The sequence below is a fragment of the Streptomyces olindensis genome (assembly GCF_040645895.1).
GTDB lineage: Bacteria > Actinomycetota > Actinomycetes > Streptomycetales > Streptomycetaceae > Streptomyces > Streptomyces olindensis.
Genome location: NZ_JBEYZD010000014.1, coordinates 57,672 through 154,617, shown reverse-complemented (window position 1 = coordinate 154,617; position 96,946 = coordinate 57,672). Strand labels below are relative to the sequence as shown.

The 96,946-nt window shown below is 72.4% G+C and carries 95 protein-coding genes and 2 pseudogenes (1 of these 97 running past the window's edge); 52 read left to right on the top strand and 45 right to left on the bottom strand.

Annotated elements, in window-relative coordinates; translation table 11 throughout:
* Nucleotides 1-117 precede the first annotated feature (117 nt).
* The 4 genes from ABZ948_RS11945 to ABZ948_RS11930 form a co-directional block, all read right to left on the bottom strand.
* Entirely contained in the window at nt 118-1,041 is a 924-nt protein-coding gene (locus ABZ948_RS11945) for a sirohydrochlorin chelatase (protein ID WP_359758782.1), read from the bottom strand.
* A gap of 110 nt (nt 1,042-1,151) precedes the next feature.
* Nucleotides 1,152-2,138 carry an N-acetylglucosamine kinase gene (locus tag ABZ948_RS11940; RefSeq protein ID WP_359758781.1) on the bottom strand — a complete coding sequence of 329 codons (987 nt, stop codon included), beginning with the start codon at nt 2,136-2,138 and terminating at the stop codon, nt 1,152-1,154.
* Nucleotides 2,135-2,812 carry a uracil-DNA glycosylase gene (locus ABZ948_RS11935; protein WP_359758780.1) on the bottom strand — a complete coding sequence of 226 codons (678 nt, stop codon included), beginning with the start codon at nt 2,810-2,812 and terminating at the stop codon, nt 2,135-2,137. The genes ABZ948_RS11940 and ABZ948_RS11935 overlap by 4 nt, the downstream gene beginning before the upstream one ends.
* 189 nt (nt 2,813-3,001) lie before the next feature.
* Nucleotides 3,002-4,159: a WD40/YVTN/BNR-like repeat-containing protein gene (locus ABZ948_RS11930; protein WP_359758779.1), complete on the bottom strand. Its 1,158-nt coding sequence runs from the start codon at nt 4,157-4,159 to the stop codon at nt 3,002-3,004.
* A 178-nt stretch (nt 4,160-4,337) separates the two neighbouring features.
* Here ABZ948_RS11930 and ABZ948_RS11925 point away from each other — a divergent pair, with 178 nt between their 5' ends.
* Nucleotides 4,338-4,922 carry an Rv1733c family protein gene (locus ABZ948_RS11925; protein ID WP_359758778.1) on the top strand — a complete coding sequence of 195 codons (585 nt, stop codon included), beginning with the start codon at nt 4,338-4,340 and terminating at the stop codon, nt 4,920-4,922.
* Nucleotides 4,923-4,943: 21 nt separating this feature from the next.
* Here the strand turns inward: ABZ948_RS11925 and ABZ948_RS11920 are convergent, their stop codons facing one another.
* Together ABZ948_RS11920 and ABZ948_RS11915 are read right to left on the bottom strand one after the other, a co-directional pair.
* On the bottom strand, nt 4,944-6,956 hold the full coding sequence (locus ABZ948_RS11920) for a HEAT repeat domain-containing protein (RefSeq protein ID WP_359758777.1): 2,013 nt from the start codon (nt 6,954-6,956) through the stop codon (nt 4,944-4,946).
* Nucleotides 6,957-7,071: 115 nt separating this feature from the next.
* On the bottom strand, nt 7,072-8,739 hold the full coding sequence (locus ABZ948_RS11915) for a DNA alkylation response protein (RefSeq protein ID WP_359758776.1): 1,668 nt from the start codon (nt 8,737-8,739) through the stop codon (nt 7,072-7,074).
* Nucleotides 8,740-8,814: 75 nt separating this feature from the next.
* Between ABZ948_RS11915 and ABZ948_RS11910 the strand changes: the two genes are divergently transcribed.
* Nucleotides 8,815-9,567, top strand: a complete 753-nt coding sequence (locus ABZ948_RS11910; RefSeq protein WP_359758775.1) for a PaaX family transcriptional regulator C-terminal domain-containing protein — start codon at nt 8,815-8,817, stop codon at nt 9,565-9,567.
* 61 nt (nt 9,568-9,628) lie between these two features.
* Here ABZ948_RS11910 and ABZ948_RS11905 read toward each other — a convergent pair whose 3' ends face one another.
* Together ABZ948_RS11905 and ABZ948_RS11900 are read right to left on the bottom strand one after the other, a co-directional pair.
* Nucleotides 9,629-10,417 (bottom strand): pectate lyase, encoded by a 789-nt coding sequence (locus tag ABZ948_RS11905; protein ID WP_359758774.1) that lies wholly within the window; start codon nt 10,415-10,417, stop codon nt 9,629-9,631.
* 38 nt (nt 10,418-10,455) lie between these two features.
* Nucleotides 10,456-11,436, bottom strand: a complete 981-nt coding sequence (locus tag ABZ948_RS11900) for a pectate lyase family protein (RefSeq protein ID WP_359758773.1) — start codon at nt 11,434-11,436, stop codon at nt 10,456-10,458.
* Between the two features lie 963 nt (nt 11,437-12,399).
* Here ABZ948_RS11900 and ABZ948_RS11895 point away from each other — a divergent pair.
* On the top strand, nt 12,400-13,671 hold the full coding sequence (locus tag ABZ948_RS11895; RefSeq protein WP_359758789.1) for an extracellular catalytic domain type 1 short-chain-length polyhydroxyalkanoate depolymerase: 1,272 nt from the start codon (nt 12,400-12,402) through the stop codon (nt 13,669-13,671).
* 21 nt (nt 13,672-13,692) lie between these two features.
* On the opposite strand, the pseudogene ABZ948_RS11890 reads toward ABZ948_RS11895, so the two are convergent.
* The 5 genes and pseudogenes from ABZ948_RS11890 to ABZ948_RS11875 form a co-directional block, all read right to left on the bottom strand.
* Nucleotides 13,693-14,466: pseudogene (locus ABZ948_RS11890) on the bottom strand (oxidoreductase); the annotation flags it as partial.
* A gap of 159 nt (nt 14,467-14,625) precedes the next feature.
* Nucleotides 14,626-14,889, bottom strand: coding sequence for a DUF7848 domain-containing protein (locus tag ABZ948_RS41000; protein WP_494487291.1), 264 nt, complete (start codon nt 14,887-14,889; stop codon nt 14,626-14,628).
* Between the two features lie 308 nt (nt 14,890-15,197).
* On the bottom strand, nt 15,198-16,049 hold the full coding sequence (locus ABZ948_RS11885; protein WP_359758772.1) for a helix-turn-helix domain-containing protein: 852 nt from the start codon (nt 16,047-16,049) through the stop codon (nt 15,198-15,200).
* 13 nt (nt 16,050-16,062) lie between these two features.
* A complete protein-coding gene (locus tag ABZ948_RS11880; RefSeq protein ID WP_359758771.1) occupies nt 16,063-16,587 on the bottom strand; it encodes a DUF6879 family protein in 525 nt (174 codons plus the stop codon).
* On the bottom strand, nt 16,559-16,801 hold the full coding sequence (locus ABZ948_RS11875) for a hypothetical protein (protein ID WP_359758770.1): 243 nt from the start codon (nt 16,799-16,801) through the stop codon (nt 16,559-16,561). Before ABZ948_RS11875 ends, ABZ948_RS11880 begins: the two co-directional genes overlap by 29 nt.
* A gap of 534 nt (nt 16,802-17,335) precedes the next feature.
* On the opposite strand from ABZ948_RS11875, the gene ABZ948_RS11870 reads away from it, so the two are divergent.
* Together ABZ948_RS11870 and ABZ948_RS11865 are read left to right on the top strand one after the other, a co-directional pair.
* Nucleotides 17,336-17,542 (top strand): hypothetical protein, encoded by a 207-nt coding sequence (locus tag ABZ948_RS11870; RefSeq protein WP_359758769.1) that lies wholly within the window; start codon nt 17,336-17,338, stop codon nt 17,540-17,542.
* Nucleotides 17,543-19,425: 1,883 nt separating this feature from the next.
* Nucleotides 19,426-19,617, top strand: a pseudogene (locus tag ABZ948_RS11865) (hypothetical protein); the annotation flags it as partial.
* On the opposite strand, the gene ABZ948_RS11860 reads toward ABZ948_RS11865, so the two are convergent.
* Nucleotides 19,571-20,905: an FAD-dependent oxidoreductase gene (locus ABZ948_RS11860; protein WP_359758768.1), complete on the bottom strand. Its 1,335-nt coding sequence runs from the start codon at nt 20,903-20,905 to the stop codon at nt 19,571-19,573. The pseudogene ABZ948_RS11865 and the gene ABZ948_RS11860 overlap by 47 nt on opposite strands.
* A gap of 210 nt (nt 20,906-21,115) precedes the next feature.
* Here ABZ948_RS11860 and ABZ948_RS11855 point away from each other — a divergent pair, with 210 nt between their 5' ends.
* On the top strand, nt 21,116-21,628 hold the full coding sequence (locus ABZ948_RS11855) for a DUF6214 family protein (RefSeq protein ID WP_359758767.1): 513 nt from the start codon (nt 21,116-21,118) through the stop codon (nt 21,626-21,628).
* Between the two features lie 15 nt (nt 21,629-21,643).
* On the opposite strand, the gene ABZ948_RS11850 is transcribed toward ABZ948_RS11855, so the two are convergent.
* From ABZ948_RS11850 to ABZ948_RS11830, 5 genes are all read right to left on the bottom strand, one after another.
* Entirely contained in the window at nt 21,644-22,351 is a 708-nt protein-coding gene (locus ABZ948_RS11850; protein ID WP_359758766.1) for a TetR/AcrR family transcriptional regulator, read from the bottom strand.
* A 233-nt stretch (nt 22,352-22,584) separates the two neighbouring features.
* The gene (locus tag ABZ948_RS11845) at nt 22,585-23,274 is read right to left on the bottom strand and encodes an HAD family hydrolase (RefSeq protein WP_359758765.1); all 690 of its coding nucleotides are present in this window, start codon (nt 23,272-23,274) and stop codon (nt 22,585-22,587) included.
* 40 nt (nt 23,275-23,314) lie between these two features.
* A complete protein-coding gene (locus tag ABZ948_RS11840) occupies nt 23,315-23,983 on the bottom strand; it encodes a phosphatase PAP2 family protein (protein ID WP_359758764.1) in 669 nt (222 codons plus the stop codon).
* 114 nt (nt 23,984-24,097) lie between these two features.
* Nucleotides 24,098-25,033 carry a M56 family metallopeptidase gene (locus ABZ948_RS11835; RefSeq protein WP_359758763.1) on the bottom strand — a complete coding sequence of 312 codons (936 nt, stop codon included), beginning with the start codon at nt 25,031-25,033 and terminating at the stop codon, nt 24,098-24,100.
* A gap of 96 nt (nt 25,034-25,129) precedes the next feature.
* Nucleotides 25,130-25,690, bottom strand: a complete 561-nt coding sequence (locus ABZ948_RS11830; protein ID WP_359758762.1) for a DUF5134 domain-containing protein — start codon at nt 25,688-25,690, stop codon at nt 25,130-25,132.
* A 162-nt stretch (nt 25,691-25,852) separates the two neighbouring features.
* Here ABZ948_RS11830 and ABZ948_RS11825 point away from each other — a divergent pair, with 162 nt between their 5' ends.
* Together ABZ948_RS11825 and ABZ948_RS11820 are read left to right on the top strand one after the other, a co-directional pair.
* Nucleotides 25,853-27,571: an FUSC family protein gene (locus tag ABZ948_RS11825; protein WP_359758761.1), complete on the top strand. Its 1,719-nt coding sequence runs from the start codon at nt 25,853-25,855 to the stop codon at nt 27,569-27,571.
* A gap of 236 nt (nt 27,572-27,807) precedes the next feature.
* Nucleotides 27,808-28,362, top strand: a complete 555-nt coding sequence (locus tag ABZ948_RS11820; RefSeq protein ID WP_359758760.1) for a MarR family winged helix-turn-helix transcriptional regulator — start codon at nt 27,808-27,810, stop codon at nt 28,360-28,362.
* 74 nt (nt 28,363-28,436) lie between these two features.
* Here the strand turns inward: ABZ948_RS11820 and ABZ948_RS11815 are convergent, their stop codons facing one another.
* Complete coding sequence (locus tag ABZ948_RS11815) at nt 28,437-29,198, bottom strand: VOC family protein (protein ID WP_359758759.1); 762 nt, start codon at nt 29,196-29,198, stop codon at nt 28,437-28,439.
* Nucleotides 29,199-29,362: 164 nt separating this feature from the next.
* Between ABZ948_RS11815 and ABZ948_RS11810 the strand changes: the two genes are divergently transcribed.
* Nucleotides 29,363-30,277, top strand: a complete 915-nt coding sequence (locus tag ABZ948_RS11810; RefSeq protein ID WP_359758758.1) for a GNAT family N-acetyltransferase — start codon at nt 29,363-29,365, stop codon at nt 30,275-30,277.
* Nucleotides 30,278-30,279: 2 nt separating this feature from the next.
* On the opposite strand, the gene ABZ948_RS11805 is transcribed toward ABZ948_RS11810, so the two are convergent.
* Entirely contained in the window at nt 30,280-30,672 is a 393-nt protein-coding gene (locus ABZ948_RS11805) for a VOC family protein (RefSeq protein WP_359758757.1), read from the bottom strand.
* A 147-nt stretch (nt 30,673-30,819) separates the two neighbouring features.
* On the opposite strand from ABZ948_RS11805, the gene ABZ948_RS11800 reads away from it, so the two are divergent.
* Entirely contained in the window at nt 30,820-31,359 is a 540-nt protein-coding gene (locus tag ABZ948_RS11800) for a GNAT family N-acetyltransferase (protein WP_359758756.1), read from the top strand.
* Nucleotides 31,360-31,548: 189 nt separating this feature from the next.
* On the opposite strand, the gene ABZ948_RS11795 is transcribed toward ABZ948_RS11800, so the two are convergent.
* A complete protein-coding gene (locus tag ABZ948_RS11795; RefSeq protein WP_359758755.1) occupies nt 31,549-32,232 on the bottom strand; it encodes a glycerophosphodiester phosphodiesterase in 684 nt (227 codons plus the stop codon).
* Between the two features lie 249 nt (nt 32,233-32,481).
* On the opposite strand from ABZ948_RS11795, the gene ABZ948_RS11790 reads away from it, so the two are divergent.
* Genes ABZ948_RS11790 through ABZ948_RS11780 form a run of 3 tightly spaced genes read left to right on the top strand, consistent with a single transcriptional unit; the run spans nt 32,482 to nt 35,737 of the window.
* Nucleotides 32,482-33,879: a DUF6421 family protein gene (locus tag ABZ948_RS11790; protein WP_359758754.1), complete on the top strand. Its 1,398-nt coding sequence runs from the start codon at nt 32,482-32,484 to the stop codon at nt 33,877-33,879.
* A gap of 41 nt (nt 33,880-33,920) precedes the next feature.
* Nucleotides 33,921-34,670, top strand: a complete 750-nt coding sequence (locus ABZ948_RS11785; protein WP_359758753.1) for an SDR family NAD(P)-dependent oxidoreductase — start codon at nt 33,921-33,923, stop codon at nt 34,668-34,670.
* Nucleotides 34,667-35,737 carry a threonine aldolase family protein gene (locus ABZ948_RS11780; protein WP_359758752.1) on the top strand — a complete coding sequence of 357 codons (1,071 nt, stop codon included), beginning with the start codon at nt 34,667-34,669 and terminating at the stop codon, nt 35,735-35,737. The genes ABZ948_RS11785 and ABZ948_RS11780 overlap by 4 nt, the downstream gene beginning before the upstream one ends.
* A gap of 48 nt (nt 35,738-35,785) precedes the next feature.
* Here ABZ948_RS11780 and ABZ948_RS11775 read toward each other — a convergent pair whose 3' ends face one another.
* Complete coding sequence (locus ABZ948_RS11775) at nt 35,786-37,156, bottom strand: hypothetical protein (protein ID WP_359758751.1); 1,371 nt, start codon at nt 37,154-37,156, stop codon at nt 35,786-35,788.
* 171 nt (nt 37,157-37,327) lie between these two features.
* Between ABZ948_RS11775 and ABZ948_RS11770 the strand changes: the two genes are divergently transcribed.
* On the top strand, nt 37,328-37,900 hold the full coding sequence (locus ABZ948_RS11770; protein ID WP_359758750.1) for a transglutaminase domain-containing protein: 573 nt from the start codon (nt 37,328-37,330) through the stop codon (nt 37,898-37,900).
* Between the two features lie 64 nt (nt 37,901-37,964).
* On the opposite strand, the gene ABZ948_RS11765 is transcribed toward ABZ948_RS11770, so the two are convergent.
* Nucleotides 37,965-38,693, bottom strand: a complete 729-nt coding sequence (locus ABZ948_RS11765) for a lysophospholipid acyltransferase family protein (protein WP_359758749.1) — start codon at nt 38,691-38,693, stop codon at nt 37,965-37,967.
* A 188-nt stretch (nt 38,694-38,881) separates the two neighbouring features.
* Nucleotides 38,882-39,298, bottom strand: coding sequence for a DUF4395 domain-containing protein (locus ABZ948_RS11760; RefSeq protein ID WP_359758748.1), 417 nt, complete (start codon nt 39,296-39,298; stop codon nt 38,882-38,884).
* Between the two features lie 78 nt (nt 39,299-39,376).
* Between ABZ948_RS11760 and ABZ948_RS11755 the strand changes: the two genes are divergently transcribed.
* The 4 genes from ABZ948_RS11755 to ABZ948_RS11740 all read left to right on the top strand — a co-directional run bounded on the left by ABZ948_RS11755 (nt 39,377) and on the right by ABZ948_RS11740 (nt 42,414).
* Nucleotides 39,377-39,790, top strand: a complete 414-nt coding sequence (locus ABZ948_RS11755; RefSeq protein ID WP_359758788.1) for a thioredoxin family protein — start codon at nt 39,377-39,379, stop codon at nt 39,788-39,790.
* A gap of 106 nt (nt 39,791-39,896) precedes the next feature.
* A complete protein-coding gene (locus tag ABZ948_RS11750) occupies nt 39,897-40,388 on the top strand; it encodes a flavin reductase family protein (RefSeq protein ID WP_359758747.1) in 492 nt (163 codons plus the stop codon).
* Between the two features lie 219 nt (nt 40,389-40,607).
* The gene (locus ABZ948_RS11745) at nt 40,608-41,396 is read left to right on the top strand and encodes an electron transfer flavoprotein subunit beta/FixA family protein (RefSeq protein ID WP_359758746.1); all 789 of its coding nucleotides are present in this window, start codon (nt 40,608-40,610) and stop codon (nt 41,394-41,396) included.
* A gap of 55 nt (nt 41,397-41,451) precedes the next feature.
* A complete protein-coding gene (locus tag ABZ948_RS11740; protein WP_359758745.1) occupies nt 41,452-42,414 on the top strand; it encodes an electron transfer flavoprotein subunit alpha/FixB family protein in 963 nt (320 codons plus the stop codon).
* 77 nt (nt 42,415-42,491) lie between these two features.
* On the opposite strand, the gene ABZ948_RS11735 is transcribed toward ABZ948_RS11740, so the two are convergent.
* A complete protein-coding gene (locus ABZ948_RS11735) occupies nt 42,492-43,397 on the bottom strand; it encodes an endonuclease/exonuclease/phosphatase family protein (protein WP_359758744.1) in 906 nt (301 codons plus the stop codon).
* Between the two features lie 193 nt (nt 43,398-43,590).
* On the opposite strand from ABZ948_RS11735, the gene ABZ948_RS11730 reads away from it, so the two are divergent.
* Both ABZ948_RS11730 and ABZ948_RS11725 read left to right on the top strand, forming a co-directional pair.
* Complete coding sequence (locus ABZ948_RS11730) at nt 43,591-44,892, top strand: DUF6986 family protein (RefSeq protein ID WP_359758743.1); 1,302 nt, start codon at nt 43,591-43,593, stop codon at nt 44,890-44,892.
* Between the two features lie 135 nt (nt 44,893-45,027).
* A complete protein-coding gene (locus tag ABZ948_RS11725; protein WP_359758742.1) occupies nt 45,028-46,851 on the top strand; it encodes a serine/threonine-protein kinase in 1,824 nt (607 codons plus the stop codon).
* On the opposite strand, the gene ABZ948_RS11720 is transcribed toward ABZ948_RS11725, so the two are convergent.
* Both ABZ948_RS11720 and ABZ948_RS11715 read right to left on the bottom strand, forming a co-directional pair.
* Complete coding sequence (locus tag ABZ948_RS11720; protein WP_359758741.1) at nt 46,797-47,621, bottom strand: hypothetical protein; 825 nt, start codon at nt 47,619-47,621, stop codon at nt 46,797-46,799. The two genes, ABZ948_RS11725 and ABZ948_RS11720, sit on opposite strands and share 55 nt — an antisense overlap.
* Nucleotides 47,622-47,628: 7 nt before the next feature.
* Nucleotides 47,629-48,615, bottom strand: a complete 987-nt coding sequence (locus tag ABZ948_RS11715; protein WP_435857482.1) for a LacI family DNA-binding transcriptional regulator — start codon at nt 48,613-48,615, stop codon at nt 47,629-47,631.
* Between the two features lie 274 nt (nt 48,616-48,889).
* Here ABZ948_RS11715 and ABZ948_RS11710 point away from each other — a divergent pair, with 274 nt between their 5' ends.
* The 14 genes from ABZ948_RS11710 (at nt 48,890) to ABZ948_RS11645 (ending at nt 62,437) form a co-directional block, all read left to right on the top strand.
* A complete protein-coding gene (locus ABZ948_RS11710; protein ID WP_359758739.1) occupies nt 48,890-49,843 on the top strand; it encodes an ROK family protein in 954 nt (317 codons plus the stop codon).
* Nucleotides 49,844-49,947: 104 nt separating this feature from the next.
* Complete coding sequence (locus ABZ948_RS11705) at nt 49,948-50,415, top strand: hypothetical protein (protein ID WP_359758738.1); 468 nt, start codon at nt 49,948-49,950, stop codon at nt 50,413-50,415.
* A gap of 79 nt (nt 50,416-50,494) precedes the next feature.
* Nucleotides 50,495-50,938, top strand: a complete 444-nt coding sequence (locus tag ABZ948_RS11700; RefSeq protein ID WP_359758737.1) for a helix-turn-helix transcriptional regulator — start codon at nt 50,495-50,497, stop codon at nt 50,936-50,938.
* Between the two features lie 10 nt (nt 50,939-50,948).
* Nucleotides 50,949-51,365 carry a VOC family protein gene (locus ABZ948_RS11695; RefSeq protein ID WP_359758736.1) on the top strand — a complete coding sequence of 139 codons (417 nt, stop codon included), beginning with the start codon at nt 50,949-50,951 and terminating at the stop codon, nt 51,363-51,365.
* Between the two features lie 148 nt (nt 51,366-51,513).
* Nucleotides 51,514-53,910, top strand: coding sequence for an ATP-binding cassette domain-containing protein (locus tag ABZ948_RS11690; RefSeq protein ID WP_359758735.1), 2,397 nt, complete (start codon nt 51,514-51,516; stop codon nt 53,908-53,910).
* A 100-nt stretch (nt 53,911-54,010) separates the two neighbouring features.
* On the top strand, nt 54,011-54,286 hold the full coding sequence (locus tag ABZ948_RS11685; RefSeq protein ID WP_031120568.1) for a hypothetical protein: 276 nt from the start codon (nt 54,011-54,013) through the stop codon (nt 54,284-54,286).
* Nucleotides 54,287-54,336: 50 nt separating this feature from the next.
* Nucleotides 54,337-54,573, top strand: coding sequence for a hypothetical protein (locus ABZ948_RS11680; protein WP_359758734.1), 237 nt, complete (start codon nt 54,337-54,339; stop codon nt 54,571-54,573).
* Between the two features lie 66 nt (nt 54,574-54,639).
* Nucleotides 54,640-54,846: a hypothetical protein gene (locus ABZ948_RS11675; RefSeq protein ID WP_359758733.1), complete on the top strand. Its 207-nt coding sequence runs from the start codon at nt 54,640-54,642 to the stop codon at nt 54,844-54,846.
* A 145-nt stretch (nt 54,847-54,991) separates the two neighbouring features.
* Nucleotides 54,992-56,035, top strand: coding sequence for an NUDIX hydrolase (locus ABZ948_RS11670; protein WP_359758732.1), 1,044 nt, complete (start codon nt 54,992-54,994; stop codon nt 56,033-56,035).
* 307 nt (nt 56,036-56,342) lie between these two features.
* Entirely contained in the window at nt 56,343-57,374 is a 1,032-nt protein-coding gene (locus ABZ948_RS11665; RefSeq protein ID WP_359758731.1) for an ABC transporter permease, read from the top strand.
* 76 nt (nt 57,375-57,450) lie between these two features.
* The gene (locus ABZ948_RS11660) at nt 57,451-59,127 is read left to right on the top strand and encodes an ABC transporter substrate-binding protein (protein WP_359758730.1); all 1,677 of its coding nucleotides are present in this window, start codon (nt 57,451-57,453) and stop codon (nt 59,125-59,127) included.
* Nucleotides 59,128-59,205: 78 nt separating this feature from the next.
* Nucleotides 59,206-60,198 (top strand): ABC transporter permease, encoded by a 993-nt coding sequence (locus tag ABZ948_RS11655; protein WP_359758729.1) that lies wholly within the window; start codon nt 59,206-59,208, stop codon nt 60,196-60,198.
* Nucleotides 60,199-60,224: 26 nt separating this feature from the next.
* Nucleotides 60,225-61,325 (top strand): ABC transporter ATP-binding protein, encoded by a 1,101-nt coding sequence (locus ABZ948_RS11650; protein ID WP_359758728.1) that lies wholly within the window; start codon nt 60,225-60,227, stop codon nt 61,323-61,325.
* 26 nt (nt 61,326-61,351) lie between these two features.
* Entirely contained in the window at nt 61,352-62,437 is a 1,086-nt protein-coding gene (locus ABZ948_RS11645; protein WP_359758727.1) for an ABC transporter ATP-binding protein, read from the top strand.
* 6 nt (nt 62,438-62,443) lie between these two features.
* Here the strand turns inward: ABZ948_RS11645 and ABZ948_RS11640 are convergent, their stop codons facing one another.
* Nucleotides 62,444-63,145 carry an MBL fold metallo-hydrolase gene (locus ABZ948_RS11640; RefSeq protein ID WP_359758726.1) on the bottom strand — a complete coding sequence of 234 codons (702 nt, stop codon included), beginning with the start codon at nt 63,143-63,145 and terminating at the stop codon, nt 62,444-62,446.
* A 61-nt stretch (nt 63,146-63,206) separates the two neighbouring features.
* On the bottom strand, nt 63,207-64,562 hold the full coding sequence (locus tag ABZ948_RS11635) for a dipeptidase (RefSeq protein ID WP_359758725.1): 1,356 nt from the start codon (nt 64,560-64,562) through the stop codon (nt 63,207-63,209).
* A 133-nt stretch (nt 64,563-64,695) separates the two neighbouring features.
* On the opposite strand from ABZ948_RS11635, the gene ABZ948_RS11630 reads away from it, so the two are divergent.
* Entirely contained in the window at nt 64,696-65,937 is a 1,242-nt protein-coding gene (locus tag ABZ948_RS11630) for a geranylgeranyl reductase family protein (RefSeq protein WP_359758724.1), read from the top strand.
* Here the strand turns inward: ABZ948_RS11630 and ABZ948_RS11625 are convergent.
* On the bottom strand, nt 65,921-66,370 hold the full coding sequence (locus ABZ948_RS11625; RefSeq protein WP_359758723.1) for a nitroreductase family deazaflavin-dependent oxidoreductase: 450 nt from the start codon (nt 66,368-66,370) through the stop codon (nt 65,921-65,923). The two genes, ABZ948_RS11630 and ABZ948_RS11625, sit on opposite strands and share 17 nt — an antisense overlap.
* Before the next feature lie 190 nt (nt 66,371-66,560).
* Between ABZ948_RS11625 and ABZ948_RS11620 the strand changes: the two genes are divergently transcribed.
* The gene (locus tag ABZ948_RS11620; protein WP_359758722.1) at nt 66,561-67,286 is read left to right on the top strand and encodes a TetR/AcrR family transcriptional regulator; all 726 of its coding nucleotides are present in this window, start codon (nt 66,561-66,563) and stop codon (nt 67,284-67,286) included.
* A gap of 7 nt (nt 67,287-67,293) precedes the next feature.
* Here ABZ948_RS11620 and ABZ948_RS11615 read toward each other — a convergent pair whose 3' ends face one another.
* A complete protein-coding gene (locus ABZ948_RS11615; RefSeq protein ID WP_359758721.1) occupies nt 67,294-67,614 on the bottom strand; it encodes a hypothetical protein in 321 nt (106 codons plus the stop codon).
* A gap of 187 nt (nt 67,615-67,801) precedes the next feature.
* On the opposite strand from ABZ948_RS11615, the gene ABZ948_RS11610 reads away from it, so the two are divergent.
* Nucleotides 67,802-69,025: a sensor histidine kinase gene (locus tag ABZ948_RS11610; RefSeq protein WP_359758720.1), complete on the top strand. Its 1,224-nt coding sequence runs from the start codon at nt 67,802-67,804 to the stop codon at nt 69,023-69,025.
* Nucleotides 69,026-69,056: 31 nt separating this feature from the next.
* The gene (locus tag ABZ948_RS11605) at nt 69,057-69,722 is read left to right on the top strand and encodes a response regulator (RefSeq protein WP_359758719.1); all 666 of its coding nucleotides are present in this window, start codon (nt 69,057-69,059) and stop codon (nt 69,720-69,722) included.
* Here ABZ948_RS11605 and ABZ948_RS11600 read toward each other — a convergent pair.
* Together ABZ948_RS11600 and ABZ948_RS11595 are read right to left on the bottom strand one after the other, a co-directional pair.
* Nucleotides 69,683-69,967, bottom strand: coding sequence for a DUF6332 family protein (locus ABZ948_RS11600; protein ID WP_359758718.1), 285 nt, complete (start codon nt 69,965-69,967; stop codon nt 69,683-69,685). The genes ABZ948_RS11605 and ABZ948_RS11600 overlap by 40 nt on opposite strands.
* A 62-nt stretch (nt 69,968-70,029) precedes the next feature.
* Nucleotides 70,030-70,944: an SAM-dependent methyltransferase gene (locus ABZ948_RS11595; protein ID WP_359758717.1), complete on the bottom strand. Its 915-nt coding sequence runs from the start codon at nt 70,942-70,944 to the stop codon at nt 70,030-70,032.
* A gap of 111 nt (nt 70,945-71,055) precedes the next feature.
* Between ABZ948_RS11595 and ABZ948_RS11590 the strand changes: the two genes are divergently transcribed.
* The 4 genes from ABZ948_RS11590 to ABZ948_RS11575 are packed head-to-tail and all read left to right on the top strand — an operon-like array spanning nt 71,056 to nt 74,713.
* Nucleotides 71,056-72,051 carry a branched-chain amino acid ABC transporter permease gene (locus ABZ948_RS11590; RefSeq protein ID WP_359758716.1) on the top strand — a complete coding sequence of 332 codons (996 nt, stop codon included), beginning with the start codon at nt 71,056-71,058 and terminating at the stop codon, nt 72,049-72,051.
* Between the two features lie 10 nt (nt 72,052-72,061).
* A complete protein-coding gene (locus ABZ948_RS11585; RefSeq protein WP_359758715.1) occupies nt 72,062-73,054 on the top strand; it encodes a branched-chain amino acid ABC transporter permease in 993 nt (330 codons plus the stop codon).
* Entirely contained in the window at nt 73,044-73,970 is a 927-nt protein-coding gene (locus tag ABZ948_RS11580; RefSeq protein WP_359758714.1) for an ABC transporter ATP-binding protein, read from the top strand. The genes ABZ948_RS11585 and ABZ948_RS11580 overlap by 11 nt, the downstream gene beginning before the upstream one ends.
* Before the next feature lie 2 nt (nt 73,971-73,972).
* The gene (locus ABZ948_RS11575; protein ID WP_359758713.1) at nt 73,973-74,713 is read left to right on the top strand and encodes an ABC transporter ATP-binding protein; all 741 of its coding nucleotides are present in this window, start codon (nt 73,973-73,975) and stop codon (nt 74,711-74,713) included.
* Nucleotides 74,714-74,735: 22 nt separating this feature from the next.
* Here the strand turns inward: ABZ948_RS11575 and ABZ948_RS11570 are convergent, their stop codons facing one another.
* Complete coding sequence (locus tag ABZ948_RS11570) at nt 74,736-75,983, bottom strand: ABC transporter substrate-binding protein (RefSeq protein WP_359758712.1); 1,248 nt, start codon at nt 75,981-75,983, stop codon at nt 74,736-74,738.
* Between the two features lie 197 nt (nt 75,984-76,180).
* Nucleotides 76,181-77,662 carry an MFS transporter gene (locus ABZ948_RS11565; RefSeq protein WP_359758711.1) on the bottom strand — a complete coding sequence of 494 codons (1,482 nt, stop codon included), beginning with the start codon at nt 77,660-77,662 and terminating at the stop codon, nt 76,181-76,183.
* An 87-nt stretch (nt 77,663-77,749) separates the two neighbouring features.
* Between ABZ948_RS11565 and ABZ948_RS11560 the strand changes: the two genes are divergently transcribed.
* Complete coding sequence (locus ABZ948_RS11560) at nt 77,750-78,145, top strand: MarR family winged helix-turn-helix transcriptional regulator (protein WP_359758710.1); 396 nt, start codon at nt 77,750-77,752, stop codon at nt 78,143-78,145.
* Nucleotides 78,146-78,156: 11 nt separating this feature from the next.
* Here ABZ948_RS11560 and ABZ948_RS11555 read toward each other — a convergent pair whose 3' ends face one another.
* The 3 genes from ABZ948_RS11555 to ABZ948_RS11545 all read right to left on the bottom strand — a co-directional run bounded on the left by ABZ948_RS11555 (nt 78,157) and on the right by ABZ948_RS11545 (nt 81,353).
* Nucleotides 78,157-78,885: a maleylpyruvate isomerase family mycothiol-dependent enzyme gene (locus ABZ948_RS11555; RefSeq protein WP_359758709.1), complete on the bottom strand. Its 729-nt coding sequence runs from the start codon at nt 78,883-78,885 to the stop codon at nt 78,157-78,159.
* A 53-nt stretch (nt 78,886-78,938) separates the two neighbouring features.
* Nucleotides 78,939-79,817, bottom strand: a complete 879-nt coding sequence (locus ABZ948_RS11550; protein WP_359758708.1) for an SDR family oxidoreductase — start codon at nt 79,815-79,817, stop codon at nt 78,939-78,941.
* A gap of 288 nt (nt 79,818-80,105) precedes the next feature.
* Nucleotides 80,106-81,353 (bottom strand): MFS transporter, encoded by a 1,248-nt coding sequence (locus ABZ948_RS11545; RefSeq protein ID WP_359758707.1) that lies wholly within the window; start codon nt 81,351-81,353, stop codon nt 80,106-80,108.
* Nucleotides 81,354-81,462: 109 nt separating this feature from the next.
* On the opposite strand from ABZ948_RS11545, the gene ABZ948_RS11540 reads away from it, so the two are divergent.
* On the top strand, nt 81,463-82,941 hold the full coding sequence (locus ABZ948_RS11540) for a glutamate-cysteine ligase family protein (RefSeq protein WP_359758706.1): 1,479 nt from the start codon (nt 81,463-81,465) through the stop codon (nt 82,939-82,941).
* Nucleotides 82,942-82,970: 29 nt separating this feature from the next.
* On the opposite strand, the gene ABZ948_RS11535 is transcribed toward ABZ948_RS11540, so the two are convergent.
* From ABZ948_RS11535 to ABZ948_RS11525, 3 genes are read right to left on the bottom strand one after another with little or no spacing between them, the layout of a single operon-like run.
* On the bottom strand, nt 82,971-84,083 hold the full coding sequence (locus ABZ948_RS11535) for a Gfo/Idh/MocA family protein (RefSeq protein ID WP_359758705.1): 1,113 nt from the start codon (nt 84,081-84,083) through the stop codon (nt 82,971-82,973).
* Complete coding sequence (locus ABZ948_RS11530; RefSeq protein WP_359758704.1) at nt 84,053-84,763, bottom strand: ThuA domain-containing protein; 711 nt, start codon at nt 84,761-84,763, stop codon at nt 84,053-84,055. Before ABZ948_RS11530 ends, ABZ948_RS11535 begins: the two co-directional genes overlap by 31 nt.
* Before the next feature lie 51 nt (nt 84,764-84,814).
* The gene (locus ABZ948_RS11525; protein ID WP_359758703.1) at nt 84,815-85,666 is read right to left on the bottom strand and encodes a class I SAM-dependent methyltransferase; all 852 of its coding nucleotides are present in this window, start codon (nt 85,664-85,666) and stop codon (nt 84,815-84,817) included.
* A 76-nt stretch (nt 85,667-85,742) separates the two neighbouring features.
* Between ABZ948_RS11525 and ABZ948_RS11520 the strand changes: the two genes are divergently transcribed.
* Together ABZ948_RS11520 and ABZ948_RS11515 are read left to right on the top strand one after the other, a co-directional pair.
* Nucleotides 85,743-86,174: a helix-turn-helix domain-containing protein gene (locus ABZ948_RS11520; RefSeq protein WP_359758702.1), complete on the top strand. Its 432-nt coding sequence runs from the start codon at nt 85,743-85,745 to the stop codon at nt 86,172-86,174.
* 150 nt (nt 86,175-86,324) lie between these two features.
* A complete protein-coding gene (locus tag ABZ948_RS11515; protein ID WP_359758701.1) occupies nt 86,325-87,587 on the top strand; it encodes an MFS transporter in 1,263 nt (420 codons plus the stop codon).
* 283 nt (nt 87,588-87,870) lie between these two features.
* Here the strand turns inward: ABZ948_RS11515 and ABZ948_RS11510 are convergent, their stop codons facing one another.
* The 3 genes from ABZ948_RS11510 to ABZ948_RS11500 form a co-directional block, all read right to left on the bottom strand.
* The gene (locus ABZ948_RS11510; RefSeq protein ID WP_359758700.1) at nt 87,871-88,674 is read right to left on the bottom strand and encodes a DeoR/GlpR family DNA-binding transcription regulator; all 804 of its coding nucleotides are present in this window, start codon (nt 88,672-88,674) and stop codon (nt 87,871-87,873) included.
* Nucleotides 88,675-88,745: 71 nt separating this feature from the next.
* The gene (gene pdxA / locus ABZ948_RS11505; protein ID WP_359758699.1) at nt 88,746-89,798 is read right to left on the bottom strand and encodes a 4-hydroxythreonine-4-phosphate dehydrogenase PdxA; all 1,053 of its coding nucleotides are present in this window, start codon (nt 89,796-89,798) and stop codon (nt 88,746-88,748) included.
* The gene (locus tag ABZ948_RS11500) at nt 89,795-91,021 is read right to left on the bottom strand and encodes a four-carbon acid sugar kinase family protein (RefSeq protein ID WP_359758698.1); all 1,227 of its coding nucleotides are present in this window, start codon (nt 91,019-91,021) and stop codon (nt 89,795-89,797) included. Before ABZ948_RS11500 ends, pdxA begins: the two co-directional genes overlap by 4 nt.
* 220 nt (nt 91,022-91,241) lie before the next feature.
* On the opposite strand from ABZ948_RS11500, the gene ABZ948_RS11495 reads away from it, so the two are divergent.
* The 6 genes in view from ABZ948_RS11495 to ABZ948_RS11470 are tightly spaced (at most 3 nt apart) and all read left to right on the top strand, a layout consistent with a single transcriptional unit that may run on beyond the window.
* Entirely contained in the window at nt 91,242-92,843 is a 1,602-nt protein-coding gene (locus ABZ948_RS11495; RefSeq protein ID WP_359758697.1) for an ABC transporter substrate-binding protein, read from the top strand.
* 3 nt (nt 92,844-92,846) lie between these two features.
* Nucleotides 92,847-93,776, top strand: coding sequence for an ABC transporter permease (locus ABZ948_RS11490; RefSeq protein ID WP_359758696.1), 930 nt, complete (start codon nt 92,847-92,849; stop codon nt 93,774-93,776).
* Nucleotides 93,777-93,779: 3 nt separating this feature from the next.
* Nucleotides 93,780-94,694: an ABC transporter permease gene (locus tag ABZ948_RS11485; protein ID WP_359758695.1), complete on the top strand. Its 915-nt coding sequence runs from the start codon at nt 93,780-93,782 to the stop codon at nt 94,692-94,694.
* Nucleotides 94,691-95,521, top strand: coding sequence for an ABC transporter ATP-binding protein (locus tag ABZ948_RS11480; RefSeq protein ID WP_359758694.1), 831 nt, complete (start codon nt 94,691-94,693; stop codon nt 95,519-95,521). The genes ABZ948_RS11485 and ABZ948_RS11480 overlap by 4 nt, the downstream gene beginning before the upstream one ends.
* Nucleotides 95,518-96,330 carry an ATP-binding cassette domain-containing protein gene (locus ABZ948_RS11475; RefSeq protein ID WP_359758693.1) on the top strand — a complete coding sequence of 271 codons (813 nt, stop codon included), beginning with the start codon at nt 95,518-95,520 and terminating at the stop codon, nt 96,328-96,330. The genes ABZ948_RS11480 and ABZ948_RS11475 overlap by 4 nt, the downstream gene beginning before the upstream one ends.
* Nucleotides 96,327-96,946, top strand: the 5' portion of a protein-coding gene (locus ABZ948_RS11470; protein WP_359758692.1) for an aldo/keto reductase. 361 nt of this gene lie beyond the right edge of the window; the window shows 620 of its 981 coding nt (coding positions 1-620); the start codon lies at nt 96,327-96,329; the stop codon falls past the right edge of the window. Before ABZ948_RS11475 ends, ABZ948_RS11470 begins: the two co-directional genes overlap by 4 nt.

Sequence of the window (96,946 nt, the reverse complement as noted above, 5' to 3'; positions counted from 1 at the left end):
GGGTCCGGGACGGCACCGCCTACGGACTCGACGGCATCCTCGTCCTCCGGGCCGACCGCTCCGGAACCGGAGCGGGCCTTCGCCGTTCATGCCGTGGGCCCGGTGGGGCCGGGGGCGTCAGCGAACCGGCGCGCCCTGCGGCTGCGGCGGCGTGATGCCCAGCGCCGTCGTGTACTTGGCCAGGGCGAGCTTCCCGATCGCCGGGTAGGGGCCGAGCGACTCGGCGGCGGAGCACTCCGCCTCCTTCGCGGCCTCCTCGACCAGCCCCGGCTCGATCTCCGGGCCGATCAGGTACGGCGCGAGGGCCAGCTGCTGCGAGCCCGAGGACCGCAGCTGCTCGGCGACGGACGCGATGGAGCCCTCCTGGTCCAGGGCCGCCGCCATCACCGGCACCGCGAGGCGCGCGGCGAGCAGCATGCCCGTGATCCCGGCCGCCTGCACGGCCTCGTCACCGCCCACGGAGGCCAGGATGATGCCGTCCGCGGCGGTCGCCACGGTGAACAGCCGGGCGCGGTCCGCGCGGGCCAGACCGGCCTCGGAGAGCCGCACGTGCAGCGCCTCGGCGAGCAGCGGGTGCGGGCCGAGGACGTCGGTCAGCTCGGCGGCGACACGGCTCTCCATGAGGGCCTGGCGGACCTGGCGCAGCAGCGCGCTGTCCGGGCCGGCGAGCAGCGGCACGACGACGGCGACGGGGCCGTCCGGCGCCTTGACGTCCATGCCGGCGGCGCGGGCCTGCTCGTAACGGGCCGTGCGCTCCTCCGCGGCGTGCACGAGCACGGCCTGCAGCGAGGGAAACTCCGCGTTGTCCCCGTCCAGGTACCCGATGCGGGCGTCGAGGCCGGGCAGCTCGGAGCGGGCGATGCTCACGACCTCCTCGGCGAGGCTGCGCGTGGCGCTACTGGGCGTCCCCGGCACGGCGAGGACGAGCGCGGGCGCGCCCTCGGGAGCAACCAGCGGCTCGGGACGGCGGTGCCGTCCGGGCTGGCGGGGGCGCGGCATTCGTACTGGCAGGCCATCCGCGGGCCCAGTGGGGGAACTCATGGCGCCGCATGTTACTGGCTTCTTGGGCTCCCCTGTTCGGGGAGGGGGCAGGTGAGCGGTATCCGTCCTGTTTTGTCTGATGAGTTATGTACGGATCGGGCGTGATCGGATCAATCACCCGACCGGGTGGTCACGGAGAGCATCGTCGCGTCACCCGGCAGGGTGAGCCCACCGGCACTCAGCTCCGCCGCCATCCGCACCGCGCCGCCCAGCGGATCCCCTTCGGCCGGCACGCGCCGCACTCCCGGCAGCCGCTGCGTCAGTTCTTCGTCCAGCGGCCCGAGGAGCGGGTCGCCCAGCTTGAACAGGCCGCCGGTGACGGCGACCCGGGGCTCACCGGCCGTGGGGCACACGGCCGCCGCGGAGTCGGCCAGGTGCCGGGCGGCGGCGCGCAGGATCCCCGCCGCCACGGGATCGCGCTGCGCGCACTCGGCCACCCGGGGCGCGAACGAGGCGAGCACGGCGGGCCGGTCCGGCCGCGGGTACAGCGCCCCGGGCAGCCCCGTCACGGGCCCGAACACCTCCTCGGCACACGCCAGCAGCCGGGCAGAGCCGCCCTCGCGCCCGTCATGGGCCCGCAGCGCGGCCTCGAGGCCCGCCCGGCCGATCCACGCCCCGCCCCCGCAGTCGCCGAGCAGATGCCCCCAACCGTCGGCACGGCGCCAGCCGGTCAGGTCCGTGCCGATCGCGATCAGGCCCGTACCACCGGCGACCACCGCTCCCGGCCGGGGCCCGAGGGCGCCCACGTACGCGGTCACCGCGTCGGCGGCCAGCGCGACCCTGCGCACCCCCAGCTCCCGGGAAAGGGCGCCCGGCAGTTCGGCGCGCAGGGCGTCCCCCAGGGAGGCGAGCCCGGCCGCGCCGACGACCGCAGCGGTCAGTGGCACCGGCCCGGCCTCGGCGGTCAACGCACGGACCAGTGGCAGCAGTCGCGCCATGAAGTGCCCGGGGTCGATGCCCCGCTCACCCGTGCGGACCGGCTCCCCGGACGCCGTCCGGGCCAGCGGACCGCGCTCGGCGGTGCCCACGACAGCCCGGAGTCCGGACCCGCCGGAGTCCACGGCGAGGAATCCGGAGCCGGCCGACGCCCCGGTCACGGCAGACGCCAGTCCACCGGTTGGCCGCCCTGGCGGATCAGCAGGTCGTTGGCCCGGCTGAACGGGCGCGAGCCGAAGAAGCCCCGGTCGGCCGACATGGGGGAGGGGTGGGCGGATTCGACGGAGGGCAGGTCGCCCAGGAGCGGGCGCAGGTTGCGGGCGTCACGGCCCCACAGGATGGACACCAGCGGCTTGCCACGCGCCGCCAGGGCCCGGATGGCCTGCTCCGTGACCTCCTCCCAGCCCTGGCCCCGGTGGGCGCCGGGCTTGCGCGGAGCCGTGGTGAGCGCCCTGTTGAGCAGCAGCACGCCCTGCTGCGTCCAGGGCGTGAGGTCGCCGCTGGACGGCTGCGGCAGCCCCAGGTCGGCGTTCAGCTCCCGGAAGATGTTGATGAGGCTGCCGGGCAGCGGCCGCACCTCGGGCGCGACCGAGAAGGACAGCCCCACCGCGTGTCCCGGGGTGGGGTACGGGTCCTGACCGACGATCAGGACCCGTACGTCGTCGAAGGGCTGCTGGAAAGCCCGCAGGACGTTCGGCCCGGCCGGGAGGTAGGTGCGTCCCGCGGCGATCTCCGCGCGGAGGAAGTCCCCCATCGCGGCGACGCGTTCGGCCACCGGCTCCAGGGCCTTCGCCCAGCCCGCTTCGACGATTTCATGCAAGGGTCGTGGTGCCACGGGCGTCACCCTACTGCCGTACCGGCAGCGGCCATCAACCGGTGGCCAAGGCCCGCACGCAAGCGCGTCCTCCGCGTCCCCGGCGTCCCCGCGCACTCCGGAGCCCCCCGCGCACGCCAAACTCCCTGCACAATTCCCTGCGCACCCCGGGTCCCCCGGGCGCTCCGGATCCCCCGCATCGGCCGCGCCTCAGCCGACGACCGCGGCCCGCACGCACAGCACGTCCGGCAGATGCGCGGCGAGCTGCTGCCAGCTGTCGCCGTCGTCCGCCGACGCGAACACCTCGCCGTTGCGGTTGCCGAAGTAGACGCCCGCCGGATCCGCGTCGTCCGTGCACATCGCATCGCGCAGCACCGTGCCGTAGTGGTCCCCCCGGGGCAGCCCCGCCGAGAGCGGCTCCCAGGTCTTGCCCGCGTCCGCCGTCCGGTAGACGCGGCACCGGTGGTCGGCCGGGACGCGGTCGGCGTCGGCGTTGATCGGGAACACGTACGCCGTGTCCCCTCTGCGCGGGTGCGCCGCCACCGCGAAGCCGAACGTGGACGGCAGGCCCTCGCCGATGTCCGTCCAGTGCGCGCCCGCGTCGTCGCTGCGGTACACGCCCCAGTGGTTCTGCAGGTAGAGCCGGTCCGGGCTCGCCGCGTCCCGCGCGATCTTGTGCACGCACTGGCCGAACTCCGGGTTCGGGTCGGGCAGGAACACCGCGGACACCCCCGAGTTCGACGGCGTCCAGCTGGCGCCGCCGTCCTCGGTGCGGAACACACCGGCCGTGGAGACGGCGACCGTCACCGCCCGGGGGTCGCGCGCGTCGGTGAGCACCGTGTGCAGGCCCTCACCGCCGCCGCCCGGCACCCACTTGGAGCGCGTCGGGTGCTCCCACAGGGGCCGGACGAGCTCGAAGGTCTCGCCGCGGTCCTCCGAGCGGTACAGCGCGGCCGGTTCCGTGCCCGCGTACACCACGTCCGGCTCGGCGGCGGCCGGGTGCAGCTGCCACACCCGCTCCAGGGACGCCCCCGTGTCCTGGGGGAACTTGACGGCCGGCCGGGCCGGTTCGGTCCACGTCCGGCCGAGGTCGTCGGAGTGGAACACGGACGGGCCCCAGTGCGCGCTGTCGCCGCCGGCCAGCAGCCGCGGCGTCGCGGTGCGGGTGTCGAGGGCGACCGAGTACACGGCCTGGGCGTTGAAGTACGGACTCTCGTCGAACTCCCAGGCGCCACCACCCCGCCGGCGCCCGATGAACAGGCCTTTGCGCGTGCCCACGGCGAGCAGTACCTCGGTCATGCCGATCACCTCCGCGGCGTCTTCGTCGACGCCCTTGTCACGGACACCGGCCAGTCTGCACCCCACCACTGACAGTCACCCCTGGAGCGGCTGCGGCGCAGGTCAGGAGGGTGTCGGCGGACGTCGGAACGGCCCTGGGACCGCGCGCGGGGCCCACCGCGGGGTAGGTGCAGTGAGCATCCAGGGGCCCTGTTCCGTATGGGGAGGGCGGCGGGATGGTCATGCGCTCGTGAGGAGGGTGCCTTCGATGGCGTTACGTGGTCCGAAGGTGTGGCTGTGGCGCTGGCGGCGCAATCCGCTCAAGCGCCGCGCCGACAGGGTGGAGGCCTGGGTCGTGCTGGGCGTGGGGCTGCTCACCGTGTGCGCCGGGATGCTGGCCGGTACGGCGGTGAGCCGGTCCGTCGAGGACGGGCTGGCCCGGGAGCGCGTCGAGTGGCGCCCCCTGGTGGCACGGCTCGCCGAGCGGGCTCCCGGGACCGCGTCCGGGAACCACGGCGTGTCCCGCGCCGAGCAGGTGTGGGCGGAGGTCGTGTGGACGGCCGAGGACGGCTCCCCGCACTCCGGTCAGGTGCGGGTCCCGGCGGGCAGCGCCGCCGGCAGCCCGGTCACCGTCTGGACGGACCGCGAGGGCCGCCAGGTGACCCGGCCCGTCACCGAGAGCCAGGCCCGCGTACGGGCCTGGCTGATCGGCGGCGTGGCGGGCGTCGGCGCCGCCGCGGTGCCCCTCCTGGCCGGCCGTGCGGTACGCGGCCGCCTGGAGCGCCGCCGCATCGACCAGTGGGACGCCGAGTGGTCCCGCTTCGGCCCGATGTGGGGGCGCACGACGGGGTGACCCCCGACCGGCGTCCCGTCGCTAAGTCACCAGTGCCTCCCGGCAGATCCGTACCAACCCCAGATCCGTGTGGATGCCGTGGCCGCCTGGGGTGGCGGCCAGGTGCCTGCGTGGGCAGGCGAGTTCCGCGCGCAGCAGGTCGTGGAGCGGTGCTCCGGCGGGCCCCAGAGCCGCGGCGCACCCCGCGATGGCCGTCCGGGTGCGCGGGTGCTCCGCCCAGGCGGAGCGCAGGACGGGCAGGACCTCGCCCGGCTCGCCGGCCGTCCGCCACAGCGCACACGCGGCCCTGACCCGCTCCCACAGGTCGCCGGAGGCGACCATCCGGCGCAGCCCGGCCGCGGCGGGACGGGCCGCCGGGCCCAGTCGCCCCAGGACGTCCGCGGCCGCCGCGCGGCGGTGCGGGCCGCTCGCGGAGTCGCCCGCCTCCCGGAGCAGAACGGGCAGGACGGCCTCCGCCTCTCCCGTCACCGACCACAGCGCGTCCGCCGCCACGACGGCGCAGTCCGTCTCCAGCAGCCAGCGCAGGTCCGGTATCGCCTCGCGCGCGGCGTCGCCGAAGGCGCCGAGCGCCCGCACCGCCGCGCACGCGACGGCGTCGCGCCCCGGAACCTCCTCCGGCATCCCCCGCAGCAGGCGCAGCACCGCCGGTACGGACCCGGCGTCGCCCAGGGCCGTGAGGGCCGACAGCAGGGGCACGGCCCGGTCCCGCGTGCCGGGGCCGTCCGGCGGCACCTGCGCGAGGCGTCGCCGCAGCGCCGGAGCGAGCGGTGCGGCGGCCCGGCCCAGGTGGGGGACCACCAGCCCCAGGTCGTGCGGTACGACCGGGCCCGCCAGCACCTCGGCCAGCACGGGGGTGGCGCGCGCGTCCCCGGCCCTGGCCAGTGCCTTGAGCGGGCCGCCCAGGGTGGGCCCGCCGCGCTCCCGGTGTCGTATGCGCAGTTCGGGGCGGTACGTCAGCAGCGTGTGCAGGGGATCCGCGGCGGGTCCGGCCAGCTCGAAGAGCTCCACCAGGACGGCGACCGCCGCGTCGTGCAACCGGGCCTCCTCGGCGCCCAGTTGGTTCCCTATGAGCGTGACCGGCTCCTCGTGTCCGGTACGCCACTCGCGGAACAGCCCGGTCGCCATCCACACGGCGTTGCACCGGTCGAGGGGGTCCGGGCTGGTCAGCTGCCCGCACAGCAGGGCGACCCGGTCGGCCACCCGGTCGCCGAGCGCGGAGTGCAGGGTCCGCAGCAACTGGGAGCCCTCCTCGTCCGAGGGGCGCAGCCGCCGCAGCCGCCCGGCGAGCGTGTCCGTGCCGGCCCGGTCCGGCGCGGGTCCCGACCGGGCGCGCTGCCCGGATCTGTCCCTGAGCAGCCGGACGACGACCGGGACGAGGTCGGCGGGCAGCCGCTCCGGGGCGCACGCCGCGAGCCTGCCGAACGCGGCGAGCCGCAGCCCGGGGCCGTACGGGGGCCCGCTCAGCTCGGCGAGCAGCCGCACCGCCTCGGCGGCGTGGGTGTCGCCGGCCGTGCGGTACCGCTGCGCGAACACGCCGAGGGCTTCGACCAGGGCTGTCAGCACCTCGTCGTCCCGCTCCACGCCGATCCGCTCCCGCAGCAGGGCGAGCACACGTGCCGGCCGGTCGTCGAACCGGACGAGCGCCCCCGCGGCGGCCCGGCGCACCCCGGTGTCCGCGTCGCCGCACAGCCGGGCGAAGACCTCGGCACCCGCGCGCACGGCGGCACGGGCCCTCGTGGGGAGTTCGCCGGAGCCACCGCCGATGTCACCGATGCTGACGAGGAGTTCCACGACCCCCGCCCGGTCCGGCACCTCCTCGCGGACGGCGAGCGCGAGGAGAAACGGAACACAGGCGAGCGTCGAGTCGTACACGTCTCCCTGGTGGTGCACGGCGCCGTACATCCCGTCGAGCGCAGTCGCCCGCTCGGCCGGGTCGGCGGAGGTCAGTCCCCGCAGTAATCCGGGCACGTCCTCCGCACTGCCGTGGGCATGGCGCAGTGAGGCCCAGTCGACCTCGTCGATCCCCCTGAACACGTTGTCCTCCCCAGCGAAGTGCCGACTGTCGGGGAGTCTGCACCACGGCACTGACAACGAAGCGGAATCGGGAGATGACTGTGCGCGAACTGAGTGTTCGTTGGCTGACTGTGGTTCAGTCACCGCCGGGCAGCGCGCGTTCCAGGATCGTGCCGAGCCCCGTCCCCTCGGGGAGCGTCCCGAACGCGTGCCCCCAGTCGCCGCCGAGCCGCGTCGCGCAGAACGCGTCGGCGACCGCCGGCGGGGCGTGCCGCACGAGGAGCGAGGCCTGGAGCGTCAGGGCCATCCGCTCCACGAGCCGGCGGGCGGTCACCTGCGAGGCCTCGGACAGCTGCCGCTTCAGTCCGGTCACGGCCGCGTCCAGCCGGGCGTTGGCCCCCCGGGCGCGGTCGAGCTCGTCGAACAGCGCCTCGGCGGTGCCCGGTTCCCGGCTCAGCGCCCGCAGCACATCGAGGGCGTTGACGTTCCCCGAGCCCTCCCAGATCGACAGCAGGGGAGCCTCGCGGTAGTGCCGGGGCATGCCCGAGTCCTCGACGTAGCCGTTGCCGCCGAGGCACTCCAGGGCCTCCGCGGTGAAGGCCGGGCCCCGCTTGGTCACCCAGTACTTGCCGACGGCCGTGGCGATCCGGCGGAAGGCGGCCTCGCCCTCGTCCCCGCGGACCGCCCGGTCGGCCGCCCCCGCGAGGCGCAGGGTGAGCGTGGTGGCGGCCTCGGACTCCAGCGCCAGGTCGGCCAGGACGTTGCGCATCAGCGGCTGGTCCACCAGCCGGGCGCCGAACGCGCTGCGGTGGCGCGCGTGGTGCCCCGCCTCGATGAGGGACTTGCGCATCAGCGCGGCCGACATCATCACGCAGTCAAGACGCGTGCAGTTGACCATCTCGATGATGGTCTTCACGCCCTGCCCCTCGGGGCCGACCAGCCAGGCGACGGTCCCGTCGAACTCGGGCTCGGAGGAGGCGTTGGACCGGTTGCCGAGCTTGTCCTTCAGCCGCTGGATGCGGAAGGTGTTGCGGGTGCCGTCGGGCAGGACGCGCGGCACCAGGAAGCACGACAGCCCGCCCGGGGCCTGCGCCAGCACCAGGAACACGTCGCACATCGGCGCCGAGGTGAACCACTTGTGCCCGCGCAGGGTGTACACCCCGGGCTCGGCCGTGGGCGTGGCCGCCGTGGTGTTCGTCCGGACGTCGGAGCCGCCCTGCTTCTCGGTCATCCCCATGCCCGCCAGCAGGCCCGGCTTACCGGTGGGCACCCCGAGCTGCGGGTCGTACTCCCGGCTCGTCAGCAGCGGCTCGTAGACCTTCGCCAGCTCCGGCTGCCGGCGCAGCGCGGGGACGGCGGCGTACGTCATCGACGTCGGGCAGCCGTGCCCGGCCTCCGTGTGACCCCACACCAGTCCGCCGGCGGTCCGGGCGACATGGGCGCCGGGCCGGTCGTCCGCCCAGGGCGCCCCCGCCAGCCCCTCCGCGATCGCCGTGCGCATCAGGTGGTGCCAGCTCGGATGGAACTCGACCTCGTCGACACGGTTGCCGTACCGGTCGTGGGTGCGCAGCTCCGGCTCGTGCCGGTTGGCCAGGTCGGCCCACTCCTGCGCCTGGGCGCTGCCGGCCTGTCTGCCGAGGCGCCGCAGGTCCTCCTCGGCCCAGCCGGCCCCCTCCCGCCGCAGTCCCTGAAGGAGGGCCGTGTCCTCGGAGGCGTCGTACGGGGTGAGGGGCGGGGCCTGGTTGGTGACGTCGTGCGTGGCGGGTCCGTCCTGCGCCCGCTGTCCGTCGAGTGTCGAGACCATACGCCGAGTGTTGCATTTCTCCTGCGGTCGCAGCAATCGTGCAACACCGAATTCGGCCCCGTACAGTACGGGACCATGCCGATGAACGACCCGGCGCCGCCCGGCGAGATCGAACTGCGCCCGCTGTCCGCCCGGTCGGTCGTCCTGAGCCTGCTGCTGGGTGCGCACCCTCCTGAGCTGCCGGTGAAGGACCTGGTGGGCAGGGTGGAGACCTTCGGTGTGGGCGGATCCACGGTGCGGGCGGCGCTGAGCCGGATGGTGGCCGCGGGCGACCTGCGGCGCACCGACAGCGGCTATCGCCTCAGCGACCGGCTGCTGGAGCGCCAGCGCCGCCAGGACGAGTCCGTGCAGCCGCACACGCGCGCGTGGGACGGCGACTGGGAGATGGTCGTGGTCACCGCGACCGGCCGTGGCCCCGCCGAACGCGCCGACCTGCGCGCCCGGCTCACCGCCCTCCGGCTCGCCGAACTCCGCGAGGGCGTCTGGCTCCGCCCCGCCAACCTGCGCCGCGCCCTGCCGGGCGACCTCGGCCGGGTGGCCGAGTGCGGTACGGCCCGCCCCGCCCGGCCGGCGCGCGAGCTGGCGGCCGGCCTGTGGCCGCTGGACGCCTGGTCCGCCACCGCGCGGGCGCTGCTCGCCCACGTCACCCGCGCGGACCGTCCCGCCGACCGCCTCACCGCCTTCGCGGCCGTCGTACGCCACCTGCTCGCCGACCCCGTCCTGCCGCCGGAGCTGCTGCCCGCGGACTGGCCGGGCGCCGAGCTGCGCGCCGCGTACACCCGCTACCAGCGCGAGATGACCGAGGGCGGGCAGGCGCGGCGGACGTGACGCGGCGGCCGTACGGAGCGCCGGGCGGGCGTTCCGTACGGCCGCGTTCACCGTGGGGGGTCTACCTGTAGGTGATGTCCGAGGTGCTGTACTTGCAGTTAGTGCTGTCGGGGCCGGTGCCCACCGCCGTGTTGTTGTTGTACTTCTGGCAGGGGATGACCTTGCGCGAGGCGTCGTTGCGGATCGTGATGCCGCGCAGCGTCGCCACGTCGTTGCGGTTGACGTTGATGCCGACGAGTCGCGCCGTGCTGCCGGTGCCGGTCACGTCGATGGTGTTCAGGTTGACCTTGCGGGTGTACTGCGTGGAGCAGTCGCCGCAGGAGCGGTAGAGCGTCTTGAACTCCTGCATCGCGAAGTTGGAGATGTTCAGCGTGCCGCCGCCGTTGTGCTGGAAGACCTTGTCCGCCGCCTTCTTGGCGCCGCCGCCGATCACGTGGTACGTGGCGCCGGTGCCGCCGCGGAAGGTGGCGGCGTCCTCGCCGACGTCCTCCCACCAGACGTTCTGGAGCGTGCAGCTGCCTTCGCAGTGGATGCCGTCGGCGGCCGGGGCGCCGAGGATGACGTTCTTCAGCACCGCGCCGTCCGAGAGCCTGAAGATCGGGTCCTGGCCCTCCTCCTGGCCGTCACCGGCCAGGTTCCCGGTGCCGTAGTACCGCTTCATCCCGTAGTCCTTGGTGCCGGACACCGAGATGGTGGAGGAGGTCCCCTGGCTGCCGTTCGGCGTCGGCCAGGTGGCGGCGCTGGCCGTGGGCGCCTGGGTAGTCATGATCATGCCAACCGAGAGGCCTAGGGTGGCCAGCGTTCCGGTCAGCGCGCGCCTGCGGGCGCGCGGACGTGTCGCAGAAGTCATGTCCCGATTCCTTCTGTCCGTTCGAGCGATGGGGGGTGTCAGAGCTTCCCGGCGCCCGCACCCGACGTCACCGAGGCGGCGACGGAGGAGGCGGGTTCCGCCGAGTAGCCGTAGGGCGGGCTGGTGAAGCTGCCGACCCGCGAGATCTCGGTCGCGGCTCCGCCGAGATCGTTGCCGCGCAGGTTGGCGTATCCGTCGACGTCGCTGCTGCGGTTCGTGGTGACCGCGACCTTCGTCGAGCGGAAGACGTTGTTCTCGACCAGCATCTGGGCGCCCATGCGCGAGTGGCAGGCGGTGTCGGCGCCCTCGACGTAGTTGTTGTAGAAGTGCCCGGTGCCGAAGCGCAGGCTGGGGATGCGCGAGTACACGTCGGCGAAGTGGTTGTGGTGGTACGTCACCCGCAGGCGGCCCGTGTCCTCGCTCGCGTTGTTGTCGCTGTGGCCGACGAGCGAGCCCTTGAAGTGGTTCTTGAAGGTGTTCCAGGACACCGTGACGTTGTCCGCGCCGTGGTTGACGTCCAGCAGGCCGTCGTAGTGGTCCTTGTCGTGATCGCGGTCGGCCGAGAAGGAATTGTGGTCGATCCAGACCTTGGTGGACGCCTCGACGGTGATGCCGTCGGCGGGCGCGACCGGCTTGCTGATGTTCAGGTTGCGGATGACGACGTTCGTGACCCTCTTCAGCCGCAGCCCGCCGCCCGTGAAACCGGAGGCCGAACCGACGCCCAGCACCGTGGTGTTGGAGCCGATGTCGACCTGGCCGCTCAGCGAGATCAGGCCGTTGACGCGCACGACCTTGGCCGAGTTGCCGGTCACCGCGGACTTGAAGGCGCTCAGCGACGAGACGGTGACCGCCGCGGCGCTGCCGCCGCCGGTCGTCCCGGCGCCGAACCCGATCGGCGAACTCTCGGCGGCCCCGGCCGGCTGGGGAGCGGCCAGGACCGCCACGGTCGCCAGGGCGGATGCGACGGCGACCGCCAGGGTGGATCTCTCGGTGCGTGTGCGTGGGGGGCGAGTACGCATGTGGGGTGCGTCCCTTCGTGGTGCGTGATGGTGCCTGGCAGGTCATGTACATGAACTTTGTTCGCCATGGTGTTCACCGCGCGCGCTGCCTGTGACCGATCCGGAGGCCGTGCCGAGCCCTGGGGGTGCACTTCCCCTGTTCCGGCAGCCTTCGTCGGGCGTCTTCGCGTGGCGGCGCGATGACGCTTCTGGGTCACACTGCTGAACGGAACGTAGGGGGCAAGCGCTTTCTAGTCAACGCCTCGCGCAGAACACATTCGGCCGGTCCTGGTCAGGGCGAGGGGTCCGTGGGAGCGCTTCCATGTGGGCCATGTCCATGTCACCATGCCGAGCGGGCGCTTCCCTTCACGAGAGGGCGGGTCGATGAGGACTCCGCGTATGCGTACGGCCGCGCGACGGCCGGTGTTCAGGCCGGCGGCCGTCGATGTCCCGGCCCTGTCACCCGGACCGGGACCGGGGTCGGAACCGGGGTCGGGGTCGGGGTCGGGCGTCGCGGGTGCACCGCGGCCCGGCCGCGAGGGACTCCTGCGCGGGACCGGCATCGGGGCCACCCCGCGCCCGCTCCGCCCTCCAGGGCGGACGGCCGGCCCGGAGGGGCCAGCAACTTCGGTCACGGCCGGATCATCCGCGCCGGCGTCGACAAGACCCTCTCCACCAGGGCATGCACCCCGCCCCGGGCGGTGAGTGCCACCGGCCGCCCTGGCGGCCGAAGCCCCTGGCCCGGACGGACTCCGTCCGTTGAACCGCCGCACGTGGACTCCGTCCGCTGAACCACCGCGGACGGGCTCCGTCCGCTGAACCACCGCGGACGGGCTCCGTCCGTTGAACCGCCGCTGCACCGCTACACACGGACTCCACCCGCTCAACCGCCGCACGACGTCCCGCGAGCCGCGCCCTCACGACGGAAAGGACCCGGACGTGCCTGCCACCCCCCGCCCCACGGTGAGGAGACCCCTGCGGTCGATGCTCCTCGCGCTCCTCGCCGCGCTGCTGCCCCTGCTCGCGGCCACGGCGCTCACCGCGCCCGCCGCCTCCGCCCGGGAGAGGGCCGTGCCCACCGCCGCCCTCACCGAGGTCACGGACTTCGGCGCCAACCCCAGCAATCTGCGGATGTACCTGTACGTCCCGGAGAGCGTCACGCCGAACCCGGCGGTCGTGGTGGCCGTGCACTGGTGCACCGGTTCGGGCCCCGACATGTACAACGGCACCGAGTACGACACGCTGGCCGACCAGTACGGGTTCATCGTGCTCTACCCGTCCGTCACGCGCAGCAGCAAGTGCTTCGACGTCTCCTCGCCCCAGGCCCTGCGCCGCGGCGGCGGCAGCGACCCGGTCGGCATCAAGTCGATGATCGACTGGGTCACCCGCACCTACGACGCCGACACCGGCCGGATCTTCGCGACGGGCATCTCCTCCGGCGCGATGATGACGAACGTCCTCCTCGGCGACTACCCCGACGTGTTCGCCGCGGGCGCCGCCTTCTCCGGCGTCCCCTTCGGCTGCTTCGCCACCACCGACGGCTCGGAGTGGAACAGCGCCTGCTCGGGCGGCACGGTGACGCGCACCCCCGCGCAGTGGGGCGACCTGGTCCGGGGCGCCTACCCCGGCTACACCGGTCCCCGCCCGCGGATGCAGATCTGGCACGGCACCCAGGACGACGTACTGCGCTACCCGAACTTCGGGGAGCAGATCAAGCAGTGGACGAACGTGCAGGGCGTGAGCCAGACCCCGGCCGCCACCGACACCCCCCAGCCCGGCTGGAACCGCACCCGCTACGGCGGCACGGGCGACCGGGCCCCCGTCGAGGCGATCAGCCTCCAGGGCGTCGGCCACAACCTGTACGCCCAGGGCATGGCGTCCCGGGTGCTCACCTTCTTCGGCCTGGACCGCTCGGGCCCGGCACCCCAGCCGCAGCCCGGCGCCTGCCGGGTGAAGGCCACGGTGAACGCCTGGAACACCGGCCTGACCGCCTCCGTGACCATCACCAACACCGGCACGACGACGGTCAACGGCTGGAAACTCGGCTTCACCCTCCCCGCCGGCCAGGCCGTCACGGGCGGCTGGGGCGCCACGTACGCGCCGACGACCGGGGCGGTCACCGCCGCCAACGTGTCCTACAACGGCAGCATCGCGCCGGGTGCGAGCGTCAGCATCGGCTACCAGGCGAGCCACGGCGGCAACAGCGCCGCTCCGGCCGCGTTCACGCTCAACGGCACGGCGTGCGCGGCCGGTTGACGGACGGCTCCGGGTGCCGGGTCAGACCGAACGGTGGTACTGGTCCGGCACCCGCACCTCACCGCCGAGCTCCCGCGCCGCGTGCCGGGCCCACGAGGGGTTGCGCAGCAGCTCACGGCCCAGCAGGACCGCGTCCGCCTCGCCGTTGGTCAGGATCTTCCCGGCCTGCTCGGCGTCGGTGATCAGACCGACCGCGGCGACCGGCAGGCCCGTCTCGCTCCGCACCCGGGCGGCGAAGGGCACCTGGTAGCCGGGGCCGGTGGGGATGCGGACGCCGGAGGCGTTGCCGCCGGTGGAGACGTCGAGCAGGTCGACGCCGTGGGCCCGCAGGTCGGCGGCGAAGCGGACGGTGTCGTCCGGGGTCCAGCCGCCCTCGTCGAGCCAGTCGGTCGCCGAGATGCGGAAGAACAGCGGCTTGTCGTCGGGCCACACCTCCCGCACGGCGTCCACGACTTCGAGCGCGAACCGGGTGCGGTTCTCGTACGAGCCGCCGTAGGCGTCGGTGCGGTGGTTGGAGTGCGGGGAGAGGAACTCGTTGATCAGGTAGCCGTGGGCGCCGTGGATCTCGGCGATCTCGAAGCCGGCGGCGAGCGCGCGGCGGGCCGCGGCCGCGAACCGCTCCACCACGTCCGCGATCTGGTCGATGGTCAGCTCGGCCGGGGCCGGGTGCCGGTCGTCGAACGCGATCGGGCTCGGCGCCACGGAGTCCCACCCGTACGCGTCCGGGCCGACCGGGGCGCCGCCCTTCCAGGGGCGGTCCGTCGACGCCTTGCGGTCGACGCACACCAATTGAATGAACTATCTGTGATGTCTTTGCACTTGACCCCTCGCGGATTAGGGGTTTGACCTCGGGCGGCGTCTCGTCCCCATGTAAGAGCATCAGGAGGACGAGGAGTTCAGGACGCGGACGGGGCCGGGTATGCCGGCCTCAGGCCCCGTCGCGCCCGGCGTGAGCTAGGCGCGCAGATCCCCGGCACGCGAGTCTGTGGGGGCCGAAGAGAGCACGGAAGCGATACTGAAATTGGTCATGGTGACCACGCGGAATCGGTTGTGATGGGGAAGGAACGCCACATGGTCTCGGGCCCACCTCAGCGGGTCTTCCCCGTCGGCCAGTGCATGGTTTCCCGCGAGGCAGTCCGCACACTCGACGAAAGATCCCATCGGCACCTGCTCTAGCTCCGCTTTGGAGACAACCCAGGGGAACGGTCCGTTGTTCATCGTCCCGCCCTCTTCCTCTCGTGCAGGTGGCGACGGATCTCGATGGCAAGGTCCGTCGCATACGAAGGGTCGTAAGAGGGGCTCCGCGGATTAGATGCTTCCTGCCACCGACCGAACCGTGATTCGCAGGTGTCGCACCCTTTTGTCGGCTTGGGTGGCTCCGCGTCGAGAGGATCCGTCAGGTGGATCGGGTTTCTGAGCGTGGCTTCAAGGGCCATCGTCACTCCTCTGCCAAAGGCTTCTTTCTGTCGAACCTAGGCGTCAGATAGAGTGAAGTTCCACAAAATTCTACGAAGTTCTACGACTCTTCAGTCGAGGGAGTCAATCGCAGCAGAGATGCGGGAGCGGGCGTCGGCTCCGTACACAGCAAGCCCCGCCATCTCCTCGAAAGCGTGGGCGTACTGACTGATCTCGCCGGGCGTCGTCACCGTTATGGCTGCTGTCAGCAGTTCGACGTGGACGCGCTCCTCGTCGAACACAGTGAAGGTCTCCAGCGTCCACATGCCGCGGGATCGCCCAGCGGGAACGATGCCCACGGAGACGGAGGGCAGCGCCATCGTGGACAGGAGGTAACCCAACTGGCCGGCCATCGTCGCAGAGTCGCCTACGACATGACGGAGGACAGACTCCTCCAGGACGATGGCGAACCGGTGCCCGCCCTCGCGAATGATGTTTGAGCGTTCGACCCTGGCTTCCGCAGCGTCGGCGACGTCGTCAGGTGTTCCATGGAAGTGCGCGATGTTGCCAAGGAGGGCGGCGGCGTACTCGTACGTCTGGAAGAACCCGGGGACCACGCTGGAGCTGTAGACGCGGAACGTCCGCGTGCGCTCGTACAGCGGGATGCGGGACTCTTGGAGCCTCCGAAGTCCTGTGCGCTGAACGCGCTTCCACTCCAGGTACATGGAGTCGGCTGTGCGGTTGGCTGCGAGGAGATCCGGAATCTTGTCCTCTGCGTCGCAAGCGCGGCACCATGCGCGGATGTCGTCGTCTGACGGAGGCGTTGTGGCGCTCTGAAGACGCGATACCTTCGACGGCTGCCACCCCGCACGGGCAGCGACCTCCCTACCCGTCAGGCCAGCGTCACGACGGATCTCGCGGAGTTGATCCGCGAGTGCTCGACGTGCGGCATCAAGGGCCGTCGACGGGTAGGGACTCTGCATCGGTGGGTGTCGCTCAGATCCGGTATTCGTCGTGCAGAATGGCTCGTTCCCAGACGGCTTCGAACGCCTCCGCGTGACGCTTCACGACGTCGACCGCATCGCACATGACGTCTTCGACGAACCGCCCGTCGCCGGCGAACAGGCTGAAGCGGATGAGCCGGTCGTCGAAGATCCAAATGTCGTTACCGGGGAGGAGCAGGTCCGACGCCAGGCGACGAGGTAGCCACCGGACGTCTTCGCCGGCCGCAAGGTTCTGCGGCGTGCACGAGTGCTCGTAGCGGATGTAATCGCTGACGGGCTCCGAGACAACGCGCGCCCGACGCATGGCGACACCGCGCCCCACAGCGTCCGCTACGGCGTCGTGAAAGCCGTTCCACCACGACGAGCGGTCGTCAAGGTCGTACTCCCACCCGTCGCGCCATGCAGCAAAGTCGGCGTCTTCCTCCTCGACTCCGTAGACGTCCCGCGTCTCCAGGTGAACCGCGGAACGCTGGCAGGCTGCGAGGAGCTCAGCGAACGGTGGCACCGTCTGCGGCATCGCACGCCTCCCTGATCTGCTGCACCATGCGAGCGGGCAGTCGGACGACTGCCTCCGTGTCGGGGATAGGTCCCGTCAACAGGCATTGTGCCTTGAGAGCGTCGTCCGCCTCCCACCCTTGGAACACGAATTCCTGCTTGTCCTCGTCGAACCACACTGTAGGGCAGTGATCCCCGTTCGTTTCCGGGTCCTTGCCGAAGCTAGTAAGCGCCATGCTGGCCTCCGCCGTTGGTCAGGGTTGCGCAATGTTCTACGACCATCCCGCCGAAGGGTGGTGTCGCGCAAGGGCGCCTGGAGCCACCCTGCGTGGCGCATGCGACGTCGTCAGGTCGCACGAGCGCTGAGGTATCGGCGAGCGCCGACGGCGCTCCGTTGGGTCCTTCGGGGCGGGGGCGGCCTCGCTCGGTTATGAGCGCTCCTCCCATCCGCGAACAGAGCTATAAGTGATCAACCAGGGCATCTAGACGCGTGTAGGGCCAACCCGTAAGCTTTCTTGCAGAGTTGTAGCCTCTGCGCTCACTCACGTGAGAGGCGAGGCGACGACCCCGCGCACTTCCGACGGCTGCGGGGGTCGGACATAGGCCGCTAGTTAGGTAGGCGACGACGTTCAGTTGCGCTAACAACGCACCCACGAGCCTTGAGCCGTCGGGCAGGGACTCGGTTTTGACCAGGGACCATGGTCAGACCGAGCCTGCCTTGAAACCGCCCGGACTGACCACTCCAGCTACCGAGAGGCTTGGACAGTCCGGTGGAAATCTATGGTTGGGCCGCCATGGTCGTGGCGTTCGTCGGTGCCCTCACCTGGATCCTCGTCGCTGCGTTGAGGAAGGTTCCGGCAGTCTGCCGGGAAGCGAAGAAAGCAGTCCGCGCCGTGCGTGAACTGCGAGACGAGATCAAGGGCACCCAGCTACCAGAAGTCAAGGGGCCTCAGTCAGCCGACGAACAACGTCGCTGACAAAAGAACTGACGGGGTGTCGTCATGTCGACGCCCCGTCATTGCGATGTACCGGCCGGTTGCATAGACCTCTGCGGCAGTGGTCTAGGTCCAGGCACGCAATGTCGTCCTCCTCGGAGAGGACGAAGCCCAGACCGGCGCCGACCGTCGAGGCGGTGGCGTCCGGTGCGTGCTCCAGGTCCGCGGTGGGCGCGAGTCATGATCGGCATCGGCACTTCACGCTGCTCGCAGGACCTGTTCATGGGCCCATCCCGTGGGCGGGCGGTCACACTTTCAAGCCCCGGACCAGGGGAGACGCATTCCAGCATGTGACTGAGTCGCTGTGTAGCCGTCTCCCTTTCCAGGGCCAAAATCACGAAGGGCGGCATGGTCGGCTACTACGGCACCGACGACCCGTCTGAGGGAGCCGGCGTTCTGGTGAAGCTGCCGATGTCCTGACGCAGCTCAGCCCCGCTCCTGGGGTCTCACCTCCAGGGCGGGGTCGTCCCGATACTCGCGCTGAGGTAGGCCGCAGCAGCGCGCTCCACGTCCAGACGCCGTACGCCACTTGAAGGCTTGGCCCGTACACGGCTCAGCGCAAAAGCTCGGAGTGCGAGCGACCCCCGAACCACGATCGCCGACAGATAGCGGGATAGGAGAGGGCCCGATGCGGCCGGACCGTGGAATGTGATGCGGAAGCCCCGCGTCTGTGGCAATCCACGCCTTCCGTCTCGCGGCCCACGTGCTTGCCCCATGCTCCCGGGCTCCAGTTGCCGTAATCACGGAATCTGCCGCGGAAGTAGTCGCAACCGTGGGTGATGGAGCGCGAACGGAAGCTGTCATTGGACCTCGCTCAGGAAAAGCTCAGATCAACGATGTGGTTCCGGTTCAGCGCACAGGACCTCACCTGCCATACTCCGATACGGGTCGCGGCCGCACCCTAGATGACCACACCGACTCCTCCGATCGTTAGGGGAGTTCGCCGTAGGTTGGAGGGCTGGCTGTATGCCGCGCACGCCGAATCAGACCGAGTTGCCATCCACCGCTGCTCCGTACTTCGAGCTTCGCGTAGGCGGCTTCCGAGTCACCGCGGACCGTATCCCCGTCCGCCTCCTGACGCTCGTGTCCAGCGCGGTGACGGGCCTTGCCGCGTGGCTCTGGACCCGTTAGATCCGGACGACCGTCAGCTCCAGCTCCGCGTTGTCCACGTCCACGAGCAGCTTGCCGCCGTACTCGTTGATGTCGAACGGGCCGAAGAGCCGCTTCTCGCCCACGGCGAGCGCCTTCGCCCGCCGAGTGATGGCCTGGCCGTCGACCGTGCGGCAGATGCGGAGGGTGACCGTGCGGGACGCCGGAGCGGGACGCCTTCGTCACTGGGATGTTCACGCATGGCATGTGGCCTCCGGATGTGTTGAGGGGTCCGGCAGGCGTCGCCGTCTGCTCTGCCTCCGGTGGAGGCCCGTGACCGGGTCTGTCCGGTCGCCGGATGAGTCGGGATGGGACGATGCGAGCCTCCGACTTCCCGCTCCCAAAGCGGATGCTCCGACCTCTGAACTACGTCCCCAAGCCCCCCACGAAGGACGAGGTGGGTTGCGCGCCGTCCGGATATGAACCGGTCTGGAGTCGTTACCTCCAGCTCTAACTCGCAGACGGTCTACGAGCCGACGGCTCTGCCACTGCCGCCACTCCTCGCGCTGGACGCCGCGCGTTGCAGTGGGTGTCACCCTGCCGCGTCCTCTGCCCAGGGCAAGGGTCGCTGACGAAGCGTCCGTCGGGCACAGCTCGTGAATGGGGCCGGAGTCGAACCGACCTGAGAGAATCATCGGGCACATCGGCCCTACCTATTCGCCACCATGGTCAAAGGGAATGGTGGGGATTGCGTCCCCGTCGGCCGCGCCAGTAGCCGGGTGCTGCGCGAGAGCGGGATGATCCGGCAGGTGTACCGGGGGACGGCGAAGATGAACGGGCTGCGGCGGGACGACCTGGACGCCCTCTTCCCCGGTCTGCTGAGCGCGCTGCTCGACGCGGCGGCCCGGCAGGACGGCCGGATCAGGAGCGCGCGGCGTTCAACAGGGACTGCCAGTCGGGGAGTTTGACCACGCCGCGTCCCAGTGACGCTCCCAGTTCCGCCTCCGCGCGCTCGATCGACTGCCAGCCCGCCCACTCGACCGGGTCGGTGCCCTCCGCGCGCAGGCCCGGGAGAGGGTCGTCGGGGACCGTGCGCAGGGCGAGCGCGGGGGCGTCCTCCAGGAGGGAGGTCGCCGTCTCCTTCGCGCAGGGGCGGTTCGTGCCGATGACGCCGGTGGGGCCCCGCTTGATCCAGCCCGCCACATACTCGCCCGGAGTGACGACGCCCCCGCGCAGGACCCGGCCGGACTGGTTCGGGACCGTGCCGGTGGCGGTGTCGAACGGGAGGCCCTCCAGAGCGACTCCCCGGTAGCCCACCGAGCGCAGCACCAGCTGGGCCTCGAGGTCCTCGTACCGGCCTGTGCCCGTCACGCCGCCGCGCCCGTCCGGTGCCGTCCGCTCGAAGCGCACCGCGCCCACGTGGCCCTCGTCGGCGAGAAGTTCGACGGGGCGCAGGAAGAACCGGAGCCGGATGCGGCGCGGGGCGCCCGTCGAAGGCGCCTCGGCCCAGCCGCGCAGCACCTCCACGTTGCGCCGCTGGGGCGCGGGCAGCGCGGACGGGTCCCGGTACCCGGGATCCAGCGCCAGCTCCGCCGGGTCCACGGCCACGTCGGTCTCCGGCAGGGTGCCCAGCTCGCGCAGCTCCTTGGTGGTGAAGCGGGCCTGGGAGGGGCCGCGCCGGCCCACCATGTGGATCTCGGTCACCCGGCTCGCCGCCAGCGCGGTCAGTGCCGCCTGCGGCATGTCGGTCGGGGTCAGCTCGGCCAGTCCCCGCGCCAGCATCCGGGTGACGTCCACGGCCACGTTCCCCACGCCGATCACCACGGCCGACCGGGCGTCCCGCAGGAACCCGTCGTCCACGGCGTCCGGATGGGCGCTGTACCAGGCCACGAACTGCGTCGCCGACCAGCTGCCCGGCAGGTCCTCCCCGGGAACGCCGAGATGCCGGTCCGTGGCGGCGCCCACGCAGTAGACCACCGCGTGGTACAGCTCCCGCAGCCGCGCGACCGGCACCCCGCCGGGGCCCACCTGGACGCCTCCGAGGAACCGGATCCGGTCGTGCTCCAGGACCGCGCGCAGGTTGTTCTGCAGCGACTTGATCTTCTCGTGGTCCGGTGCCACGCCGTAGCGGACCAGTCCGTACGGGCACGGCAGCCGGTCCAGGACGTCGACGCACACCCCGGAGTCCTGCTGGACGAGGCTCTGGGCGGTGTAGCACCCGCTCGGCCCGGAGCCTACGACGGCGACTCGCAGCACGGCGGAACTCCTTACCCGAGGGATCCCGAGGGATCTCAGGAGAGTGCTGACGCCTCCAGCATCGCACCGGCCGGGCTCCGCTGACAGGGTGCTGTGCTCCGCCCGGGGAGCGTGTCCGATCTGTAGGGAATGTGATCATGCGGTTTCGTTCCGTGTGTGCTGGCAGCCTCCTTTCTGAATCTTTCTGATCGCTCTCCGGCGGACGGTGCGGTGACCGTGCGGCCCGCCTGGGAGGTGCGGGAGAACGGCGACGCCACGCGCTGGTTCGACGTCCGGCTGGCCTTCACCGACGGCGCCCGCGTCGACGCGCTGGCCGTCGTGGCCCGGGGGTCCGTCTGCGTCGAGGAGGTACGGGCCCAGCCCGCGCTGTCCCTCGACGACCTGGCCGTGCTCGCCGACTGGATCGAGGAGTCCCTGACCGAGGCGTGCGCAGCCGCTGCTGGACCGGCCCCGGAGGTCTGCGAGGGTCAGGCGCCGCCCGGCTGCGGGGAACAGGCGCCGGAGGGCCGCCGGGCCCGGGGGCGTCGTGGCCGCCCGGCCTGGCCGAACGGCGCGGAGGGGCGGTGGCTGGTGGCGCAGGAGTACCGCGCGGCCCAGCGGGAGGGCGCCGACCCGGTCCTCGCCGTGATGTGCGCGACCGGACACAGCCGCCGCACGTCGCTCAGGCTGATCGGCCAGGCCCGGGACGCGGGCCTGCTGACCCCGCGCCGCGCCCGGCGGTGAACGCGGGGGAGGGCGTCACGGCTGGACCTCGGGCTCACGCCCCGGCACGCTGCCCGCCCCGAGGCCGGTCGGCCCGCCGGTCGCGAAGAACCGCGACAGGTCCGCGTCGTCCCGCCCGCCGGCCGCCTCGGTGTCCGGCGGGACGCCCAGTTCCCAGTCCAGCCGGTAGCGCTTGAACAACTCGGCCCGCAGCACCGGGACCGGCATCGGCACCCCCGGCACCAGGGCCGCGTACACGGCGCCCATCAGCAGGGCGCGCAGCATCGGGTAGTCGCCGTCCACGTCCTGCGACCCGTGCCGGGCGACGGTGTCCCGCAGCAGCTCGGCCAGGCGCCGCTGCTCCGGGCAGGGCACGAAGCCCTCGGCCTGCAGCAGCCCGGCCATGTGCTGGCGCATCAGCACGGGCCGGTCCCTGGCCAGGCCCAGGATCGCGTCGATGGCCCGGGCCATCCGCTCCCGGCCGTCCTCCGTGCGGGGCTCCCGCTCCAGCGCCTCCTCCAGCGTCCGGTGCATCAGCCGGTGCACGGCGGACTGCACGAGCTGACGCTTGCCCGGGAAGTAGTACGAGACCAGGCCCCGCGCCGAGCCCGCCCGGTCGGCGATGTCGCCGAGCGTCGTCGCCTCGAACCCGCGCTCGCTCACCAGCTCGACCGCCGCCTGCAGAAGCCGCTCCTTCGAACGTCTCCGCAACTCTTCATTGACCGAGGCGCTGCGCGGGGACATGCTTGACTCCTGCGTTGACTGGCTGCCAGCCAACTATACTCAGAGCGTCCGGCCCGGACCCGCGTGGTCCGGACCGGTGATGCCGTCTGCCTCGGGCGACGCGGGGGATCGTCCGAGGCGGGCGCGCAGACGGCACTCCCCACGCCTCAGCCGACCGGCGGCTGCCCATGCCTCAGCCGACCGGCGACTGCTTCCTCGCCCGGTGGCCCGGCGCGACTGCGCGTCGGCCTTTCTCAGCCCACCAGGTCCAGCACCGGCCGCAGCCCGTCCGGCCGGTCGGTCACCGGCAGATGGTCCACGAAGTGCACCCCGCACCCCAGGGCGCCGGCACCGCCGTCGGCCCTGCGGTCGTCGCCGACCATCAGCGTCCGGCGCGGATCGGCGCCGAGCGCCTCGCAGGCGGTGGCGAACAACCGCGGGTCCGGCTTCTGGATGCCGTGCTCGTACGACAGGACGTAGACGTCGATGTACGGGTCCAGGCCGTGCGCCCGGAAGACCGGCCGCAGATCCCAGCCGATGTTGCTCACCACACCGACGGGAATGCCCCGTTCCCGCAGCGCGCCGAGCACCTCGACGGCGTCGGGGTACGGGGCCCAGGCGTCCGGCGTCATATGGCGGTCGTACAGCGCGTCGTGCAACGCCGGGTCGGGCAGCGGGACCTGGCGGGACAGGCCGGTGTAGGCGGCCCGGTGCAGTGCGGCGCTCCGGTCCCGGACCGGCCAGGCGTCGGCCAGTTCGTCCGGAATCCGCTCGGGGCTGACGCCGCCCGGCAGCGCCCCGGCCGCCTCCAGCGCCCGGGCCGTGGCGGTCAACTCCGCCTCGTCGAGCCGGATCCCGGCGGCGGCGAGAACGCCGCGCAGCCAGGAGTCGGTGGACTCGACACGGAAGAGGGTTCCGGAGAAGTCGAACAGCACGGCGGTCATGGGGTGATCCTATGAGGCCTCCGCCGGCGCGGGGGCGGGTTCACGGCTGCCGTCGCCGGTGCACCCACACCGCCACGGCCACCACCGTCGCGCCCAGCAGCCAGCCGCCCACCACGTCCGACGGCCAGTGCACGCCCAGCCAGACGCGGGTCAGCCCGACGCCGACCACCGAGATCACGGCCACGGCCACGGCCGCACGCCACACGCCGGGGGCGACTCCGTGCCGGTGCAGAAGCCACAGGAGGAGGCCGCACACGACCGTCGCGGTCATGGCGTGGCCCGACGGGAACGCCGCGTAGTGCGCCGAGTCGACGGGGTCGGGCCACACCGGACGGGGGCGGTCCACCGCCGCCTTGAGGCCCTGCTGCAGCAGTGTGCCCAGCGCCACGGCCGCTGCCAGCCACACCGCCGTCCAGCGCGCCGCGAGCCGCACCACCAGCCATACGACGACGACCGCGCACAGCAGACGCATCGTCCACGGATCCCACACCCAGTCCGTCAGGATGCGGCACGCCTGGGTGACGCCGCTCTCGTCGACGGCCCAGCGGTGGGTGGTGGCCGCGATCTCCCCGTCCGTGTCGATCAGCGGGCTCCATCTCGCCGCGACGAGGGTCAGCAGCAGAGCCGAGCAGAGGGCCAGAACACCGGCGAGACCGGCGGTGGTGCGGTGTTCCGGGCGGGGCGGGGAGTCGACGGACGAGGTGTGCATACAGCGATCCTCGCCGAACCGGGGGGTCCGGATCCAGTACGGGGGCGATCTTCCGCTACCGGGGCGCCATGCTTCGGCCATGCCGCGTCCACCGGAACCGGCCCCGGGCCCCGGCTATCCCAGTGCCCGCAGCCCCGGGACGAACGCCACCAGCACGGGCACCACCGGCACCAGCGCGGCCGCCGCCGTCAGCCGCAGGCGCCGCGCCGCGGTCAGCCGGTCCGGGGGAGTGAGCAACCGGTGCACCCGCGCCGGGACATGGGCCTGCGGCGTAGGGCAGGGGCCGAACACACCCCGGTGCTCGTTCAGTTCGACCAGGGCCAGGGCCGTGGTCAGACGGCCGAAGCGGCGCGAGGCCGTGTCGTCGGCGGCGAGTTCGACCAGCCGGTGCATCTCGTCGCGGAACGCGGCGAACACCGGAACCTGCGGAAAGCCGCCCGCCAGCGCGGCGGAACAGTTCAGCAGCCAGTCGTGGCGGGCCCGCGCGTGCCCCTGCTCGTGGGCGAGCACGGCGTCCAGCTGCCGGCCCTTCAGCCGGCGCAACGCGGCCGTGGTGACGACCAGTTGCGGCGGGGTGCCGGGCTGCCACCAGGCGTCCGGCTGTTCGCTCTCCAGCACGACGAGCCGACCGGAGACGGCCACCTCGCCGGGCAGCAGCGGGGCCCGGACCAGGAGGTCGGCGCGCCGGCGGCGGCGCCGGGTGCGCGCCCGGGCGACCTCGCGGACCAGCATCGCCGCGCTCCACAGCCCGCCGCAGGCCAGCGCGACCGCGGTGGTCGCCGCCCACGGGCCCGCCGTGCCGAGGGCGTAGGCCTCGACGACCGCACCGGGCGCCGTCGCGAAGACGTGCCCGCCGACCGCGTGCCAGGCCGCCGCCGCGCTGAGCGTCATCGACAGCGCGCAGCACACGAGTACGGCCGCCACCACGCACTGCCACATCCACAGTGCCACCACCGGTTCACGGTCCGGCCAGTCCGCCCGGGCGAGCAGCCGGGGACCGACCACGGCGGTCAGGGCGCCGAGCAGCAACAGCGCCGCGGGGAGCATCATGCGGAGCAGCCTATGAGCGCGGGGCCGCTCACGGGTACGACTTGTGCCGCCGAAGTGACGCAGGCAACGGATCCGTACGCCGCGCAGCGCTCCGGCTCACAGCGTCAGCAGCATCGCCACCATCGCGATCCCCATGGACAGCCGGCACGCCCGCGTCAGTTCCGGCCGGTCCCCCCACCCGGCGGAACCGCCGCCACCGCCCTCTCCGGCCACGGCGGCCACCGGCACCAGGCGGACACCGGTCAGCAGCACGTACCCCGCGAAGTAGAGCAGCAGCGCCCCGGTCAGGAGCGGGACCCCCGACCCGCCCCCACCGTGCGCGTGCGCCGGGGAGCCGGCCATGACGACGGACATGTAGACCATCGCGGCGGCCCCCACCAGGTGGTGGAGGTGGTGGGCACCGGCCCGCGCCGCCCACAGTGCGGGCAGCGCCGCCGCCGCGAACACGGCCGCGTAGGCGGACCAGGCCCACGACGGCGGGGTGAACACCGCCGCCGGTACCGCCATCGCGGCCATCCCGAAGCCCATCAGCGCCTCGCCGCCCGCGGCGCGCCGCTGTTCCGCGGCGCCGCCGCCCCGCATCCGCACCAGGCAGTAGACGCCGGTCATCGCGCAGAGCGCCACCAGCAGCCAGCCGGACGAAGCCGGTCCGTGCACGCGCACCTCCCCGCTCGGCAGTCGGTCTCGACGATCGGTCTTTCGATGCCCGGGCCATGCGGCGCGCACGCGAGCGCGCGGAGGTACACGGGGAGCATTCGGCGGAGCACAGCAGGTCAGAGGCAGTGTTTTACGAGTAAAACACCTGTTAATCTGGTGAGTATGAGCAGCGCGCCCTCTCCTTCCGCTTCCCCGCCCGCCCCGCGTCTCCCGCTGGCGGGCGTGCTGCGCGTGGGCCGGCCCTCGGACATCTGGTTCAAGCCCGCGCTGAGCGTCGTCGCGGCGATCGCCCCGCCCAACCTCACGCTCCTGGCGCTCGGCCGGCTCGACCTGGCGATGTACGCGATGGCCGGGTCCCTGTGCGCTCTGTACACCCACAACCGCCCGTACGCCGCCCGGGCCGGGGCCCTCGCCTGGGTGGTGCTCGGCATGCTCGGCGGCCTCGCCGTCGCCCTGGTCACGGCCTCGCTCACCGGCAGCGCCGTCGTGCTCGTCGGGGTCGGTGCCCTGCTGGCCGCCGCCCAGAAGGTCCTGTGCGACGCCACGCGCACCGGTCCGCCGGGCAACGTCGTCCTCACCTTCGTCAGCTCCGCCGCCCTGTTCGCGCCGCAGAGCCTCGACCAGGTCCCCGGCCATCTGGCCTTGGCGGCCGCCACCGGGGCCTGGGCCTGGCTGGTGTGCATGGCGCCCGCGCTGGTCCGCCCGCACGGCCCGGAGCGCCGTGCCACCGCCACCGCCCTGAAGGCCGCCGCCGCGTACGCCGACACGGGCGGCACGGGCGGCTTGGGTGACACCGGCGGCACGGGCGCCACGGGTGGCTTGGGTGGCTCGGGGGAGGGCCACGCCCCGGCACGTGCCGCCGGGTACGCCGCGGTGCACGCCGCCTGGCAGTCGCTCCTGGCCACCGGCGCCCGCTCCCGCACCCGGCGCGCCCTCGAACGGCTCGTCGTCCGGGCCGAGGTCGCCCTCGCCGCGCCGGCGCAGGCGGACGCCGAGCGGCTCCGTGCGTGGGCCCGCGCACTGCGCGGCACCGGGCCCGTCCCGCAGGCCTGTCTCCCGCCGGCGGCAGCCGACGAACTGCTCGGAGTGCGGGCGGCCAAACCCCTCTGGGCGCGGCTGGGCCCGCTGACCCCGCTCGCGGCCCGTACCGCGTTCGGCTGCGCGCTCGCCGGCTACGCCTCCCTCGCCCTCGGCATCGGCCGCCCCTACTGGGCCCTGGTCACCGCCGCCTCGCTGTACCAGGCCAACATCGCCCTGACCTGGAGCCGGGCCGTGCAGCGTGTCGTCGGCAACCTCGTCGGGGTGCTCGTCTTCGCGGCCGTCGCACCGCTCGCCCACCTGGGGCAGGCGGCGCTCGTGCTGTGCTGCCTCGCGTTCAGCTTCGGCGCCGAGCTGCTGATCAGCCGCAACTACTGGCTCGGCAGCGTCTGCGTGACCCCCATGGCCCTGCTCATCACCGAGTTCGCCGGGTACCGGGCGACCGGCGAGCTGATGACCGAGCGGGTCGCGGACACCGTCGTGGGCGCCCTGGTCGGCTTCGCCGCCGCCGTGGCGGTCACCAACCGGCGCGCGGGCGACCGCGTGGAACGCGCGCTGAAGGCCGCCGACCGGGCCCGCGAACACGCCGCCCGCCTGCTGGCCGAGCCGGCCCCCCGCCCCGCCGCACTGGAAGCGGCCCGCCGCGGCCTCGCCGTCGCCCTGGCCGATCTGCGGGCGACCGCCGACGCGGCGGCCGGCGAGTGGTGGCAGCGCGCCCTGCCCCAGGAGCGGGTCGTGCTCGCCGAGCAGTCCGGACACCGTACGCTCGCCGCGACGGCACGACGCCAGGGGCTGCTCCCCGACCAGGACACGGCCACAGAGACGGAGGACGCACGGCCATGACGCCGACGGAAGGACCATCGCCCACGGGGGCCGGATCGGGGCCCGGCCCCCACCAGGGCACCGGAGGAGAGCGGGCGCCGGGCGGACGGACGGCGGACGGGGGACACCCTGCGGGGGAGCGACCGGGGAAGGCCGCAGGGGCTCGCGGGGGCGGGGTGGATGCCGTGGGTGGGCGGGCCGGCGAACCGGACCTGGCTGCCGGTGTGCTCGCAGTCGGCGACGATCCAGCCGGTGGGATGCCCGCGGCCGGAGAAGGGCCGGCCGGAGAGGGCCTCGCCGGTGGGCGGCGGGAGGACACCGTCGCCGCGGTCGTCCGGCAGTGGCGGACCGTGCACCCCGGCCTCGACACCGGGCCCATGGAGGTCATCGGCCGGATCAACCGCTGCGCCGCCCTCCTCCAGCAGGCCGAGGACGCCCCGCTGCGCCGGGCGGGACTGAGCCGCCCCGAATTCGACCTGCTCGGCGCGCTGCGCCGCACCGGGCACGAGTTGACCCCCGGGGAGCTGGCGCGGGAGACCTTCTCCTCGGGCGCCGCCGTCACCAAACGCCTGAAGCAGCTGACCGAGCGCGGCCTGGTCGAACGCCGCGGCGACACCCGCGACCGCCGTGTCGTCCACCTCCGCCTCACCGACACCGGACGCGACCTCGTCGACGGCATCCTGCCCGCCCAGCTCGCCTACGAGACCGCCGTCCTGTCCGGACTCGACGGCCCCGAGCAGGGCGAACTCGCCGCGCTGCTCGGCGAGTTGCTCGGCCAGCTGGAGGGCCGCCTGGGCGGGCTGCGGACCTGAACCCGAACAGCCCGCACGGCGGGGCGACGTCAGCGGAGAGCCGGCGTGCGGAGGCGGTGGACACCGCCCTCGCCTCAGAATCCGTCACCGGCCCGGTACACGCCGAACATCGCCCCCTGCGGATCCCGCAGCACCGCGATGCGCGGCCCGTCGGGCACGGACGTCGGCACCATCAGGACGGTGCCGTGCCGCTGGACGACGGCGGTCGTGGCGTCCACGTCCGCCACGGCGAAGTACGGCAGCCAGTGCGGCGGCACCTCGGGCGGGAACTTCTCGTCCATCGTCACCATGCCGCCGAAGTCGGCACCGCCGACACCCCACTGGGTGTAGCGCTCCCCGGCGTTGACGGTCCAGTCGAACACCTGCGTGTAGAAGGCCACGGCCTGTTCCGGATCCCGGGTGAACAGCTCCACCCAGCCCAGCGCGCCGGGCGCGTTGAACAACCCGGCGCCCGGGAAGGTCCCCGCCTGCCACAGCTGGAACACGGCACCGCCCGGGTCGGCGGCCACCGCGAAACGGCCCACGTCGAACACGTCCACCGGGCCGAGCAGCACCGCACCGCCCGCCTCCGTCACCGCACGGGCGCCGGCGTCCGCGTCGGCCACCGCGAACGCCACGTTCCACGCGACCGGCTGCGACGGCTGGTGGAGCGGGGCGAGCGCGGCGACGGCCGCGTCCCCGAGATGCGCGACGGTGTAACCGCCCGCCTCCTGCCGCGGGTCCGTCTCGGGCCGCCAGCCGAACAGCCGGGTGTAGAACCGCTGGGCCGCCTCCAGGTCGCTGGTTCCCAGCTCCGTCCAGCAGGGCCCGCCGGTCACCGGTGCGTCGAGCTTCATGGCGTTCCTTCCGCAGGAAACCCCCTCCAGCACGCTAAGCCGCCGCCGGGGCTAACTGCCATCCGGGAAACCCGGTGGTGTGCGGCGCCGGCCCCGGCGTACCCTCGCCCCGTACCGCACCGCGTGGCGGCCTCCAGCTCCTTCACCCTGCCCGGAGGTACGTCATGCCCGAACCCGAGGTGCGCCCCTTCCGCCGAGCCGACCGCGACCAGCTCACCGACCTGGTCAACCTGCACGTGGCGGCGGTGGTCCCCGGCGTCTCCGTCTCCGTGAACACCGTCCTCGGCGACCTGGAGCGGCGGCCCGGCGAGTTCATCACCGACCCGTGGGTGGCCGAGCGGGCGACGCTCGTCGCCGAGCGGCGCGAGCACATCGTCGCCGCCGCCCACCTGCTGCGCTACCGCGCCGACGCCGGGGTCGGCGAGGCCTACCGGGACGCCGCCGAGATCAACTGGTTCGTCCACCGCCCGGCGGCGTCCCTCTGGCCGGACGCCGACCGGGCGGCGGACCGGTTGATGCGGGCCTGCCTGGCGCGGCTCGCCCGCTGGAACGCCCGCGTCCGATACGCCGACGGCTCGCTCCCCGCCCCGCTCGTCTACGGCGTGCCCCGCCCCTGGCCGCACGTCCGGGCCGTCTACGAACGCGCCGGGTTCCGGCACACCGGGGACACCGAGGTCATCCTGATCGCCCGGGTGGCCGACCTGCCGGCCCACGAGGCCCGGCCGGGCGTCACCGTCGAGCGCACGGTGGGGGAGTGCGGCACCCGCTTCACGGCCCGCGCCGACGGGCACGCCCTCGGCTTCATCGAGGTGGGTACGGCCCTGGCCCGCCCGGAGCGCCACGCCCGCGCGGCGGGCCTCGCCGACATCGGCAACCTGCACATCGAGCCCGGGCGGCACGGCGCCGGCCTGGAGCACCGGCTGCTCGCCCAGGCCGCCGACTGGCTCCGCCTGTGCGGCATCGACCGGCTGGTCGCCTACGAAGGGGCCGCCGAGACGGACAGGCTCGCCCTCCTGACGGGGGCGGGCTTCCGTGAGCTGACCCGGACCGACCGGGGCTGGGAGCACAGCCCCGGGTGACCTCAGATGCCCGGCCGGTAACGCATCGGGTGGTCTGCCGGGACCTCCACCAGCACGATCGGCGTGCCGTCCGGATCCGCGATCCACATCTCGACCAGGCCCCACGGCTCCTTCACCGGCGGCCGTACGATCTCCACGCCCTTCGCCCGCAGCTCGTCCCGCGCCGCCGCGACGTCGTCGACCTGGAGCCACAGGCGTACGGCGGGCGTCGGAGGAGTCTCGGACCGGCCCGAGACCTCCAGGAAGCCACCGCCCATGAAGTAGACCGTGCCGCGCTCCGGCCCCGTCCCGAACTCCCGGTACACGGCGAGCCCCAACTGCTCGCCGTAGAAGGCACGGGCCTTCTCGGGGTCGGCGGGGCGGAGCAGGATCCGGCTGCTGAGTACATGCACCATGCGCCGGAGCCTAGTGGCTGCCCCGACACGACTCTGACGCACCTTTCGACCTGCTTGCGCGGTCCACCGCTCCTTTCTCCGCCGATACCAGGGACGGTTACGCTCGTCCCTGCCCGAGCCTCGCCCAGGACACGGAGACGGACGCCCATGGACACCCTCGACACCGGACTGACCTTCCGCGACGCCACCGACGCCGACGTCGACGAGCTGGTCGCGCTCATCGAGTCGGCGTACCGGGGCGACTCCAGCCGGGTCGGCTGGACCACCGAGGCGGACATCCTGGAAGGGCAGCGGACCGACCCCGAGGGTGTGCTGGCCGTCGTCAAGTCGCCCGACAGCCGGCTGGTGACCGTGGAGCGGGAGGGCCGGATCGTCGCCTGCTGCCAGCTGGAGCACCGCGGTGACCACGCCTACTTCGGCATGTTCGCGGTCAGCCCCGGCCTCCAGGGCGCCGGCCTCGGCAAGATGATCATCGCGGAGGCGGAGCGGCAGGCCCGGCAGACCTGGGGCGTCACGGAGATGCACATGACCGTGATCTCCGTACGCGACGACCTCATCGCCTGGTACGAGCGGCGCGGCTACCGCCGCACGGGCCGGATGACCCCGTTCCCGTACGGCGACGAGCGCTTCGGCATCCCCCGGCGCGACGACCTCCAGTTCGAGCTGCTGGTCAAGGAGCTGGGCTAGGGCCTGTCGTTTGGATCACGCCGCAGACGCGGGGTCTGGCACGCGCATCTGCCGCGTTGTCGTCACTCGCCGACTCCCCCAAGCTCTCGGCTTCGCTCGAGCAGGGAGGTACCCCCATGACCCCGCTCACCGGCACCGAACAGCACCGTCGCTTTCCTGCGACCTGATCCAAACGACAGGCCCTAGCCGTCAGGCCGTGAAGCGGCCCGTGCGCTTGATGTCCGGGTGGTCGGTGGTCGCGCCGTCCAGGCCGAACGCCCGGACCAGACGCAGATGGTCCTGGGTGTTCACCACCCAGCCGATGATCCTCAGGTCGGACTTGCGGGCGCGCTCCACGATCTCCAGGGTGAGCCGGCGGATGTTCAGGCAGACCGTCTCGGCGCCGACCGCGACCGCGCGGTCCACGATGTCGGTGCCGTAGCGGCTCGCGATCAGCGCGGTGCGCACCCCCGGCACCAGTGGCTTGATCTCGGCGATCGCCTCGTCGTGGAACGAGGACACCTCCACCCGCCCGGCCAGCCCGCGCTCGTTCATCACCTGCGCCAGGGCCCGCGCCGCCTGCGCGTCCTTGATCTCCGCCTGGAGCGGCGCCTGGACGGCCTCCAGGACCTCCTCGAAGACCGGCACCCGCTCGCCCCGGCCGGCGTCCAGCGCCCGCAGCTCGGCGAGGGTCTTCTCGGCGATCGGCCCGGTGCCGTCGGTCGTCCGGTCCACGTCCGTGTCGTGCATGACGACGAGCGCGCCGTCCTTGCTCAGGTGCAGGTCGAGTTCGATGGCGTCGAGGCCGGCCTCCTGGGCGGCGACGAAGGACCGGAGGGTGTTCTCGGGTTCCACACCCATGACTCCGCGGTGACCGATGGTGAGGAAGTTCAAGACGCGACTCTCTTCCGTCGACAGGCGGCACTGGGGGCCTGACGGCCCACCTGACCGTATCGCCTGGACCCGCCCCGTGCAGAGAGTGAGCGCATGGTCGGCGCGCGTACGGGCACAAGCATGACCGACAGGAAAAAGTGCGGTGAAGGCCGGGGTCTGGCAGGATAATTTCCCGAGGTGGCCCTTGCTGGGAGGAACCTCGTGTGTATACGGTCGGGGTACGCGAGATTCTCCCGTGGAGGATGGGACATGACGGAAATTCTTGTGCAGGTGGGTTCGGAGGAGCGGGTTCCTCCCGTGGCCAGGGTGGTGGAGCACCCGGCATGGCCCGTGCTCAAGGATGCCGTGGAGCGGATCCGGCCATGGCAGTCCAAGGACGGGTCGATCGACTTCGACGCCGAGGGCGCGCCCGACCCCGCCGACGCCGAGCTCGCCGTCCACCGGGTCGCCGACGCGGTGCGGGAGCTCTCCCCGCTGCTCCCGCACGACAGCGCGTACCACGAGGCCCTGGTCAAGGACCTCGGCCGGTGGGCCGACAGCGGCTTCGGGGTGCCCGACTTCCTCGACTCGCTGCTGGCCTTCCAGCCCGCCGCGAACCGCGCGGACGGCCTCCAGCACCTGGTCGTCTTCCCGATGTACACGCAGAACGGCAACCCGGACCGCAACCTCGAAGCGGTCGTGCTGCGCATGGTCTGGCCCGACTGGCTCGCCGAACTGGAGCGCACCCGCTACGACAACCCGCTCTTCTGCGGCATCAAGTTCGAGGACTTCACGTCCGGCTACGACACCAACTCCGCCGTGCTGTTCCCCGAGACCATCGCCGTGCGCGAGGCGCCGGAGCGGTTCAGCTGGGGCGGCATCTTCTGCGACCGCGAGGCCGCCCGCTTCCGCCGCGTGACCGACGCCGCCGTCGACATCCTCGGCCTGGAGCTGCCCGAGGACGTCGCCGCGATGGTCCACGACCAGAAGCGCTGCGAGGAGGCGTTCGTCCTGTGGGACATGGTCCACGACCGTACCCACAGCCACGGCGACCTGCCCTTCGACCCGTTCATGATCAAGCAGCGCCAGCCGTTCTGGATGTACGGCCTGGAGGAGCTGCGCTGCGACCTCACCGCGTTCAAGGAGGCCGTGAAGCTGGCGGGCGAGGGCGTGCCGCAGGCCCGTGACGTCCAGGTCGCGGTCCTCTTCGACCGCATGTTCCGCTTCCCGGTCACCGGCGAGCGCGTGCGCAACTACGACGGCCTCGGCGGCCAGCTCCTCTTCGCCTACCTGCACAAGCACGACGTCGTCCGCTGGACCGACAACAAGCTCTCCATCGACTGGGAGCGCGCCCCGCAGGTCACCAACCAGCTCTGCGGCGAGATCGAGCAGCTCTACCGCGACGGCATCGACCGGCCCAAGCTCGTCCACTGGTTCGCCGGGTACGAGCTCGTCGCCACCTACCTCTCCCCGCACCCGGGCTCCAAGTGGGCCAAGGGCCCCGACGCCCTGGATCTGACGCAGCCGCCGCGGAAACTCGTCGATGACGTGCTTCCGGACGAGTTTCCGCTGAGCATGTTCTATGAGGCACTGTCCAAGAAGCTGAAGAACGTGATCGCCTCCACCAAGGGCATCACGGCGGACGGCACCGAGCGGATCGCCGCGTGAGCGATCGGCGTACCGAGAACACTGCTCAGGAGGCGAGGAACATGGCGGGGAACGGGGCGCTCAGCGGTGCGGTGATCGCGGTGGCCGGTGCGGGCGGGCCCGCGGGCCGGGCGGCACTGCTCAGGCTGGCCGAGGCGGGAGCGACCGTCATCGGCTCGGACAACGACCCGGAGCGGCTGGCGGAGGCGGTCGACGCGGCGAGCTACGCGACCGGCGGCGCCACCGTCACCGGCGACACGGTCGACCTGCTCGACCTGCAGGCCACCCGTGACTGGGCGAACCGCATCGAGAAGGACTTCGGCCGCGTCGACGGCCTGGTCCACCTCGTCGGCGGCTGGCGCGGCAGTGAGACCTTCACCCGGACCAGCCTCGACGACTGGGACTTCCTGGAGATGCTGCTGGTGCGCACCGTGCAGCACACCTCCCTCGCCTTCCACGAGGCGCTGCAGCGCAGCGACCGCGGCCGGTACGTGCTGATCAGCGCCGCCGGCGCCAGCAAGCCCACCGCGGGCAACGCCGCCTACGCCGCCGGCAAGGCGGCTGCGGAGGCCTGGACGCTGGCCATGGCCGACTACTTCCGCAAGGCCGGGGGCCCCGAGGGCCCGACGTCCGCGGCTGCGATCCTGGTGGTGAAGGCACTGGTGCACGACGCGATGCGCGCCGAGCGCCCCAACGCGAAGTTCGCGGGCTTCACCGACGTCAAGGATCTGGCCGAGGCCATCACCGGGGTCTGGGAGAAGTCCGCCGCCGAAGTGAACGGAAACCGTCTGTGGCTCACCGAGAAGCCGTGAACCCGCCGAAGACCGACGCCCGCCGCCATCACGACCCCGAGGTCCGCGGATTCGCCAGCGACAACTACGCGGGCGCCCACCCGGAGGTGCTCGCCGCCCTCGCCCTGGCCAACGGCGGGCACCAGATCTCCTACGGCGAGGACGCCTACACCGAGAACCTGCAGAGCGTCGTCCGCAGCCACTTCGGGCCCACGGCCGAGGCGTTCCCGGTCTTCAACGGCACCGGCGCGAACGTCGTCGCCCTCCAGGCGGTCACCGACCGCTGGGGCGCGGTGATCTGCGCCGAGAGCGCGCACATCAACGTCGACGAGTGCGGGGCGCCCGAGCGGGTCGGCGGCCTGAAGCTGCTCACCGTCCCGACGCCCGACGGCAAGCTCACGCCCGAGCTGATCGACCGGCAGGCGTACGGCTGGGACGACGAGCACCGCGCGATGCCCCAGGTCGTCTCCATCGCCCAGGCCACCGAACTGGGCACGCTCTACACGCCGGACGAGATACGCGCCCTGTGCGACCACGCCCACGCGCACGGCATGAAGGTGCACCTGGACGGCTCCCGCCTGGCCAACGCCGCCGCCACCCTGAACGTCCCGATGCGCACCCTCTCCAACGCCGCGGGCGTCGACATCCTCTCCCTGGGCGGCACGAAGAACGGCGCCCTCTTCGGCGAGGCCGTCGTGGTGATCAACCAGGACGCCGTCAGCCACATGAAGCACCTGCGCAAGCTGTCCATGCAGCTCGCCTCCAAGATGCGCTTCGTGTCCGTGCAGCTGGAGGCCCTGCTCGCCCGGGACCTGTGGCTGCGCAACGCCCGCCACGCCAACGAGATGGCCCAGCGCCTCGCCGAGGGCGTGCGGGCCGTGCACGGGGTGGAGATCCTCTACCCGGTGCAGGCCAACGCCGTGTTCGCGCGCCTGCCGCACGACGTGAGCGAGCGCCTGCAGAAGCGGTTCCGCTTCTACTTCTGGGACGAGGCCGCGGGCGACGTCCGATGGATGTGCGCCTTCGACACGACCGAGGAGGACGTGGACGCGTTCGTGGCGGCACTGAAGGAGGAGATGGCCCGCTAGGGGGTGCCCGCAAAGTCACCCCCGAGGGCCATCCCCCGCCCGGCGGCGTCAGTTGACGACGATCCGCGCGCTGTTGTTGCGCAGGTTCGGGTCGAACTTCCGGATGCTCAGCTCGGGATCGTCGTTGACGGTGGCCACGGTGGCCTGCGCCCCGCGCACCACGCGGTCGATCCGCAGCGGGACGTCGAAGGTGTGCGACGCCTTGTCGTGCAGGTAGATCGGCGTCTTGCAGTAGTAGGTCGCGGGGGACGCGCCGTCGCCCGAGGGCCAGCAGTCCTCCGCCTCCGGCGGGAGCACGACCGTGGTGCCCTCCGGCGCCTGGAACCGCAGGGTGGCCACGGCCGCTCCCGCGCCCAGTGACGCCACCCAGGCCGGACCCCGGTTGAGGACGGTGACCCGGGCCGTCACGGTGTCGCCCGCGGCCCCGCGCACCCTGCTGCCGGTGAGCTTCAGGTCGGCGGTGTTCCGGGCCTCGAGGATGACGCTCCCGTAGTTGTCCTGCGGGTCGATGTCGGGCTCCGAGGCCACGGACCGGGCGGCCAGGGGACGCAGGTCCAGTTCCGGACCCGTGCCCCTGGTCCACGTCCACTCGCCGCGAGCCTCCTCGTACGCCTCGTCCGAGTAGGGCTGGACGGCGTGGTCGAACCGCTCGTACAGCGCGTTCCGCCCGACGCCGAGGGGCGTGCTCAGCGCGTACCGCTGCCCGGGTGCCACCGCCTCGTCCAGCACGCACAGGGCGGAGGCGCCCCTGTCGTCCTGCCGGTACTCGCAGTTCGTGTGCCGCTCCTTGAAGCGCAGGCCGTACGAGGCGTCGAGCCACAGCAGCGTGCGCTCGGCGGTGCGGTTGCCGCTGTTGGACAGCGTCGCCCGCACGCTCGTCTCCGTGCCCGGCCGGAGCCCCCGCTGGTCGTCGACCGGACCGAGCCCGAGATCCGGCCCGTTGCCCACGCCGATCCGGGTCTCTCCCGCGTGGGACGTCAGGTCACCGGCGACGGCCGAATAGCGCACGTACCCGGAGGCACTGGGGTCCGCTCCCGGCAGCGCGCTCAGCCGGAACGTGGCGGCCGGCACGCTCTCCGTCCCGTCGGGCATCCCCGGGAACGCGCAGACCGCCCTGGCCTCCGACTCGGGCACGCAGTTCGCGGGCCAGGACACCCGCGCGAAGGCAGCGACCTCGCTGACGTCGACCGTCAGCCGCCCCTCCGGCACCCTGCCGTCGGCGACGTCCCGGCTCACCCGGACGTCCAGGCTGCGCTCGCGCGCGCTGCCGTCCGCATCCGCGCCGGGCAGCACCGTCTCGTACGGTGCGCTGATCCACAACTCGTTCTCCAGGGCGTACGCGGGCCCGGCCGCCGTCCCGGCCACCGCGAGGGCGCAACCGGCGAGCGCCACGCCCAGCAGGCGCTGTAGGTCCTTCATGCCGTCTCCTTGTCGCTGATCCGCCAAGCCGAGACCCGTGGAGGACGGGAAGGGTTGTGGCGGGGCGAAGGGTTGCGGCGGTGTTCGGCCGTTCTCACCGTAGTGCATATATATGCGCTGAATGGAAAATCCATTGACCCGGAAGTGGATCTCTCCCTATGCTCTGACCGCATGCAGCTGATCCAGGAAACCCCCGACCTGTCCGCGTACTTGGCCGCCGACGAGGCGATAGACCACGATCATCCGCTGGTGCGGGAGACGGCCGCGAAGCTCTCCGACGATGTCGCGGACTCGTATGAGTATGCGCGGGCGGCGTTCGAGTTCGTGCGTGACACCATTCCCCACTCGCAGGACTCCGGCGACCTCCGCGTCACCTGGCGCGCCTCCGATGTCCTGGAACAGCGCACCGGCATCTGCTACGCCAAGGCGCACGCGCTGGCCGCGCTGCTGCGGGCCGAGGACATCCCGACCGCGCTCTGCTACCAGAAGTTCGACGAGGTGCACGGGCTGGTCGCCGTGCGCTTCCACGGCGCCTGGCACCGGCAGGACCCCCGGGGCAACAAACCGGGCGTGGACGCGCGGTTCTCCCTCGACGGGGAGCGGCTCGCCTTCACGCCCGACCCCGCGTCCGGTGAACGGGACTACCCGGTGCTGTACGCGGCACCGCACCCGGTCGTGCTCGACACCCTCAAAGCGGCTCGCGACCGGCCGCACCTGTGGCAGACACTCCCCGCCGCGCTGTGAGGCATCGACCACCCGCCCCCGGCCGGGGGCGAGGGCGTCGAGCGCGTCGCGCGGTCCGGGCGCGTCAGTGCGCCTCGGCCTCCCGCACCTGCTCGGGCGTCGGCGCCGTGCCGCCGAGGTGGGCCGGCATCCACCAGGTGTCCTCCGGGCCCTTCGGGCGCACCGGGTAGGCGCGCTGGGCGGCCTCCAGGAGCTCCTGGACGCGCTCGCGGACCTGGCGCGTGATCGCACCGGCGTACTTGTCACGGGAGGCCTCGATCGCCTCGCCGACCCGGATGGTGATGGGGATGTGGCTGCGCTTGAAGTTGCGCGGGTGGCCCTTGGTCCACAGCCGCTGCGTGCCCCACACCGCCATCGGGATCAGCGGGACGCCGGCCTCCTGGGCCAGGCGCGCGGCGCCCGACTTGAAGCTCTTCAGCGTGAACGACTGCGAGATGGTGGCCTCGGGGAAGACCCCGACGATCTCGCCCGACCGCAGCGAGTCCAGGGCGTGCGCGTACGCCGCCTCGCCCTGCTTGCGGTCCACGGGGATGTGCTTCATGCCGCGCATCAGGGGGCCCGAGACGCGGTGGCGGAAGACGGACTCCTTCGCCATGAAGCGCACGAGACGTTTCTGCGGCAGCGCCGCCAGGCCGTTGAAGACGAAGTCCAGGTAGCTGATGTGGTTGCTCACCAGCACGGCGCCGCCCGAGCGCGGGATGTTCTCCGAACCCTGACAGTCGATCTTGAGGTCCCACACCTTGAACAGCGTGCGGGCGAAACCGACGACGGGACGGTAGACGAGCTCTGCCATGGGCGGGTCGGACCCTTCCTGCTCTGCCTGGGAAGGGATTCCCAGCGGACAAGTTACGCAGCCGTAGGTTTACGGCTTGTCGCAGATCGTGCCCGAAGAACGGCCGGGTAGCCAGTCCTCGTGCCCGTGGTGGACGAGATTCTCGTCACGTCGCCGCCGGGATCCCACCTCGTGCTTTTACGACCCCATTACTCCGCGCGTACCGTCACCCGGCGGATGAGCAGGTACAACTCGCAGCCCAGGCAGTACCCGAACGCGGCGTTCAGGAAGGCCGCGGCGAGCGCGGCGCCGGTCGCCGCGAGCCCCAGCCAGTCCGGGCCCAGGGTGAAGCCGACGAGGCCGATTCCGGCGAAGAGCAGCCCCACCGCCTGGGCGAAGCGCGGCGGTTCGGGCGCCTCGAACTCGGTCGGCGGCCCGAGCCGGGGACGAACGGCCCTGCGGAACAGCAGGCCGTACGGCGAGCGGCCCACCCCGCCCGCCGCGCCCAGCAGGAACGCCAGCGTCTGCCAGGCCAGCAGCCACGCGCTCCCGGTGACCAGAACGACCGCCAGGACGGCGGTCGTCACGGCCGCGCCGAAGCGCGGCCCTCGTGCGTCGATGTCCATGGGAACCAAGCATTCCGCAGGAACGGCCCATGGGGAGGGCGGGAATCTTTGCGGTCTCGTGAACGCTTGTAGCGGGTGATGACCGGACTGGTGGTGTGCGTTCTGGTGCTCGCGGCGGCGAGCGCCTACGGAGTGCTGCAACGGCGGCGGAGCGGGAGAGTGCGGGTGCGCGGGCGGGACGACGGCAAACGGCTCGATGCGGCTCAGCTGGGCGCGGAACTCGGCGAGCGGGCCACGCTCGTGCAGTTCTCCAGCGCGTTCTGCGCGCCCTGCCGGGCGACCCGGCGGATCCTCGACGAGGTCGCCGGCCTGGTGCCGGGCGTGACGCACGTCGAGATCGACGCCGAGGCCCATCTGGACCTCGTACGCCGGCTGGACATCCTCAAGACCCCGACCGTGCTGGTCCTCGACGCCGACGGCCGGGTGGTGCGACGGGCAACCGGCCAGCCGCGCAAGGCCGATGTCATCGCCGCGCTGGGGGAGGCGGTGTGAGGGGCCCGGCGGAGGGGGTGCGACAGGTGCGGAGCCGTCAGTGAGCCATCTCCCACATCACGGAACGAACTTGACTGTGTCCACCATTTATCGTCAGCCTGACCCCATGCCTGCGGACCTCCTCACCACGACCGACCTCCTGCGCTCGGTCTTCCGGCGGCACGCGGCGGGAGTGGCCGTCATCACCGCCCGTGGCGAGACCGGTCCGGTGGGCTTCACCGCGACCTCCCTCACCTCCGTGTCCGCCGAGCCGCCCCTGCTGTCCTTCGGCATCGGCACCGGCGCCTCCAGCTGGCCCGCGATAGCCGAGGCCGGCCATGTCGGCGTCCACGTCCTCGGCGAGCACCAGCAGGAGCTGGCCGCCACCTTCGCCCGCAGCGGAGCCGACCGCTTCGGTCCGGCCACCGCCTGGCGGGAGGGGCCCGAGGGGGTCCCCGTGCTGGACGGCGTCCTCGCCTGGCTGGTCGGCCGGGTCGTCACCCGCGTACCGGCCGGCGACCACCGCATCGTGATCGCCGAGGTGGTGCACGGCGACCCCACGGGCAGCGGCCGCCCCCTCCTCTACCACCAGGGACGTTTCGGGCGCCTGGGCGACTGAGCCGCGTGTCCCCCCGGGCTGCGTGACCGTCGAGTTCCGGTTACGCTGCGTTGCGAAGGTCACAGTTCAAAGCGCTTGCTTAGCGGGCATGAACTGGATGTACTGACGAGTAATATTTCGCTCGGAGCGTGGGTCGCCCCGACCGGGATCGGCCGCTTGAGGCGCCTATGCTGCCTGCAAGAGGCAGCCGAGAAATGACGATGCAGTAGGAGAGCCGGCGTGAGCTTGAGGATCGTTGTCACTGTGAAGTACGTGCCCGACGCCACTGGCGACCGGCACTTCGCCGATGACCTGACCGTCGACCGGGACGACGTGGACGGTCTGCTCTCCGAGCTCGACGAGTACGCGGTCGAGCAGGCGCTGCAGATCTCCGAGAACTCCGACGACGACGTGGAGATCACCGTCCTGACGGTGGGCCCCGAGGACGCCAAGGACGCCCTGCGCAAGGCGCTGTCCATGGGCGCCGACAAGGCGATCCACGTCGAGGACGACGACATCCACGGCGCCGACGCCATCGGCACCTCCCTGGTCCTGGCCAAGGCGATCGAGAAGGCCGGCTACGACCTGGTCATCTCCGGCATGGCCTCCACCGACGGCACCATGGGCGTCGTCCCGGCCCTGCTCGCCGAGCGCCTGGGCGTCCCGCAGGTCACCCTGCTCTCCGAGGTCTCGGTCGAGGACGGCACGGTCAAGGGCCGCCGCGACGGCGACGCCGCCTCGGAGAACCTGGAGGCCTCCCTCCCGGCGGTCGTGTCCGTGACCGACCAGTCGGGCGAGGCGCGTTACCCCTCCTTCAAGGGCATCATGGCCGCCAAGAAGAAGCCGGTGGAGTCCTGGGACCTGTCCGACCTCGACATCGAGGCGGAGGAGGTCGGCCTGGAGGGCGCCTACACGGTCGTCGACGGCGCGGCCGAGCGCCCGGCCCGTACCGCGGGCACGATCGTCAAGGACGAGGGCGAGGGCGGCAAGCAGCTCGCTGAGTTCCTCGCGGGCCAGAAGTTCATCTGAGCCCGGCATTCGCTGACCGCCCCTCATCTTTCGCAAGCAGGAGAGAAGAAGTCCCATGGCTGAAGTTCTCGTCTACGTCGACCACGTGGACGGTGCCGTCCGCAAGCCCACCCTGGAGCTGCTGACCCTGGCCCGCCGCATCGGCGAGCCCGTCGCCGTCGCGCTCGGCAACGGCGCCGCCGACACCGCCGCCACGCTCGCCGAGCACGGCGCGGTCAAGGTCCTCACCCACGAGGCCGCCGAGTACGCCGACTACCTGGTCGTCCCGAAGGTCGACGCCCTCCAGGCCGCCCACGAGGCCGTGTCCCCGGCCGCCGTGCTGGTGCCGTCCTCCGCCGAGGGCAAGGAGATCGCCGCCCGTCTGGCGCTGCGCCTGGGCTCCGGCATCATCACCGACGCCGTCGACCTGGAGGCCGGCGACGAGGGCCCGGTGGCCACGCAGTCGGTGTTCGCCGCGTCCTTCACCACCAAGTCCCGTGTCTCCAAGGGCACCCCGGTCATCACGGTCAAGCCGAACAGCGCCGCCGTGGAGGCCGCCCCGGCCGCCGGTGCGGTCGAGGCCCTGTCCGTGACCTTCTCCGCGCAGGCGACCGGCACCAAGGTCACCGGCCGTACGCCGCGTGAGTCGACGGGCCGTCCGGAGCTGACCGAGGCCGCGATCGTGGTCTCCGGTGGCCGTGGCGTGAACGGCGCGGAGAACTTCGCGATCATCGAGGCCCTCGCCGACTCCCTCGGCGCGGCTGTCGGCGCCTCGCGCGCCGCGGTGGACGCCGGCTGGTACCCGCACACCAACCAGGTCGGCCAGACCGGCAAGTCCGTCTCGCCGCAGCTGTACATCGCCTCCGGCATCTCCGGCGCGATCCAGCACCGTGCCGGTATGCAGACCTCGAAGACGATCGTGGCCATCAACAAGGACGCCGAGGCCCCGATCTTCGACCTGGTCGACTACGGCGTCGTGGGCGACCTGTTCGACGTCGTCCCGGCCCTGACCGAGGAGATCAAGGCCCGCAAGGGCTGATCTACCCCCGGCTGTGGAGGGCCCCCGTGACCGTGCGAACGGTCGCGGGGGCCTCTTCTCATTCCTGGGGCATCGAGTCATCCCAGGGTCATCGAGGCCTGCACCGGCAGATGGTCGCTCGGATACGTCCCGTCCACGCTGTAGGTGTTCATCCGGGCCCAGTGCGTGGTCACCCCGGGCGTGGTGAGGATCCAGTCGATGCGGCGCCCGCCGGGCCTGAGTTCCCGGTAGCCGTGGTGCGTCCCGTACGCCGGACCCCGTGAGGCCGCCGCCTCCCAGGTGTCCACCAGCCCGATGTCCAGCATGAGGTCGTACACGCGGTTGGTGTGGGCGTCCGCGTTGAAGTCGCCGGTGACGATGACCGGTAAGGACCGGTCCCACCCGGCGATCGTCTCGCCGATGAGCCCCACCGAGCGTTCGCGGGCGTACTGGCTGACGCTGTCCAGATGGGTGTTGAGGACGTAGAACTCCCGCCCCCCGTCGGCGAGATCGGCGAAACGGACCCAGGTCACCATGCGCAGCCAGTCCGCGTTCCAGGTGTTCGAGGCGATCGAGTACGGAGTGTCGGACAGCCAGAAGTGATCGAACTCGATCGGCTCGAGTCTGCGTGTGTCGTAGAAGACCGCCATGAACTCGTCCTTGCTGCCGCCTCCGCGTCCGGTGCCGATCCAGTCGTAGTGCCCGCCGAGATCCTTCTCGATCATGCGCACCTGCTGGTAGAGCCCCTCCTGGCTGCCGATGAGGTGGGGGCGCTCGCGGCGCAGCAGTTCTCGCATCACCGGCCGGCGCACCGACCAGCGCGGGGTCTTGTCGACGACGGTCGCGAAGCGCACGTTGAACGTCATGACGTTCAGGGCGCCCGGGTGCTCGCCGGCGGTGGCGGGCTGGGTGGGGCCCGCGGTGGTGAGCAGTGGTCCCGCGACGGCGGCGGCGGCCGCCGCCTTGAGCCCGTGGCGACGCGTCACTCCGACCTCGTTCGGCACGTGATCTCCCTCCCCTTGCACGTCAGGATGAAGCTTGCCTTCTGAATACGGAAGAGGAGGGCGGGTCTGCGGCGACCGAGGGGGAAGGATGGGAATTCCACCGCCGGACAGTGTTGACCAGGGCGAAGGTCGGCCGATAACTTCGCTCTACGGATTGTTGATTCCGTAGAGCGGAAAACAGGAGGGTGTCGGAATGGGTCAGGGCCAGCAGGAGAAGGTGGCGACGAGCCTCGCGGGCGCCGTCAGCGAGGAGATCAGCGCCTCCCTCGCCCCGGTCGACGCCGAGCTGGAGCGCCGCTACCCGGGAGACCCCGGCACCCGCCAGCCCGTCCACACCGTCTACGTCCCCGGCGACGTCTTCGCCGCCGACACCGTCCGCTCCTGGGGCGACCGCGCCCTCGCCGCCCTCGACGAGCACGCCCCGGACGCCGCGTCCTTCGCCGCCGTCCTAGGCCTGGCCGACGAACTCGCCGAGCCCGTCCACGCGCGCGTGCGCGCCAAGCTGGAGCGCGAGCCGATCGAGGACCTCCGCGTCGACTTCGAGGACGGCTACGGCAACCGCCCCGACGCCGAGGAGGACGAGGCCGCCGCCCGCGCCGCCCGCCTCATCGCCGAGGCCTACACCGACGGCACCGCGGCCCCCTACATGGGCATCCGCATGAAGTGCATGGAAGCGCCCGTGCGCGCCCGGGGCATCCGCACCCTCGACATCTTCCTCACCGGCCTGATGGAGGCCGGCGGCCTGCCCGCCGGGCTGGTCCTCACCCTGCCCAAGGTCACCTACGCCGAGCAGGTCACCGCCATGGCGCGGCTCCTGGACGCCTTCGAGAAGACACACGGCCTGGAGCCCGGCCGGATCGGCTTCGAGATCCAGATCGAGACCAGCCAGTCCATCCTCGCCCCCGACGGCACCGCCACCGTCGCCCGCATGATCCAGGCCGCCGAGGGCCGCGCCACCGGCCTGCACTACGGCACCTTCGACTACAGCGCCTGCCTCGGCGTCTCCGCCGCCCACCAGGCCAGCGACCACCCCGCCGCCGACCACGCCAAGGCCGTCATGCAGGTCGCCGCGGCCGGCACCGGCGTCCGCGTCTCGGACGGCTCCACGAACGTCCTGCCGGTCGGCCCCACCGAGAAGGTGCACGCCGCCTGGCGCCTGCACTACGGCCTCACCCGCCGCGCCCTGGCCCGCGCCTACTACCAGGGCTGGGACATGCACCCCGGCCACATCCCCACGCGCTACGCGGCCGTCTTCGCCTTCTACCGCGAGGGCTTCGAACAGGCCGCCGCCCGCCTCGCCCGCTACGCCAACCGCACCGGTGGCGACGTCATGGACGAGCCCGCCACCGCCAAGGCCCTCAGCGGCTACCTGCTGCGCGGCCTGGACTGCGGCGCCCTCGACATCGGGGAGGTCGCCCGCCTGACCGGCCTGACCCGGGCCGACCTGGAGAGCTTCGCGGCGCCCCGGCGGGGGGACCTGACGGCCTCCGCCTGAGCGCCGCCGGGCGCGTACGTACCGGCACGGTCACAGCCGTCGTCGGCGGCTGTCGCCGTCACCGCCGCCCCGTAGTCTGTACGCCACGTACGGACGCGTCAGCGCGTCGGGTGGGGTCACAGGAACGGGGCAGCGGTGTCAACGGGGGAGTACGGGCAGGCGGACGGGGCCGGTCGGCTGCTGGCGGACCGTTACCGCGTCACGGCCCAGCTGGGCCGCGGCGGCATGGGCGTCGTCTGGAAGGCCGTCGACGAGGTCCTGGGCCGCGAGGTCGCCGTCAAGGAACTGCGCACCTACACCGACGCGGCCGGTCCCGAACTGGCCGATCTGCAACTGCGGATGCAACGCGAGGCGCGCGCGGCGGCCCGGGTGCGCCACCCCGGAGTCATCGCCGTCCACGACATCGCCCGGGTCGACGGCCGCCCGCTCATCGTCATGGAACTGGTCGACGGGCCGTCCCTGGACGACGTCCTGCGCGACCGCGGCACGCTGGACCCGCGCGAGGCGGCCGGGATCGGCGCCAAGGTCATGGACGCGCTCGCCGCCGCGCACCGCGTGGGCGTCCTGCACCGGGACGTGAAGCCCGGCAACATCCTGCTCGACCGCTCCGGCCGGGTCGTCCTCACCGACTTCGGCATCGCCACCATGGACGACCCGGGCGACGGCTCGGCCACCCACCTCACCCGCAGCGGCGAACTCGTCGGCTCCCTCGACTACCTGGCCCCCGAGCGCGCCCAGGGCGCCGACCCGGGCCCCGCCTCCGACATCTGGGCCCTGGGCGCCACGCTGTACGCGGCCGTCGAGGGCACCTCGCCCTTCCGCCGGACGTCCACGTTCTCCACGCTGACCGCCATCGTCACCGAGCCGCTCCCGGAGCCCCGCGGCGCCGGCCCCCTCGGTCCCGTCCTGCGGCGGCTGATGGAGAAGCGCCCCGAGTCCCGCCCGGAGGCCGACCAGGCCCGCGCACTGCTCCAGGCGGTGGCGGACTCGGGCGGCACCGACACGCCCACGTCGACGCTGCGCGGCCCAGCGGCCCCGCCCCCGCCCTCGCGCCCGGAGACGGAGCGCGGTGTGCCGGCGGTGCCGCCGGGATTCGGGCCGCCGCAGCAGGTGCCACCGCCCGCCGCCGGGCCCCACGAGAGCCAGGGCACGCCCGGCTTCGGCCCGGCCGCGGCCCTCGGTGCCGCCGGGGCGCCCGGAGCGGCGGGGGCCGACCGGCCGGAGCAGGCAGGGCCGGGCGGCACCACCCCCACCGGCCCGATGAACCCCGGGCCCGCCGCCCGCCGCAAGAAGACCCGCGCGCTGCTCGCCGCCGCGGCCGTCACCGTCGTCCTCGCCGCCGCCGGCACCACGGCCGCCCTGCTCAGGGACTCGGACGGCACGGACCGGGGCACCCGCACCGACGCCGCCGGTGCCGACGCCGCGGCCTCCGCCGAACCCGGCCGCACCGACGACGGCTCCAACGCCCCGAGACCCACCCAACAGGGCGACGAGAAGGACAAGACCCCGTCCGAGAAGCCCGAGGACGAGAAGGAGCCCGAGCCGACCGGCCGGCCCTCCACCTCCGCTCCCGCGAAGTCCTCCGGCGGCACCACCGGCGACACGACCGGCGGCACCTCCGGCGGCGGCTCCGGCGACGGCGGCACGACAGGCGGCCCGACCACTCCCGCCCCGGCCCCGGCCTGCCACGCCATCGGCGGCGGCAAGTACAACTGCCAGGTCTGGAAGACCGCCGACTCCTACACCGCCTCCGGCACCAAGGTGGGCATCCTCAACGCGGGCACCAACTACTTCTACTGCCAGCAGAACCTGGGCCGCCGCGAGACGTCCGGACAGTGGACCAACGTCTGGTGGGCGAAGACCGACGACGACAGCGGCAACACGGACGTCTGGGTCAGCGACGTCTACATCAAGGGCGGCGACAACGACGCGCCGGTCCCCGGGCTCCCGGTCTGCTGAAGCCGCGCCGAGACCGCCGCGTACCGCTCCAGCCCGGAGGCCGTCACCAGCTTCTCCTCGATGAACAGCCGGGTGCCCCGGTCGCACAGCCGCCGGTCGGCGCGGGCCCGCGCGCAGAACTCCTCGGGCACGACGCCGAACAGCTCCCTGAAGCGCGGCAGGCCGACCAGCAACTCGGTGAGCAGCTCCCGCTGGCCCGGGTGGGTGCGCGGCGCGCCGGTGCCGTCGTGCAGGACGCCGTGCCGGTTGACGTAGGCGTACGCGCCGGGCAGCAGGGTGCCGTCCGCCAGGTCGATGCGCACGTCCGGGGCCGGCAGCCAGGCCCGGTCGAAGTTGCCGCCCGGCAGCGGCACGCCCTCGCTCGCGTCGATCACCGCGAGCTGCTCGGCGTCCAGCCACAGGACGAACAGCTCCCGCACGGTCTCCGGGGCGCTGACCGGCGAGGCCGACACGTACCCCATGCGGCTCACGTGCGCCGAGACACCCGCGTCGACGCCCGTCACCCGGGCCTTCACCATCGGGAGCGGCGCCATGATCCCGAACTCCAGCATCTTGTGCCGCAGTTGCCCCGGGCAGGCGTTGGAGCCGATGGCCAGGACCGGCGTGCGGTCCTCGTGCACCAGCCGCTCCAGCGGCAGGAAGCGGTCCCCGTCGAGAAGCCCGGAATCCGCCGGCCACGCCCCCGGATACAGCAGGGGGTGCTCGCGCGGCGCCTCGGCGAGGCCGAGTGCCCGCAGCGTGCGATCGGTGAGGTGCTCCCTGTGGTCCATGGGCCGCTCAGTCCGCCGGGGGAAGCTCGCCCGAGCCGCGGGTGATCAGCCGGGTCGGCAGCTCGATGCGTTCGGGGGTGACCAGGGTGCCGTCGAGCTGCCGGAAGAGGCGCTCCGCGGCGGTGCGGCCGATCTCCGCCGCGTCCTGGGCGACGACCGTGACGCCCGGCTGGAGCAGGTCGGCGAGCTCGATGTCGTCGAAGCCGACCAGGGCGACGCGGCGGGACTGCTCGGCGAGCACCCGGATCACCGTGACCGTCACGCGGTTGTTGCCCGCGAAGACCGCGGTGACCGGATCCGGCCCGGACAGCATCTCCTCGGCGGCCCTGCGCACCCGCTCGGGGTCGGTGACGCCGAGGGACATCCAGGAGTCCGCCACCGGTATGTCCGCGTCCTCCATCGCGGCCCGGTAGCCGCGCAGCCGCTCGGCGGCGGTGTGGATGCGGGGCATGTCGCCGATGAAGCCGATCCGGCGGTGCCCGTGCGCGATGAGGTGGGCGACGCCGTCGCGGGCGCCGCCGAAGTTGTCCGACAGCACCACGTCGGCGTCGATGTGCCCGGCCGGGCGGTCCACGAACACCGTGGCGACACCGGCCTTGAGCTCCGGTTCCAGATACCGGTGGTCGTCCCCGGCCGGGATGACCACGAGACCGTCCACACGCCGCGCGCACAGGGCCAGCACCAGCTCCTGCTCGCGCTCCGGGTCCTCCGCGCTGGAGCCGTTGATCAGCAGGGCGCCGTGCGCCCGGGCCACCTCCTCCACCGACCGGCTCAGCGGTCCGTAGAACGGGTCCGCGAGGTCCTCCAGGACCAGTCCGATGCTCGCCGTGCGGCCCTTGCGCAGCACCCGTGCGCTGTCGTTGCGGCGGAAGCCGAGGGCGTCGATCGCCTCCTGGACCCGGCGCTCGGTCTCCGGAGTGACCCCGGGCTCCCCGTTCACGACCCGCGAGACCGTCTTGAGGCCCACCCCGGCACGGGCGGCCACGTCCTTCATGGTCGGACGGTTGCCGTAGCGCGTTGCGGAGCGGAGATGGGTCTGGGGCACGGTGCGGTGTCCTGTCCTGTCGTCCACGGGGGTGCGTCGGTCCTGGGTTTGTATGAGGATGTGGCGTCGAGCATAGAGCCTGGACAACGTTGTCAGCCTCGGGGGAGACTGTCCACCGCACCCTCCGGCCCGGCCGTCACCGCGGAGCCGGACCGCGGCTTGCCCTGCCCGATGGCTTTTCTCTCGGCGTTTTTCTCATGGTTGACGGGGAGATCCGACACTGATGCACACCGACCTCGTGGCCGCGCTCGACATCGGCGGCACCAAGATCGCCGGCGCCCTGGTGGACGGCCACGGCCGGATCCTGGTCCGCGCCCAGCGGCCGACGCCCGCCCGGGAGGACGGCGACACCGTGATGCGGGCCGTGGAGGAGGTGCTCGGCGAGCTCACCGTCTCTCCGCTGTGGGAGCGCGCCACGGCCGTGGGGATCGGCAGTGCCGGACCCGTGGACGCCTCCGCGGGCACGGTGAGCCCGGTGAACGTGCCCGGCTGGCGCGACTACCCGCTCGTGGCCCGGGTCCGGGCGGCGGCCGGGAACCTGCCCGTGGAGCTGATCGGCGACGGTGTGGCGATCACGGCGGCCGAGCACTGGCAGGGTGCCGCCCGCGGCCATGACAACGCGCTCTGCATGGTCGTCTCCACGGGCGTCGGCGGCGGGCTGGTGCTCGGCGGACGGCTGCACCCCGGGCCCACGGGCAACGCGGGCCACATCGGCCACATCAGCGTGGACCTCGACGGCGACCTCTGCCCGTGCGGCTCGCGCGGCTGCGTGGAGCGCATCGCGAGCGGCCCCAACATCGCCCGCCGGGCGCTGGAGAACGGCTGGCGGCCCGGCCCCGACGGGGACACGTCCGCCGCCGCGGTGGCCGCCGCCGCCCGGTCCGGGGACCCGGTCGCCGTCGCCTCCTTCGACCGGGCCGCCCAGGCCCTGGCCGCCGGGATCGCCGCCACCGCGACCCTGGTGGAGATCGACATCGTCGTGATCGGCGGGGGAGTGGGCAAGGCGGGCGACATCCTCTTCGCCCCCCTGCGCAAGGCCCTGCGCGACTACGCGACTCTGTCCTTCGTCCGGCACCTGACCGTGGCACCGGCCCAGATGGGCACCGACGCGGGCCTGGTGGGTGCGGCGGCGGCAGCGCTGGCCAAGCGCCCGGACGCCGCCGCGGCGGGGGTGTGAGACCGGGCAGGAACGTTCAGGCGGCGAGGACCGGGCGCCTCCCGGGCATCGCCCGCGGCTGATCCGGAGGGAACCGCTCCGAGCGGAGCGGCATCTGGCCCGGCGTGAGCGTCGTGATGGTGTTCTTCGGGCTGGGCTTCATGGGCGGGTGGGCGGCTGCCCTGGCGGCGCTGGCGTATGCCGTCGTCACGCTGGTGCGCGCCCGGCCGTGGGACCGGCCGCGGCGCCCCGGTCACCCGGCGGTCCGGCTGCTGGTCCCGGCCCCCGCGTACCGGCGCTTCGACAGGAGGCTCGCCGCGGCGGCCCTCCTGGCCGACCTCTGGCTCGTGTCGGCGGTCATCGTCTTCGGCGCCGACGGCGTCTTCACCGAGGAGTGGATGGGCTACCCCGGCATGGTGAACCCCACGGGGCAGGGGTACCAGGCCGGCGCGGAGAGCCTGCTGCGCACGACCGCGTGGTGGACCGCGGGGACCGCGCTCCTCGCCCGCTGCTGGACCACCGCCGGCGTGCAGCTGTGCGTGCTGCCGCCCGCGGCCTGGTGGATCGGCACGTTCGACACCTACTACACCTGACGGAGACCGCACCCCCCCTCTGCCGGGCTCTGTCGCGGAAACCGACCGCACGTCCGTGCGATGTGGCACGATCGCGCGTGTGAGCAGCAGACCCGCCTCGGCACAGCGCCTGAGCGACCTCGCCCGACTGCGCCGGGTCAAGGACCGGATCGACCGGGAGTACGCGCAGCCGCTGGACGTCGAGGCGCTGGCCCGGGGAGTGCACATGTCGGCCGGGCACCTCAGCCGCGCGTTCCGGCAGGCGTACGGGGAGTCGCCGTACAGCTACCTCATGACGCGCCGCATCGAGCGCGCGATGGCGCTGCTGCGCCGTGGCGACCTCAGCGTCACCGAGGTGTGCTTCGAGGTCGGCTGCCAGTCGCTGGGCACCTTCAGCACCCGCTTCACCGAGCTGGTCGGCATGCCGCCGAGCACCTACCGCAGGGAGGCGGCGCGCGCGACCGCGGGGATCCCGTCGTGCGTGGCGAAGCAGGTCACGAGACCGGTCAGGAATCGAGAAGCGCCCGCCGGGAGCCGAAACTAGCGTGGGGGCCATGGACATCACCATTCACGCGAGTTTCCTGCCGCACGACGACCCGGACGCCGCCCTGGCGTTCTACCGCGACACCCTCGGCTTCGAGGTCCGCAACGACGTCGGCTACGAGGGCATGCGCTGGATCACGGTCGGGCCCGCCGGCCAGCCCGGGACGAACATCGTCCTGCACCCGCCGGCCGCCGACCCCGGCATCACCGAGGACGAGCGCCGCACCGTCGCCGAGATGATGGCCAAGGGCACGTACGCCAGCATCGTCCTCGCCACCCCCGATGTCGACGGCACCTTCGAGCGGCTGCAGGCGGGCGACGCCGAGGTCGTCCAGGAGCCCATGGACCAGCCGTACGGCGTGCGTGACTGCGCCTTCCGCGACCCCGCGGGCAACATGGTCCGCATCCAGCAGCTGAAGTCGCAGTAGCGGTCCCACCGACCGACCCCCACCCCCGCGGGACGCCCGTGCGGCACGCAGCGCCACCGGCTCCCGCGTCCCCGCGCCGCACTCGGTGCCGGCGCGGGGCAAGAAGATCGTCCGAGCGCGGCAGCCCCGCCCGAAAGATGGAGACACCATGAGCCAGGCCACGACGACGGACAGACAGTCGCCCGGGCCGCACGTCGCCGACAGCCATGACGTGATCCGCGTGCACGGCGCGCGCGAGAACAACCTCAAGGACGTCAGCATCGAGATCCCCAAGCGCCGGCTGACGGTGTTCACGGGCGTCTCCGGCTCGGGCAAGAGCTCCCTGGTGTTCGACACGATCGCGGCGGAGTCGCAGCGGCTGATCAACGAGACGTACAGCGCCTTCCTCCAGGGGTTCATGCCGAACCGGGCCCGCCCCGAGGTCGACGTGCTCGACGGGCTGACCACCGCGATCGCCGTCGACCAGCAGCGGATGGGCGGCGACCCGCGCTCCACGGTCGGCACCGCCACCGACGCCAACGCGATGCTGCGCATCCTCTTCAGCCGGCTCGGCACGCCGCACATCGGCCCGCCCAGCGCGTACTCCTTCAACACCGCCTCGGTCACCGCGAGCGGCGGGATCAGGGTCGAGCGCGGTACCGACAAGACCAAGACGGTCAAGGCGACCTTCTCCCGCACCGGCGGCATGTGCACCCGCTGCGAGGGCCGCGGCAAGGTCTCCGACATCGACCTGACCCAGCTCTACGACGACTCCAAGTCGATCGCCGAGGGCGCCTTCACCATCCCCGGCTGGAAGGCGGACAACGTCTGGACCGTGGGCGTCTACGCCCAGTCCGGCTTCCTGGACCCGCACAAGCCGATCCGCCGGTTCACCAAGAAGGAGATGCAGGACTTCCTCTACGGCGAGCCGACCAAGGTCAAGGTCAACGGCGCCAACCTCACCTACGAGGGGCTCATCCCCAAGATCCAGAAGTCGTTCCTGTCCAAGGACAAGGAGGCGATGCAGCCGCACATCCGGGCGTTCGTGGAGCGGGCGGTCACCTTCACCACCTGCCCCGAGTGCGACGGCACCCGGCTGACCGAGGCGGCCCGGTCGTCGAAGATCGACAAGGTCAGCATCGCCGACGCCTGCGCCATGGAGATCAGGGACCTGGCCGAGTGGGTCCGGGGCCTGACGGAGCCGTCGGTGGCGCCGCTGCTCACCGCGCTGCAGGGCACGCTCGACTCCTTCGTGGAGATCGGCCTCGGCTACCTCTCGCTCGACCGGCCGGCGGGCACGCTCTCGGGCGGCGAGGCGCAGCGCGTGAAGATGATCCGCCACCTCGGCTCCTCCCTCACCGACGTCACGTACGTCTTCGACGAGCCCACCATCGGCCTGCACCCGCACGACATCCAGCGCATGAACGACCTGCTGCTGCGGCTGCGGGACAAGGGCAACACGGTGCTGGTCGTGGAGCACAAGCCGGAGACGATCGCGGTCGCCGACCACGTCGTGGACCTCGGCCCCGGTGCCGGTACCGCGGGCGGCACCGTCTGCTACGAGGGCACGGTCGAGGGGCTGCGCAAGAGCGACACCGTCACCGGCCGCCATCTGGACGACCGGGCCGTCCTCAAGGAGACGGTCCGCAAGCCCACCGGCGCGCTGGAGATCCGGGGCGCGTCCGCCAACAACCTGCGCGACGTCGACGTGGACGTCCCGCTCGGCGTGCTCACGGTCGTCACCGGAGTCGCCGGCTCCGGCAAGAGCTCCCTGCTGCACGGGTCGATCCCCGCCGACGCGGGCGTGGTCTCGGTGGACCAGAGCCCGATCAAGGGGTCGCGGCGGAGCAACCCCGCCACCTACACCGGCCTGCTCGAACCGATCCGCAAGGCCTTCGCCAAGGCCAACGGCGTGAAGCCGGCCCTGTTCAGCGCCAACTCCGAGGGCGCCTGCCCCACCTGCAACGGCGCCGGCGTCGTCTACGTCGATCTGGGCATGATGGCCGGCGTCGACACTCCCTGCGAGGACTGCGAGGGCAAGCGGTTCCAGGCCTCGGTGCTGGAGTACCACCTCGGTGGCCGCGACATCAGCGAGGTCCTGGCGATGTCGGTGACCGAGGCCGAGGAGTTCTTCGGCAGCGGCGAGGCGAGCACCCCGGCCGCGCACCGGATCCTGGAGCGGCTCGCCGACGTCGGCCTCGGCTACCTCACCCTCGGCCAGCCCCTCACCACGCTGTCCGGCGGTGAGCGGCAGCGGCTGAAGCTGGCCACGCACATGGCCGACAAGGGCGGGATCTACGTCCTCGACGAGCCGACCACCGGCCTCCACCTCGCGGACGTCGAGCAGCTGCTCGGCCTGCTGGACCGGCTCGTGGACTCCGGCAAGTCGGTCGTCGTCATCGAGCACCACCAGGCGGTCATGGCGCACGCCGACTGGATCATCGACCTCGGTCCCGGTGCCGGTCACGACGGCGGCCGGATCGTCTTCGAGGGCACCCCGGCCGACCTCGTCGCGGCCCGCTCCACGCTGACCGGGGAGCACCTCGCCGCCTACGTGGGCGCCTGACGGATCCTCTTTCTGGACATAAGGTGTGAAAAGGGTGAATAGCGACACGTTCCGGGGGCACTCCGTCCCCTGAACCACTCCCCTCGGAACGGAGCCGCTGATGATCATCAAGAAGATGCACGAGATGGGCGTCCGCAGCGAGCACGCCTACATGGCCGCCATGGCGTCCATCGGTTTCAGCGTCGTCACCTGGATGGGCTCCTTGAAGATGGAACCCGGCACCGGCCTCGCCCGTGCCGACCGCTGGGGCATCTTCGTCGGTGAATGGGCACCCACCTTCTTCGGCCTCGGCCTCGCGCTGTCCCACTACGAACAGCACGACGGCACCCTCACGGCCGACGTCCACGAATTCCGGCAGACGAAGAAAGCCGGCTGAACGGCCCACCCCGACGAGCGCCCGGCCCCGACTTCGCGGACCCTGATGCCATGGCGTCCGTGAAACCCGTCGTGGTCTACCCGCCTGCCGCGGACGGCGGCAGGCGGGTCCGTGTGGACGACCAGTTCCTCGGCATCGCCTACGGGCTGCTGGACGTCGCCGAATTCCTGCGGCGGGCGGGAATCGAGGACGCGGACGAGGCGTACGTGTCGGCGTCGGGACTGATCGAGTGGCGGGGCGGCGGTCCCGGCGTCTGGGGCACCGCGCCGGACGGCGACCCGGCCTGAGGCAATCCCTCGCCCGGTCGTACGCCGCCGCGTGACCCCACAGGGCCTCGGACCGTTGTGCCGGGCATGAAGAAGCGCAGCATGCTCGCCATCGCCTCCCTCGCCACCGGATTCGTCGTCGCGGCGGTCACCCCGTCCCACGCGCTGGGGGAGAGCCTCGGCACCATCAGCGTGGACGACACGCTCAAGACGCTCGACGAGACCGTCGCCAAGGACAGCCTGTCCCTGGACCGGGAGGACGGCAGCCAGGAGAAGGAGAAGGAGAAGGGCTGACGAGCCGCCCGGCCCCGGCCCACGGCGCCGGCGCTCCCCGTGCGAGGGGGCGCCGGCGCCGTCGTCATGCGCCCTCAACTGCGGCTGGTTTTCGTGGCAGGGTGAAGCGGGCAAGCCTCAGGGGGCCAACAGAAGAGGGGGACCTGTGACCGTCGTCTGGATCAACGGCGCGTTCGGTGCGGGGAAGACCACCACCGCACGGGAGCTGATCGAACTGATCCCGAACAGCACGCTCTTCGACCCGGAGGTCATCGGCGGCGCGCTAGCCCACCTGCTGCCGCCCAAACACCTCGCCGAGGTCGGCGACTTCCAGGACCTGCCGATCTGGCGACGCCTCGTGATCGACACGGCGGCGGCGATGCTCGCGGAGCTCGGCGGGACCCTGGTGGTCCCCATGACCCTGCTGCGCCAGGAGTACCGCGACGAGATCTTCGGCGGACTGGCCGCCCGCAGGATTCCGGTCAGCCACATCCTGCTCGCTCCGGCCGAAACGATACTGCGGGAGCGCATAGCGGGCCGCGAGGTTCCGCCGGACCTCCCCGACGGCGAGACGCGAATACGCCGGTGGTCCTTCGACCACATCGAGCCGTACCGGGCCGCCCTCGCCTCCTGGCTCACCGCCGACGCCCACCCCGTGGACACCAGCGACCTCACGCCGCACCAGACCGCCGCCCGGATCGCCGAGGCCGTCAACAGCGGCGCCGTGCCCGTCTGCGACATCGTGCAGACGCCCGAGCCCACCGCCGAGACGCTCGCCGCCGGGGTGCTCCTCTTCGACGAACGGGACCGGGTGCTGCTGGTCGACCCCACCTACAAGCCCGGCTGGGAGTTCCCCGGCGGGGTCGTCGAGCCCGGAGAGGCGCCCGCGCGCGCCGGGATGCGGGAGGTCGCCGAGGAGACGGGCATCCGCCTCGAGAAGGTGCCCGGCCTGCTCGTCGTCGACTGGGAGCGCCCCGCGCCCCCCGGCTTCGGCGGACTGCGGCTCCTCTTCGACGGCGGTCTCCTCACCTCCGCGGAGGCCGAACGGCTGCTGCTGCCCGGCCCCGAGCTGCGCGACTGGCGGTTCGTCACCGAGGAGGAGGCCGCCGGACTGCTGCCGCCCGTGCGCTTCGAGCGACTGCGCTGGGCGCTGCGGGCGCGGGAACGCGGAGCCGCGTTCTACCTGGAAGCTGGGATTCCGCTCGGCTGACGGCGAGCCCCCGGCCCTGCCCCTTTACCCGGCCCGGGGGATTCCGAGGGAAAAGCAAAAGGAAACGCCACCGGAGCCACGGCCAATCGATCCCCAAGGAATCTCCCGCACTCCTTCACGCGGCGGGTAATCACATTCCCCGCTTGCGTCAACACTTTTCCATGACCGCAAACAATCCCTTTTCTGGCCCCTGCTCGGCTTGACCGGACTCGCACGGCGTTGCGAAAGTCCGCAGAGTCTCACGGCGGAAGTTACGACCGCCACCCAATTTTCCTTGCCCCAGGGGCAGATCCGGGATGTTCCGACGATGACCACGCAACACCAGCCGGTCGACACCGGCGGCGGCACCGCGCTGCTGACCGAGCCGTCGACGCAGGACCCCAGACCCGGCGGCACGGTCGTCGCCGGCCGCTCGCCGGCCCGGATGGCCTGGCGGCGGATCAGGCGGGACAAGGTCACCCTGGCCGCCCTGGTGGCCACCCTCCTGTTCATCGCAGTCGCCCTGCTCGCGCCGGTGCTCACCGCGGTGACCGGCTGGGGACCGATCACCCCCGACAACAAGGCGATCAACCCGGACACGGGCAACTTCCCCTACGGGTCGCTGGGCGGCATCAGCGCCCAGCACCTGCTCGGCGTCGAACCGGGCACCGGCTACGACCTGTTCGCCCGCATCGTCTACGGCCTGCGCACCTCCCTCTACGTGGGATTCGCCTCGGCCGTGCTGTCCACCGTCGTCGGGGTCGTGGCGGGCCTCGCGGCCGGGTACTTCGGCGGCTGGGTCGACTCCCTGCTGTCCCGGATCATGGACGTGATGCTGGCGTTCCCGCAGCTGCTGTTCATCATCGCCCTCACCCCGGTGATCCAGAACGCGCTGCAGACCAACAGCCACGGCGGCACCGACGAGAACCTCCGCCTGCTCGTCCTGGTCCTCAACATCGCCGTGTTCGCCTGGGCCTACACTGCCCGGCTGGTGCGCGGACAGGTGCTGTCCCTGCGCGAGCGGGAGTTCGTCGACGCCGCGCGGCTGATGAGCGCCGGCCGGCGGCACATCCTCTTCCGGCAGCTGCTGCCCAACCTCTGGGCCCCGATCCTGATCTCCTTCGCGCTCGCCGTCCCGCAGAACATCACCACCGAGGCGGCGCTGTCGTACCTGGGTGTCGGCGTCATCCCGCCCAACCCCGACTGGGGAGCCCTGCTGTCGGACGCCTCCCAGTTCTTCCTGCAGGACCCGATGTACCTCTTCGTGCCCGGCGTCCTGCTCCTCGTCCTGGTCCTGGCGCTCAATCTCCTCGGGGACGGCGTCCGGGACGCCCTGGACCCCCGCGCCCGGCGCGGCTGACAAGCCACCCCCCGAGTATCGGCCCGGCGGTCCCACGAACGGCCGTCGAGCCCGTAGCAAGAACGGAGTTTCCTCAATGACGCGCAACACGCGCAGATCGCGCACGGTCGCTCTCACGGCCTCCGCCGTGATGATCGCCCTGGGGGCCACCGCATGCGGAGGGTCCTCCGGCAGCAGCGGCAGCGGCGCGCCCGGCAAGGGCGGCACCCTGACCGTCCTGGACAAGGCGGACTTCGACCACCTCGACCCCCAGCGCGTCTACACGACCGAGGGATCGAGCATGGACGAGGAGATCGTCCGGACCCTCACGGGCTGGGACGAGACGGGCTCGCAGCCCAAGCTGGTCGGCGACCTCGCCACCGACACCGGAACGCCGAGCAAGGGCGCCACGGTCTGGACCTTCCACCTGCGGCACGGGATCAAGTACCAGGACGGCACCGAGGTCACCGCACCCGACGTCAAGTACGGCGTCGAGCGGTTCTTCTCCTCCGACATCAACGGCGGCCCGCCCTACGCGGCCCAGTGGCTCGTCGGCGGCGCCGACTACAAGGGCCCCTACCAGGGCAAGGAGCTCGCCTCCATCCAGACGCCGGACAAGTACACGGTCGTCTTCCACCTGAACCAGCCGGTGGCCGACTTCAACGAGACCACCGCGATGACCGGCTGGGCGGCCGTGCCCAAGGCCCATGACACCGGCTCGACGTACGACACCAAGGTCTGGTCCGACGGCCCGTACATGATCAAGTCGTACGCCAAGAACAAGGAACTCGTCCTCACCCGGAACAAGTACTGGTCCCAGTCGACCGACCCGATCCGGCAGCAGAACGTCGACGAGATGGACGTGAAGTTCGGCCAGGACGAGGCGGCCATCGACCAGCAGATCAAGGCCGACGCCGGCACCGCGCAGACGTCGATCCAGCAGTGGCCCATCGCCGGATCCGACCTGGCGCAGCTCGCCAACGACCCGTCCCTGAAGAGTCGTTACTACAAGATCCCGGCCCCGGGCATCAACTACCTGGCGATCAACACCACCCGCGTCAAGGACCTCCGGGTGCGCCAGGCGATCGAGTACGCCGTCGACAAGACGACGGTCCGCGGCGCCTTCGGCGGCTCCGCCTACGGCGACTACGCCACCACCATGCTGAGCCCCGGCATCGGCGGCTACAAGAAGTTCAACCTGTACAGCGCCAACCCCTCGGGCAACCTCGCCAAGGCCAAGGCGCTGATGAAGCAGGCGGGCAACCCCAAGCCGACCATGTCGATCGCCGTGGAGAACACCCCCACCCAGGAGCACTTCGCCGACGCCGTGAAGACCGCGCTGGAGCGCATCGGCATCCACGTCAACATCTCCCCGATCGACGCGGCCAACTACTTCAGCACCGTCAACAACACCAAGAACCAGTACGACCTGACCTGGGGCGACTGGATCGCCGACTGGCCGAACGCCTCCACGGTGCTGCCCACCCTCTTCGACGGCCGGCTGATCAAGAAGAACCCGCAGGCCAACCAGGACCTGTCCTACCTGAACGACCCCAAGGTCAACGCGCTGATCGACAAGGCCTCCAAGATGACCGACGTCAAGCAGCGCAACGCCGCCTACGGGCAGATGGACGAGCAGATCCTCAAGGACGCCGCCGTGGTCCCGTTGATGTACATGAACTTCAGCGACATGTCCGGCTCCAAGGTCGGCGGTGTCATCCCCGACACGATCCTGGCCGAGCCGAGCCTGGTCCACGTCTACGTCAAGCACTGACGGACGCCACCCTCTCCACCCCCGCCGGCGGCCCCGGCCGCCGGCGGGCATCCCACTCACGTCAGGTCCCGGCACCCCATGTTTCGTTACCTCATCAGACGCCTGCTGGCAGCGGCCCTGATCATGCTGGTGATCACCACGATCACCTTCTTCATCTTCTTCGCGCTGCCGTCCGACCCCGCCCTCCTGGCCTGCGGAAAGACCTGCTCCCCCTCCCGCCTGGCGGAGATCAAGCACTCGCTGGGCCTGGACCAGAGCTACCTGACGCAGTACTGGGAGTTCTTCAAGGGGCTGTTCGTCGGCCGCGACTACGGCGACCAGAGCGTACGCATCCACTGCGGCGCGCCCTGCCTCGGTGTCTCCTTCCAGACGGACACCCCCGTCCTGACCACCCTGCTGTCGGACTTCCCGGCGGACCTCTCCCTCGGTCTCGGCGCGGCGGTGGCCTTCCTGATCCTGGGCGTCGGCCTCGGCACCGTCGCCGCGGTGCGCAGGGGCAGGGCCGCCGACAAGGCGGCGGTCGGACTCGCCCTGTTCGGCGTGTCGGTGCAGATCTACTTCATCGGTCTGCTCCTGCTGTACCTGTTCGTCGACAAGTTCCAGATCCTGCCGACCTCCGGCTACACCTCCATCACCGAGGACCCCGCCGGCTGGTTCCAGGGGCTGATCCTGCCGTGGACCACCCTCGTCATCGTCTACCTCGCCATGTACACCCGGCTCACCCGCTCCTCCATGCTGGAGGTCTTCGCCGAGGACTACATGCGTACCGCCCGCGCCAAGGGCCTGCCCGCCTCCAAGGTCGTCCTCAAGCACGGCCTGCGGGCCGCCATCACCCCGATCATCACCATCTTCGGCATGGACGTCGGCTCCCTGATCGGCGGCTCCGCCGTCATCACCGAGTCGGTGTTCGGCATCAACGGCATCGGCAAGCTCGCCGTCGACTCCGTCCAGAACTCCGACCTGCCGGTCATCCTCGGCACCACGCTGTTCGCCGCGACGTTCGTCGTCCTCGCCAACGTCGTCGTCGACCTGGTGTACGGCCTCGTCGACCCGCGCGTGCGCCTCGCCTGAGCCCCCTTTCGTCCTTAGGAACACCCGTGTCCGTTCAGACCTCACCGCAGCCCGCGGACCTCGCGCCCGCGCCCGCCCCCTTCCTCGACGTGCGCGACCTCAGGGTGCACTTCCCGACCGAGGACGGCCTCGTCAAGTCCGTCGACGGCGTCTCCTTCACCCTGGAGAAGGGCCGGACCCTCGGCATCGTCGGCGAGTCCGGCTCCGGCAAGTCGGTGACCTCACTGGCCCTGCTCGGACTGCACAAGGGCACCAGCGCCCGGGTCGGCGGCGAGATCCGGCTGGAGGGCAGGGAACTCGTCGGCCTGCCCGAGGCCGAGATGCGCGAACTGCGCGGCCGCACGGTCTCCATGATCTTCCAGGACCCGCTCTCCGCGCTGCACCCCTTCTTCACCGTCGGCTCCCAGATCGCCGAGGCCTACCGCGTGCACCACAAGGTCTCCAAGAAGGAGGCCAGGGACCGCGCGGTGGAGATGCTGAAGCGGGTCGGCATCCCGCAGCCCGAACGCCGGGTCAGGGACTACCCGCACCAGTTCTCCGGCGGCATGCGCCAGCGCGCCATGATCGCCATGTCACTGGTGTGCGACCCCGAGCTGCTCATCGCCGACGAGCCCACCACCGCCCTGGACGTCACCGTCCAGGCGCAGATCCTGGACCTGATCCGGGACCTCCAGGAGGAGTTCGGCTCCGCCGTCGTCATCATCACCCACGACCTCGGCGTGGTCGCCGACGTCGCCGACGACATCCTGGTGATGTACGGCGGCCGCCGCATCGAGTACGGCACCACCCGGGACGTCCTCAAGCAGCCCCAGCACCCCTATACCTGGGGCCTTTTGCAGTCCATGCCGCACCTCACCGGCGACGTCGGCGAGCGGCTCAACCCGATCCCCGGCACACCGCCCAGCCTGATCAACCTGCCCGACGGCTGCGCCTTCCACCCGCGCTGCGCCTACAAGGGCTGGGAGCCGGACGGGCGCTGCACGCTGGAGCGGCCCGAGCTGCGCCTCGTCTCCGGCAGCGAACGGCACCTCGCCGCCTGCCACCTCACCGACGAGGCCAAGCAGGAGATCCGCGGCGGGACGGGCCCGGAGGAGCACGGCGCCGGAACCGACCGGGCCGCGCAGTGACGGCGGCGGACGAAAGGGAACATGCCGTGAGCACCACCCAGCCCCTCACCGGGACCGGCACCGACCGCCCGGCTGGCGAGAACCTCCTCGACGTACGCGGTCTGCAGAAGCACTTCCCCATCCGGCAGGGCATCCTCTTCCAGCGGCAGATCGGCGCCGTCCGCGCGGTCGACGGCATCGACTTCTCGGTCGGGCCCGGCGAGTCACTGGGCCTGGTCGGCGAGTCGGGCTGCGGCAAGTCCACCACGGGCCGCCTGATCACCCGGCTGCTCGAACCCACCGGCGGGTCCGTGGTGTTCGACGGCCAGGACATCACGCACCAGCCGCCGGGGCGGATGCAGGAGGCCCGCCGGAGCCTGCAGATGATCTTCCAGGACCCGTACTCCTCACTGAACCCCCGGCACACCGTCGGCACCATCATCGAGACGCCGATGCGGCTCAACGGCATCAACCCGCCCCAGGGCCACAAGAAGCGCGCCCAGGAACTGCTGGAGACGGTCGGCCTCAACCCCGAGCACTACAACCGCTACCCGAACGAGTTCTCCGGCGGCCAGCGCCAGCGCATCGGCATCGCCCGCGCCCTCGCCCTGCGGCCGAAGCTGATCGTCGCCGACGAACCCGTCTCCGCGCTGGACGTCTCCATCCAGGCGCAGGTCGTCAACCTGCTCCAGGACCTCCAGCGGGAGTTCGGCATCGCCTTCCTCTTCATCGCGCACGACCTCGCCGTCGTACGGCACTTCTCCGAACGCGTCGCCGTGATGTACCTCGGCAAGATCGTCGAGGTCGCCGACCGGGAGTCCCTCTACACCCGGCCGCGGCACCCCTACACGCACGCGCTGCTGTCCGCCGTGCCCGAGGCCGACCCGGACGCCGTCGACCGGCGCGAGCGCATCCGGCTGGCCGGGGACGTGCCCTCGCCCATCGACCCGCCCTCCGGCTGCCGCTTCCGCACCCGCTGCTGGAAGGCCCAGGACAAGTGCGCCGCCGAGGAACCCCCGCTCGTTCGCGTCGAGGGCAGCACCTCGGGCCATCTGACCGCCTGCCACTTCCCCGAGGAGCCGACACTCGCGGCCCGCGAGGAGGACATCGTCCTCGACCCGGCGCTCGGGTAGCGAGGGCTACCCCCGGGCCGCGTTCGCCAGCGCGCGGGACGCCTGTGCCGTCACGGGATCCCCGTGGCCGAAGCAGGCCGTCTCCGGGCCCAGTTCCGCCAGTCGTCCGCAGGCGGCGAGGACCCGGGCGCGGTCGAGGTTGAACACGCCGGGGATCACCGAGCCGTCCACGGGTGACGCCGCGACCGTGTCACCCGTGAACAGCACGCCGTGCCGCGGGAGATGGAGCGCGATGCTGCCGTGCGTGTGCCCGGGCACGTGCACCACGTGCGCTCCGCCGCCGAAGTCCAGCACCTCGCCGCCGGCCAGCTCCGTGACCTCGGCGGGCCGGGCGAAGCCACCCGCGGGCAGCAGCTTCGCCGCCCGCTCGTGCAGCGGCCGCTCCCAGTCCTCGAACACCGGCTCGGGGCCCGGGAGTTCACCCCGCACGAACGGCGCGTCCAGCCGGTGCGCCAGCACCTCGGCTCCGCTCAGCGCGGCGAACTCCTGCGCCCCGCCCGCGTGGTCCTCGTGGAAGTGCGTGAGCACGATCCGCCGCACGGCCCGGGGATCCGAGCCCAGCGCGGTCACCGCCTCGGCGATCGCGGCCCCGGAGCCCGCCGGGCCGGCGTCGATCAGCGTCCACTCGTCGCCGTCGCGCCAGAGATAGGCCTGGCCGACCGGGAACCGGAGCAGATGGAGGCGGGGGAGGAGCGCGACGACGTCCATGGCACGACCGTAGAGAAGGCCCCCGTCCGGAGACGAGGGCCTTCTGCCGAGGGCAGAGCGGTCAGCTCGCGGCGTAGTTCCGCAGGAACAGCGCCTCCGCCACCGACAGCCGCTCCAGCTCCTCGGGCGACACGCTCTCGTTCACCGCGTGGATCTGTGCCTCCGGCTCGCTCAGCCCGATGAGCAGGATCTCCGCCCGCGGGTACAGGGCGGCGAGGGTGTTGCACAGCGGGATGGAGCCGCCCTGACCGGCGTACTGCATCTCCTGCCCCGGATACGCCACCGCCATCGCCTCCGCCATGGCCTGGTACGCCGGGCTGGAGGTGTCGGCGCGGAAGGCCTGGCCCTGGCCTATCTGCTCGGTGCTCACCCGCGCGCCCCACGGCGTGTGCGCCTGAAGGTGGGCCTGGAGCAGCTTGGTGGCCTCGGCCGCGTCCACGCCCGGCGGCACCCGCAGGCTGACCAGCGCACGGGCGCGCGCCTGCACCGACGGGGTGGCGCCGACGACGGGCGGGCAGTCGATGCCGAGCACGGTCACGGCCGGGCGCGCCCAGATGCGGTCGGCGACCGTCCCCGACCCGATCAGCTCCACGCCGTCCAGCACCTTGGCGTCCTGCCGGAACTGCTCCTCGTCGTACTGCAGCCCGTCCCAGACGGCGTCGGAGGCGAGCCCGTCGACGGTCGTCGAGCCGTCCTCGCCCCGCAGCGAGTCCAGGACGCGGATGAGGGCCGCCAGCGCGTCGGGCGCGGCACCGCCGAACTGGCCCGAGTGCAGATTGCCCGCGAGCGTGTCGACGCTCACCCGCAGCATCGTCATGCCCCGCAGGGTCGAGGTGACGGTCGGCAGGCCGACCCGGAAGTTGCCCGCGTCGCCGATGACGATCGTGTCCGCCTCCAGCAGGTGCGGGTGCTCCTCGGCGTACCGCTCCAGGCCGCCCGTGCCCATCTCCTCCGAGCCCTCGGCGATCACCTTCACGTGGACCGGCACGCCGCCGTTCGCCTTCAGCGCGCGCAGCGCCAGCAGGTGCATGATCAGACCGCCCTTGCAGTCGGCGGTCCCGCGCCCGTACCAGCGCCCGTCCCGCTCGGTCAGCTCGAACGGCGGGGTCGTCCAGCCGGCCTCGTCCAGCGGGGGCTGCACGTCGTAGTGGGCGTAGAGCAGCACGGTCTTCGCGCCCGCCGGGCCGGGCAGGTGGCCGTAGACCGACTGCGTCCCGTCGGGGGTGTCGAGCAGCGCCACGTCCTGGAAGCCCTCGGCGGCCAGCGCGTCGGCGACCCAGCGGGCCGCGCTCTCGCTCTCGCTCCTCGGGAACTGCTCGAAGTCGGCCACCGACCGGAAGGCCACCAGTTCGGTGAGCTCCTGCTTCGCCCTGGGCATCAGCGAGGCGACGGTCTCGGCGACCGGATTGGGCGACATGGGCACGCTCCTTGTGGGTGCGACGTTGTAGCGGTGAGTGCCGTAGATCCTCCCACAGCGGCCGGTGACCGGGTCGGCCGTAGGATGCGGGAGGTAGCAGCGGCAGGCGGCTTGATCGGAGCGGCAGACCATCGTGAGCAGCGAGAACTCTTCGGCGGACGACGTGCGGCAGGTGTGGGACGTCGTCGTGGTGGGCGCGGGACCGGCGGGAGCTTCGGCCGCGTACGCGGCGGCGGTCGCCGGGAGACGCGTGCTGTTGCTGGAGAAGGCGGAGCTGCCGCGGTACAAGACGTGCGGCGGCGGCATCATCGGACCCTCGCGCGACTCGCTGCCGCCCGGCTTCGAGCTGCCCCTGCGGGACCGGGTGCACGCGGTGACGTTCTCGAACAACGGCCGCTTCACGCGGACGCGCCGGTCCCGGCAGATGCTGTTCGGGCTGATCAACCGGCCCGAGTTCGACCAGCAGCTCGTCGAGCACGCGCAGAAGGCGGGCGCCGAGCTGCGTACGGGCGTCACGGTCCAGCGCGTCGAGCAGCACGGCTCGGCGGTGCCCGACCGGCGCACGGTCGCGGTCGTCCTGCAGGGCGGCGAGGTCCTGCTCGCGCGGGCCGTGGTCGGGGCGGACGGCAGCGCCAGCCGCATAGGGGCGCACGTCGGGGTCAAGGTGGACCAGGTGGATCTGGGCCTGGAGGCGGAGATCCCGGTGCCGGACACGGTCGCCGAGGACTGGAAGGGCCGGGTGCTCATCGACTGGGGCCCGATGCCCGGCAGTTACGGCTGGGTCTTCCCCAAGGGCGACACCCTGACGGTCGGGGTGATCTCGGCGCGCGGCGAAGGCGCCGCGACCAAGCGGTACTTGGAGGAGTTCATCGGGCGGCTGGGCCTGGCCGGCTTCGAACCGAGCATCTCCTCCGGGCACCTCACCCGCTGCCGTGCCGACGACTCGCCGCTCTCGCGCGGGCGGGTGCTGGTGTGCGGCGACGCGGCGGGGCTGCTGGAGCCGTGGACCCGCGAGGGCATCTCCTTCGCACTGCGCTCCGGCCGGCTGGCGGGGGAGTGGGCGGTGCGGATCGCCGAGGCGCACGACGCCGTGGACACGCGCCGGCAGGCCCTGAACTACGCGTTCGCGGTCAAGGCCGGGCTGGGCGTGGAGATGAGCGTCGGCAAGCGGCTGCTGACCGTGTTCGAGCGCCGCCCCGGCCTGTTCCACGCGGCGCTGACGGGCTTCCGCCCGGCCTGGAAGGCGTTCAAGGAGATCACCCAGGGCTCGACGTCGCTGGGCGAGATCGTCCGTACGCATCCGATGGCCCAGAGGGCGCTGACCGCCATGGACCGCCGTCCGGTGACCGTCGACGAGGTCAGCCCGTCGGAGTGATCTCGAAGACCGGGTGGTCGGGGGCGACGCGGCGCAGTTCGGCGTCCGGGGAGTCCGGGCCGACGCCGTTGAAGAAGACCCCGACCTCCGCCTTCCAGCGCTTGAGGTAGGCGCGCAGGATCGGGGCCTTGTCGTCGTCGGCCACCTCGGTCGCGGTGAAGGTGTCCACGCGCTTGCCGAGGTGCAGTTCGCCGCCGCCCGCGGCGCGCATGTTGTGCGTCCACTGGACGTGGCCGCGGGGTGCGACCAGGTACTGCCGGCCGTCGAGGGTGAGCACGTTGACCGGCGTGGTGCGCCACTGGCCGCTCTTGCGGCCGCGGACGGCGAGGACGCGGGAGCCCCAGACGCTGATGCCGCGGCGGGTCAGCCAGGTCACGAAGCGGTTGAAGACGTTGACGGTGAGCCAGCCGGGCTTCTGGACGTGTGTGGACATGGGGTCCCCCTGAGGGTCGGCGGAGCGGTGTTCTCTTTTGTGAGCACTGCTCTCGCTTGGCTGATGCCAGTCTGCAGGAGACTGCCGCTCCAAAGCAAGAGCAGTGCTCTCGTTTTTGTCTGCTGCTCTCGCTTCAGTTCAGTGCTCTCTTTTGTGTGCACCGCTCTGCGTCCATGGCACACTGCCCCGCATGAGCACCGCACACGGCGCCCGTGCCCGGGCCAGGATCGAAGTCACCGCGGCCATCAAGGACGAGGCCCGCAGACAGCTCGCCGGCGAGGGCGCCGCCAAGCTCTCCCTGCGCGCCGTGGCCCGCGAGCTCGGCATGGTCTCCTCCGCGCTGTACCGCTACTTCCCCAGCCGTGACGACCTGCTGACCGCGCTCATCATCGACGCCTACGACTCCCTCGGCGAGAGCGCCGAGGCGGCCCACGGCGCGGCCGCCGACTCCGGCCCTCTCCAGCGCTGGATCGCCGTCTGCGAGGCCGTGCGCGGCTGGGCGCTGGCCCGTCCGCACGAGTACGCCCTCATCTACGGCTCGCCCGTCCCCGGGTACACCGCGCCCGACACCACCGTCCCGGCGGCCGCCCGGGTCGGCAACCTCCTCATCGGCATCCTGCGCGACGCCTACCGCGGCCTCGGCCTGGCCCGGCCCCCGCTGCCCGCCGCACTGCGTCCCGAGGCCGAGCGGATGGCCGCCGACCTGGCGCCGGACCTCCCGCCCGAGACGGTGACGGCCCTCGTCGCGGCCTGGGCCCAGCTGTACGGACTGGTCGGCTTCGAGCTGTTCGGGCAGTTCAACCGGGTGGTGGAGGACCGGGAGACGTTCTTCCGGCACGCGGTGGGGCAACTCGCGCAGGGGGTGGGGCTGGTGTACCCGCAGCGGGGGCCCGCCGCGGAGACCCCCGGGCCCTGACGTCGACTCAGCCGGCGGCGCCCCCGATCACGGGGCCGTCCGGCCACAGTTCGGTGAGGTCGGCCGGATGGAGGGGCCGCTGGTAGGCCGCTCGCAGAACACCGGCAGCGGTCGCCCGAGGGACCTCGGCGAGGGCCATGAACCAGTCGAGCCGACCGGTCCACGGGGGATGGTCCGGAGGCACCTCCGCGATCACCGAGAAGGAAATCCACGGCACCACCGCGGCGTTCGACGATTCGACGTCGCAGGAAATCCGCAGCGTCGCGTTTCCGTCGCCCGAGATGGCGAACGAGTCGTGCCGCCGGCGGAACCGGATGAGCTGGGGCACGTACGTCGCCGCGGCGGCGGGCCCGTGACCAGTGGATCACGGAAAGTCATGCGGCGCCGGCTCGTGCCGCCTGCGGAACACGGAGGGCGAGGCCGTCCGGGGCGGCCGGCGTACTTCCCGCGGAGTACGCCCGATCGCCACGCAGGGGTGACGCCCTCGCGGCAGGGCGGCGTCTAGCGTGGCCGGTATGGACGAGCAGCGGGTGCGGGGCGGGCCGCCGCAGTGGTGGCGGCACGGGCCGCCGTGGTGGGACCGGTGGGGCGAGGGGGAGCGCCCGCCCCGGTGGCCCTGGCGGTCCACCGCCGTCGTCACGGTGTTCGTTCTGGGCGGCTCCAACTTCGCCGCGCACAGCCAGCAGGGGGAGCGGGCGGACCTGGACCCGTTCGCGCGCGTGCTGCTGCTCGTGGCCGGGGCGCTGCTGCTGTGGCGGAAGCGGTATCCGGTGGCCGTGGTGTTCGGTACCGCGGGTGTCGTCATGGTCTACCTCGGGGCCGGGTATCCGTACGGGCCGGTGCTGCTCACCGTCGCCCTGGCCTGCTTCAGCGCGATCGTCGCCGGACACCGGTGGGCGGCGTGGTGCGCGATGGGCACGCTCTGGGCCGGGCACGTGCTGGTGGGGCACTGGCTGTACGCGTGGCTGCCGCCCTCGGGGGACTCCGCCGCCCCCTGGGGCGAGGAGATCGTCGTCGCGACCTGGGTGGTGGCGATCGCGGCGGTGTCGGAGCTGTTCCGGGTCCGGCGCGAGCAGTGGGCTCGTGAGCGGGCCGAGCGGGCCGAGGCCGCGCGGCGGCGGGCCGACGAGGAGCGGCTGCGGATCGCGCGGGAGCTGCACGACGTCCTGGCGCACAGCATCTCCGTCATCAACGTGCAGGCGGGTGTGGGCCTCGCGCTGCTGGACACCGACCCCGAGCAGGCCCGTACTGCGCTCACCACCATCAAGGACCAGAGCAAGGAGGCGCTCGGCGAGGTCCGCCAGGTCCTCGACACACTGCGCGCGCCCGGTGCCGCCCCGCGCGCCCCCGCACCCGGGCTCGACCGGCTGCCGGAGCTGGTGGAGCAGGCGGCGAGCGCCGGTCTGACCGTCGACGTCGAGGGGGAGCCGCCGCGCCTCGCGCCCGGCACGGACCTCGCCGCCTTCCGGATCGTCCAGGAGGCCCTGACCAACGTCGTGCGGCACTCCGGGTCGCGGCACGCGCGCGTGCACCTCGCCCACGACACGGGCGCCCTGCGGCTGCGCGTCGACGACGACGGGCCCGCGACCGGAACGGATGCCGGCGGCAGCGGCAACGGACTGGCCGGGATGCGCGAACGGGCCGCCGCGCTGGGTGGCACGATCGAGGCGGGGCCCCGCCCGGACGGCGGCTTCCGGGTGCTCGCCGTCCTGCCGCTGACGCCTTCCGCCGACGCATGAGCCGCATCAGAGAACTTCTTGAGGAGGACCGGTGACCCGCGTACTGCTCGCCGACGACCAGTCACTGGTCCGGGCGGGGTTCCGGGCGCTGCTCGACGCGCAGCCGGACATCGAGGTGGCCGCGGAGGCCGCCGACGGGGAGGAGGCCGTGCGCCGGGTCCGTGAACTGCGGCCGGACGTCGTCCTGATGGACATCCGCATGCCCGCGCTCGACGGCCTGGCCGCGACCCGGCGGATCACCGAGGACCCGGCCCTGAAGGACGTGAAGGTGGTCATGCTCACCACCTTCGAGCTCGACGAGTACGTCTTCGAGGCGATCCGCGCGGGCGCCTCCGGCTTCCTGGTCAAGGACACCGAGCCGGACGAACTCCTGCGCGCCGTACGGGCGGTGGTCGCGGGCGACGCGCTGCTGTCGCCCGGGGTGACGCGCCGGCTGATCGCCGAGTTCGCGGCCCGCTCCAAGGAACCGGCGGCGGCCGACGCGCTGTCCCGGCTCACCGAGCGCGAGCGGGAGGTGATGGCCCTGGTCGGCATCGGCCTGTCCAACGAGGAGATCGCCCGCCGACTGGTCGTCAGCCCGCTCACGGCGAAAACCCACGTGAGCCGCACGATGGTGAAGCTCGGCGCCCGCGACCGGGCCCAACTGGTCGTGCTCGCCTATGAGTCGGGGCTGGTACGGCCGGGCTGGCTGGGCTGAGCCGCCGACCGGAACCGGACCAGCACGCTGACGACCCGGGCGGCGAAGAGGACGGGCGCGATGACCAGCCCGGCGCGCAGCAGCAGGCCCTCCGCCGTGTCCGGCAGGTCGAAGAGCAGCGCGGGCCCGGCCACGGCCCCGAAGGCGACCGCCGCGGCGAAGGCCGCACTGCACAGCGCGTATCCGATCTCGACGGTGATCGCATCGCGTTCGGCCTGCGTGCGCCGTCCCCCGTGGTGAGTCATACGGTGAGTCAAACAGCAGGCCGCCCGGTGGGCAAGCACCCGGCGGCCCGGCGGCCCGGCGGTCAGCGGGCGGCGCCGGTGCCGCCGTCGGCGGGCTTGTCGAGGACGTAGGCCGTGTAGCGGGTGACGCGCCCGATGGCCCGGTGGGCCCGGACGACGGCGACGACGTCGTCCCAGTCCTGTGCGTCGAGCGTGCGCAGGCCGGGCCACCGCGCGCACAGGGCCCGCCGGCCGGCCCGGGTGGACGCGGTGCCGGTGAACAGGGCGCAGAGGAGGGCCGCCCTGTGGAGCACGGGGGTGGTCCAGTCGAGGATCCGGCGCGTGGTGAAACCGGCGGCGGACGCCGTCCGCGGGTACCGCTCGCACGGTTCGAGGTCGTCGAAGCGCCAGGTCGCGCGTACGAGGCCGCTCGGGTCGAGGGATCCGATCGGCCGGTTTGTACGGGAGGTGACGTCCACGAGGACGAGCCGGCCTCCGGGGCGGAGCAGCCGGAAGCTCTCGTCCAGGAACGACCGACGGCCCTCGTGGCCGAAGTGGAAGGCGGCCTCGAGGCAGTGCACGCGGTCGAAGGAACCGTCCGCCAGCGGGATCCCGGCCGCCTCCCGCGGCAGCGCCGTGGCGTCGGCGACGGCGAAACGCGCACGGTCGCCGAAGCGGCGGCGCGCCTGGTCGATCTGCGCGGGCTGGACGTCCACCCCCAGCGCCCGGCAGCCCGCGGCGCCCAGCCGCGCCGTGGTGGCACCGCGCCCGCATCCCGCGTCCAGGACGAGTTGTCCGGGCCGGGCGTCCAGCAACGCCAGCGACCGGCGCGCCAGTCGGCGCTGGAAGGGCACCGGCCCGGTCAGCGCCACGAGCGGCAGGGTGGGCAGCGTGTAGTAGCCGATGTCGGCCAGGCTGTCCCAGCCGAGGTGGCGCAGCACCCGGAAGAGCACGCTGTCGTCGTTGTACGCGCTCGCGAGATCCCGGCCGTCACCCATCCCGCATCCTCCGATCCGCACGAGCCTGAACCGGTCACCTACCCCTGTCACCGTTCCGACCCGCGCCTACACTGACCCCATAAGGGACGTTCGTGACGTACCGGAACCACCGTGCGCTATCAGCGGATGCTCGTGCCGGCCCTCGCTCTGGTCCTCGTGATGCTGCCCGCGATCTCCACGCGGGCCCAGGGCGAGGAAGTTCCGCGCGGCCCCACGCTCGCCGCGCGCGCTCTGCAGGCGCTGATCGACGGAATCCAGTTCGGCGTGATCATCGCGATCACCGCCGTCGGGCTCTCGCTGATCTTCGGCACCATCCACCTGATCAACTTCGCGCACGGAGAGTTCGTCACGATCGGCGCCACCTTCGCGTTCTTCCTCAACGTCTCCGCGGCCGGTCCGGGTTGGCACCTGATCCCCGCCGCCCTCGCCGCGGTGGTCTTCGGCGCCCTGCTGGGCGGCGCGGTCGAACGCGGCCTCTGGCGCCCGCTGCGGGCCCGGGGCACCGGGCTGATCAACATGTTCATCGTCACCATCGGCCTCTCGCTGCTGCTGCGCCACGTCGTCCTCGTGCTCTACGGCACCCGGCCCGCCTCCTACGCCCAGTACGACATCCAGAGCACGATCGGCCTCGGCCCGGCCGGCATCACCCCGCGGGACCTCACCGTCACCCTGCTGTCCGTGCTGGTGCTGCTCGGTATCGCCGCGCTCCTGCAGAAGACCCGGATCGGCACGGCCGTGCGGGCCGTCGCCGCCAACCGTGACCTCGCGGAGGCCTCGGGCATCGACGTGCAGCGGGTGGTGCTGTTCGTGTGGATGCTCGCCGGCGCCCTGGCCGCGCTCGGCGGGGTCTTCTTCGGCCTGGTGGAGATCGTCACCTGGGACATGGGCTTCAAGCTCCTGCTGCTCATGTTCGCCGGGATCATCCTGGGCGGCCTCGGCTCCGCCTACGGCGCGATGGTCGGCAGCCTCGTCATCGGCGTCGTCGCCCAGATGTCCACCCTGTGGTTCCCGGTCGACCTGCAGTACGCCTGGGCGCTGCTCGTCCTCATCCTCGTCCTCCTCGTCCGGCCGCAGGGCATCCTCGGCCGGGCCGAACGCGTCGGGTGAGGGGTGCGCCATGGACTTCTCGGCCATCGTCTCCGACGCCCTGCGCTCGGGAATCGGCCCCATCGCCGCCGTCTACGCGCTCGCCGCGATGGGGCTGAACCTGCACTTCGGCTACACGGGACTGCTGAACTTCGGCCAGGTCGGTTTCATGCTGGTCGGCGGCTACGGGCTCGCCATCACGGTGTCGACGTACGACGGCCCGATGTGGCTCGGCGTCCTGGGCGGGATCGCCTGCGCGATCGTGCTGGCCCTGCTCCTCGGTCTGCCCACCCTGCGGCTGCGCGCCGACTACCTGGCCATCACCACGATCGCGGCGGGGGAGACACTGCGCCTGTTCTACCGCTCCAGCTGGGCCGAGCCGGTCACCGGCGGGGTGTTCGGCCTGCAGCGGTTCGCGAACGACTTCTACGCGCTCAACCCCATCGACCCCGGCACCTACGGCGTGTGGCTCGTGAGGTTCGGCGCCCGCGACCTCTGGGTGATGGTCGTCGGCTGGGCGCTGGTCGTCGTGGTCGGATCTCTGCTGGCCCTGCTGATCCACAGCCCGTGGGGCCGTGTCATCCGGTCGATCCGTGAGGACGAGATCGCCGCGCGCAGCCTCGGCAAGAACGTCTACGCCTACAAGATGCAGAGCCTCGTGCTCGGCGGCGTCATCGGGGCGGTCGCGGGCATGCTGCAGGCGATCCAGGTGCAGTCCGTGAACCCGGACAACTACGACCCGGGCGTCACGTTCTTCCTGTACACGCTGCTCGTCCTCGGAGGCGCCGGGCGGATCCTCGGGCCGGTCGTCGGGGCGATCCTGTTCTGGTTCGTCCTCAGCTTCCTCGACAGCGCGCTCCGTCAGGCCATCGACGCCGAGTACATCTCGCCGGACCTCATCAGCACCTCGGAGGTCGGCGCGGTGCGCTTCGCCCTGGTCGGGGTCGCCCTGATCCTGCTGGTCGCGTTCCGGCCGCAGGGCATCCTCGGCAGCCGGAAGGAGATGCTGCTCAGTGGCCGCTGACCCTGTCGTGCCCGTACCGGGCCGGCTCTCCGCGATCGATCCCGAGCCGGGGGTGCGCAAGCCCGACCCCCTGCTGGTGCTGGACCGGGTGACCCGCACCTTCGGCGGCCTGGTCGCCGTCCGCGTCGAGCACCTGGAGGTGCAGCGCGGGGTCATCACGGCGCTCATCGGGCCCAACGGCGCAGGCAAGACCACCCTGTTCAACGTGGTGAGCGGCTTCGACCGGTCCGACGGCGGACGCTGGTCGTTCGACGGACAGCCGCTCACCGGCTCCCCGGCGCACCGGGTGGCGCGACGGGGACTGGTCCGTACGTTCCAGCTCTCCCGGGCGCTCGCCCGGCTCACCGTGCTGGAGAACCTGCTGCTCGCCGCGCCCGGGCAGCGCGGCGAGCGGGTGCTGCCCGCGCTGCTGCGGCCGCTGTGGCGCGGGCAGGAGCGGGAGACGGAGCGCCGGGCCGACGAACTGCTCGACCGGTTCCGGCTCGGGCCCCTGCGCGACGACCACGCCGGCACGCTCTCCGGCGGGCAGCGCAAACTGCTGGAACTGGCCCGTGCGCTGATGGCCCGGCCGGTCATGCTCCTGCTCGACGAGCCGATGGCCGGGGTGAACCCCGCGCTGACCCAGTCGCTGCTCGGACACATCACGCGGCTGCGCGACGAGGGGCTGACGGTGTGCTTCGTCGAGCACGACATGGACGTGGTGATGGGCATCAGCGACTGGGTGGCCGTCATGGCCGACGGGAGCCTGGTGGCCGAGGGCCCGCCGCACACGATCGGCCGGAACCCCGCCGTCGTGGACGCCTACCTGGGCAAGCGGCACGACGAGCCGGGGGCGACCGAAGAGAACGGCGAGAAACGCGAGAAAGGCGAGAAGGGGGAGAACCGCGAGAACCGCGAGAACGGTGAGGAGGGCTAGCGATGTCCGCCGAGGAACAGGTGCCGGTGCTGGCGGCCGACGACATCGTCGCCGGTTATGTCCCCGGTGTCGACGTGCTGCGCGGTTGCAGCGTCGAGGTGCGGCCGGGCGAGGTGGTCGGCGTGATCGGCCCGAACGGTGCCGGCAAGTCGACGCTGGTCAAGGCCGTCTTCGGGCTGCTGCGGGTGCGCGGCGGGACCGTGCGGCTGCGCGGCGAGGACGTCACCGGCCGGCCCGCGCACGAACTGGTCCGGCGGGGCGTGGGCTACGTGCCGCAGCTGCAGAACGTCTTCCCCACGCTGACCGTCGAGGAGAACCTGCGGATGGGGGTGTACCTGCGGCCCAAGGACCACGCGCGGCGGGTCGCGGCGGTCGAGGAACTCTTCCCCGTGCTGGCGGCCCGCCGCAGGCAGAAGGCCGGCGCGATGTCCGGCGGCGAGCGCCAGATGCTCGCGATGGCCCGCGCCCTGATGATGGAGCCGCGGCTGCTGCTGCTCGACGAGCCGTCGGCCGGTCTGTCACCGCTCCACCAGGACCATGTCTTCGACCGCTGCCGCATGATCAACAGCGCGGGCGTCGCCGTGCTCATGGTCGAGCAGAACGCACGCAGGTGCCTGCAGTTCTGCGACCGCGGCTACGTCCTCGACCAGGGCCGCAACGCGTACACCGGCACGGGCACGGCCCTGCTGCACGACGAGAAGGTGATCGAGCTCTACCTCGGCACGCTCGCCCGCGTCCGTTGACTCCCGCCGTCCGTCCTCCCGGTCACTCCTCGGCCTCGCTGGTCTCGGTCCGCAGGGTCTGCAACTTCCCCTCGTCGTCGTAGCCGTACACCTCGATCGACGCCTGGCCCGGTTCGCCCTGGTCGGTGAAGTCGAGCGGACCGCTCACACCGTCGTAGTCGATGTCCCTGCCGTCGGCGAGCAGCTCCTTGCAGGTGGCGAACGAGTTGCACTTCTCGCCGTCCCGGGTGATCCCGTTCATCTCCTTCACGTACTCGCCCGGGTCGTCGGACTCCGCCTTCTCGGCGGCGAGCGCGATCGTCGTCGCGCAGTCGAACACCTGCGGTGCGAACTGCAGCTCCTTCAGGTCCGGCGCGAATTCCTTGAGGTCCTTCACGTACTGCTCGTTCGACGCCGAGGCCGGCGCGGTGCCCTTCATCCCGGAGAGCCTCTCCGGCTGGCCCGGCGCCACCAGCGAGGGCAGTTCCTCGCTGCGCAGTCCGTCGGCGCCGTAGACGCCGATCCGGTCGGGCCCGAGTCCGGACTCGATCATGCCCTGCAGGATCTGGGTGCCCTCCTCGAAGGCGATCACCACGGCGGCGTCCGGCCTGGAGTTCTCGATCTGCTGGACGACCTGGTCGAAGTTGGTCGCCTTGGGGTCGTAGGTCTCGGCGAGCGTCACCGTCGCCCCGCGCTCCTCCAGTGTCTTCTGAGTGGCCTCCATCAGGCCGCGACCGTAGTCGTCCGCCCGTGCGACCAGGGCCACCCGGTCGTGGCCGTCGTCACGGACGACGTCCGCCAGGATGGGCCCCTGCAACGCGTCGCTCGGGACGGTACGGAAGTAGAAGCCGTCGTCCTCGTAGTCGGTGAACGTGGGTGCGGTGTTCGACCCCGAGCACTGCACGACGCCCGCTCCGGTCACCCGGTCGATGAACGCCAGCGACATGCCGGAAGCCGCCGCGCCGACGATCGCGTCCACGCCTGCCGCGAGGACCCGGTCCGCCGACTGTGCGGCAACGGCCTCCTGGCCCGCCTCGTCACTGGAGACGACAGCCGGCACGGACTTGCCGAGGACTCCGCCGGCGTCGTTGATCTGCTGGATCGCGAACTTCAACGACTCGATCTGGGGTGGGCCGAGGTAGGCCAGCTGTCCCGTCTCCGGCAGGACGTAGCCGAACTGGAGCTCACCATCGCCCGGCTCGGCCCGGGCCGTACCCGTCGTACCGCAGACTGCAATCACAAGAGCGGCCGCGCTTGCGAAGATCGCGGACCGCCTCATCGACGCTTTCATCTCCGCCTCCGCTCGTCACGGGCGGCGATGGTCGACCGGCCGGTCCTCCGCCCGTCATCCGTACACGAGCGTAGAACTCATTCGGAGCCCGGAAAAGTATGAAACGTACACTTTTTCGATTTATTGTCTTCGCGTCTGTGCCCTGCGCTCCCCTCACGGGTAGCGCAGGGCGTCTCGATCACGGCGGGAGGCGTTCCCTAGTCGCCCACGGTGACGCGCTCCGCCTCCTTCGGGGTGGACGCGGCGACCACGACGGACGGCCGGTTCCGGCGGGACCGCAGGCCGGTGAGGGTGATCAGCAGGCCGGCGAGGGCGATGAACGTCACGACCACCAGGCCGGGCCGGTAGCTGTCGAGCACGGCTTGCGGGGAGGGGGTGCCGCCTTCGGGGGAGTTCGCGGTCACCACGGCCGTCACCACCGCGAGGAAGATCGCCCCGCCCACCTGCACCGAGGTGTTGAGCAGCCCCGAGACCATGCCCTGCTCGTGCTCGTCGACGCCGTTGGTGGCCTGGACGTTCAGGGACGGGAAGGTCAGTGCGAAGCCCGAGCCGACCAGCAGCATCGTCGGCAGGATCACCGCCGCGTAGACCGGGTCGAGGTCGATGCGCAGGAAGAGCACGTAGCCGGCCACCATCAGCGCGAAGCCGAGCACGATCAGCCGGGCCGTGCCGAACCGGTCGATGACGGCACCCACCTTCGTCGCGGACAGCGCCACCAGCGCGCCGGCCGGCAGGAAGGCCAGGGCCGTGTGCAGCGCGGACCAGCCGAGCAACTGCTGCATGTACAGCGTGACCAGGAACTGGAAGCCGATGTAACTGCCGACGAACGTCAACGCGCCCAGCTGAGCCCGCACTTGCGGACCCGAGCGCAGCACGCCGAGCCGGATCAGCGGGCTCGGGCTGCGCCGTTCCACGGTCACGAAGGCCGCCAGCAGGACGGCCACGGCCGCGAAGGACAGGATCGTCCGGGCCGAGCCCCAGCCCACCTCGGGCGCCTCGACGACGGTGAAGACGAGCAGCAGCATCGAGGCGGTGCCGAGCACGGCGCCGGGGATGTCGTAACCGCCCTCGGCGCGCTCGCGCTCGCTGCGCGGCAGCAGCTTCAGGCCCGCGATCAGGGCGATCAGGGCGATCGGGGCGGGCAGCAGCATGGTGAGCCGCCAACTGGCCTCCGTCAGCAGGCCGGAGAAGACCAGGCCCATCGAGTAGCCGGTGGCGCCGCAGGTGGTGTAGATGGCGAGGGCGCGGTTGCGCAGTGGGCCCTCGGGGAACGTCGTGGTGATGATCGACAGGCCGGCGGGGGCCGTGAAGGCCGCGCTCAGGCCCTTGATGAAGCGGCTGGCGATGAGCAGCGGCCCCGAGTCGACGAGGCCGCCGAGCAGCGAGGCCAGCGCGAAGACGCCGAGGGCCACCAGGAAGACCTGGCGCCGGCCCAGCAGGTCGGCGGTGCGTCCGCCGAGGAGCAGCAGGCCGCCGTAGCCCAGGATGTAGCCGCTGACGATCCACTGCAGCGCGGAGGTGGACAGGCCGAGGTCGGCACCGATGGACGGCAGTGCGACGCCGACCATGGAGACGTCGAGGGCGTCCAGGAACATCGCGGCGCAGAGCACCAGGAGGGTGCCCCAGAGTCGGGGAGTCCAACGCCCTTCGGGCGTCGGGGTGGTGAGCGGAGAGGTCATGCCCGAGACACTACATGCGCATGCATGAGATGCAAGCGCATTTAATTCGGGTGCAACAATCTCGGTTCTCTGTTACGGTGCGTCCTCATGGCGGCGACCCAGGCCGAGCAGGCGCTCGTGGAACAGTGGCGGGACATTCTGGCGCTGCACGCGCGCACGCAGTGCGAACTCGACCGGGTCCTGCACGACCACGGCCTGTGCGCCAGCGACTTCGAGGTGCTCGACGTCCTCGCCGCGTGCCGGACCCCGAAGGGCACCCCGGCCTACCGCGTGCAGGAGATCTCCGAGCGGGTCCACCTGAGCCAGAGCGCGCTGTCGCGGCTGATCGCCCGGCTGGAGAAGGAAGGCCTCGTCGAGCGCTGCATGTGCCCCGAGGACCGGCGGGGCGTGCGGGTCTCCCTCACCGCGAAGGGGCGCGCGCTGCACGGCGAGGTGCTGCCCGTGCAGCGCGCGGTGCTGGCGCGGATGCTGGCGGACGACTGAGCCCGGGCGCGTCAGATCCCCGACGTCTCCCGCCACAGCTCGGCCAGCGCCCGGTCACCCGTGACCGACGGCAGGGGTCCCCGGTTCCACAGCGCCAGGTACAACTGCCCGGCGGGGCCGGACAGTTCGCACTCGGCCTCCGCGGCCGCGCCGCGCGTGGTCACGGGCGGCTCCGGGGAGAGCCGGACGGTCCACACCGCGCCGGTGTCGTCCGTGCGGACCCGCAGCACGCGCGGTTCGGGCGTGCGGACCCGGCTCCTGGTGCGGGCGTGGAAGCCGCGCAGCAGTTCGTCGATGCCGTCGGTCGCGAAGCCGGGGGCGACGGCCGTGGTGCCGCCGCCGCGGGCGGACTCCGCGTCGACCCGGTGCACCGCCGTCTCGTGCGCCTGCCGCCGGGTCCAGAAGGCCAGCGGGGACGGCGCGGGCAGGAAGGCCCAGCACTCCAGCTCCGGCGAGGCGCCGGCCAGCGCGCCGACGAGGTGGCGGTGGGCGTCGCGGTACCAGGCCACGAGCTCCGCGCCGTCGGCGTCCGGGGCTTCACCCAGCGGGCGCCGCTCCGTGTGCCCCTCGGTCACGTACGAGGCGGCCCAGCGGTGCACCGCGCCCGTGTGCCGCAGCAGGTCGCGCACCTGCCACCCCGGGCAGGTCGGCACCTTCGCGTCCGTCCCGGCCTCCTCGGCGGCCGCGGCGAGCAACCGGCCCTCCGTCTCCAGCGCTTGAAGCAACTCAGCGGTCTCCATGGCGCCGAGTCTGCCGCATGGAGCGCGCTCCGAGCGCCGGATTTCCGGGCACGCTACGGCAACGGCGTCCCGCCCGTCGCGTTGACGATCTCGGCGGTGATGTACGACGCCTCCTGCGAGGCGAGGAAGACGTACGCCGGAGCCATCTCGGCCGGCTGCGCGGGCCGCCCGATCGGCGCCTGCTTGCCGAACTCCTTGGTGTCCGGCATGGTCGCGGGGATCAGCGGCGTCCACACCGGGCCCGGCGCCACCGCGTTCACGCGGACGCCCCGGTCGATCACCATCTGGGCCAGGCCCTGCGTGAAGGTGACGATCGCGCCCTTCGTCGTCGCGTAGTCCAGCAGATGCGGACTGGGCTTGTAGGCCTGCACCGACGTCGAGTTGATGATGCTGCCGCCCTCCGGGATGTGCGGCAGGGCCATCTTGCACAGCCAGAACATGCCGTACAGGTTGGTGCGCATCACCCGGTCGAACTGCTCGGTGGAGATCGACTCGATGCCGTCGGGCTGCGACATCTGGTACGCCGCGTTGTTCACCAGGACATCGATCCGGCCGAACTCGTCCACGGCACGGCCGATCAGCGCCCGGCAGTTCTCCTCCTCCCGTACGTCGCAGGAGACGGGCACGGCACGGCGGCCGGACTCCTCGACCAGCCGGGCGGTCTCGGCGGCGTCGTCCTTCTCGTCGTCCAGATGGGTGAAGAGCACGTCGGCGCCCTCGCGGGCGAACGCCAGGGCCACCGCACGGCCGATCCCGGAGTCCCCGCCGGTGATCACGGCCTTGCGGCCGGCCAGCCGTCCACTGCCCCGGTAGGACTCCTCGCCGTGGTCCGGGGGCGGGTCCATGGGTCCCGTCCAGCCCGGGTGCGGCTGGTCCTGGGAGGGAAACTCCGGTGTCGGGTGCTGCTCGCCGGGGTGCTGCTGTTCGGTCACGGGTCTGCCTCCTTGTCCATGGCTACGGCCCGGTGATCGCAACGGGCGTGGCCCCGGGTACCCAGGAACACGGCAGTGCCGACGTGGCCCGCCGAAGTGGATCGCCGGACCGTGCCGGGCGGGCCCTTCGGCGGAGAGAAGCGGGCCCGTCCGCGGGGAGAGGCGGGCCCGTCCGCGGGGAGAGGTGGGCCCGTCCCCCGCGAGAGGCGCGCGGGGAGAGGCGGGCCCGTCCGCGGCTGGGCCCTCGGCCGAGGGAGGCGGGAGGGGAGCGGGTCGGCGGCCGTCCGCTCAGCCGGGGGACGCCGGTGTGTCCGCGGCGGAGCCCCGCGGCCGCTGCTCCCGGCTCCCGGCCGCCCGCCCCGCCGCCGCGCCGACGAGCGCCCCCACGGCCGCCGCCACCGCCGCGAGCGCCGCGACACTGGTCAGCGCGGCCGGCAGGGTGAACCAGTCCGCCATGAAACCGATCGCCGGCGGTCCGAGGAGCATGCCGCCGTAGCCCAGCGTGGAGGCCGTGGCCACGCCCCCGGGGCCGGCGAGGGCGCCCGCGCGTTCCACGGCGACGGGGAAGAGGTTGGCGAGGCCCAGGCCCGTGACCGCGTACCCGAGCAGGGCCGCCCACAGGGAGGGGGCGAGCGAGCCGAGCAGCATCCCGGCGGCCGCCGTGGCGCCGCCGCCGACGACGGTCCGGGTCTGCCCGAGGCGCTCCAGGAGCGTGGTGCCGGTCAGCCGCCCCACCGTCATGGCGAGCGCGAAGCAGGAGTAGCCGGCGGCCGCGGCACCCGGCGAGGCGTCGAGGTCCTGTTCGAGGTGCAGGGCGCCCCAGTCGGCCAGCGCCCCCTCCCCGTACGCGGTGCACCCGGCGATCACGCCGAAGACGATCACCAGCCACCGGGTGCGGCCGTCGAGCCGGCGCGGGGCGCGCTGCTCGGTCCGCTCCCGCTCGGGCGGCGCCGGAGGCTCGTGCCGCAGCAGCGTGGGTCCCGCCGCGGCCGTCACCACCAGCCCGACGACGGTCAGCAGCACCAGGTGCCGGGCGGGGGAGAGGGAACCCGCCACCAGCCCGCCCAGCCCCGCGCCGATCATGCCGCCCAGGCTGAACGCGGCATGGAAGCTCGGCATGACCGGCCGCCGCAGCGCGGCCACCAGCTCGACGGCGGCGCTGTTGAAGGCGACGTTGATCCCGCCGTACGCGGCACCGAACAGCAGCAGCACCAGGCCGAGCGCCAGGGCCGAACGGGTGAGCGGCGGCAGGGCGACGCTGAGCGAGAGCAGGACGGCGCAGACGACGGTGACCCGGTGGTTGCCGTAGCGGCGGCACAGGCGTCCCGTGAGGATCATGGTGATGACGCCCCCGGCGGAGACGCCCAGCAGGGCGAGGCCGAGGGCGCTGGCGGAGGCGCCGGTCTGCTCCTTGATGGCGGGGATCCGGACGACCCAGCCGGCGAAGACGAACCCGTCGAGGGCGAAGAAGACGGTGAGTGCGACACGGAGTCGGGTGAGGGGGTTGCTGCCGTAGCCCGGCACGGCACTGTGCATTCGGGTTTTGTTTATTCGCGGCACAAAGTCAGGCTAGGTGGGTGCGGGGGTGAGGACAAGGTGCGACGCTGGGACGAGAGCCATCCACCGACGGAACGCGGGAGGACGCATGGGACGGGATGTGCCGGCCCTGGTGTTCACACGGGAGGACCGCCGTCGGTACCGGGAGAAGATGCACACCGACCTCGAGGTGCTGGCGCGGATGCTGCGCGAGTCGAGCTTCGAGAGCGAGCGCCCCCAGGTCGGGCTGGAGATCGAGCTCAACCTGGTGGACGACGACGGGCTCCCCGCCATGCGGAACACCGACGTGCTCCAGGCCATCGCCGACCCCGCCTGGTCGAGCGAGCTCGGCCGCTTCAACCTGGAGATCAACATCCCGCCCCGGCAGCTCACGGCCGGCGGCCCCGGCTCCTGGGAACAGGCCATCCGCGACGCGCTCAACCACGCCGAGGACCGCGCCGCGGCCGTGGGCGCGCACCTGATCATGGTCGGCATCCTGCCGACCCTGGGAGAACCGGACGTGAGCGAGGCCGCCCTCTCCGGGGACCCGCGCTACCGGCTGCTCAACGAGCAGATCTTCGCGGCGCGCGGCGAGGACCTGCGGATCACGGTCGACGGCGTCGAACGTCTGTCGACCTACGCCGACACCATCACCCCCGAGGCCGCCTGCACCAGCACCCAGTTCCACCTCCAGGTCGCCCCGAAGGACTTCCCGCACTACTGGAACGCGGCCCAGGCCATCGCGGGCGTGCAGATCGCCCTGGCGGCCAACTCGCCCTTCCTGTTCGGCAAGGAGCTGTGGCGCGAGACCCGCATCCCGCTGTTCGAACAGGCCACGGACACCCGCCCCGAGGAGATCAAGGCGCAGGGGGTACGGCCCCGGGTGTGGTTCGGGGAACGCTGGATCACCAGCGTCTTCGACCTCTTCGAGGAGAACGTCCGCTACTTCCCGGCCCTGCTCCCGCTGTGCGAGGACGAGGACCCGCAGCGGACGCTCGACAGCGGCGGAGTGCCACAGCTGGGCGAACTGACCCTGCACAACGGCACGATCTACCGCTGGAACCGCCCCATCTACGCGGTCACCGACAGCGGCCCGCACCTGCGCATCGAGAACCGCGTCCTGCCCGCCGGCCCCACCGTGGCCGACATCATCGCCAACGGCGCCTTCTACTACGGCCTCACCCGCGCCCTGGTCGACGAGGACCGGCCGGTGTGGACCCGGATGTCCTTCTCGGTCGCCGAGGAGAACCTGCACACCGCGGCCCGCGACGGCATCGACGCCCGGCTGTACTGGCCCGGCGTGGGCGAAGTGCCGGTGACGGAACTGGTGTTGCGGCGCCTGCTGCCCCTGGCCCACCGGGGCCTTGAGCTGGCCGGCATGGACGACCCGTGGCGCGAACCGCTGCTGGGCATCATCGAGCAGCGCTGCGTCACCGCCCGCAACGGCGCCGTGTGGCAGGCCGAGACGGTGCGCCACCTGGAGAAGGCGGGCGTCTTTGACCGGCGGGAGGCGCTGCGGCAGATGACCAGGACGTACATGGACTACATGCACATGAACGCCCCCGCGCACACCTGGCCCGTGGACTGAGCCGCTCACGCGGGGCCGGCGTGAGCCGCTCACGCGGGGCTGGGAGTCGCCTGGCCCCGCCAGTCCGCCACCGCCGTCAGCGGCACGGGCGCGGGCACCTGTGCCGTCGTCGTCAGCTCGATCCGGCGCCCCTCGGCCGCGGAGCGCAGCAGGGCCGTCATCGTGTCCAGCACGTGGAGGGCGACCTCGCCGTTCGCGCGCCGGCCGTCCGCGGCCAGGAAGTCCAGCAGGCCGACACCGCGGGCGCCGTCCTCGTACCCCGCCGACGCGGGGAGGGGCTGCCACCGCGTGTCGCCGAGCGCGTGCAGGCGGACCTCGCCGTCGAAGCGGTTCGGGTCGGGGACCGCGAGGGTGCCCCGCTCGCCGTGCACCTCGATGGGGGCGGCCGTGGTCGCCACCCCGTCGAAGCTCGTCGTGAGGGTCGTCAGCGTTCCGTTCACGTGCTCCAGCACGCCCGAGACATGGCTGTCCACCTCGACCGGTATGCGCTCGCCCGCGCGCGGGCCCGAGCCGATGACCCGCTCCGTGCGCAGCCGCCCGGCCGCCCCGACCACGGCCCGCACCGGGCCCAGCAGGTGGACCAGGGACGAGAGGTAGTACGGGCCCATGTCGAGCAGCGGGCCGCCGCCGGCCGTGTAGTAGAAGTCCGGGTGCGGGTGCCAGCGTTCGTGGCCCGGGGTGACCATCACCGCCGAGGCGAACAGCGGGCGTCCGATGCTCCCCGCCGCCACGGCCGCCCGCGCCGTCTGCACGCCCGTGCCCAGCACGGTGTCCGGCGCGCAGCCCACCCGGACGCCCGCCCGCGCGGCGGCCGCCATGACCTCCCGGGCCTCGTCCATGCCCGCCGCCAGCGGCTTCTCCCCGTAGACGTGCTTGCCGTGGCGGATCGCCCCGAGGGCGATCCCCGCGTGTGCCGCCGGCGTGGTGAGGTTCAGGACCGTGTCCACGTCCGGGCTGCGCAGCAACTCCTCGACGGGCAGCGCCTCGACGCCGGGCAGCTCGGCGGCGACCGCCGCCGACCGGGAGGCGTCGAGGTCCGCGACCGCGGTGACGCGCACGGCGGGATGGCCGGCCAGCGTGTCCAGGTACGCGCGGGAGATGACCCCGAGCCCTACGACGCCGATGCGGTGCGCGTCGCCCACAGCATGCCCCTCTCGATGACGGTGCGGACGGTGGGGTGCTCCAGCACGTCGGCGCTGTGCCCCGGGGTCGTCACCACGATCCGCCCGGCCCCCCACCGGCGGGTCCAGACCGCCGGGGAGGTGACCGGCCGGTGCCAGGGCTGCCAGGGCCGGGTGGGGTGCGTGGTGGTGGCCAGGACGTCGATGAGGTCGTCGTGCAGCACCCAGTACTGCTCGGTGTCCAGCTCGAAGTCCTCCAGGCCGGCGGTGACCGGGTGTTCGCGGCCGGCCTCGGTGAAGGCGATGGTGTGCGGCAGGAAGTTGTCCGCCGCCTCGCCCCGCCGCTCGCAGGGCTCCTTGCCGGGGTGGGTGGCGAACTGGCCGCCCACCAGGTGGAGATAGTCGGCACAGGCACGGAAGGAGTCGGCGATGCCGCCGTGCCAGCCGGTGAAGCCGGTGCCCGCCACGACCGCCGAGCTCAGACCCGCCACCTGCTCGCGGGTGATCTCCGACATCGTCACGCACTGCACGACGAGGTCGGTGCCGGCCATCTCGGCGCTGTCGGCGTAGACGTCGGTCGACTCCTCGACCCGGACGAGGTATCCGTTGTCCCGGAGGAAGGGCAGGAACAGCTCCGTGGCCTTGACCGGCTCGTGGCCTTCCCACCCTCCTCGGACAACCAGGGCTCTCTTCTGCGTCATCGTGATCTCACTATGCGCAGGGCGCCCGCGCTTCGAAAAGAGGGCCGGACCTCACGAAAGTTTCGCGGCCCCGGCCCGCGCGGAGACCATCCAGCAGGCCGCGGTGTAGCGGACGTCGGCGCCCCGCACGAAGGGGTCGAAGGCGGGGCGGACCGTCTCGACGATCCGCGCGCGGGTCTCCTCGTCGGCCTCGGGCAGGATCATGCCGACGGGGCCGAGCCGGGTGAAGTAACGGACCAGCTCCCGCTCGGGCAGCGTGCAGACCACGTCGATCGGCCGGATGTCGATCCCGGCCCAGCCGCTCTCCGCCAGGACGCGGTGCACCCGGTCCCGGTCGGCGAACGCGAACTGCCCGGGCTCGTCCGGCCGGCGGGGCGGGAGGTCCGGCAGGAACGGCGCGGCGGCGCGTTCGGCCGTCGTCATGAACGGGTTCTCCGCGGGGCCGCGCCACGCGACGAAGAACAGCCGGCCCTCGTCCCGGACGGCGCTCCGCAGATTCCGGAAGGCCCGGACCGGGTCGCTGAAGAACATGACCCCGAAACGCGAGATGACGGCGTCGAACGTGCCGGGTTCGAACGCGTGCTCCTGCGCGTCGGCGCGCACGAAGGACGCCGGTACGCCCTCCCGCTCGGCCAGCTCCCGGGCCGTGTCGACCATCGGGCCCGAGAGGTCGACGCCGACGCAGTGACCGCCCCGTCGGGCGACGGCGCGGCTGATGCCGCCCGTGCCGCAGCCGACGTCGAGCACCCGGCCCGCCCGCTCGGCGGACACGGCCTCCACGAGCAGCTCCTCGAAGGGCCGGAACATCTCGTCCAGCACGTCCTGGAGATCCACCCAGGCGTGCCCGGCCGGCCCGTTCCACCGAGCGGCCTGTGCGTCGTCGCTCCTGCGCGAGGCGTCCATGTCGTCTCTCCTTCTGCTTGCCTTCGTCGGGTCGGGATGACAGCGTTCTACTTCAAGTCGACTTGAGGTCAAGGCAATGACAGACCTGGACATCGCGGAAGTGGCGCGGCGCGCCGGGGTGCCCGCCTCGACGCTGCGGTTCTACGAGGAGAAGGGGCTGATCGCCTCCACCGGGCGGAGGGGCCTGCGCCGCCAGTACGACCCCGGCGTACTGGAGCGGCTGGCGCTGATCGCGCTCGGGCGGACGGCCGGGTTCTCGCTCGACGAGATCGCGCGGATGTTCGCGCCGGACGGCCGGCCGCGGATCGACCGGCGGATGCTGTCGGCCAAGGCCGACGAACTGGACCGCAGGATCCGCGAACTGGGCGTGCTGCGCGACTCCCTGCGGCACGCCGCCGCCTGCCCGGCGCCGAGCCATCTGGAATGCCCCACCTTCCGCCGCCTCCTGGACGAGGCGACCGCACGGGGAAGGCGGGTCCCCGGCCGTCAGCGGGTCCCCGGCCGTTAGCGCGTCCCCGGCCGTCAGCGGGTCCCCGGCCGTCAGGGGGGCGTCGCGCCGGCCGCTACCTCGGCGACCTTTGGCCCAATCCTGGTCCGCGCTTTGCCCGATTTCCGTGGCCCGGTGCCTAGCCTCGGCTGCGAACTCCGGGAGGCCGCAGTGCTGAACACCGTGAAGGGGCAGGCGGCGGGTCTGACGAAAGACCAGCGCAATGCCTTCGTGGCCGCCTATCTCGGCTGGGCGATGGACGCGTTCGACTATTTCCTGGTCGTGCTCGTCTACAGCGAGATAGCCGACGATTTCCATGTCTCCCTCACCGACATGGCCTTCCTCACCACGGCGACCCTGGTGATGCGGCCCGTCGGCGCCCTGCTCTTCGGGATGTGGGCGGACCGCAGGGGTCGCCGCGTGCCGCTCATGGTCGACGTCGTCTTCTACTCGATCGTCGGCTTCGCCTGCGCCTTCGCGCCCAACTACACGGTGCTGCTGGTCCTGCGCCTGCTGTACGGCATCGGCATGGGCGGCGAGTGGGGCCTCGGCGCGGCCCTGGCCATGGAGAAGATCCCCACCGAGAGGCGCGGCTTCTGGTCCGGCCTGCTGCAGAGCGGCTATTCGCTGGGGTATCTGCTGGCCGCCGTGGCGTTCTTCGTCATCGAGCCCGTGTTCGGGTGGCGCGGTCTGTTCGCCTTCAGTCTGCTGCCCGCCCTGGTCGCCCTGTGGGTGCGCAGCCGGGTGGAGGAGAGCGAGGTGTGGGAGAAGAGCGTCCGGCTCAACCGCACGCCCGCGCACCAGGTGTTCAGGAACCCGGCGGTGCTGCGGCGCTTCGTCTACCTGGTCGCGCTGATGACCGCCTTCAACTGGATGTCGCACGGCACCCAGGACATCTACCCGACCTTCGTGAAGAAGGGCCTGGACCTGTCGGCGAACGCCTCCATCGCGATCGCCGTGGTCTACAACATCGGCGCCATCATCGGCGGTGTGCTGCTGGGGGCGTACTCCGAGCGGCTGGGGCGCCGCAGGACGATCATGATCGCGGCGGCCGGGGGTCTGGTCGTGGTGCCGTTCTTCGTCCTGTCCACCACGGTCGGCTGGCTGATGCTGTCGTCCTTCCTGATGCAGGTGTGCGTGCAGGGCGCCTGGGGTGTCATCCCGGCGCACCTGACCGAGATGAGCCCGGACGCCGTCCGGGGCTTCTACCCGGGCGTCACCTACCAGCTCGGCAACCTGATCGCCGCGCTGAACCTGCCGATCCAGGAGGCCCTCGCCGAGCGGCACGGCTATCCGTCGGCGATGGCGTGGACCATCGTGCCGACCCTGGCCGTGGTGATCCTGCTGAGCGCGCTGGGCAAGGAGGCCAAGGGCATCCGCTTCGGCAGCGGCGAGGCCGCGACGCCCAGCGGGACGGCCACGGCGCGGCCCTGAGGGGCCGACCCCGACCCGTCGCCGTGGTGCCGGTCGGCGTTCCGACTCGTTGCCGTGGTCGGGTGGTCGGGTGGTCGGGTGGTCGGGTGGTCGGGTGGTCGGGTGGTCGGGTGGTCGGGCGGTCGGGCGGTCGGGCGGGCGGGCGGCGGTCCGGTCCCGGGCGCAGCGTCATTGTGATCGGGTCGCCGTGGCCGACCGCAGGCGCTCCGGTCCTGAGTGCAGGGGTGTTCCGACCAGTCGCCCCTGGTCGGCCGGCGGTCCGGGCCTGGGCGCAGTGGCGTTCCTACCCGTCGCCGTTGCCGGTCGGCGACGGCTCCGGTGTCGTCGTCACCGTCCTCACCCCGCGCGCCCGCAGCTCCGCGAGGACGCTCTCGTCGGCCGCGTCGTCCGTCACCAGCGTCCAGCCCTCGCACAGCGCCGTCCAGGCGTGGAAGGGGCGGCGGCCCAGCTTGGCGGCGTGGGCGAGGACGTAGACGTGGTCGGCGCGGCGGGCCATCAGTTCCTTGAGGCGGGTCTGGCGCAGGTCGGCCTCGCAGATGCCGAGCTCGGGCGAGATGCCGTCCGTGCCGAGGAAGACCCGGTCGAACGTCATGCGTTCCAGGGCGGCTTCCGTGAGCGGGCCGACGAAGCCCTGGCTGAGCGGGCGCAGGGTGCCGCCGAGGCACTCGACGTGGACCGTCTCGACGTCGGACAGCGCCTGCAGGGCGGTGAGTCCGGTGGTCGCCACGGTGAGGTCCTCGGCCGTGCGCAGCTCGTGGGCGAGCGCGCCGACCGTGGAACCGGCGTCCAGCAGCAGCGTCTCGCCGGGCCGCACCCGGGCCGCCGCCCAGCGGGCGATGGCCTGCTTGGCCTCGAAGGCCTCCCCGATGCGCTGCCGCAGGGAGGCCTCGGGGTGCGCGGCGAGGGCCATGGCCCCGCCGTAGGTGCGGGCGAGGCGGCCGTCGGTGGTGAGCTTGGCCAGGTCGCGGCGGATGGTGGAGGCCGTCACGCCGAACAGCTGCGAGAGCTCCTCCACGCTCGCCAGGCCGGTGGTGGTGGCGAGGTGGACGATGCGGTCGCGCCGGGCCTGGGAGCCGATCGCAGACATCGGTCTTGGTGTCCTTAGGTGTCCTGAGCCAGAGATCCTGGGCTGCAAACGAACCTGCCGTCGGCAGACGGTCAGCGGGCGGCCGGAGCGGTCGACATCTCGGCGGCCTGGCGCAGGGCCTCGACCATGCTACCGGGCTCGGCCCGGCCGGTTCCGGCGATGTCGAAGGCCGTGCCGTGGTCGACGGAGGTGCGGATCACCGGCAGCCCGACGGTGAGGTTGACCCCGGCCTCGATGCCGAGGACTTTGACGGGGCCGTGCCCCTGGTCGTGGTACATCGCCACGATCAGGTCGTAGTCGCCGCGCGAGGCGAGGTAGAACGCCGTGTCGGCGGGCAGCGGTCCGCGCGCGTCGATGCCGTCGGCGCGGACGGCCTCCAGCGCCGGCACGATCTTCGTCTCCTCCTCGCCGTAGCCGAACAGGCCGTTCTCGCCCGCGTGCGGATTGATGCCGCAGACGCCGATCACCGGCCGGGCGGTCCCGGCGCGCACCATCGCCTCGTGGCCACGGCGCACCGTGCGCTCCACGAGGCCGGGCTCGATGCGGTTCACCGCGTCGATCAGGCCGATGTGGGTGGTGACGTGGATGACCTTCACCTTCGGCGTGGAGAGCATCATCGACACCTCCTCGACGCCCGTGAGGTGGGCGAGGAGCTCGGTGTGCCCGGGGAAGAGGTGCCCGGCGGCGTGCAGCGCCTCCTTGTTGAGCGGCGCGGTGCAGATGCCGTCCACCTCGCCGCGCAGGGCGAGTTCCGCGGCGACCCGCACGTAGTGGTAGGCGGCGTCGCCCGCGACGGCGGACAGCTCGCCCCAGGGCAGGTCGGCGGGGAGCAGCCCGAGGTCGATCACGTGCACGCGGCCGGGCGTGAACTCCGCCTGCCGTGGGTGCTCCACGGGCACGATCTCGCAGGCGATGCCGAGGATGCCGGCCGCCTGGCGGAGCCGCTCGGCGTCGCCCACGACCACGGGGCGGCAGTCGCGCAGGGTGTCGGGGTGCAGCAGCGCCGGCACGATGACCTCCGGCCCGATGCCTGCGCCGTCGCCCATGGTCACCGCGATGACCGGGAGCGGCCGGCCGGCCCCGGAGGTCTGGTCGGCGGTGGCGGCGGAGGGGACTGCGTTCACGGGGCTACTCCTGTGGGGTCGGTCGGAACGTGGCGTACGGGTGCGGGGCGCAGGGCCCGGACGATGCGCCGCAGGGAGTCGGCCTCGCCGTAGCTGCCGGGCCGGGTGACGACCCAGCGGCCGTCGGGCGTGCGGGAGAGCACGGCGCCGTGATGGATCTCGCCCACCGGGCGCAGGTCGGTGACGCGTACGGCGTCCAGGACGCGGCGGGCGGTCTCGCCCCCGGTGAGGACCAGGTCGCAGTCGCGTGCCGCGTCGGCGACGGTGTCGGCGAGCGCGGCGACGAGCCGGCGTGCCAGGGCGGGGCCGGCCGCTCCGGTGATGCGGACGACGGTGACGGCGGCGAGCGGAGGTGCGAGCCGCCGTGGGGAGTGCAGGAGCTCGCGGGTGCTGAGGGAGATGTGGTGGGCCCCGTCCGCGAGCAGGTGCGCGACCTGTCCGCGGGCGGCGGGCTCGGCCGTGCCCACGACGATCAGCAGCGGCCGTACGACGTCACCCGGGGCGGGGGAGTGGGGGTCGTGCGCGCCGAGGAGGCGTCCCAGGGCGCCCGCGAGTCCGCCCGTGCCCAACAGCCGTATCCCGGGGCCGAGTTCGAGGGCCGCCCCGGCGATCGCGTCGAGGTCGGCCTCGGTCTCCGCGTCGCACACCGGATGCCGTCCCTGCGCGAAACACGCACGCAGTGCTTCCCGCAGTGCGCCGGGTGCGCCGCGCACGGCCGTGAGCGGAACCGGCGCCGACGGCAGGTCCCCGAGGGCGGCGGCCACCGAGGGCGGGGCGGGCCGGGTCTCGGCGCGCCAGGCGTTCGTCTCGTGCAGCGGGACGCCGCGCAGGCGCACGACACCGTCGCGCACGGTCCGCCCCGCCGGCGGCAGCGCCGTCGCGATCACCACACCCCCGCAGTCCCGCGCGTACGCGGCCGCCTCGGCGGCGAGGTTCCCGCGCAGCAGCGAGTCGACCTTCTTGAACAGCAGCGCGTCGGGCGGGGCGGAGAGCGTGACGTCCCGGACGGCACGGGCCGCCTCGGCGGCGGGCCGCTGCCGGGAGTCGAGGTCGAGGACGAGCGACTCGCCGGGGGCGGGCGGCGCCGGCGCCGGGACCGGCCCCAGCAGGATCCGGCCCGGCGAGCGCAGGGCGACCGCGGTCTCGGCGGCACCGGACAGGTCGTCGGCCAGGGCGAGCACGGGCCGGGCGGAACCGCCGGGGCCGGCTGCGGAGAGGGACACGGGTACCTCCTCGGGCGGCCCGGTCGGGCTGCCTCGGCAACCGATGATGGCACGTCTTGCGCGAAATGCGCGAGACCCCTTGCGCACTTCGCGCAAGCGTGCCACCTTTTCCGGCGCGACACCTGTTCGTTTCCCCGACGCCCCGGCCCCCGGCCGGGCCGAGGCGAGAGCCGCACGAACACCACGAGCCGGTCGCCCCCGGAACGCGAGAAGGTCGACGATGACCCCAAGCCCTCACCACGCACCCCCGGACCGCCTGTCCCCGCGAGAGCCCCTCCGCCGCCGCACCCTGCTCCGCCTCGGCGCGCTCGGCGGCACGGGCCTCGCCCTCGGTCCCCTGTCCGCCTGCGCCGGACCCACCGGGGCCCCCGGCCCCGGCACCCTCACCCTCGGCCTGAACCGCTCCCTGGTGAGCCTGGACAACAAGCTCAACCAGTTCGACGCGGCCGTCACCGTGCAGCGCGCGGTCCGCCAGGCCCTCACCCGCATCGGCCCCGGCATGCGGGTCCAGCCCGTCCTAGCCGACCGGTTCACGATGACCGGGCCCACGGTCTGGAGCGTGCGGCTGCGCGACGGCGTGCGCTACTCCGACGGCAGCCCCGTCACCGTCGAGGACGTCGCCACCGCCCTGGAGATGTACGGCAAGGTCAACGGCTCCTTCCTGCTCGGTCTCTTCCCGGAGCTGCCCACCGTCGAGAAGACCGGCGAACGCACCTTCAGGCTCCACACCCGGCGCCCCGTGACCGTCCTCGACCGGCTGATGGCCAACATCCACATCACCCCGGCCGCCGCCAACCGCCCCGAGGAACTCCAGAGCGGCGTCGGCTCGGGCCCGTACAAGGTGATCGAGGCGAACAGCGGCGCCGGCGAGTACACCCTCGCCCGCAACCCCCGCTACTGGGGCCGCCCGGCCCGCGTCGACACCGTCCGGGTGCGCTTCGTGCCCGAGGAGGCCGGCCGGGTCATCGCCCTGCGCAGCGGCGAACTGGACGTCGTCGACACCCTCACGCCCGACTCGGCCGAGCAGCTCACCGGCCTGCCGGGCGTCGTCGTCGAGGAGACCTCGGGCGCCCGCATCAACCAGCTCTTCTACAACTTCCGCAAACCCCGGGGGCATCCCCTCGCCGACCCCCGGGTCCGCCGCGCCCTCACCTACGCCGTCGACGGCGACGCGCTGATCCGGGACGTCCTCACCGACTCCGCGGAGGAGGCGCAGGGCGTCGTCCCGCTCGCCCTGGAGGGCGCGATCCGCACCGGCGGGTACACCTACGACCCGGGCAGGGCGAAGGCCCGGCTCAAGGCGCTGGGCGCGGAAGGCCTGCGGATCCGCGTCATCTGGGAGTCGGGCGAGTTCGCCGCCGACAGCTCCGTCATGGAAGCCGTCGCCGACATGTTCCGCGACATCGGCGTCCGCGCCTCCCTGCTCCAGTTCGAACCGGGCGGCGACATCCTGAAGTGGCGGCAGGGCCGCGCCGGCGACTGGGACGTCATCGGCAACGGCTTCCCCGGCACCACCGGCCAGGCCCTCACCTCCCTCCAGGGCATGTACGGCGGCACCCCCGAACGGGAACGCACCCGCGACACCTACATGGGCTACGTCATCCCCGACGTGCAGCGCCGCCTGGAGGACGCCGCCACCGAGGCCGACGCCGCCGCCCGCGACCGCAAGCTGGCCGACGTCCAGCACGCCATCTGGAACACCTGGCCCAGCCTGTGGGCGTTCGCCCCCAAGACGATGCTCGCCCGCCGCGACCGCGTGCACGACCTGGGCCTGCTCAAGCTCAACTCCTACGACCTGTCCGCCGTCCGGCTGGAGGCCTGAGCCGTGGCCACCTACCTCGCACGCCGCATCGGCCAGAGCCTGCTGGCCGTCTTCCTCACCCTCACCACGGTCTTCCTGCTGCTGCGCCTGGCCCCCGGCGACCCGGCCGCCGCCTACGCCGCCCCCAGTGCCACGGCCGCCGACCTGGCCCGCATCCGCGCCGAGTTCGGCCTCGACGAACCCCTGATCACCCAGTACGGGATCTTCCTGCGCGACCTGTGCACCGGGGACCTCGGCACCAGCTACTCCTTCCACGCCTCCGCGTTCCAGGTCGTCATGGACCGGCTCCCGTACACCATCACCCTCGCGGTCTCCGCCATCGCGGTCACCACCGTCGTCGCCGTACCGCTCGGCGTGTGGATGGCCCGGCGCGCCGACACCAAGCGGGAGCTGGGCGCGAACGTCCTGACGATCACGGGGCAGTCGATGCCCGACTTCTGGACCGGCGTGATGCTGCTGACCGTCTTCGCCGTGCTCCTCCCGGTGCTGCCCGCCTCCGGCTTCACCTCCTGGAGCGGCCTCGTCCTGCCCACCGTGACCGTGGCGGTCCTCCAACTCGCCCTGATATCACGGCTGGTGCGGCGCGAGATGACCACCGCCCTCGCCGCTCCCTACACCACCGTCGCCCGCTCCCGCGGCGTCTCCGAACGCGCCCTGACCTGGCAGTACGGCCTGCGCAACTCCGCCGTCCCCCTCGTCACCGCCCTCGGCACCCGGTTCGCGGCCCTGCTCAACGGCGTCGTGGTCGTCGAGGTCGTCTTCGGCTGGCCGGGCGTCGGCTCGCTCGTCGTGCGTGCCCTGGAGACCCGCGACTATCCGCTCATCCAGGCCACCGTCCTCGTCACGGCCACGCTCGCAATCCTGGTGCAGCTCCTCGTCGACCTCGCCTACCCGTTGTTCGATCCGCGCGTACGACTCGGAAAGGCGGCCTGACCCATGGCCAGTGTCACATCCGCCCCGGCCGCCCCCGCCGAGCGGCCCAGCGCCGTCACCGCCCGCGACCTCGCCCGGGCCACCGCGACCCGGCAGCGGCGCGGCGCCCGCTTCAAGATCTGGGCCGGGTCCGTGTGCACGGCCCTCGTGGTCCTGCCCGTCGCCCTGGCGAGCCTGCTGCCGCTGCCGGACGCCAACGCCCAGGACCTGTCCGAGCGCAGGCTGCCGCCCTTCACCGACGGGCACCTGCTCGGCACCGACCAACTGGGCCGCGACCTGCTGTCCCGCATCCTGCACGGCGGCCAGGTGTCCCTGTCGGTCGGCGTCCTCGCGGTCCTGGTGTCCGGGCTGATCGGCATCGTCGCCGGATCGGCCGCCGGGTTCTTCGGCGGCTGGGTCGACGCGCTCGTATCCCGCTTCCTGGAGGCCCAGCTCGCCCTGCCCCTGCTGATGATGCTGCTGCTCGTGGTCGCCCTCTTCGGGCCGTCGGTCACCGTCATCACCTGCGTGATCGCCGTCGCGCAGTGGCCGGAGGTGGCCCGGCTGACCCGCTCCCTCGTGCTCGTCGAACGCGAGAAACCGTACGTCGCCGCCGCGCGCGTCCTCGGCCTGCGCGGCTGGTCGGTCCTCACCCGGCACGTCGTCCCCAACGTCGTACGCCCGGTGAGCCTCGTCGTGCTGCTCCTGCTCGCGCAGGCCGTGCTGCTGGAGAGCGCGCTGAGCTTTCTCGGCGCCGGGCCGCAGCGGCCCTTCGCCACCTGGGGCCGAATCATCTCCGACGGCCAGGCCTACCTCACCACCTCGTGGTGGCTGGTCACCCTGCCGGGCCTGGTCATCGCCCTCCTCGTGGTCGGGGTCAACCTGCTGGGCGACGGACTGCGCGACCGCACCCGTCGCCGGAAGGGAGCGCGCGCATGACACCCCTGCTGGACGTCCGCGACCTCCAGATCGAACTCATCACCGCGCACGGCGTCGTGCGGGCCGTCGACGGCGTGAGCTTCACCGTCGGCCGCGGCGAGACCGTGACCCTCATCGGCGAGTCCGGATCCGGCAAGTCCACCACCGCGATGGGTGTGCTGCGCCTGCTGCCGGAAGGGCTCGCCGTCCTGTCGGGCAGCGTCCGCATCGGCGGCCGGGACGTCGTCGCCGACCCCGACGCGGCCCGCGCCGTCCGCGGACGGACCGTGTCCCTCATCCCGCAGGACCCGATGACCGCCCTCAGCCCCGTCCACACCATCGGCCGGCAGCTCGGTGACGCCATCCGCCTGCGCCACCCCGAACTCTCCCGCGCACGCGCCCGCGAACGGGGCATCGACCTGCTCGGACAGGTGCGCATCAGCCGCCCCGAGACCCGCTGGGCGTCCTACCCCCACCAGTTCTCCGGCGGCATGCTGCAACGCATCCTCATCGCCATCGCACTGGCCGGCGACCCCGAACTCCTCGTCGCCGACGAACCCACCTCCGCCCTGGACGCGACCGTGCAGGCGGGCGTCCTCGACCTGCTGATGGAACTTCAGGAACGCACCGGCATCGGCATGCTGATGATCACCCACGACCTCGGGGTGGCCCGGCTCGTCTCCGACCGCATCCACGTCATGAAGGACGGCCGCTTCGTCGAGTCGGGCCCGGCCGGGCAGATCGTCGAGCGGCCGGCCGAGCCGTACACCCGTGACCTGCTCGCCGCCGTCCCCCGCCTGGGCGCCTGGGACGAGGACGGAACCGCCATCGAGGGAGCCACCCCATGACGCTGCTGTCCGTCGAGGACCTGGTCGTCGAATACCCCACCCCGAGCGGCCCGTTCCGCGCCGTCGACGAGGTCGGCTTCCGGCTCGGCAAGGGCGGCTCGCTCGCCGTCGTCGGCGAGTCCGGCTGCGGCAAGTCGACCCTCGCCCGCGCCCTCGTCCGGCTCCTCACGCCGAAGTCCGGCCGGATCGTCCTGGACGGCACGGACATCGCCACCCTGCCCGAGCGGAAACTCCGCCCGCTGCGGCGCCGCGTGCAGATGGTCTTCCAGGACCCCTACGGCTCCCTCGACCCCCACCTGACCGCCCAGCAGATCGTCGCCGAACCCCTGCGCCTCGGCGGCGTCTCCGACCGCGCCGAACGGGCCCGCCGCGCCGCCGAACTGCTCGACCAGGTCGGCCTGCCCCCGTCCGCGCTGCAGCGCCGCCCGGCCGACTTCTCCGGCGGCCAGCGACAGCGCATCGGCATCGCCCGCGCGCTCGCCTCCCGGCCCGACGTGCTGGTCTGCGACGAGGCGACCTCCGCGCTCGACGTGTCCGTACAGGCGCAAGTGCTCGCCCTGCTCAGGGAGTTGCAGGAGGAGACCGGCATCGCCTACCTCGTCATCGCGCACAACCTGGGCGTGGTGCGCGAGATGAGCACGGACGTCGTGGTGATGCGGGCCGGCCGGGTGGTCGAGGCCGGACCGACCGAGACCGTCCTCGCCGCCCCGGCCGACCCCTACACCCGCGCCCTGCGCCGGGCCGCCCTCGACCCGACCGCCATCCACGGCGTGAAACCCCGCCGCGTACCGGAAGGAAGCCCCTCGTGACCACCGGCATCACCCTGCCGAACAGCACCGTCCCGCTCTCGCGGCTCGTGCTCGGCACCATGACCTTCGGCGACACCGTCGACCGCGCGGGAGCGGCGGCCATGCTGGACGCCGCGCTCGACGCCGGCCTCACCGGCGTCGACACCGCCAACGGCTACGCGGGCGGCGAGAGCGAGCGGCTGCTCGGAGAGCTGCTGCCGGGCCGCCGCGACCGGATCGTGCTGGCCACCAAGGCCGGCATCCCGCACCCCGACCAGGGCGAGCACGCGCCCCTGTCGCCCGCCGGACTGCGCGCCGCCCTGGACGGCAGCCTCAAACGGCTCGGCACCGACCACGTCGACCTCTTCTACCTCCACCAGCCCGACCGCTCGACCCCCCTCGCCGAAACCCTCGCCACCATCGCCGAGTTCGCCACCGAGGGAAAGATCGGCGCCCTCGGCGTGTCCAACTACGCCGCCTGGCAGATCTCCGAACTCGTCCGCACCGCCGACGAGGTGGGCGCCCCGCGCCCGGTGATCGCCCAGCAGCTGCACAACCTCCTCGCCCGCCGCGTCGAGGAGGAGTACGTCGAGTACGCGGCCGTCACCGGACTGCGCACCATGGTCTACAACCCGCT

What these genes read in the sequence shown, in the direction of transcription:
- ABZ948_RS11945 (WP_359758782.1), bottom strand. Translation starts at nt 1,041, where the DNA reads ATGAGTTCCCCCACTGGGCCCGCGGATGGCCTGCCAGTACGAATGCCG.
- ABZ948_RS11925 (WP_359758778.1), top strand. Translation starts at nt 4,338, where the DNA reads ATGGCGTTACGTGGTCCGAAGGTGTGGCTGTGGCGCTGGCGGCGCAAT.
- ABZ948_RS11915 (WP_359758776.1), bottom strand. Translation starts at nt 8,739, where the DNA reads ATGGTCTCGACACTCGACGGACAGCGGGCGCAGGACGGACCCGCCACG.
- ABZ948_RS11910 (WP_359758775.1), top strand. Translation starts at nt 8,815, where the DNA reads ATGCCGATGAACGACCCGGCGCCGCCCGGCGAGATCGAACTGCGCCCG.
- ABZ948_RS11905 (WP_359758774.1), bottom strand. Translation starts at nt 10,417, where the DNA reads ATGACTTCTGCGACACGTCCGCGCGCCCGCAGGCGCGCGCTGACCGGA.
- ABZ948_RS11900 (WP_359758773.1), bottom strand. Translation starts at nt 11,436, where the DNA reads ATGCGTACTCGCCCCCCACGCACACGCACCGAGAGATCCACCCTGGCG.
- ABZ948_RS11895 (WP_359758789.1), top strand. Translation starts at nt 12,400, where the DNA reads ATGCTCCTCGCGCTCCTCGCCGCGCTGCTGCCCCTGCTCGCGGCCACG.
- ABZ948_RS41000 (WP_494487291.1), bottom strand. Translation starts at nt 14,889, where the DNA reads ATGAACAACGGACCGTTCCCCTGGGTTGTCTCCAAAGCGGAGCTAGAG.
- ABZ948_RS11885 (WP_359758772.1), bottom strand. Translation starts at nt 16,049, where the DNA reads ATGCAGAGTCCCTACCCGTCGACGGCCCTTGATGCCGCACGTCGAGCA.
- ABZ948_RS11880 (WP_359758771.1), bottom strand. Translation starts at nt 16,587, where the DNA reads ATGCCGCAGACGGTGCCACCGTTCGCTGAGCTCCTCGCAGCCTGCCAG.
- ABZ948_RS11875 (WP_359758770.1), bottom strand. Translation starts at nt 16,801, where the DNA reads ATGGCGCTTACTAGCTTCGGCAAGGACCCGGAAACGAACGGGGATCAC.
- ABZ948_RS11850 (WP_359758766.1), bottom strand. Translation starts at nt 22,351, where the DNA reads ATGTCCCCGCGCAGCGCCTCGGTCAATGAAGAGTTGCGGAGACGTTCG.
- ABZ948_RS11845 (WP_359758765.1), bottom strand. Translation starts at nt 23,274, where the DNA reads ATGACCGCCGTGCTGTTCGACTTCTCCGGAACCCTCTTCCGTGTCGAG.
- ABZ948_RS11840 (WP_359758764.1), bottom strand. Translation starts at nt 23,983, where the DNA reads ATGCACACCTCGTCCGTCGACTCCCCGCCCCGCCCGGAACACCGCACC.
- ABZ948_RS11835 (WP_359758763.1), bottom strand. Translation starts at nt 25,033, where the DNA reads ATGATGCTCCCCGCGGCGCTGTTGCTGCTCGGCGCCCTGACCGCCGTG.
- ABZ948_RS11825 (WP_359758761.1), top strand. Translation starts at nt 25,853, where the DNA reads ATGAGCAGCGCGCCCTCTCCTTCCGCTTCCCCGCCCGCCCCGCGTCTC.
- ABZ948_RS11820 (WP_359758760.1), top strand. Translation starts at nt 27,808, where the DNA reads ATGCCCGCGGCCGGAGAAGGGCCGGCCGGAGAGGGCCTCGCCGGTGGG.
- ABZ948_RS11815 (WP_359758759.1), bottom strand. Translation starts at nt 29,198, where the DNA reads ATGAAGCTCGACGCACCGGTGACCGGCGGGCCCTGCTGGACGGAGCTG.
- ABZ948_RS11810 (WP_359758758.1), top strand. Translation starts at nt 29,363, where the DNA reads ATGCCCGAACCCGAGGTGCGCCCCTTCCGCCGAGCCGACCGCGACCAG.
- ABZ948_RS11805 (WP_359758757.1), bottom strand. Translation starts at nt 30,672, where the DNA reads ATGGTGCATGTACTCAGCAGCCGGATCCTGCTCCGCCCCGCCGACCCC.
- ABZ948_RS11800 (WP_359758756.1), top strand. Translation starts at nt 30,820, where the DNA reads ATGGACACCCTCGACACCGGACTGACCTTCCGCGACGCCACCGACGCC.
- ABZ948_RS11790 (WP_359758754.1), top strand. Translation starts at nt 32,482, where the DNA reads ATGACGGAAATTCTTGTGCAGGTGGGTTCGGAGGAGCGGGTTCCTCCC.
- ABZ948_RS11785 (WP_359758753.1), top strand. Translation starts at nt 33,921, where the DNA reads ATGGCGGGGAACGGGGCGCTCAGCGGTGCGGTGATCGCGGTGGCCGGT.
- ABZ948_RS11775 (WP_359758751.1), bottom strand. Translation starts at nt 37,156, where the DNA reads ATGAAGGACCTACAGCGCCTGCTGGGCGTGGCGCTCGCCGGTTGCGCC.
- ABZ948_RS11770 (WP_359758750.1), top strand. Translation starts at nt 37,328, where the DNA reads ATGCAGCTGATCCAGGAAACCCCCGACCTGTCCGCGTACTTGGCCGCC.
- ABZ948_RS11765 (WP_359758749.1), bottom strand. Translation starts at nt 38,693, where the DNA reads ATGGCAGAGCTCGTCTACCGTCCCGTCGTCGGTTTCGCCCGCACGCTG.
- ABZ948_RS11760 (WP_359758748.1), bottom strand. Translation starts at nt 39,298, where the DNA reads ATGGACATCGACGCACGAGGGCCGCGCTTCGGCGCGGCCGTGACGACC.
- ABZ948_RS11755 (WP_359758788.1), top strand. Translation starts at nt 39,377, where the DNA reads ATGACCGGACTGGTGGTGTGCGTTCTGGTGCTCGCGGCGGCGAGCGCC.
- ABZ948_RS11750 (WP_359758747.1), top strand. Translation starts at nt 39,897, where the DNA reads ATGCCTGCGGACCTCCTCACCACGACCGACCTCCTGCGCTCGGTCTTC.
- ABZ948_RS11740 (WP_359758745.1), top strand. Translation starts at nt 41,452, where the DNA reads ATGGCTGAAGTTCTCGTCTACGTCGACCACGTGGACGGTGCCGTCCGC.
- ABZ948_RS11730 (WP_359758743.1), top strand. Translation starts at nt 43,591, where the DNA reads ATGGGTCAGGGCCAGCAGGAGAAGGTGGCGACGAGCCTCGCGGGCGCC.
- ABZ948_RS11720 (WP_359758741.1), bottom strand. Translation starts at nt 47,621, where the DNA reads ATGGACCACAGGGAGCACCTCACCGATCGCACGCTGCGGGCACTCGGC.
- ABZ948_RS11715 (WP_435857482.1), bottom strand. Translation starts at nt 48,615, where the DNA reads ATGAAGGACGTGGCCGCCCGTGCCGGGGTGGGCCTCAAGACGGTCTCG.
- ABZ948_RS11710 (WP_359758739.1), top strand. Translation starts at nt 48,890, where the DNA reads ATGCACACCGACCTCGTGGCCGCGCTCGACATCGGCGGCACCAAGATC.
- ABZ948_RS11695 (WP_359758736.1), top strand. Translation starts at nt 50,949, where the DNA reads ATGGACATCACCATTCACGCGAGTTTCCTGCCGCACGACGACCCGGAC.
- ABZ948_RS11690 (WP_359758735.1), top strand. Translation starts at nt 51,514, where the DNA reads ATGAGCCAGGCCACGACGACGGACAGACAGTCGCCCGGGCCGCACGTC.
- ABZ948_RS11685 (WP_031120568.1), top strand. Translation starts at nt 54,011, where the DNA reads ATGATCATCAAGAAGATGCACGAGATGGGCGTCCGCAGCGAGCACGCC.
- ABZ948_RS11680 (WP_359758734.1), top strand. Translation starts at nt 54,337, where the DNA reads ATGGCGTCCGTGAAACCCGTCGTGGTCTACCCGCCTGCCGCGGACGGC.
- ABZ948_RS11675 (WP_359758733.1), top strand. Translation starts at nt 54,640, where the DNA reads ATGAAGAAGCGCAGCATGCTCGCCATCGCCTCCCTCGCCACCGGATTC.
- ABZ948_RS11665 (WP_359758731.1), top strand. Translation starts at nt 56,343, where the DNA reads ATGACCACGCAACACCAGCCGGTCGACACCGGCGGCGGCACCGCGCTG.
- ABZ948_RS11660 (WP_359758730.1), top strand. Translation starts at nt 57,451, where the DNA reads ATGACGCGCAACACGCGCAGATCGCGCACGGTCGCTCTCACGGCCTCC.
- ABZ948_RS11655 (WP_359758729.1), top strand. Translation starts at nt 59,206, where the DNA reads ATGTTTCGTTACCTCATCAGACGCCTGCTGGCAGCGGCCCTGATCATG.
- ABZ948_RS11640 (WP_359758726.1), bottom strand. Translation starts at nt 63,145, where the DNA reads ATGGACGTCGTCGCGCTCCTCCCCCGCCTCCATCTGCTCCGGTTCCCG.
- ABZ948_RS11635 (WP_359758725.1), bottom strand. Translation starts at nt 64,562, where the DNA reads ATGTCGCCCAATCCGGTCGCCGAGACCGTCGCCTCGCTGATGCCCAGG.
- ABZ948_RS11625 (WP_359758723.1), bottom strand. Translation starts at nt 66,370, where the DNA reads ATGTCCACACACGTCCAGAAGCCCGGCTGGCTCACCGTCAACGTCTTC.
- ABZ948_RS11620 (WP_359758722.1), top strand. Translation starts at nt 66,561, where the DNA reads ATGAGCACCGCACACGGCGCCCGTGCCCGGGCCAGGATCGAAGTCACC.
- ABZ948_RS11610 (WP_359758720.1), top strand. Translation starts at nt 67,802, where the DNA reads ATGGACGAGCAGCGGGTGCGGGGCGGGCCGCCGCAGTGGTGGCGGCAC.
- ABZ948_RS11600 (WP_359758718.1), bottom strand. Translation starts at nt 69,967, where the DNA reads ATGACTCACCACGGGGGACGGCGCACGCAGGCCGAACGCGATGCGATC.
- ABZ948_RS11595 (WP_359758717.1), bottom strand. Translation starts at nt 70,944, where the DNA reads ATGGGTGACGGCCGGGATCTCGCGAGCGCGTACAACGACGACAGCGTG.
- ABZ948_RS11585 (WP_359758715.1), top strand. Translation starts at nt 72,062, where the DNA reads ATGGACTTCTCGGCCATCGTCTCCGACGCCCTGCGCTCGGGAATCGGC.
- ABZ948_RS11575 (WP_359758713.1), top strand. Translation starts at nt 73,973, where the DNA reads ATGTCCGCCGAGGAACAGGTGCCGGTGCTGGCGGCCGACGACATCGTC.
- ABZ948_RS11570 (WP_359758712.1), bottom strand. Translation starts at nt 75,983, where the DNA reads ATGAAAGCGTCGATGAGGCGGTCCGCGATCTTCGCAAGCGCGGCCGCT.
- ABZ948_RS11565 (WP_359758711.1), bottom strand. Translation starts at nt 77,662, where the DNA reads ATGACCTCTCCGCTCACCACCCCGACGCCCGAAGGGCGTTGGACTCCC.
- ABZ948_RS11560 (WP_359758710.1), top strand. Translation starts at nt 77,750, where the DNA reads ATGGCGGCGACCCAGGCCGAGCAGGCGCTCGTGGAACAGTGGCGGGAC.
- ABZ948_RS11555 (WP_359758709.1), bottom strand. Translation starts at nt 78,885, where the DNA reads ATGGAGACCGCTGAGTTGCTTCAAGCGCTGGAGACGGAGGGCCGGTTG.
- ABZ948_RS11545 (WP_359758707.1), bottom strand. Translation starts at nt 81,353, where the DNA reads ATGCACAGTGCCGTGCCGGGCTACGGCAGCAACCCCCTCACCCGACTC.
- ABZ948_RS11540 (WP_359758706.1), top strand. Translation starts at nt 81,463, where the DNA reads ATGGGACGGGATGTGCCGGCCCTGGTGTTCACACGGGAGGACCGCCGT.
- ABZ948_RS11530 (WP_359758704.1), bottom strand. Translation starts at nt 84,763, where the DNA reads ATGACGCAGAAGAGAGCCCTGGTTGTCCGAGGAGGGTGGGAAGGCCAC.
- ABZ948_RS11525 (WP_359758703.1), bottom strand. Translation starts at nt 85,666, where the DNA reads ATGGACGCCTCGCGCAGGAGCGACGACGCACAGGCCGCTCGGTGGAAC.
- ABZ948_RS11520 (WP_359758702.1), top strand. Translation starts at nt 85,743, where the DNA reads ATGACAGACCTGGACATCGCGGAAGTGGCGCGGCGCGCCGGGGTGCCC.
- ABZ948_RS11510 (WP_359758700.1), bottom strand. Translation starts at nt 88,674, where the DNA reads ATGTCTGCGATCGGCTCCCAGGCCCGGCGCGACCGCATCGTCCACCTC.
- ABZ948_RS11495 (WP_359758697.1), top strand. Translation starts at nt 91,242, where the DNA reads ATGACCCCAAGCCCTCACCACGCACCCCCGGACCGCCTGTCCCCGCGA.
- ABZ948_RS11485 (WP_359758695.1), top strand. Translation starts at nt 93,780, where the DNA reads ATGGCCAGTGTCACATCCGCCCCGGCCGCCCCCGCCGAGCGGCCCAGC.
- ABZ948_RS11480 (WP_359758694.1), top strand. Translation starts at nt 94,691, where the DNA reads ATGACACCCCTGCTGGACGTCCGCGACCTCCAGATCGAACTCATCACC.
- ABZ948_RS11475 (WP_359758693.1), top strand. Translation starts at nt 95,518, where the DNA reads ATGACGCTGCTGTCCGTCGAGGACCTGGTCGTCGAATACCCCACCCCG.